The sequence below is a fragment of the Rhizobium sp. Rhizsp82 genome (assembly GCF_047325115.1).
Lineage (GTDB): Bacteria > Pseudomonadota > Alphaproteobacteria > Rhizobiales > Rhizobiaceae > Rhizobium.
In genome coordinates, this window is sequence record NZ_CP168570.1 from 1,285,229 (window position 1) to 1,396,742 (window position 111,514).

The following is a 111,514-nucleotide window of genomic DNA, read 5'->3' on the forward strand; positions in this document are numbered from 1 at the left end:
CGTCTCGCCCTGGATCAGGTATTTTTCGGAAATATCGCGGATATGGATTTCCATGTCGCGGCGAAATTGCTGGGACGCCGCCTTGCCTGCATCCGAACCCCCGGCATCGCGGATCGCGTTCCAGGCCTCCAGCGGAAACTTGGCGTCGATGACCAGCGGCGGCGCGCCATTCGGCATCTTCACCGTGCAGTCCGGGCGCGAGCCGTTCGACAGCGTCTGCTGGAATGCATAGGCGCCCATCGGCAGGCCATCGGCGACGATCGTTTCCATGCGCGACTGGCCGAAGGCACCGCGCGTCTGCTTGTTGGAGAGGATCGCCTGCAGGCCGACGACATCCTTGGCAAGCGTCTGGATGTTGTTCTGCGCCGCATCGATGACGGCGAGCCGCTCCTGAAGCCGCTGCAGGTTCTCGTGCGTCGATTTCGTCTGTTCGGTGATCGTATGGCTGACGCGCTGCGACATGCCGTCCAGCCGCTGGTTGATCGCCTGGTTGAGCTCGGCCTGGCGGGTGCCGAAGACTTCGGCCATCGTCGAGATGCGGCCCTGCATCTCCGCCTGGATCTTCAGCAGTTCGGCCATGCGCGCATCCGCTTCGGCGGAGCGAATGGCCGCTTCCTCATTCTGCTCCCGTCTGAGATTGCCGCTCCTGAAAAGCAGGAAAACCAGCAGAACGATCATCGCGGCGATGGCGCCGCCGACGAGAGCAAGAATGGCCGGATTGATGGCGGCGAGCGAAATGGCGAGCGAGTCGGCGGAATTGTTCATGCCCCACCATAGCAAACTTCAGCGCCCTGACTAGATCAAAACGTGAACATATCAACAGCTGCAGAAGATGCCGCCAAAAGGCCGCAGCCTGCCAAGTTGCTGCAACGATAAATCGTAGCGGGGTTTAACGATTGCTCAACCATATTTTAGAAATGTCGCTGCGGAAACAATTCCTTACATCGCCCCCCGGCAGACAGAGATCATCATGACCAGCCAGCATTCGCAGTCCTCCCTCAAGCAGCGCCTTGATTTCATCGAGCTCGATGATACCGCGCGCAAGACGATGAGCGAGATGCGGCCGGTGATCGGCTCGCTGGTCGGCGGTGCGCTGGACAAGTTCTACGCCAAGATCGCCAAGACCCCTGCCGTCGCCGGCTTCTTCTCCGACAAGTCGCATATGGGCCACGCCAAGAAGGCGCAGGAAAATCACTGGGCGAACCTCGCGGGCGGCAATTTCGACGAGACCTATGTGAAGGGCGTCACCGCCGTCGGCCGCACGCATGCGCGCATCGGTCTGGAGCCGCGCTGGTATATCGGCGGCTACGCGATCGTCATGTCCGAACTCGTGAAGGGCATCATGGAGAAGCAGTGGCCATCGATGTTCGGCCGCCAGCAGGGCAAGGCGCTTGCCGAAAAGCTCTCCGCCGTCATCAAGGCCGCGATGCTCGACATGGATTACTCGATCTCCGTCTATCTCGAGGCGCTCGAAGAGCGGCGCCACAAGCTGGAAGAGGAGCGCGCCAAGGCCGAGGCGGATCAGGCGATGGCGCTCGATCATTTGCGCCGCGGCCTCGAAGCGCTGTCGAACGGCGATCTGGAAGCCTCCCTCCCGGCCGATCTGCCCGGCAATTTCAAGCATATGGCCGAAGACTATAACCGCGCCGTTGCGGCTCTGCGCAGCTCCTTCGGTTCGGTCCGCAGCACGTCTGCCGAAATCCTGAGCGGCACCAACACCATCTCCAAGGCAACCGACGATCTCGCACTGCGCACCGCTCAGCAGGCAGCCGGCGTCGAGGAGAGCTCGGCCGCCCTTCAGCAGCTGTCCGTCAGTGTCGGCCTCACCGCGGCCAATGCCGAGAAGGCTTCGGACGCGGTTCGCGAGACGCAGCAGCGCGCGAAGAGCTCCGGCGAGCTCGTCAGCAGCGCCGTCTCGGCCATGGCAGGCATCGAGAAGTCATCCGACGAGATCGCCAAGATCATCGGCGTCATCGACGAGATCGCCTTCCAGACGAACCTTCTGGCACTGAATGCCGGCGTCGAGGCCGCCCGTGCCGGTGAGGCGGGCAAGGGCTTTGCCGTCGTGGCGCAGGAAGTTCGCCAGCTTGCTCAGCGCACGGCGGAAGCTGCCAAGGAGATCAAGAACCTGATTTCGGAAAGCTCCGCCCAGGTGGACGAAGGTGTCGGCATCGTCAGCAGCACCGGTGAAGCTTTGAACGACATGATCAGCCGCATCGACATGATCAACCATGTCGTCGCCGAGATTGCCGCTGCCGCCCGGGATCAGGCAACCGGTGTCAACGAAGTCAGCGTCGCCATCCGCAACATGGATACGATCACCCAGCAGAATTCCGGCATGGTCGAGCACACCTCTGCCGAAACCCGCCGCCTGCGCGGCGAGGTCAGCAATCTCATGGACCTGCTACAGCGCTTCCGCACCCAGGCCGATATCCGCAGCACCATCAGCCGCCGCGCTGCGTAAGACGAATACGGCGATTTTCCGGAGGCGGCAGCAAAAAACCGCCTTCGGAAGTTTCGGGATAATTCCCACGCCCGAAAAGATAGGTTATGGGAACGCCATGACCATCAAGCCACTCATCATTCTTCCCGATCCCATTCTCCGTCAGGCTTCCAAGCCGATCGAGCGCGTCGACGATGAACTGAAGCGTCTCGCCGACGACATGCTGGAAACCATGTATGACGCGCCGGGCATCGGCCTTGCCGCGATCCAGATCGGCGTACCGCGCCGCATGCTCGTCATTGACGTCTCGCGCGAAGGCGAAGACAAGCAGCCCCAGGTTTTCATCAATCCCGAAATCCTGAAGTCTTCGGACGAGCGCTCTGTCTATGAAGAGGGCTGCCTTTCTATCCCGGATTACTATGCCGAGGTCGAACGTCCCGCCACGATCACCGTCAGATATCTCGACCGCGACGGCAAGGAACTGACCGCCGAAGCCGACGGCCTGCTGGCGACCTGCCTGCAGCACGAAATCGACCACCTGAACGGCGTGCTGTTTATCGACCATATCTCGCGGCTGAAGCGCGAGATGGTGATCAAGAAGTTCACCAAGGCTGCGAAGTCGAAGGCGATCTGACCGGTGCATTGAACCTGTGGTGCCGGTGTACTATGATATCAGTGATATCATGAGCGAGGTGTCGCATGGGCGATCTTCTGATCCGCAATATTCCCGACGCGATGAAGCGTGACATCGCTTCGCGCGCCGAGAAGAATGGCAATAGCCTTTCCGACGAGGCGAAGAGCCTGCTGCAGAAAGCCATGGTCGGCACCTCGGGCGCGGACAAGGCGACACGGTCTGCGCTCGATGGCTTTCGTGAGATATTCTCGCCGCTGACCGAAAAAGAGCAGGAAGAATTCGCGCGTGTCATGGATGAGCTCGAGGCCGAGCGCAAAAAGGATTTCGGCCGGCCTCTTGAGGGGTTCGATTGATCGTTCTCGACACCAATGTGATATCGGAGATTGCCAGACCCGCTTCGAACCTCAAGGTCCTCGCATGGGCGGCTGCACAGTCTGAAGACCACCTCTACCTTTGCGACGTGGTCGTCATGGAGCAATCGTATGGGGCCGAGCGGATTTGGCTTCGAGACAAGTCTCCCCGTTACCGCGAAGTGCTCGATCGGTTACTGGTGGTCTACGGCGGTCGAATACTGGCATTCGACAGACATACGGCAGTTGAAACGGGCAGGCTTCGTGCCCGTCGCGAAGCGATCGGAAGGCCGGTCTCTCTGCAGGACGCCATGATCGCCGCCATCTGCCTCTCGCATGGCGCGACGCTGGCGACCCGCAACATAAAAGATTTCGAGGGGCTTGATCTCAAGCTCGTAAACCCGTTTGAAGACGGTTGATCGCTAACGGCGGAATAGTATGTCACTTCGCATCATCTTCATGGGCACGCCCGAGTTCTCGGTCCCGACGCTGCGCACGCTTGTCGATGCCGGGCATCAGATCGTCGCGGTCTACAGCCAGCCGCCGAGGCCGGGTGGCCGCCGCGGGCTTGATCTGCAGAAATCGCCGGTGCATCAGGCGGCGGAGTTGCTCGGCCTGCCGGTCTTCACGCCGGTCAATTTCAAGGATCCGGAAGAGCGGGAGAAATTCCGCGCCCTCGATGCCGATGTCGCCGTCGTCGTTGCCTATGGCCTTCTGCTTCCCGAAGCGATTCTCACCGGAACGCGCGACGGCTGCTACAACGGTCACGCATCGCTGCTGCCGCGCTGGCGCGGTGCCGCACCGATCCAGCGGGCGATCATGGCCGGTGACGCAAAGACCGGCATGATGGTGATGAAGATGGACAAGGGGCTGGATACCGGCCCCGTCGCACTCACCCGTGAGGTCGAGATCGGCCCGAACATGACGGCCGGTGAGCTGCATGACAAACTGATGCATGTCGGCGCCAAGGTGATCGGCGAGGCGATGGTTGCGCTGGAGAGCGGCAACCTGCCGCTGACGCCGCAGCCGGAAGAAGGCGTGCTCTACGCGAGCAAGATCGACAAGGGTGAAACCCGGATCGACTTCGCCAGGGACGCTGCAGACGTTCACAATCACATCCGCGGTCTGGCGCCGTTCCCGGGTGCGTGGTTTGAACTCGAAATCGGCGGCAAGCCGGAACGCATCAAGGTTCTCGGATCCGAGCTCACCGAAGGCAATGGCCCGGCGGGCGAGTTGCTGAGCGACGATCTGGTCGTGGCCTGCGCGACCGGTGCTATCCGGCTGACCAAGCTTCAGAAGGCCGGCGGCAAGCCTCTGCCTGCCGCAGACTTCCTGCGCGGCACGCCGCTTACCCGCGGCACAAGGATCAGCTGATGCCGCGCTACCGGATGACCGTCGAATATGACGGCGCGCCCTATGTCGGCTGGCAGCGCCAGGACAACGGCCCGTCCGTGCAAGGCGCCATCGAGGCCGCGATCCTGTCGCTGAGCGGCGAGACCGTTTCGATCCGCGGCGCAGGGCGCACCGATTCCGGCGTTCATGGGCTTGGCCAGGTCATTCATGCCGATCTCGCTAGGGAATGGTCACCCTTCAAGCTGCAGAATGCACTGAACGCGCATCTGAAGCTCGCCGGCGAGCGGGTTTCCATCCTTGATGTCGAGGCCGTCAGCGATCTTTTCGACGCCCGCTTCTCGGCGCTGCGCCGCCACTATCTCTATCGCATCATCACCCGCCGCGCGCCGCTGGCGATCGAGGCCGGAAAGGCCTGGTGGGTGCCGAAGGTTCTCGATCACGAGGCCATGCATGCGGCCGCCCAGCGCCTCGTCGGCAACCATGATTTCTCGACCTTCCGCTCGGCGCATTGTCAGGCGAACAGTCCGGTGCGCACGCTGGACAGGCTGGATGTGACGCGCAGTGGCGAGCTCATCGAAATTCGTGCCACGGCGCAGAGCTTCCTGCACAATCAAATCCGATCCTTCGCCGGAACGCTGAAGCTCGCCGGCGAAGGGAAATGGACGCCTGACGATGTGCAGGCAGCGCTCGAAGCCCGCGACCGCAAGGCCTGTGGCCCGGTGGCGCCGCCGGATGGCCTCTATTTCATGCAGGTCGACTACCCCGATGTAATCACGGATAGGCGCGCAACGGCGGAGAGCAGCGATGACGGTGAAGATTTATCATAACCCGGCCTGCGGCACCTCGCGCAACACTCTGGCGATGATCCGTCAGTCCGGCGAGGAACCCGATGTCATCGAGTATCTGAAGACGCCGCCAACCCGTGGCGAGCTGATTGCCCTGATCGCAGAACTGGGGATGTCCGCACGCGATCTGCTGCGCGAGAAGGGCACGCCCTATCACGAGCTCGGCCTCGATAATCCCGCATTCTCGGACGATGAACTGGTCGATGCGATGATGGCCCATCCGATCCTGATCAACCGGCCGATCGTGGTGACAGAGAAGGGCGCGCGCCTCTGCCGTCCGTCCGAACTGGTGCTCGACATCCTTCCCAATGCCGATATCGGAAGCTTCACCAAGGAAGACGGCGAAGTCGTTCCCGGCCGAAATCAGGCCGGATAGATCCCGAGAAACTTCTGCAGATATTCGGCAAGCATCATCGTCGGCACCAGAAGTGCCAGCGTCAGCGCCCCGACCATCAGCCCGTGGCCGTGAAAGATCATCCGCAGGATGCGCGCCAGGATGAAAACCTGCGCGATCATTAGGATCAGCAGCAGGATGGAAACGATGCTGACCGTGCCCGGAATGAAGAACACCAGCGCCAGCAGCAGGCCGTTGATATAGGAGAGCGGCACACCCAGCCAGTTGACGCTGACGACGACGGCGGCGAAGCGGTTGCCCATCTTGAAGATCAGCAGCAGGATTCCGGTGAGAACCAGCGGCACGAACCAGTTGGCGATCTCGACCATCCCCAGCCGGAAATAGAAGGGCAGGCCGACATCGTAATGCGGCGGCATCGTCTGCAGGAAGGCCTGTCGCCACCAGAGCCAGGAGATCCCCATGGGCGGCAGGCACCAGACCATCGCCCAGAAGGAACGGTTGACGCCGCGATCCGAGACATCGAGAAAGCGGAAACCGCGCGGATCCATGCGGATCAGCAGCCAGAGCCCCGCCAGATAATATTGGACTTCCCTAAGCCCCGGCATTCTCGAACCAGCGCTCGATGAAGGTCTGATAGATTTGCGTCAGCGTCTCCAGGTCGGCGACCGACACGCGCTCGTCCACCATGTGCATGGTCTGCCCGACGAGGCCGAATTCGACGACCGGGCAGTAATCCTTGATGAACCGCGCATCCGAGGTGCCGCCCGTCGTCGAGAGCTTCGGGGCCTTGCCCGTAATGTTCTCGACGGCCGAGGAGAGCGAGGCGATCAGCGCATTGTTGCGCGTCAGGAAGGCATGGCTGGGACGATCGGCCCAGATGATCTCGTAGCGAACCGGCTCGCGGCCTGGACGCAGTACGCCCTCTGCCGCAGCGGCATCGAGACGGCGGATGATTTCCGCCCGCAGCGTATCGGCGGTCCAGGTGTCGTTGAAGCGGATGTTGAAGCTCGCCGTCGCCTTCGCCGGAATGACGTTGGTCGCCGGGTTGCCGACATCGACGGTCGTCACTTCGAGGTTGGAGGCCTGGAAGCTCTCGGTACCGCCATCGAAGGGCGGATCCATCAGCGCCGTCGTCAGCTGCAGCAGGCCGCGCACCGGATTGTCGGCAAGATGCGGATAGGCGGCGTGGCCCTGGACGCCGTGAACGGTGATCTTGCCCGAAAGCGAACCGCGGCGGCCGATCTTGATCATGTCGCCGAGCGCATCGGGATTGGTCGGTTCGCCGACGACGCAGGCATCCCAGCGCTCGCCGCGCTCCGCTGCCCATTGCAGCAGCTTGATCGTACCGTTGATCGAGGGTCCCTCTTCGTCACCGGTGATCAGGAAGGAAATCGAGCCCTTCGGAGCGCCATGCTTTTCGACATGCCGTGCAACGGCGGCCACGAAGCAGGCGATGCCACCCTTCATGTCGACGGCGCCGCGGCCAAACATCTCGCCGCCGGCGATTTCCGCCGCAAAGGGTGGGTACGTCCATGCCGTCTCGTCACCGACAGGCACGACATCCGTATGCCCGGCAAACATCAGGTGCGGGCCGTCATCGCCGATCCGCGCATAGAGGTTCTCCACATCGGGCGTGCCCGGCTCGGTGGCCATCACCTTGTCGACCTTGAAACCGAGCGGCGAAAGCATCGCGTCGAGCGCCGAGAGCGCGCCGCCTTCGGCGGGCGTAACGGACGGGCAGCGGATGAGGGTCTGGAGATTGGCGACGGGATCGGTAGCGGTCATGACGGTCGAATTATCCGGCAGGAATGGCAAAGACATGGCAAGGCGGAAACCCGCCTCGCGTTAAGAGAGTGCCGTGTGTTTACCGGATCGCGGTCCGGCTGTCACTGCAGCTTAGTCGCGCAGCAGCTCGTTGATGCCGGTCTTCGAGCGGGTCTGCTCGTCGACGCGCTTGACGATGACGGCGCAGTAGAGATGCGGTGCCGGCAGGCCGTTCGCCATGGTCTTGTTGCCTGATGGCATCGAGCCGGCGACGACGACGGAATAGGGCGGTACTTCGCCATACATCACTTCGCCGGTGGCGCGATCGACGATCTTGGTCGATTTGCCGATATAGACGCCCATGCCGAGGACCGAGCCCTCGCGGATGATGCAGCCTTCGACGACTTCCGAGCGGGCGCCGATGAAGCAATTGTCTTCGATGATCGTCGGGCCGGCTTGCATCGGCTCGAGAACGCCGCCGATGCCGACGCCGCCGGAAAGATGCACATGCTTGCCGATCTGCGCGCAGGATCCGACCGTCGCCCAGGTATCGACCATCGTGCCTTCGCCGACATAGGCGCCGAGGTTGACGAAGGAGGGCATCAGCACGACATTCTTGGCGATGAAGGCCGAGCGGCGCACCACGCAGTTCGGAACTGCACGGAAGCCGGCGTCACGATACTGGTTTTCGCCCCAGCCTTCGAACTTCGAGGGAACCTTGTCCCACCAGGTCGAGTTGCCCGAACCGCCCTTGACGACTTCCATGTCGTTCAGGCGGAAGGAGAGCAGCACGGCTTTCTTGAGCCACTGGTTGACCGTCCAGGCGCCATCGGCACCACGCTCGGCCACACGAGCCTTGCCGCCATCGAGCAGTTCGAGCGCAGCTTCCACCGCATCGCGAACTTCGCCCTTGGTCGACGTGCTGACGCTGTCGCGGTTGTCGAAGGCCGCTTCGATGGTCTTTTCGAGGGATGCGAGATCGGTAGCGCTCATGAGGATTCCTTAAACTTCGAACTTTATCCTGAAGGCTACAGCGCCTCCGGGAATTGTGATCGGCAAGATGCGATCTGCTCTATCGCATGGACGCCCAAAATGGAATGATTTTTCGAACCAGATCGTTCTGGATTCAAGGCGTTAAAGACGTCGCTTGGTAAGGACTGAAAGGCATTTGAGAATGGCAAAGGGTAAGAATGGCAGGCTCCGGCGTAAGGATGGGGTCTGGGATCCGCTGAAGACGAGCGAAACCGACAAGGATCGCGCCCGCGCCGTACCGAAAACGCCTCAGACACTATCGCCGTCCTATCGCTTGGCCTATGTCGACGAAGACTTCCTTTGCCGCGAGGAACTGCGCCCGATCCGCCTTCAGCTCGAACTGCTGAAGCCGGAAATGCTGCTGGCCGAACGCGGCATCAAATCGACGGTCGTCATGTTCGGCGGCGCCCGCATTCCGGCCCCCGGCCAGAGCGCCTGGGCGGCGCGCAACGATATCCAGCGCGCCAATCTCGAGGCCGCCTCGGTCTATTACGACGAGGCCCGCAAGTTTGCCCGCCTCTGCTCGCGCTATTCTGCGGCGCACGATTTCCATGAATATGTGATCGTCACGGGCGGCGGGCCGGGCGTGATGGAAGCCGGCAATCGTGGCGCTGCGGATGAAGGCGCCCCTTCGATCGGCCTCAACATCGTGCTGCCGCACGAGCAGGCGCCAAACGTCTATGTGACACCGGAGCTCAGCTTCAATTTCCACTATTTCGCCATCCGCAAGATGCACTTCATGGTGCGCGCCAAGGCGATCGCGGTGTTTCCCGGCGGCTTCGGCACGCTCGACGAGTTCTTCGAGTGCCTGACGCTGATCCAGACCGGCCGCATGGAAAAGATGCCGCTGATCCTGTTCGGTGAAAAGTTCTGGCGCAGCATCGTCAATTTCGAGGCGCTTGCCGAGTTCGGCACCATCGCCCCTGACGACGTCAATCTCATCAGTTTTGTCGACACGGCAGACGCTGCCTGGAAGATCATCCAGGATTTCTACGAGCACCAGGAATAAGAAAAAACCCGCCGCGAGACGCGGCGGGTTCCAATCTTTCCAGCCTCTCTTAGAGGAACGGCCGGTCGGGCATATCGTCGATCGAGATGAAGCCGTCCTTATTGGTGTCCAGGCGGTCGAAGAAGCGGCTCATCGCATCTTCTGCTTCCTGCTTGGAGATTTGGCCGTTCTCGTCCTTGTCGACGCGGCGCATCATCGCGGCGAACATCATGTCGCCGCCATGGCGCTTGCCCCAGCGGTGGCCATCGGGGCCGCCGTGCGGGCCCTTGCCGTCGTTCTGCGCCATCTGCTGATCGTCGCCGCCGTCCTTCTTGGCGTCCTTGTGCGCATCGCGCCAGGCCTTGATCTGCGCCTGGTGATATTCGCGGATCTCGCCGGGCGTCAGGCTGCCGTCATTGTTCTTGTCGGCGGCCGCGAAGATCTTGTCGACACCATCGATCGCTTCCTGCTTGGAAATCTTGCCGTCCTTGTTCTCGTCGAACTGCTTCAGCATGCGCACGAAGGCGATTTCACGGAAGGCGGCGCCGCGCGGCCCGCCCATCATTTCGTGGTGATGGCGCGGCCGGTCGGGATGTTTGCCGTTGGCAGCAAAGCTCGCGCCGGCGGCTCCGGCGATCAGAGCGGCGGAGAGACCTGCCAGGATAAGCTTGTTGCGATACATGAGAATTCCTTTCGGTTCGTATCCCTTCACGACCAAAAGGTAAGGCTGCGATGCCGGAAAACCCAATTAAACCTAGGTAAGCTGGATGAAACTTTCGTAAGTCAGCCGGTAATCTTCGCCAGGAATGCGGTGAGGTCGTCGGTGACGAAATCGATGTGATCCTCGTCGCCGCTGGTCTTCTCCCACCACTCGACGACGGTGTCTTCGAGGTTGTTCGGCACCAGAAGAACCGTCGCCATTCCGAGAGCCTTGGGTACCACCAGATTGCGCGGCAGGTCCTCGAACATCGCGGCCTTCCTGGTTTCGACGCGCTTCAGGGCCATGAACTTGTCATAGGTCACCTGCGCCGGCTTCGGCACGAAATCGGCAGCGACGATGTCGAAGATATCGTCGAAATGATCGAGAATGCCGAGCGCGCCCGCTGCCATCTCCGCATGCTTTACGCTGCCATTGGTGAAGATGAACTTCCGGCCCGGCAGCGCCTTGATCGCCTCGCCAAGCTCCGGTTGCGGCAGCAGCGAGGAGTAATCGATCGCATGCGCCTTCTCGAGGAAATCGTTGGGATCGACCCCATGATGGATCATCAGCCCCTGAAGCGTCGTGCCGTGATCGAAATAATACTGCTTCTGGAGTTTCCGCGCCTCGTCCCGCTCCAACTGCAACAGCGCCGACACATAGGCCGTCATGTTCTTGTCGATCTGCGCGAAGAGATTGATGTGATGCGGGTAGAGCGTGTTGTCGAGGTCGAAGACCCATTCGCTCACATGCGCAAAATCGGAAGTCGTCGGAGTGCGGTCGATCTTTGTCATGCGCGCCTTATGGCATGCCTCGCGCAGGAAACCAAAATCTTTTGCGCGGTCCAGGCGGCAAAGCACTTCGCGAAAATGCCTTCAAGTCTCCACAACTTTAAGAGGATTTTGACCTGATGCCGCCATGTATCGCTGTTGATTTATGCTTAGAGGCTGGCGCACCGGGGGCAGTGCATGAAAATCGTTCTGATAAACCCACCTCATACCGCGATCGGCAGCCGCATTCCCGACGACCATCTTCCGCCGCTCGGACTTCTCGCGGTTGGTGGTCCCCTAATCGATGACGGTCACGCCGTCCGGCTTGTCGATGCCGAGTTCGGGCCGATGGCGATCCCTGACATCGTCAGTCACGTCGGCGATCCCGATCTTGTGTTGATCGGCCACTCGGGTTCGACGTCAGCGCATCCGACGGCCTGTGCGATCGCGCAGGCCATCAAGGCCGTCAAGCCAGGGATACGCATCGTTTATGGCGGGGTCTTCCCGACCTATCACTGGCGCGAGGTGCTGGCGGAAACGGAGGCCTTCGATGTCTTGGTGCGCGGGGAGGGCGAGGAGACGATGCGGCGCCTGGCTGCTGCGCTGGAAAATGGCGGTCCGCTCGGCTCAGTCCCGGGCATCGCTTTCCGAAGCGAAGCCGGTGAGATCGTGGCGACGCCGCCGATGCAGGCGATTTCCGACCTTGATGACTATCGCATCGGCTGGGAGCTGATCGATCATCGCCGCTACAGCTATTGGGGTGGAAAGCGCGCGGTCGTCCTGCAGTTCTCGCGGGGCTGTCCCCATCTTTGCAACTACTGCGGCCAGCGCGGTTTCTGGACGCGGTGGCGCCACCGGTCGCCCGTACTCTTCGCCCGCGAGATCGCGCGCCTTTATCGCGAAGAGGGCGTCGAGCTGATCAATCTCGCCGACGAGAACCCGACTTCCTCGCGAAAGGCATGGCTCGCTTTTCTGGAAGCGATGATCGCCGAGAACGTCCCGGTCCAGATCGTCGGTTCGACGCGGGCCGACGACATCGTGCGCGATGCCGACATCCTTCATCTCTATCGCAAGGCCGGGGTCGTCCGATGGCTTCTCGGCATGGAGAATACCGACGAGGCAACGCTGGCGCTGATCAAGAAGGGCGGCGGCAAGGCCACGGACCGCGAGGCGATCCGGCTCCTGCGCCAGCACGACATTCTTTCGATGGCGACATGGGTCGTCGGGTTCGAGGAGGAGAAGCTGAGCGATCTCTGGCGCGGCTTCCGCCAGTTGCTCGCCTATGATCCCGACCAGATCCAGGCGCTCTATGTGACGCCGCATCGCTGGACGCCGTTCTTCCGCATCGCGCGCAGCAGGCAGGTGATCGAGGCCGACATCCGCAAATGGGACTACAAGCATCAGGTCCTGCAGATGCGGCATCTGCACCCGGCCGTCCTGCTCGCTGCCGTCAAGCTGATCGAGGTCGCAATCCAGGCCCGCCCGAAGGCGCTGATGCGCATCCTCTTCCATCGCGACAGGCAGCAGCGCCATTCCATGCGGTGGTATACGCAGATGGGGCGCCGCGTCTGGGTGCATGAGATATTCGAGTTTCTCTTTCGGCGGTGGCATCTTAAGGCTGGTCCCAGCCTCGAAGCATTCTGGGGCGCGCCGCAGGATGCCGAGGAGGAATCCATGCTGCGTCCTGCAAGGCGTGCGAAAAGCCTCGACGCCGCCGAATAAAATAGACGCCCGTTTTCGGGCGGACGGCGGGTCTGTGGGGTGGTAGAAAGACGCCATGCTGTTTGATCTGCCAGATGACGATGCGCTTTATGGTGCGCTGATTGCCCGGAGCTTCGACTACGAGGGGCTCGCTTATGCCTGCGTCAAAACGACGGGCGTCTTCTGCCGGCTGACCTGCCCGGCGCGCAAGCCGAAGCGGGAGAATACGCTGTTCTATGATTCCATCGCCACCTGCATGCAGTCGGGCTTCCGTCCCTGTCAGCGCTGCAGACCGCTGGAGCAGGCGGGGCGTGAAGCGATCGTCGATGATCTCCTGAAGGCGCTGGATCGTGATCCCTCGGTGCGCTGGACGGAGGATGATCTCGTCGATCTCGGCTACGATCCCTCGACCGTTCGCCGTGCCTTCAAGCGTGCGCTCGGCATGACCTTTCTCGATATCGCCCGTTACCGCCGCCTCGGTCAGGCCGCCAAGCAGCTGGCCAATGGCGCCCGCGTCATCGATGCGCAGCTGGATGCCGGCTATGAATCCGCCAGCAGCTTTCGCGCTGCCTTCCACCGGATGATCGGCAAGGCGCCCGTGATCGTGCAGAACCGCGAACTGCTCTTTGCCGATATCTTCGATACGCCGCTCGGGCCGATGATCGCGGTCGCCGACCAGACGCATCTGCATCTCCTCGAGTTTCACGATCGCAAGGCCTTGCCGGGCGAACTCGAGAAGCTGCAGCGCAAGACGCGCTCGACCGTCGCAGCCGGAAGGACGCCGGCAATCGACCGGATAGAAGCGGAGATGAAAGCCTATTTCGAGGGTCGGCTGACGGAATTTGAGACGCCGCTGGCGCTGAGTTTCGCGACCGATTTCGAGCGGGAAATATGGGCGAGGCTGATCCGCATTCCGGTCGGCGAGACGCGCGCCTATGGCGATCTCGCGCGCGACATGGACAATCCGCAGGTCGTCCGGGCCGTGGGGCGGGCGAACGGCGCCAACCAGATCGCCGTCGTCATCCCCTGCCACCGGCTGATCGGGGCGGACGGGTCGCTGACCGGATACGGCGGTGGCCTCTGGCGCAAGCAGTGGCTTTTGAAACACGAAGCAAAGATGCGGGTAGCAAGGCCCGAAATGGAGGATGCATCATGAACCAGGCGGACAAGGCAAAGGCATTCGCAGCACTGCACCAGAGGGGCAAGCCGGTCGTTCTCTACAATATATGGGATGCCGGAACGGCAAAGGCGGTTGCCGAGCGCGGCGCCAAGGCGCTGGCGACGGGCAGCTGGTCGGTTGCCGCTGCGCAGGGCTATGCCGATGGCCAGGAGCTGCCGATGGCGGCACTTATCGATACGGCGAGAGCAATCGCCGCATCGACCGATCTGCCATTATCCGTCGATTTCGAGGGCGCCTATTCAGAAGAGCCGGATGGTGCTGCGGCCAATGTCGCCAAGGTGATCGAAGCCGGAGCGATCGGCATCAATTTCGAGGATCAGATCGTCGGCGGGAGTGGCCTGCATCCGGTGGAAAAGCAGGCGGCCAAGATCAAGGCGATCCGGGCGATGGCGGATGCCCGCGGCATCGCGTTCTTCATCAATGCTAGAACCGATCTCTTCCTTGCAGAACGCGATGAGGCCAAGCATGCAGGTCTCGTCGACGAGGCGATCGCGCGCGGCAAGGCCTATGCGGCGGCCGGTGCCAATGGCCTCTTTGTGCCCGGCCTCGCTAATCCTGCGCTCATCGAGAAAATCTGCGCGGCTTCCACCCTGCCGGTCAACATCATTATGCGCGCGGGTGTCCCTGACGCGAAAATCCTGGCAAGCCTTGGCGTCGGCCGTATCAGCTACGGCCCAGGACCTTACCGGATGATGATGGAAAAGCTGAAGGCAGCCGCGGCAGCGGTCTACGCCGCCGCGCCTTGAAGGGTGATCAGGGCACGATCAGCGTGCCCGCACCATGTTCCGTGAAGATTTCGAGCAGGACGGAATGCGCCGTCTTGCCGTTCAGGATGACGACGCCCTGGACGCCCGCCTTGATGGCGTCGATGCAGGTCTCGACCTTCGGGATCATGCCGCCCGAGATCGTGCCGTCGGCGATCAGCGCATGCGCCTGGGCGACCGACAGTTCCTTGATCAGGTTGCCCTGCTTGTCGAGAACGCCGGGAACGTCGGTGAGGAAGAGCAGGCGGGTGGCGTTCAGCGCACCGGCGATCGCGCCTGCGAACGTATCGGCATTGATGTTGTAGGTCGCGCCGTCGCGGCCGGGTGCGACCGGTGCGATAACGGGGATCATCTCGGAGCGGGCGAGCAGGTCGAGCAGCGTGCGGTCGACTTCGACCACTTCGCCGACGAAGCCGAGATCGAGAACGCGCTCGATGTTGGAATCCGGATCCTTGATCTTCTTCTGCGCCTTTTCGGCGAAGACCATGTTGCCGTCCTTGCCGCAGAGGCCGATCGCCCATTCGCCGGTCTGGTTGATCAGCGCGACGATTTCCTTGTTGATCGAGCCGGCGAGAACCATCTCGACGATCTCGACCGTCTTGGCGTCGGTAACGCGCAGGCCGCCTTCGAACTTGGATTCGATGCCCATCTTCGTCAGCATCGCGCCGATCTGAGGACCGCCGCCGTGGACGACGATCGGATTGACGCCCGACTGCTTCAGAAGCGCGATGTCGCTGGCGAAAGCCTTGCCGAGTTCGGGGTTGCCCATGGCATGGCCGCCGTATTTCACGACGATCGTCTTGTTCTCGTAGCGCTGCATGTAAGGCAGCGCCTGCGCGAGAAGATGGGCCTGCATTTCGCTTTCGGACTGGTTCATGGCTTACCCCGCAGAATGGATCGCGGGCCTTTTATCTCAAGTTTTTGACAGATGGAATAATGTGCAGGTCATTAGTTGGCTGCGCTCTTGTCAATTTTGCGCCCTGCCTTTTATCTAGGGGAGCACAGGGAGAGCGGCAGCGGCATGACAGGCGACGAACTCGCAAGACTGATTGGCCGCGTGGCGATGTCCGACCGCCAGGCGTTCGTCGCACTTTATCGAGAAACAAGCCCGAAACTTTTTGCGATCTGCCTGCGTATCTTGAAGGATCGGGCGGAAGCCGAGGAGGCGTTGCAGGAGATCTATGTGAAGATCTGGCAGCGCGCCAAGGCCTTCGCCTCATCGCAGGGCGCTCCCAATTCCTGGCTTGCGGCAATTGCGCGCAATCAGGCAATCGACACGATGCGGGCACGAAAGCCGGTCGCCGACGAATTGGACACCGCCTACGATCTTGCCGACTCCGGATTGGATCCGGAAAAGCAAGCTATGATATCCGATGAAGGAAGGCGGATTGACACCTGCATGGAAGAGTTGGAAGCTGACAGGGCGACATCGGTTAGGCGGGCCTATGTCGAAGGACTGAGCTACCAGGAACTTGCCGATCAGTTCGGCGTTCCGCTCAACACCATGCGGACATGGCTGCGGCGCAGCCTTTTGAAGCTGAGAGAGTGCATGGAACGATGACATCGCCTGATCAAAGCAAGGGAGGCCGCTCTCGCGACGAAGTGCTCGCAGGCGAGTATGTTCTTGGCGTTCTCTCTTACCAGGATCGGCGGGTCGTCGAAGAACGCATGCGCCGCGACCGGCAGTTTGCCGCCATCGTCAGCCGATGGGAAACCAACCTCTCCGCCTTCAATGATGAATATGAAAGTGTCGCCCCGAGCCGCGAGACTTTCAAGCAGGTCGAGGCCCGGCTTTTCGGCGATGCGGCGCATTCGCCCTCTTTCTCGCGCGGCCTCTGGAATTCGGCGGTCTTCTGGCGCTCGCTGACCTTCGCCTCGCTGGTCGTTGCCGCCGGTGCTATCATTTTCGCCTCCGGCATCGTGCCGCCGCCGCAGGGCGCAGCGCCGCTGGTGGCGGAATTGTCGGCCGCAGGCAGTCAGGTCAATCTGCTGGCTTCCTATCAGGCAGATACCGGTCGTCTTCGCATCGTCCCTGTCGCAGCCGGCAAGCCCGAAGAGAAATCGCTGCAGCTCTGGCTCGTCCCGGGAAGCGGTGCGCCGCAGTCTCTCGGCGTCTTCCAGCCGGGTGAGGGCGGCGATCTCCTGATCCCGGCCAATATGCGCAGCCAAATCGGCGAAGGCGCGACGCTCGCCGTCAGCCTCGAACCCTTCGGCGGCTCGACCACGGGCTTGCCAACCGGACCCGTGATCGCCAGCGGCGCGGCACACCACCCGTAAAAACTTCAGTCCCGTCTGAAACTCTTTTCCGAAAGCCTCCGTAGATCTCCTGACCGGGCGGCGCGAGGCATCAGGCCAGCGTTACGCGGCCGGTTTGGAGGAGAAGATCATGCTCAAGTCCGCTATGCGCACCATCGCGCTTGCTGCCGCCGTATCCGGGATCGCCTTTGCGGCCCAGGCGAAGAACCCGATGGTCGGCGGTGCACCCATGTACCCGACGAAAAATATCGTCGAGAATGCCGTTCACTCCAAAGATCACACCACGCTCGTTGCAGCCGTGAAGGCGGCGGGCCTGGTTTCCACGCTCGAAGGCAAAGGGCCGTTCACGGTATTTGCGCCCACCAACGAGGCTTTCGCGGCCCTTCCGGCCGGTACCGTCGATACGCTGCTCAAGCCGGAGAACAAGGCCAAGCTCACCAAGGTGCTGACCTGCCACGTCATTGCCGCCGACGCGATGTCGAAGACGGTTGCCAAGATGATCAAGGACGATGGCGGCGAGCACGACATCAAGACGGTCGGCGGCTGCATCATCAAGGCCAAGGAAAGCATGGGCAAGATCACGCTGACCGATGAAAACGGCGGCGTCGCCCATGTGACCATCGCCGACGTCAAACAGTCAAACGGTGTCATCCACGTCATCGACAAGGTGCTTCTGCCGAAGATGTAAATGATTGCAGGCAGGAGACTGTGGGGAGGCGCCTTTCGGGGCGCCTCTTTCATTTCCAGTTGGTGATTTCCACCGTTTCGGCGATCGCCTGGCGCAGATCGTCCAGTCCGTCGCTCTTCTCAGAAGATGTAGCGATCACGAAAGGATAGGCGGCCGGGCGCTTCTTGATCTTCTCGGCGGTCTCCGCGAGCAGCTTGACGACAGCCGGCGGCTTGATCTTGTCGGTCTTGGTAAGCACGATCTGGTAGGAGACGGCGGCCTTGTCGAGCAGCGTCAGCACGTCCTCGTCGTTCTTCTTGATGCCGTGGCGGCTGTCGATCAGCACATAGACGCGCTTCAGCGTCGCGCGGCCGCGCAGGTAATCGAAGACCAGTTTCGTCCAGGTGTCGACCTGATCTTTCGGCGCCTGCGCATAGCCGTAGCCCGGCATGTCGACCAGCGCCATCGGCGGCAGGTCGCCGCCTTCGCCGGTATAGCCGTCGGGCACGAAGTAATTGAGCTCCTGGGTGCGGCCCGGCGTGTTCGATGTACGCGCCAGACCTTTGTGGCCGACAAGCGCATTGATCAGCGACGACTTGCCGACATTCGAGCGCCCGGCAAAGGCAACCTCGAAAGGTCCTTCCGGCGGCAGGAATTTCATGGACGGCACGCCGCGGATAAAGATCCACGGGCGTCCGAAGAGTGGCTTGTCGTTCTTGTCCGTCATCCGGCCCTTATCCAGTATCAGAGGTCTGTCAGCTACCGCATTCAGCTTTTGCGGCCCAATGTCAACCTTGCGGCTGAGCGGTAACGGCGCCCTGAAACGAAAAAGCCCCGCCGGAGCGGGGCTTTCAACGTCATTTCGATGGTGCCGGTTTTCGCTTGAAGAGGCCCTTCAGATTGTCGAAGAGCTCGATCTTCACGCCATGGCGCTTCATGATGACCGACTGCTGGATGACCGAGAGCGTGTTGTTCCAGGCCCAGTAGATGACCAGACCGGCCGGGAAGCTTGCCAGCATGAACATGAATACCAGCGGCATCCAGTTGAAGATCATTGCCTGGGTCGGATCCGGAGGCGTCGGGTTCATGCGCATCTGCAGGAACATCGTGACACCCATGATCAGCGGCCAGACGCCGAGATGCAGCAGGGTCGGCGCCTCAAACGGCAGCAGGCCGAAGAGGTTGACGATCGAGGTCGGATCCGGAGCCGAAAGGTCCTTGATCCAGCCGAAGAACGGCGCGTGGCGCATTTCGATGGTGATGTAGATCACCTTGTAAAGGGAGAAGAAGATCGGGATCTGCAGCGCGATCGGCCAGCAACCGGCAACCGGATTGATCTTCTCTTCCTTGTAGAGCTGCATCATTGCCTGTTGCAGGCCCATGCGGTCGTCGCCGAACTTCGCCTTCAGCTCTTCCATCTTCGGCTGCATGCGCTTCATGTTCGCCATCGAAGCGTACTGCTTGCTGGCGAGCGGGAAGAACAGCGCCTTGACGACGATGGTGGTCAGCAGGATCGCCACGCCGAAATTGCCGAAGTAACGGAAGAAGAAGTCCATCAGTTTGAACATCGGCTTCGTCAGGAAGTAGAACCAGCCCCAGTCGATCAGGCGGTCGAAGCGCGGGATCTCGTAGGAGGTTTCGTAGCCGTCGATGACCGGAACTTCCTTGGCGCCGGCGAAGACGAGGCTCTTCAGCTCGACAGACTGGCCGGCCGGAATGCTGACAGCGTCTTCCTTGTAGTCTGCCTGGTAGGTCGGCCGCTCGCCGGCATAGTAGGCGAACCGGGCTTCATAGGCCGACTTCTGCGGCGGAACGATCGTCGCAGCCCAATACTTGTCGGTGATGCCGAGCCAGCCGCCGGTGGACTTGGCGGGCGTAACGGCTTCCTTTTCGGCGGCGCTATACTTGGTTTCGACCAGGCCATCGTCACCGATGACGCCGATGAAGCCTTCGTGCAGGACGTAGACGGAAGGCGTCGTCGGCTTGTTGTTGCGCGTAACGCGGCCATAGGAAGAGATCGATGCCGCACCGGCGCCGCTGTTCGTCACCTTGTCGGTGATCGTGAACATGTAGCGCTCGTCGACCGAGATCGTACGGGCAAAGGTCAGGCCCTTGTCATTGGTGTAGGTCAGCGTGACCGGGGTCTTTTCCGTCAGCTTGGCGCCTTCGGGTGCCGTCCATACCGTCGATGCGCCGGGAACCGTGCCCGTCTGGTCGTTGCCGACATAACCGAGCTCGGCGAAGTAGCCGTCCTTCGATTCAGCCGGCGAGAACAGCGTGATGATCGGGCTGCTCTTGTCGACGGTCTCGTGATAGCCCTTGAGCTTCAGGTCGTCGAGGCGTGCGCCCGTCAGGTTGATGGTGCCCGAGAGAGCAGCGGTGTCGATGACGACGCGTGGCGACTTGGCGAGCGCTTCTTCACGCGTGGTCGTCACTGCCGCCTGACCGGTCGGTGCGGCACCGTTCGTCTGCGGCTGAGCGCCACCAGCGGCGGGCGTCTGCGTCTGTTCGGTGGTCTGCTGTGCCTTCTGGGCTTCCTGCGCCTTGCGCTGCGCTTCGATGCGCGGATTCATATAAAGGAACTGCCAGCCAAGAACGATCAGCACGGAAAGAGCGATCGCAATGAAATAATTGCGGTTGTTTTGCATCATACGTTCCTGGAGCGGCCTTCATTCGACCGCTTTTGTTTCGGCTTGTTTTCAACGCGGGCTTTGAGCTCCGCAGTCAACTGTTGGAAAGATGCCTTCAAGACATCCCTTCTTGCGACAACCACATAGTCGTGTCCGGCTTGCATTGCAAACCCTGCATGAAGCCGCACGGCCTCTTTAAGACGCCGCCGCATGCGGTTTCTCTCGACTGCGTTGCCATGTTTCTTGGTGACTGTGAAGCCGACACGGGCTTCGGTGTCGGGTTCCTTCCGGTCAAGGACCTCGAGAAGGAAGAAGCCGCCGCGGCGTTTTTCGCCATTGCGCGCAGCAAGAAACTGCGGGCGGCTTTTCAGCCGCCCGACAGTCGATTTTTCTTGTTCTTTTTTGGTCGTCAATTCGCCCGCCATCTCTTATCGGGCAATTCCGGCCTTAGGCCGAAAGACGCTTGCGGCCGCGGGCGCGGCGAGCAGACAGAACCTTCTGACCGCCCTTGGTGGCCATACGCGCACGGAAGCCGTGGCGGCGCTTGCGGACAAGCTTGGATGGTTGGTAGGTACGCTTCATTTATTTAAACACCGCGGAGTGCGGCCCTTCTTAAGTTTTGCAAAGTGCAAGGAGCGTTGTTTTGCGAACGGACGAGGTCAGAGACCTTGAATGACCGGACGTGCGGCGGCTTATACGGATGGTGACCCCGGAAGTCAATTATACCAGCGCAAATGATCTTGCCGGCGCTGCCCATCAAAGTTGCACAATGCAAAAAGTCGCACATTGGTGTTAACGACTACGACAGGGCCCGGAAAGGTTGAATTTTGCGGCAGATGTGTGGCTGCCGTTACGATTTTCCGGTGTCTAGGCCGCAACGCCTGCAATTTTTGCGAAAATCGTGCTGCGTTCCGGAATAATAGGGATAATTTCTTGTAGTCGGAACAACTAAAATCCGAAACATAACTTTAAGAAATTTCGCCGATATTTTGTTCATCGGCTGGGAAATTGCTTTCCAGGCTCTCTTCACCCCCAGGGAGACTATACTTTGAAAATTCGTGGAAAGATCAATTTGCTGGTCAGCGTGATGGCCGGCGTTGCGCTCGTTATCGGCGCCACGGCATTGTTCGCTATGAACGAATACAACAATAAGCTGACCGCATATGAAAGCGCTTCCAGCCGCGCCTATGCCGGTGAGCGGCTGAACCGTTTCGTGACGGCTGTCGTCATGGAAGCCCGCGGCATCTACGCCGCCAAGGACGTCAAGGACGTCGCACCCTTCGCCAAGGGTATTGCAACCGATCTCGACGAGATCGACAAGGTTATCGCCAGCTGGGCGCCGCTCGTGCCCGATAGCCAGAAGGATACCTTCAGCAAACTCGTCGATCGCTCCAAGGAATTCCGCACCTTCCGCACCGAGACCGCTCGTCTTGGTACTGAAGTTGGCCCCGCAGCCGCGAACGAGCAGGGCAACAACGACGCGAACCGCGCCAACCGCAAGGCCTTCCAGGCCGAGATCGACGCTATCGTCAAAGTCGACCGCGCTGAGCTCGATGCCGTTGACGACGAGATCGAAGCGTTCCGCAACTCCATCTTCTGGCTCGTTCTTGCTATCACCACTTTCGGCATTGCCGCTGGCGTAGGTCTCGGCTTCTATATCGGCACAAGTCACCTCAGCCGCCCGATCAAGAAGGTCACGACCGCGATCAAGGAAGTTGCCGATGGCAATTTCGACGCCGAAGTCCCTTACGCTGGCCGTCAGGACGAAATCGGCGACATGGCCGCTGCCGTCGCTGTCTTCAAGCAGAACGGTCTCGCCGTAAAGCGCATGAACGCTCAGGAAGCCGCGATGCGTGCCAAGAGCGACGACCTGCAGTCCAGCATGTCCGTCGTCGTCGCCTCCGCTGCTGCCGGCGATTTCAGCCGCCGCATCGAGAAGGACTACGAGGACGACAGCCTCAACCACTTTGCCGGCAACATCAACTCGCTGCTTTCGAGCGTTGATAGCGGTGTCAACGAAACCCGCCGCGTTATTGCAAGCCTTGCTGAGGGCGACCTGACGCAGACCATGCGCGGCGAGTTCCAGGGCGCCTTTGCCGAACTGCAGCAGAACGTCAACAGCACCTTCGTCACCCTGCAGACGACGATGCGCGAAGTTCGCGAAACCACCGAAGCGATCAACGGCAACACCAACGAACTGCGCGTTGCGACCGACGACCTGTCGAAGCGTACAGAACAGCAGGCTGCCGCACTCGAAGAGACGTCTGCCGCACTCGATGAGATCACCGCGGTCGTCCAGAACTCGACGGAACGCGCCCAGGAAGCCAGCGTCATGGTCTCCGAAGCCAAGGATAAGTCCGGCGCCTCCGGTGTCGTCGTCCGCAACGCCGTCGACGCCATGGGCCGTATCGAGCAGGCATCCCGCGAAATCAGCCAGATCATCAACGTGATCGATGAAATCGCCTTCCAGACCAACCTGCTTGCTCTGAACGCAGGCGTCGAGGCAGCGCGTGCCGGTGAAGCCGGCAAGGGCTTCGCGGTCGTCGCACAGGAAGTCCGCGAACTGGCGCAGCGCTCCGCAACCGCCGCCAAGGACATCAAGGCGCTGATCACCAAGTCGGGCGATGAAGTCAATGTCGGCGTCAAGCTGGTGCAGGCAACGGGCGAGGCGCTCTCCGAAATCGAAACCCGCGTCATTGCCATCAACGACCATATCCATTCGATCGCAACCGCGGCGAAGGAACAGTCGACCGGCCTCAAGGAAGTCAACACCGCCGTCAACCAGATGGACCAGGTGACCCAGCAGAACGCCGCGATGGTCGAGGAAACCTCGGCTGCGACCCACAAGCTCTCCGCAGAGGCCGATGGCCTGGTGCGTCTCATCTCGCGCTTCAAGGTGTCGAATACGGGCCATGCCGCGGCTCCGGTCGCTGTTGCCCGCCGCGAAGAGCATCGCCCGGTCGCGTCGCCCGCCCGCCGCGCCATGAACACGGTCGCTCGTGCCTTCAACGGCAATGCTGCGGTCGCTGAGCAGAGCTGGGAAGAGTTTTGATCGCTAGAAGCTCTCGAATTCAGGAAACGCCGCCTCCGGGCGGCGTTTTCTTTTGTGACGAACTGCCGCGCCTCGCGAAGATTTGAAAGTGCAAAATAATCCGTCTAATATAAGTCTCTGCCTCGCAGGCGCTTGCGCCGAACGGAAACAGCGATGCCGGTGCAAGACCAAAGCGGAATTTCAGCAAATGTAACGATGGCTGCTGGCGGTGAACGTCCGGCAGGGTGGCTCAGTGGTCTCTCGGGCAAGCTGCTCTGGATGATCGTGCTGTTCATCATGCTCGCCGAAGTGCTGATCTTCTTCCCCTCGATCGCCAGCATGCGTATCCGCTGGCTGGACGACAAGCTGAACACAGCTGCCGCCGCCGCGATCGTCATCGATGGTCTGCAGCCCGTGGAGCTGCCGCGCTCCGTCCAGAAGGAAACGCTGGAAGCGACCGGCACCAAGGCGATCGTTCTGCGCAAGGACGGCACCTCCCGCCTGCTGGCGATGAGCGAGATGCCGACATCGGTCGACGAGCAATATGATCTGACCAAGGTCACGCCCGTCAGTGCCATCTGCGATGCGCTGGATACGCTGATCTTCGGTGGCAACCGGATGATCCGCGTCTACGGCCCTGTCGGCGATACCGCGACCGGGGTTGAAGTGGTCATGAAGGACCGGGCACTGCGCAATGCGATGTTCGTCTATGCCCGCAACGTTCTCCTGCTCTCGATCCTGATCTCGCTGTTCACGGCAACGCTGGTCTTTTTTGTCATCAACCGCATTCTCATCCGGCCGATCCGCAATCTGACCGGCAGCATGCAGGACTTCTCCGCCGATCCCGAAAATCCGCAGAACGTCTTCGTCGGCGAGGGCGGGCGCGACGAGCTGGCCGTTGCCGGGCGCCATCTGACCGCGATGCAGGTCGAGCTGCAGAAGACGTTGAAGCAGCAGAAGAACCTTGCCGCACTCGGCCTTGCCGTCTCGAAGATCAATCATGACATGCGCAACATCCTGGCCTCGGCCCAGCTGATGTCCGACCGCCTCGTCGATGTCGATGACCCCATGGTCAAGAGTTTCGCGCCGAAGCTGCTCAGAACCATCGACCGCGCCGTCGGCTACACGACCGAAGTGCTCTCTTACGGCCAGGCGAGCGAATCGGCGCCGCGCCGCCGCCGCATCCGGCTCTACGAGCTCACCCAGGATGTTCGCGACATGCTGGCGATCGATCCGGCAAGCGGCGTCGAGTTCGTCGAGCAGATGTCCACCGATCTCGAAATCGATGGCGACAGCGAGCAGCTCTTCCGTGTCATCCACAACCTCTGCCGCAATGCGCTGCAGGCGCTGATGATGCCGGGCGAGCTCGGAATGGATGGGATCAAGCGAATCACCGTCTCGGGCCAGCGCGTCGGCAGCGTCGTGAGTATTATCGTTGACGATACCGGTCCCGGCATGCCGCTGAAGGCGCGTCAGAACCTTTTTACGGCCTTCCGCGGCTCTGCCCGCTCCGGCGGCACAGGTCTCGGCCTGACGATCGCCCGCGAGCTGGTGCTCGCCCACGGCGGCACCATCGCGCTTGTGGAAAAACCCGCGGCCGGCACGCAATTCCGCATCGAGATCCCGGATCGCCCGGTTTCCCTGGACGATTACCGCTCCCGCAGCCACGCTGAAAAGTAATGCAAATTCCGCAGATCAGCTCTGCGGAACGAAAGTCGCGATTTTTTCACAAACCCTATTGCATTCCCCCGGAGGACCCTTTAGAGGATCGCCACGCAAGCGGTTCAGCCGCTTCGAGACGCACCCGTAGCTCAGCTGGATAGAGCACCAGACTACGAATCTGGGGGTCAGGAGTTCGAATCTCTTCGGGTGCGCCACTCTCTCTTCTCTTCCTAAAAATCAGCCGTTAGCCTAGCTTCGCGCAACCTTGCGCGGCTATCTGCGTCTTGCGCCGGATTGTCCGGATTGCGCGCAGGAGAGAATGCAATGAAGGCAAGTGGTTTGGTTGTGGTTTCGGTCGCCGGCATGGCGGCTTTGCTTGCTGGTTGCGTCGATCGTGCCAATGGTCCGGTACTTTATCCTGTAGGCTCTCCTGTCAATCCACCGTCGATCGCGCATGCAATGTGCGTTGGCGAAGGAAATGCGGCCTATGACGAATCGATGCGGCTCTATAAGGAGCGCTCGCAGATCTCGAATCAGTATGATCAGGCTGAAGGTGAAGCGGTCTCGCGGAGTGCCGCGCGCCGTGCCTACACCGCCTGCGCCTCGTCGGAAGGCTATCGGGCCGTCTACGATCAATAGACCGTGTAGGCGCCCCAACACCTCTCAAAAACGTGCCGGCTGACGAGGGCAGCATATTGCCCCGCGCATTGTTGCTGCCCATCTATCGACAGCACTGCTCTGCCTTGCCGCCGGAAGCGGAATTGCCGAGCCGTGCGCATTTGGATGTCCGGCCAGCTCCGGCTGCTGCCTCTCGTCCGTTTTGAGTGTTTTCACGCATCGATAAGAGAGGAAAGACCATGTCCGCTTTGAATGCTGCACAATCCGGCACCTTCAAGATCGGCGGCGATCTCGAGGTCAATCGCCTCGGCTTCGGCGCCATGCGCGTCACCGGCGACGGTATCTGGGGCCAGCCGGCCGATCATGCCGAATCCATCCGTACGCTGAAGCGCCTTCCGGAACTCGGCGTCAATTTCATCGACACTGCCGATTCCTATGGCCCCGACATTTCCGAATGGCTGATCAAGGAAGCGCTTCATCCCTACAGCAAGGGATCCATCATCGCCACCAAGGGCGGCCTGACCCGGCATGGCCCGAATATCTGGCTTCCGGTCGGCCGTCCGGAATATCTGATCCAGCAGGTGCACAAGAGCCTGCGCAATCTCGGCGTCGACAGGATCGACCTCTGGCAGCTCCACCGCATAGACCCGAAGGTCCCGGCCGGCGAGCAGTTCGATGCGATCAAGTCTCTGCAGGCCTCCGGTCTGATCCGCCATGCGGGTTTGAGCGAAGTCTCCGTCGCCGATATCGAGGCGGCATCGAAATACTTCAAGGTCGCCACCGTCCAGAACCGCTATAATCTGGTCGATCGCACCAGCGAGGATGTGCTCGACTATTCGGCAAAGCACAATATCGGCTTCATCCCCTGGTATCCGCTGGCCGCCGGCGATCTCGCCAAGCCGGGCTCGCTGCTCGATACGATCGCCAGGAGGCACAACGCGGCGCCGAGCCAGATCGCCCTTGCCTGGGTGCTGAAGCGCAGCCCCGTGATGCTGCCGATCCCCGGCACCTCGAAGGTCAAGCATCTGGAAGAAAACGTTGCCGCTGTCGGCATCACGCTGTCGGATGACGAGTTCGCGGCTCTCGATGCCGAGGGCAAGAAGCTTTTCAAGGCCGCCTGATATTGTGACGAAAGGTGTGGCGGCAACCGTCGCCATGCCCCGCATCCGGCCGAAAATCGGTCAGGAATTTGACCGGTTGATTAAAATTGCTGCAAAATGAGGCGACTTCGCAAATGTGCTACAGTTAGCTATGCGAATGGTGCATTGCTGCGTTGCGGTAATATCCCTATTCCTGATCAAATGAATGGGCTATCTATATCTCCGTAAGCAGCGCACTCCTCCTCCCAGCGCTCTTACGAAGACTGGTAACACTCCTCCTCCCAGTTGCCAGTCAAGATCAAGAGCTCGGTGCACCTCCTCCCGCACCGAGCTCTTTTCTATTTCAGCCCCTTTTATTTCAGTGCTTGAAAATCAGTCGCCGATCCGCGCCACGCCGGTCTCGCCGTTGTCGCGCGTCCACTTCACCTTGCCGGGGCCGGCGCGCTCCAGCTGGAAGCACATTGGTGCGCCCTTGTACCACGTCTGAAATTTCTGGCAGAGCTGGTCCGATTGGATCCACCATTTGCCGGTATCGCTGGGCTTGAAGTAGCGGCCGAGACCGATCGCCTTGCCGCTGCCATCGACGGCGCCCGATGTGTGATAGTTTAGCGGCAGCTCGCCGCCGAGCGGTGTGGCGAGATAGATCGTCTTGCCGATGATATCGCGCCGGATGTCGTCTTCCGCCAGCCGTTCCGCATGCGCGAGCGACGGCATCAGCAATGCCGCCGAGGCGAGGGCGATCAGAATAGCCTTCATTGCATCCGTCCATCTATCCATGAGTATTGGGTGAAGAACGGACAAGACGAAGATAAAGTTTCACCCGGACGCGATCGGCCTGCCTTATTTGACTCCGCTGCATCGGCCGTCTTATTTGGCGGGCGGCCGGACTGCCGGCAGTAACGGGGAGATGGCATGCTCGGCGGATCAGGGGCGATGCAAAAGACGCTTGCTGCGATGACGCTTGCAGCCTTTCTGCTGACCGGCTGCGGTGGCCGTGCCGTCGGCGTCATGACCCCCGTAGGCGCGACGCAGCCAGGCACCTCTCAGGTCAATCTGCTGGTCGCGACCACCCGTGCACCGGATACCGATCCAGGCGTTCTGTTCTCCGGCGAGCGCGGAACCGGTCTGATGGTCAACGCTGTCGATGTCTCGATCCCGCCGGATGCCAATCGCAAGGTCGGCCAGGTCCAGTGGCCGAAGCGGCTGCCCGCCGATCCGCTGCGCGATTTCGTCACTGTCTCTGTCGATCCGCTGCAGGGCGAGAAGGCGGGCGAGGGCTGGCTGAAGGGCCATATGCCGAAGAGCCGCCGGGTGCTGATTTTCGTTCACGGCTTCAACAATCTCTATGAGGATGCGGTCTACCGCTTCGCGCAGATCGTTCACGACTCGCATGCCGACGTCGCGCCCGTCGTCTTCACCTGGCCGTCGCGCGGCTCGATCTTCGACTATAATTACGACAAGGAAAGCACCAACTATTCCCGCGATGCGCTGGAAGAGCTGCTGCGCCGTACCGCCGAGAACCCCGCCGTCAGCGACGTAACGATCATGGCGCACTCGATGGGCACCTGGCTGACCGTCGAGGCGCTGCGGCAGATGGCGATCCGTGATGGACGCGTGGCCCCGAAGATCAACAATGTCATCCTGGCGTCGCCGGATCTCGATGTCGATGTCTTCGGCCGCCAGTTTGTCAGCCTCGGCAAGGACAAGCCGCATTTCACCATCTTCGTCTCACGGGATGACCGGGCGCTTGCCCTGTCGCGCCGCATCTCGGGCAATGTCGATCGCCTCGGCCAGATCGATCCCTCGGTCGAGCCTTACCGCAGCAAACTCGAAGCGGCGGGCATCACAGTGCTCGATCTTACCAAGCTCAAGGGCGGCGACCGCCTGAACCACGGCAAGTTCGCTGAGAGCCCCGAAGTGGTGAAGCTGATCGGTGATCGGCTGATTGCGGGACAGACCATCACGGATTCCAATGTCGGTCTCGGCGAAGCCGTCGGTGCCGTCGCCATCGGTGCTGCACAGACTGTCGGCAGTGCAGCGAGCGTCGCCGTCAGTACCCCGATCGCTATCTTCGATCCACGCACCCGGCGCAATTACGATGCGCAGCTGAAGCGGCTCGGTCAGTCGGTGGAGAACACCGCAGGCTCCGTCGGAGACAGCGTCGGCGCCGGGCTGCCGAGCCAGTAAAAATTCCCATAGGCAAGTGGATTGATCTGATATATCACGTCCTTTAACGGCGATCTCCAGGGCGCCGATGGGAATGGATGGCGCGATGACAGATAATGTGAAGCGAACGGTTGCCGTGGTTGGCGCAGGCGTGATCGGCGCCTCGATTGCCTTCGAGCTGCAGCGGCGCGGCTATCAGGTGACGCTGATCGACAAGGGTGAACCCGGTCGCGGCACCTCCTATGGCAATATGGCCAGCATCGCGCTCGATTTCGCGGCCGGTTCCGGCCCCACGACCTGGAAGAAGATCCCGCGCTGGCTGCTCGATCCGGAAGGCCCGGTCTGGCTGCGCCCCTCCTACGCGCCGAAGATGCTGCCCTGGTTCCTGCGCTTCATCGCCGCCGGCCGGCCGTCGCGCCTGCGCGAGATCGAGGATGCCGGCATGCTGCTGACCGGCCGCGTGCTCGGCGATTTCCGCGCCATGCTCTCGGCGATCGGCGCGCCTGACCTGATGACCGACGAAGGTTGCCTGGCGATCTACGAGACGGAAGCCGAATTTGCCGGCGACCGCGGTCATATCGAGATGATGCAGCGCTACGGCTTCGAGTTCGAAGTGCTGAACGGCGGCGCGATCCAGCATTACGAGCCGACGCTGTCGTCCAAGGTTGCCAAGGCGGTGCTGCTGCCTGACAACAAGTCGATCCGCGACCCCTATCAGCTGGTCGTCAAGCTTGCAGCCGCGGCTGAAGCCGCTGGTGCGCGCTTCCTGTCCGGCAGCGTGCAGGGAATCGAGCGCAAGCCCGATGGAAGTAAAACCGTCATCCTAGAAAGCGGCGGGCGTATCGAGGTCGGTTCGGTCGTCCTCGCGGCCGGTGTCCATACGCGCACGCTTGCCGAAAAACTCGGCGAGCCGATTCCGCTCGAAACCGAGCGCGGCTATCACACGCAGATCATGAAGCCCGGCATTTCCATGCGCTATTCGGTGATCTGGCCGCACCGCGCCTTCATGGTCACGCCGACCGCAGGGGGGATCCGCATCGGCGGGAATGTCGAACTCGCCGGTCTTGATGCCGCGCCCGATTTCCGTCGCCCGCGTGTTCTGGTACGCCATGCACAGCGCGTTCTTCCAGGCCTTACGGTCGAGGACACCAGCGAGTGGATGGGCCATCGTCCGGCCTTGCCGGACACGATCCCTATCATCTCGGCTTCGTCGAAGGTGCCCGGCGTGTTCTACGCGACAGGCCATGGCCATCTCGGACTGACGCTGGCAGCGACGACGGCGCAGCTGATCGGCGATATGGTCTCCGGAGAGAAGCCGGCGATCGACATGAAGCCGTTCCGCATCGATAGATATTGATTTGCATGACGAGCCTGAGCTCGCATTGGAAGGACTAGGCAGATGAGATGGAAGCGCACGATCCAGCTTCTGGACGTTCATTGCGAAGGCGAAATCGGCAAGGTCGCGATCGGCGGCGTGCCGAAGATCCCGGGCGAAACAGTGGCGGCCCAGTTGCACTGGCTGAACACTGATCCCAAGGGCACCGAGCTTCGCCGCTTCCTCTGCCTCGAGCCGCGCGGCGCGCCGATCGGCTCCGTCAATCTTCTGCTGCCGGCCAGGCATCCGGATGCCGATGCGGCCTTCATCATCCTGCAGCCCGACCAGGCGCATGCAAGCTCCGGCTCGAATTCGATCTGCGTCACGACCGCGCTGCTCGAATCAGGTATCGTCGAGATGAAGGAACCGGAAACGGTCGTAACGCTTGAGACGGCCGCCGGTATGGTTAAGGCCGTCGCCACCTGCCGCGACGGCCGTTGCGAAAAGGTGCGCCTGACGATGGTTCCGGCCTTCGTCCACGAGCTCGATGTCGAGGTCGAAACGCCGGAATGGGGCAAGATCAAAGTCGATCTCTGCTACGGCGGCATCTTCTATGCGCTGGTCGATGTCGGCCAGATCGGCTCGAAGATCGAGAAGTCCAATGCCGCCGAGCTGGTTCGCGCCGGCATGGTGCTGAAGGACATCATCAACCGCGACATCCAGGTCGTCCATCCTGAGATCCCAGCGATCTCGGACGTCGCCTATGTGATGTTCCGCGATATCGAGCCGGATGGCGCCGTGCGCACCTGCACCACCATGTGGCCCGGCCGCGCCGACCGCTCACCCTGCGGCACCGGCAGCTCGGCAAACCTCACCACCCTGCATGCCCGCGGCAAGGCAAAGCCCGGCGACATCTTCACGTCGCGCTCGATCATCGGCTCGGAATTCGAAGTCGGCTTGCAGTCGGTCACCGAGGTCGCGGGCCGTCCGGCAATCATCCCGACCATCACCGGCCGCGGCTTCACCTTCGGCCTCTCACAGGTCGCCCTCGACCCCTTCGACCCGCACCCGGGCGGCTTCGCGCTGACAGACGTCTGGGGCCCGCAGGCCGGTGAGATCTAGGATCAATAGTCGAAGGGTTCGACCTTCGGCTTCCCGCTTTCCTCAACGGAATGCGGATAGATCACGCCCTTGCGCAGGATGATATTGGCGTAGAGCCGCGGTTCGCTCGTCTGGATGATGGCGTGGGCGGCGCGGACGCGGCCGTAGAAATCCTGGCCGATGAGTGGCGTAACGGCGCGGTGCGGTTCGTGGCGGGCGCAGCAGTCGATCATTTCTTCATGCACGGGATCGAGCTTGTCGCGCTCTGCCTTGACCGTCGAGCGGAAGATTGCCTCGGGTACGAAATCGTCGATCGGCAGCACGCTGAGCACGGCGTCCAGCACCGGGATAAGGCCATGGCCGTCAAGACGGATCAGCCGGCGGGCGTGCTCGACGCCCGGATAATTGCCGTCGACGATGGCGATTTCGTCGCCGTGGCCCATGGCGCGCAGCGTCGAAAGCAGTTCCGGACTCAAGAGCGGATCAAGCCCCTTCAGCATTTTCAATCTCCTTGAACAGGACGTTCTGATCGGTCAGATAGCGCGCAAAGATCGGAAGGCTCGCCCCGCCGATCGCGCGCGCCTGCGACCCAACGGCGCCCTCGATGATCTCCGGCATGACGACGCCTTGAAGGTCGAGCTTTTCGGCTTCACGCATCGTTGCTCGAACGATCCGTTCGCGCACCCAGCCCGGAAAGCCCCCGTCGATCACGGCGGCGCTGAAGTCGATGATCGAGGCGGCCGCAACGATCGCCTGCGCCAGCGCCTTGGCTGAATCCTGGATCCAGAGCTCCATGGCCTCGCCGAAATCCACCCAGTCGTCGGCGGAATACCAGAGCGGCTCGGGATCGATGCCGCGTTCGCGCAGCATGTTTTCGAGCACGAAGATCGAAGCGATTTCAAGCAGCTGCAGCGTCTCTCCGTTCTTGCCCCGTACGGGGAGGGGGCCGATGGCGCCCGCCGTTCCAGTGCGGCCGGAGAAGATCGCCGAGTTCAGGACGATGCCGCCGCCGATGAACGAGCCGATGAAGAAATAGACGAAATCGGGATAGGAGGGGCCGACGCCGAAAACGAGCTCGGCGCCGCAGGCGCTCGTTGCGTCGTTCTGCAGGAAGACGGGGTAGGAAACCCGCTTCGTTACCTCGGCCTGCAGGTCGAAACCGCGCCAGACATCCATGGCGCCAGGCGGCGAACCGACTTCCTCGGCCCAGTTCCAGAGCTCGAAGGGGGCGGCGATGCCGATCCCGGCAATCCGTCCGCGCTGCTGCGCATCCAGCCGTCCCTCGAGCTCGGCAATGCCTGATACGATGAAATCGAGAAAATCGCCGGGCAGGGGATAGGCGTAGGTCTTGTGCAGCTGCATGCGGATATTGCCGACGAAATCCATCAGCACCAGGTCGGCGCTTCGCCGGCCCATCTTCACGCCGAAGGAATAGACGGCATCCGGATTGAGATGCATCGGGATCGATGGCTGGCCCACACGGCCGCGCACCGGGGCGCCACGCGAAAGCAGGCCTTCCCTCTCAAGCTCCCGCATGATGACGGACACCGTCTGCGCCGATAGACCGCTGCGGCGTGCGATATCGGCCTTCGACAGCGCGCCGTAGAGGCGCACCAGCGAAAGCACGAGCCGCTCGTTGTAGGCGCGCACCCGGATCTGGTTCGCGCCCCCGGCGGGGTTCAATATTGGCGGTTGGGCCGGTGCGTGCACCGGGCCTTCCAGGGATGCCATTGGCCACTCCTCCCGACCATCGGCCTATGCCTGATTTTCAACCAGCATGCCATACCGAATTAATAATTCAATTGGATTTATTTATTGACAAGCGATTTTCTTTTCGCTTTTAATCGCCAACGTGAACGGCATCGAGCGGCCTGGGAGGAGGCTAAACGCGAAATCCGCGGCCGCGTTCGTGCTTGAAAATACGGGTTCGGCCATCGTGGCGATCCGGTTAATCTCTGGGAGGAGTTCTCATGAAGAAATCAGTTCTCGCTTTCGGCGCGCTCGCACTCGGCGTCGCCTTCTCGGCTCCGGCAATGGCCGCCGACGTTTCGGCCTGCCTGATCACCAAGACCGATACCAACCCCTTCTTCGTCAAGATGAAGGAAGGCGCGACGGCCAAGGCCAAGGAACTCGGCGTCAACCTGAAGTCCTATGCCGGCAAGATCGACGGTGACAGCGAAAGCCAGGTCGCCGCTATCGAAACCTGCATCGCTGACGGCGCCAAGGGTATCCTGATTGCTGCTTCGGACACCAAGGGCATCGTTCCGAACATCAAGAAGGCGCGCGACGCCGGCCTGCTGGTCATCGCTCTCGACACCCCGCTTGAGCCGATCGACGCTGCCGACATGACCTTCGCAACCGACAACCTGCTCGCCGGCAAGCTGATCGGCCAGTGGGCCAAGGAAACGCTCGGCGACAAGGCTGCCGATGCCAAGGTTGCCTTCCTCGACCTCACCCCGTCCCAGCCGTCCGTCGACGTTCTGCGCGACCAGGGCTTCATGATGGGCTTCGGCATCGACCCGAAGGATCCGAACAAGATCGGTGACGAAGACGATAAGCGCATCGTCGGCCACGACATCACCAACGGTAACGAAGAAGGCGGCCGTACCGCGATGGAAAACCTTCTCCAGAAGGACCCAACCATCAACGTCGTCCACACCATCAACGAACCGGCTGCTGCCGGCGCCTATGAAGCGCTGAAGGCTGTCGGCCGTGAGAAGGACGTGCTGATCGTTTCCGTCGACGGCGGTTGCCCGGGCGTCAAGAACGTTGCTGATGGCGTCATTGGCGCCACCTCGCAGCAGTACCCGCTGCAGATGGCCGCTCTCGGCATCGAGGCGATCAAGAAGTTCGCCGACTCCGGTGAGAAGCCGAAGCCGACCGAAGGCAAGAACTTCTTCGACACCGGCGTTACCCTTGTCACCGACAAGCCGGTTTCCGGCGTCAAGTCGATCGACACCAAGGAAGGCCTGGGCAAGTGCTGGGGTTGATCCCCGCCTAGCCTGAACCAAAACGCGGAGATGCCTGAAGCCGCATCTCCGCTCCCTGCTCATCTTTGACAGCGCGCCGAATTGGGTGCAGCTTATCCCACGTCCTGCCAGAAGCTGGCGGGATGCCCCTTAGGGAGTGGGGTCACGCGGAGGATTTCCATGAGCGAGCCGACAACAGCCGCACCGCATCACGATTATGAAAAAGTCCTCAAGGACAGTTCGAAGGACGTTGCTTCCTTTGACACGGACGACAACTCGGTCATCCAGAAATTCAGGCATTTCCTGCACTCGTCGCCATCGGCCGTATCGCTGATCGTCCTTGTGCTGTCGCTGATCATCTTCGGCGCCCTTCTGGGCACCAAGTTCTTCTCGGCATTTTCGCTGACGCTGATCCTGCAGCAGGTGGCGATCACCGGTATCGTCGGCGCCGCGCAGACGCTTGTCATCATGACGGCCGGCATCGATCTTTCCGTCGGCGCCATCATGGTGCTCTCGTCGGTGGTCATGGGACAATTCGTGTTCCGCTATGGTCTTCCGGTCGAGCTCGCCGTTCTCTGCGGCTTCGCCGTCGGTGCCCTCTGCGGCTACATAAACGGCCTGCTGATCGCCCGGATGAAGCTGCCGCCGTTCATCGTCACGCTCGGCATGTGGCAGATCGTGCTTGCCACGAACTTCCTCTATTCGGCCAACGAGACGATCCGTGCGCAGGATATCGAAACCCAGGCGCCGTTGTTGCAGCTCTTCGGCAATACGTTCCGCATCGGCGGCGCGGTCTTTACTTATGGCGTCATCGCCATGGTCCTGCTCGTTGCGGTTCTCTGGTACATTCTGAACCACACCGCATGGGGCCGACATCTCTATGCCGTCGGCGACGACCCTGAAGCCGCCGGTCTTTCCGGCGTCAACGTCAAGCGTATGCTGGTATCGACCTATGTCCTGTCGGGCCTCATCTGTGCGCTGGCCGGCTGGGCTCTCATCGGCCGCATCGGTTCGGTGTCTCCAACAGCCGGGCAGTTCGCCAACATCGAATCCATCACCGCTGTGGTGATCGGCGGTATCTCGCTCTTCGGCGGCCGCGGCTCCATTCTCGGCATGATGTTCGGGGCGCTCATCGTCGGCGTCTTCTCGCTCGGTCTTCGCCTTCTCGGCACCGACGTGCAATGGACTTACCTCCTGATCGGCGTGCTCATCATCGCCGCAGTTGGAATCGATCAGTGGATCAGAAAGGCAGCAGGCTGATGGCACTCGAACCTCTCCTCACGGCGCGCGGCCTGGTCAAACGCTACGGTCGCGTCACTGCCCTCGATCATGCCGATTTCGATCTCTATCCCGGCGAAATCCTGGCCGTGATCGGCGACAACGGCGCTGGCAAGTCCTCGCTTATCAAGGCGATCTCGGGTGCTATCCGTCCCGACGAAGGGGAGATCCGGCTGGAAGGCCAGCCGATCCACTTCTCGTCGCCGATCGAGGCGCGCAAGGCCGGCATCGAAACGGTCTACCAGAACCTCGCCCTGTCGCCGGCGCTGTCGATCGCCGACAACATGTTCCTCGGACGCGAGCTTCGCAAACCCGGCTTCATGGGCCAGTTCTTCCGAAAGCTCGATCATTCGGCGATGGAAAAGCAGGCGCGTGCCAAGCTTTCCGAGCTCGGCCTGATGACCATCCAGAACATCAACCAGGCGGTCGAGACGCTCTCCGGCGGTCAGCGCCAGGGTGTCGCCGTTGCCCGCGCCGCAGCCTTCGGCTCGAAGGTCATCATTCTCGATGAGCCGACGGCAGCCCTCGGCGTCAAGGAAAGCCGCCGTGTTCTGGAGCTCATTCTCGACGTCCGCTCGCGCGGCATCCCGATCGTGCTCATCTCGCACAACATGCCGCATGTCTTCGAAGTCGCCGACCGCATCCACATCCACCGCCTCGGACGCCGTCTCACGGTGATCAATCCGAAGGAATACACGATGTCAGATGCCGTCGCCTTCATGACCGGCGCCAAGGCCGCTCCCCAGGAGACGGTCGCCGCATGAACCTGAGGATAGACGAGATTACCGGCGCGGTGCTCGACCGCGCCGGAAGTGCGAAGCGCTTCCTGATCGCCATCGCCGGTCCGCCCGGTGCCGGCAAGTCGACAATGGCCGATAATCTCGCCAATGGCCTCAAGGCCCGCGGAGAGACCGCGGCCGTGCTGCCGATGGACGGCTTCCACATGGACAATGCCGTGCTGATCGAGCGCGGCCTGCTTGCCCGAAAGGGCATCCCGGAAACCTTCGACGTCCGCGGTTTCCTCGATATCGTCCGCGCCGTCCGCCCGGCCGATCAGGAAGTGCTGGTCCCGGTCTTCGACCGCTCACGCGAGCTCGCCATCGCCTCCGCCCGCCCCATCTCGCCCCACGATCGCTTCATCATCATCGAAGGCAACTACCTGCTCTTCACACAGGGTAAATGGGCCGATCTCGACGGCATCTTCGATTTCACCATCATGCTCGCCCCGCCGATCGAGGTTCTCGAAGAGCGCCTCTGGGAGCGCTGGCGCGGCTACAAGCTCAGCGAAGAAGAAGCGAGCGCCAAGGTCTACGGCAACGACCTCCCGAACGGCCGTCTCATTTTGGAGAACCGCCGTCCGTCCGATGTCACCCTCGAGATCGCGCTCTAGGGCTCATCATTGCGGCACTTGCCGACCGGCAAGAATCGCGACATCCATTCAACCTCTGGCTTTAGAGCCGGAGGTTTTTCATTTTCAGCGGCGGCATCTGTTTTCAAGCCTCACGCGATTTTTCAAGTCTGCCTTTGCCAATGCTCCGATCCTATCTTGTCTTTGCACGCCAGAACCCCGGGCTCCTCGGTTACGCGGTCATCCTGATGATCCTGTCGAGCGCCGGACAGACGTTCTTCTTCTCGCTGTTTTCTGAGGCGTTCCGCAGCCACTACGCGCTCAGTGACGGCAGTCTAGGAACAGTGTTTGCCATTGCAACTTTCGCGTCGGCCTTGGCGCTGCCCTATCTCGGCCAGAAGATCGACAGGGTAAGCCTTCGCAGCTTCACGCTCGGCGCCGGCCTGTTGCTCGCTGCCGCCTGCGCGATGATTGCCCTCTCACCCGCGTCGGTTCTCTTCTTTGCCGTCTGCCTCTTCCTGCTTCGGCTGACCGGTCAGGGCTTGATGGTGCACACGGCAATGACGGCGATGGTCCGGTTCTTCCCGGCCGACAGCGGAAAGGCGATGGCCGTCGTCAGCCTCGCCTATTCGGCGGCCTTGGTCTTCATTCCGGCCGCTGCGGTGGCCGTCATAGGCATCGCGGGTTGGCGCGGGACGTGGCTGCTGACGGGCGTAGCGGTCGCTCTCGGTGTCTGCGCAGCGTGCCTGCTGCTACCGCGGGATGATGCGTCCGGCAATGCGGCGAAGACCAGTGTTCAGGCGGCGCAGCCGCAAGCAGCCCGGCCGAAGCTCGCATTGATGCTGTTCCTGTGCCCGACGATGCTGGCGGTCTCGTTCATCCTGACGGCAATGATCTTCCATCAGGCGGTCCTTGCCGCTGAAAAGGGCTGGCCGCTCGAATGGCTGGCGGCCTGCTTTTCCGTCTTCGCCATTGCCCAGGCGGCGACATCGGTGCTCGTCGCACCCGTCATCGACAGGATCCGCGCCGTCCGCATCCTGCCTGTCTTCCTCTTGCCACTGGCGATAGGGCTGAGTTTGATCGCACTCTTCGACGGCTTCTGGGCGGCGCCCGTCTATATGGGCCTTCTCGGCATGTCCGCCGCGATCGATCTGAAGCTCGGCACCATCCTCTGGGCCGATCTCTTCGGTGCCGGGCAGTTCGGCTATGTCCGCTCGCGCTTCGAAGCGATCCGGATCGTCGTTACCGGCGGCGCTCCGCTCGTGGCTGGAAAGCTGCTGGATGCCGGCATCCCGCTCGCGAGCCAGGCCGCCGCCGACGCATGCTATGCAGTCTGCGCCTCCGCTTTGGCCGTTATCGTCGGCCGGTCTGCGGCCGTCGCTCACAAGTGATTGCGGCGCTGTCTAAACGGTTGTTTCCATCGGCCTGTTGATGCTATCGAAGCGCCACCCGCAGCGCTCCGGAGGCTCCCATGCAATCGATCACCATCCGCCGTCCCGATGACTGGCATCTGCATCTGCGCGATGGCGCCATGCTGGAGGGGGTGATCGGCGATACCAGCCGTGATTTCGCGCGGGCCATCATCATGCCGAACCTCGTGCCTCCCGTCGTCACGACGACGGATGCGCGCGCCTATCGCGAGCGGATCATGAAGGCTCTGCCTGCAGGCGACCGGTTCGAGCCGCTGATGACCCTTTATCTCACGGAGCATACCAGCGCCGATGATGTCGAAGAGGGTAAGAAGAGCGGGCTGATCACCGCGGTGAAGCTCTATCCCGCCGGCGCCACCACCAATTCGCATGGCGGCGTGCGCGATATGGACAAGGCGATGCCGGTTCTGGAGCGCATGGCGAAGATCGGCCTGCCGCTTTGCGTCCACGGCGAAGTCACGACGCCTGAAATCGATATCTTCGATCGCGAAGCCGTGTTCATCGAAACCGTGCTCGATCCGTTGCGCAAGCGTCTGCCGGAACTGAAGGTGACGATGGAGCATGTGACGACGGCCGATGGCATCGACTATATCAAGTCGTCCAAGGCCAATCTGGCCGGCTCGATCACCACGCATCACCTGATCATCAATCGCAACGCCATCCTCGTCGGCGGCATCCGCCCGCATTATTATTGCCTGCCGGTCGCCAAGCGCGAGAACCATCGCCTGGCGCTGCGCGCCGCCGCCGTCAGCGGCGATCCGCGCTTCTTCCTGGGAACGGATTCCGCGCCGCATGTCGATCCGCTGAAGGAATGCGCCTGTGGCTGCGCCGGTATCTATACCTCGATCAACACGATGAGCTGCGTGGCGCATGTCTTCGAGCAGGAGAACGCGCTCGACAAGCTCGAAGCCTTCGTCTCGCTGAATGGTCCGGCCTGGTACGGCCTGCAGCCGAATGAAGAGAAGATCACGCTGGTCAAGCGCGAAGACGCGATCACGTTTCCGTCAAAAATCGAGACCGGTGCGGGGCCGGTCACGGTCTTCGATCCGATGTTCCCGCTTCATTGGGACGTAAAGCGCTGAATAAAGCGCGAAAACTGTCAATTTCGGCGGGTATTCCCGCCGCTTTTACTGTGTAATTGTTACCGCTCTAACATTTGCGTTTGCGGTCCATGATTTTTTAACAGAATGCGTAAGACATTCGTCACCAGTGGCACGATAGCCTGTGGACGGATTATTGGGCGCGGCAGGAGCCGCGGAGTTACCAAAGCATGATGCTGGATTATAATTCCCTTCTGCTGGCGCTCGGCGTTTCAGCAACGTGTCTGGCTGTGACCCTGATGGGCAGCTGGTTCGCACGCCGTGCGGAAACCTTCCTGCTCACATGCACCTGCGGCCTCGTGCTCGTCGTCAGCGGCATCTTCGTCTACAGCATCTATGTTTCGTCGCCCGGCGTTGTGATGGGTATCGCGAGCTTTGTGCTTTTTCAGGCGGGCTTTGCCGCCATCTGGGGCGCCGGCTATCAGTTTCGCACCAACCGTCTGCCGCTCGCGGGAATCGTCATCCGCGCACTGTCGGCCATGCTGCTGCCGGTGGGCGCGATGGCTGCCGGGTATGACGGCCTCGGCTTCATCGCCGACAACACCTCGATCACCCTGCTGCTGTTGGCGACCGCGCTTCAATACTGGCGGGCAAGAGCCGAGGCGCCCGCGCCGATCATGGGCATCACGGTGCTCTATACGCTGACGGGCATATCCTTTGCACTCTGCGCCGCCGTGCTGATCTGTGACGGCAAGCTGGTGCTGGGGGCCGCGCCCAACAATTGGGCCGAGGATCTGAGCCTCGCCGTCTGCATCGCCAGCATGACCGGCATCGGCGCCCTATCGCTGGCGCTGCACCAGTGGCGGCTTGCCGCCCGACACCGCCAGGAAGCGATTACCGATTCTCTGACCGGCCTTCTCAATCGCCGCGCACTCTTCGATCGTCACGGTGAGCGCCAGATGGGTTCGTCGACCGCCGTCATCATCTTCGATCTAGATCATTTCAAGTCGATCAACGACCGCCATGGTCATGCCGCCGGCGACCGCGTTCTCAAGATCTTTGCTGGCGAACTCGCCGCCCATTGCCGCTCGGGCGATACCGCTGCCCGTCTTGGCGGCGAAGAATTCGCGCTCGTTCTCAAGGAGATCATGCCCGGCCGCGCCGAGATGATCGCCGAGCGCATCCGCCGTACCTTCGAGGAACGTGAAATCTATATCGATGACGAAGTGCTGAAATGCACCGTCTCGATCGGTGTCGCGCCCGGCCGTGCCGCGCCGATGGATTTCGACACCATGCTCAGCGAGGCCGACAAGGCGCTCTATGCCGCCAAGCGCGCCGGGCGCAACCGCGTCGAGCTCGCAAACCACCTGCAGGCGGTTCCGGCCGCGCCCTCGGTGCGCAGCGCCTCTTGATCATCCAGCACGAGTTGCTAATGTCGGGACTGGCCGGATGCAGCCAGCCGTCCCGCGGCGCACAAGCGCTAAGGTGAATGCATCCAGATGAAATCCTTCACATCCTTGCTAATGGCAAACGATGGCGAACGGGTCAGCAGACGCGGGCACTGATCTTCCTGTTCGCTGCCGATGGAAGGATGAACCATGCGCGATTTTCGCGATGCCAAGATCATGGCAAAAGCACTGCGGCAGGCGCTGGCTGGCCGCGATATTTCCCTCACCCATAGCGAGACATTGGAGATCGTGGCCCGGCAATTCGGCTTCGACCAATGGAATATCCTCGCCGCCAAGCTGGACGAGGCGGAAGGCTCGAGTTCAGCGATTGCGCTGGAGCCGCCGATCCCGATCTTCCGCATCTTCGATGTGGCAAAGGCCATGGAGTTCTATTGCGGCTTCCTGGGCTTCACGCTCGATTGGGAACACCGCTTCGGCGAGAACTTCCCGCTCTATTGCCAGGTTTCGCGCGGCAAGCTGATCATGCATCTCAGCGAGCATTCCGGCGATGCGAGCCCCGGCGCCAAGGCATTCGTGTGGATGACAGGCGTGCGCGCCTTCCAGGCGGAACTGTCGGCCAAGGACTATCGCTACATGAAGCCGGGGATCGAGGACGCCCCCTGGGGATGGGAAGTGACCGTCATCGATCCGTTCAGCAACCGGATCGCCTTCTGCGAAAAGAAGTGACGGTTCCGGCGGGAGGAACGCCTCCCGCCTCATTCAAAGGATCATCAGCGCACGGACAAAGGCGATGGCGGAAGCCAGCGACGCCACCGTGCGCACATGGTTCCACCAGGTCCAGTCGCTCAGATAGCGATCCCAGAGCGCTACGGCTTCGCCGCCGCTGCCGCTGACATTCGCCAATGCGTCGTTCATCGGCACGTTGAAGACGATGGTGGAGATGAAGGAGGCGACGATATAGGCGGCCGCACCGCCGATCATCCAGATGCTGGCACTCCCCCGCCAATCCATGAAGGCCATGACCGCAATCGCGATGCAGAGGATCGCGACCGGGATGAACAGCAGCATGAAGGGCGAGCGCACGATCGTCACGTTGATCGAGTTCATCGCCGCGATGCCCTGTTCGGGCGGGATACGCGCGAAAGCCGCCATGATGAAGGTCGAGAAGGCGAAGAATATGCCGGCGATCAGGCCGCTGCCGATCGCCGCGGCGACGAGCAGGATGGGAAGAATGAATGCCATGGCGAAACCCCTCCATAAAATAAGAGAAAATCTCTCATTTGCAAAATGAGATAAACTCTCTTATTTTCGTTGTCAACCGAGGAGGGATGCGCATGGACGATAAGACGCCGGTGCGGCGCAGGCGGCAAGCCGTGCCCGTGGGGCAACCCCGACGCATCCCGAGCCAGCAGCGCGGCCGTGATCGCTTTGAGAAGATTCTGGCTGTGGCTGCCGAACTGATCGAGAAGAACGGGAGCGATGCCCTGAAGATGAGCGAGATCGTCGAGAAGGCGGAGCTCTCGTTCGGCGCCCTCTATCAGTATTTCCCGGACAAGACCTCGATCATCCGCACCCTTGCCGAGCGGTTCAACGAAGAGGGCAGGCGGTGCGTCGAGGAGGAGCTGTCGAAGGTAACGGATGCCGCCTCGCTGCACCGGGCGCTCGGCACGATCACCGACGAATACTACCAGTTCTTCCGCCGCGAGCCCGTCATGCGCGATATCTGGCATGCGACGCAGGCAGACCGTTTGCTGCGAGCCGTCGATGCCGAAGACATGGAGTTTCATGCGCAGGCACTGTTTTCGGTGCTGAAGCGCCTCTGGCCCGAACGGAGGGAAAGTGACCTGCTGCCGGCCGCGCGGCTGCTGATGCAGCTGCTGGCGGCGGCCGTGCGCTATGCGATCTCGCTGGATGATGAGGAGGGGGAGACGGCGATCGCGCTTTACAAGAAGATGCTGCCCGCCGATCTCGAGCGCTTGGTCTAGCTGGCGACGCTTTCGCCGGAGACCGACCGGGCTGCCGCCCAGTGCACGGCGTTGCGGCCATTGTTCTTTGCCGAATAGAGCTTCCGGTCTGCCGCGGTCAGCATCACCTTCAAGCTCTCGCTTTTGGGGTCGCCGCGATAGACGCCGAAGCTTGCGGTCACGCGTCCGGCCGGAAGCGGCCCGATCGCCTTGGCGGCCAGTTCCTTGCGCAGCCGGTCGGCAATCGCGATCGCCGCCGTGGTGCCCGTCCGAGGTAGAACCAGGCAGAATTCCTCGCCGCCGATGCGGGCGGCAATATCGTAGGGCCGCAGATTGTGCTGGATCGTCGCGCCCGCCGCCATCAGCACCTGGTCGCCGACATCGTGGCCGAATTCGTCGTTGATCGATTTGAAATGGTCGAGGTCGAAGACGACGACGCTGATCGCCGTGCTCTCACGTGCCGCCCGGGCGATCTCCATCGAGCCGATATCCTTCAGCCAGCGGCGATTGCCGAGGCCGGTGAGAACATCTGTCGTTGCCTGACGGCGCAGCTGCGAGAGGGTGGCGTCCAGCTCGACAATGAGAACCGAAATGCCGTTGGTGACGACACCGACCTCGTCCGTGCGCTTGCTGCGCACCGGCTTGACCGCGCCGGTGGCGCGATAGGTTTCCACAGTCTTTGCGATCTCATGCAACGGCTTGATCAGCATCCAGACGGATGCCAGGCAGAACGCCGTGCCGATGAGCGTGGCGCCCAACACCGTTCCAAGCACCGGGATGGCTTCGCTGCGAAAGCCGGTGACGAGGTAGGTGATGAGGGCGAGTAGGGGGATATGCGTCGATGCAAAGCATATTGAGAAAATCTTGAAAGTGAGCGACGCGTTGAACTTCTGAGTGATTTCGGACACCGCCAGATTCATTCCGGACTCCTTGCACGGCTTTCAGAACCGCGCAGAAATTGGCCTGTCAGGTGTTTTTCAAATCCTAATGCATCCATTAGAATTTTAGCGAATACCGGTGGTTTGCCGGTCCGGTAAGGCCAAAAGCCTTGGTTCCCAATATTTATCAGTAGGTCCTTAAATTTGCGCGGATTTGTGGAAAAAATCGAGGGCGCTACGCTGCGAACGCGCTATGGTTTTGCCGCTCCGGATGGCGCTCGCGCCCGCGTCGAACGTGCAAAAAGTTCCGGCACTGGAAAGATTTTTTCGTTGCTGCTATTGCCGCATAGCACCGTAAGCCGAAGGAGAGAGCCATGACCAAGACGACATTTCCCGACCGCGCCATTATGGCGGAACTCCTTGCCAAGATGCTCTGGGAAATCAAGGCGGTCCACTTCAACGCCGAGCAGCCCTATAAGCTCGCCTCCGGCATGGCCAGCCCCGTCTATATCGATTGCCGCAAGCTGCTCTCCTATCCGCGCGTCCGCTCGGCTGTGATGGATTTCGCCGCCAGCGTCATCACTCGCGACGCCGGTTTCGAGCGCTTCGATTGCATTGCCGGTGGCGAGACGGCCGGTATCCCCTTCGCGGCGCTCTTGGCGGATCGCCTCAGCCTGCCGATGATCTATGTGCGCAAGAAGCCGAAGGGCCACGGCCGCAATGCCCAGATCGAGGGTCATATGCCCGAGGGGTCGCGCGTTCTCGTCATCGAGGACCTGACGACCGCCGGCGGCAGCATGTTCACCTTCATCGATGCGATCCGCGCAGCCGGCGGCATCGTCGATCACGGCATGGCGCTCTTCTATTACGGCATCTTCAATGAAGGCGCCTTGCGCTTTGCCGATGGCAAGGTGAAGCTCCACCATATCGCCACCTGGCGCAACGTTCTGGCCGTCGCCAAGGAGCAGAAGCTGTTCGATGAGAAGACGCTGAGCGAAGTCGAAGCCTTCCTGGACGCGCCGCTCGCCTGGTCCGGCCGAAACGGTGGCGTAAGTGAGCTTTCGCTCTAGCCTTTTGACAAAAGCTCACTTATTGGATTGAGGCAACAAGAGCCTTCTGGGAGGAATTGCGATGATTTTGTGCTGTGGCGAAGCGCTGATCGATATGCTGCCGCGTGAGACGACGCTGGGTGAAAAGGGCTTTGCGCCCTATGCCGGCGGCGCGATCTTCAATACCGCGATTGCGCTCGGCCGCCTGCGCGTGCCGACTGCCTTTTTCACCGGCATTGCCGATGACATGATGGGCGAGATCCTGCTCGGCACGCTGAAGGCCAGCAATGTCGATTATAGCCCCTGCGCAATCACGCCGCGGCCCTCGACCATCGCCTTCGTCAAGCTCGTCAACGGCCAGGCGACCTACGCCTTCTACGACGAGGGCACGGCAGGGCGCATGATCACCACCGATGATCTTCCTGTTCTCGGTGACGATTGCGAAGCGCTGCATTTCGGCGCCATCAGCCTGATCCCGAGCCCCTGCGGCGAGACCTATGAGGCGCTGCTCGATCGCGAAGCCGCCAAGCGCGTCATCTCGCTCGATCCGAACATCCGCCCGGGCTTCATCAAGAACAAGGAAGCCCACATGGCGCGCATCAAGCGCATGGCCGCCAAGTCGGATATCCTGAAGTTCTCTGACGAGGACCTCGAATGGTTCGGCCTCGAAGGCAGCCATGACGATCTCGCTGCCTACTGGCTGAAGCAGGGCGCCAAGCTCGTCGTCATCACCAAGGGCGCTGAAGGCGCATCCGGCTACACCAACGAGCGCAAGGTCACCGTGCCGAGCGAGCGCGTCACCGTGGTCGATACCGTCGGTGCAGGCGATACGTTCGACGCCGGCGTTCTGGCGTCGCTGAAGATGGACAACCTGCTGACCAAGGCGCAGGTCGCCTCTCTCGACGAGAAGGCGTTGGGCAATGCCCTGGCGCTCGGCGCCAAGGCTGCGGCTGTCACCGTCTCCCGTGCTGGCGCGAACCCGCCATGGGCACGCGAAATCGGCCTCTGAGATCAGGTCTGGCCGCCGAGAAAGGCCAGCACCTCGCGATTGAAGAGGGCTGGCCGCTGCAGCGGCGCAAAATGGCTGACGCCTGATATGAGAACGAACGCGGCGTCAGGGATTGTTTTCGCGAGATAATCCATGTGTTCGCGGCGGATGAACTCGTCGCTCTCGCCGATCGCAACCGTGACCGGCACCTTGATCGCCGCTAGTTCTGCAGCCTTATAATTCGGCTCGCTCTGCATCATCTTCCCGACATCCGCCACGAAAGCTTCGAAATCCTCAGGTGTTGTCGAAAGCGCCTGATAGTCCTTCCGGTGACGGCTGAAGCAGCGGTCTATGACGGGCGTCGGGCGGAACTCTAGCGTTCCAGTCGCATCCATGTTGCAGGCGAAGAAGAACACGCCCGAGACGCGCTCCGGATGCCGGTCGGCAAGGATCAACGCCGTACACGCGCCGTCGCTCCAGCCGATGACTGATGCCTTCTCAATCTCCAGACGATCCATCACGGCAAGCACGTCGCCGGACATCAGCACATAGCTGAACGGCCGGTCGTCACGCGTGCTGCGGCCATGGCCCCGGCTGTCGACGACGATGACGCGATATCCCGCATCGACGAGCGCCGGCACCTGATAGCCCCAATTCCCGGCATTCCCGAGCCCGCCATGCAGCAGGATCACCGTCGGACCGGCGCCATAGCTGGCGTACCAGATCTCAGCACCGTCACTCGATACCCGGCCTTCAGCGCCGGAGGCGGGGAGCGGCTCGGCGCCGTCTTCATCGAATTTGAAAAGCTCGTCGTCGGCGAATTCCATGGGCAATCTCCTCGCGCATTTCCCATAGGACGAATAGATGGCCCGTCATTCGACAGCATCAAACAAAAAAGCCCACCCGCGCTGGCGGATGGGCTCGATAAGCGATCAAAGGTGCCTTACTTGGCGAGCTTTGCCAGAGCGGCGACGAGACCTTGCGTCGAGGAATCGTGGCCGGCAGCGCTTTCCTTGCCTTCGACGACAGGCAGCAGGCCGGTCGCCAGTTCCTTCCCGAGCTCGACGCCCCACTGGTCGAAAGAGTTGATGCGGAAGAGCACGCCTTCGACGAAGACGCGGTGCTCATAGAGTGCGATCAGGCGGCCGAGCGCGAAAGGCGTCAGCTTGTCATAGACGAAGGTGATCGACGGGCGGTTGCCGGTGAAGACACGGTGCGGCGCGATGAAATCGGCCTTCTTGTCGTCCATGCCCTTGTCGGTCAGCTGCTTCTTGGCCTCCTCGAAAGTGCGGCCCTTCATCAGTGCTTCCGACTGCGCCAGAACGTTTGACATCAGCAGCTGGTGCTGGTGGCGCAGCTCGGGCTCGAAGGCATTGGCGGCGATCATGAACTCGGCGGGGATGATGCTCGTGCCCTGATGGATCAGCTGGTAGAAGGCGTGCTGGCCGTTGGTGCCGGGCTCGCCCCATACCACCGGACCGGAATTGCCTTCGACCGGCGTACCGTCGATCGTCACACCCTTGCCGTTCGATTCCATGTCGAGCTGCTGCAGATAGGCCGGGAAGCGCGACAGGCGCTGGTCATAGGGTAGGACGGCGCGCGTCGGATAGCCAAGAACGTTGCGATGGTAGAAGCCGATCAGGCCGAGCAGCATCGGCAGGTTTTCGGTAATCGGAGCCTGACGGAAGTGATTGTCGACGGCATGGGCGCCATCGAGGAACTTGCCGAAATTCTCGGGGCCGATAGCGATCATGATCGGCAGGCCGATGGCAGACCACAGCGAGTAGCGGCCGCCGACCCAATCCCAGAAGCCGAAGACCCGCTCGCTGCCGATGCCGAAAGCAGCCACCTTGTCGAGCGCCGTGGAAACGGCGGCGAAATGATGCTGAACGGCGGCGTCGCCGAGAGCCTTGGCGATGAAGTTGCGCGCCGTCTGCGCGTTGGTCATCGTCTCGACCGTCGTGAAGGTCTTCGAAGCGATGATGAACAGCGTGGTTTCAGGCTGCACGAGCTTCAACGTGTCGGCAATGTGCGCGCCGTCGATGTTCGACACGAAATGCGCGCGTGGACCATCGTGGAAAGGCGCCAGCGCCAGCGTCGCCATCACCGGACCGAGATCCGAGCCGCCGATACCGATATTGACGACATCGGTGATCTTCTTGCCAGTCGCGCCCTTCAGCGCGCCCGAGCGGATGCCATCGGCAAACTTGCCCATGGCGGCGAGCACCGAGTTGACGTCAGGCATGACATCCTTGCCGTCGACGATAACAGGCGTGTTGGAGCGGTTGCGCAGCGCGGTGTGCAGCACGGCGCGATCTTCGGTGAAGTTGATCGCCTTGCCGGAGAACATCTCGTCACGCTTCTTCGCGACGCCGCCTTCTTCGGCGAGCTTGACGAGCAGCGCCAGGATCTCGTCGTTCACCGCGGTCTTCGAATAGTCCATCAGGAGATCGTCGAGGGAGGCGGTAAAGCGCGAGAAGCGCTTGGGATCGGCGGCGAAGGCAGCGCGGATATCGGTGGCTTTGGTGGCGGCCGCAGTGCTCTTCAGCTTTTCGACGATGGCATTCATGGGAGGCTCCTTTGGAGGCGGAGAGGGTTGCGGAAACTATTCGCTTTGTAGGGCGCAAATCAAGTTCAGCCACAAGCTGCCTGCAAAAAATGACACAAGTTGTGCCGCGCTTGATGAAAAGGGAGAGTGCGGGTATATTTATGGAGTGGCAGACGGAGTTGTAGCTCCGCCCGCCGTTGCCTATGACTTTTGGATTGTGACCCGGACGGACACTGACCAGCTCGTCCGGGTTTTCCGCACCATAAGCGTAACGCTTAGCGGTTTATACCACATGGCATTACCTCCGTTTCGCAAAGCAAGGCTCTTGCCAAAGCCGGCGCGGCCCATCCTCACCGGTGGGCCGGCTGGTCTCGGCCCATGCTGCTTCTGCTATTGAAACGGGCTGATGAAATCACATCTTATGGTTGCTTTCAATTGTGCGTGAGGATCAACCGCGCAGATCCTTGCGCAGGATCTTCCCGACCGGGCTTTTCGGCAGCTCGTCGCGGAATTCGATGATCCGCGGGCGCTTGTAGTTGGTGAGGTTCTCGGCGCAATGCGCCTTCACTTCGGCCTCCGTCAGGTTGGGATCCTTGCGCACGACGAAGAGCTTGACCGTCTCGCCTGAATGGCCATCCGGAACGCCGACCGCGGCGGCTTCGAGAATGCCCGGGTGCATAGCCGCCACTTCCTCGATTTCGTTCGGATAGACGTTGAAGCCGGAGACGAGGATCATATCCTTCTTGCGATCGACGATCTTGGTATAGCCACGCTCGTCCATGAAGCCCATGTCGCCGGTGCGGAAATAGCCGTCCGGGGTCATGACCCGCGCCGTCTCCTCCGGCTTGTTCCAGTAGCCGGCCATCACCTGCGGTCCGCGGATGCAGATCTCGCCGATTTCGCCGAGCGGCAGCGAATTGCCGTCCTCGTCGCGGATATCAAGTTCGGTCGAGGGTATGGGCAGGCCGATCGAGCCGGTGAATTCCGGGGAATCGAAGCGGTTGGCGGTGGCAACAGGCGACGTCTCCGAAAGACCATAGCCTTCGGTGATATGCGAGCCGGTCATCTTCAGCCAGCGTTCGGCCACCGGCCGCTGCACGGCCATGCCGCCGCCGAGCGACATGACGAGCGACGAGAAGTCGAGCTTGGCAAACTCGGCATTGTTCATCAGCGCGTTGAAGAGCGTGTTGAGGCCGGGGAAGATATGGACATTCGCCTTGCTGAATTCCTTTACGAAGCCCGGAATGTCGCGCGGGTTGGCGATCAGGATGTTATGCGCGCCGAGCGACATGCCCATCAGCGAATTCACCGTCAGCGCAAAGATATGGTAGAGCGGCAGGGCGCAGAGGAAGTTCAGCACATCCGGCTGCTTCTTCTTGTCGAAGGCCGATTTCAGCCAGAGCTGCAGTTGCAGCTTGTTGGCGAGCAGGTTGCGATGCGTCAGGATCGCGCCTTTGGCGACACCCGTCGTGCCGCCGGTATATTGCAGGAAGGCGATGTCGTCGCCGCCGAGCGTCGGGCGCTGCAGCGACCGTCCCGCACCTTCCGACAGAACCTGCTTGAAGGTCTTGTGCTGCGGGATCGACCAGGACGGCACGAGCTTCTTGATCTTGCGCACAACCAGGTTGACGATCAGCCCCTTGGCGCCGAGCATCTCACCGAGCGAAGTGACGACCACATGGCGGACGTCGGTCTTGACCAGGACCTGCTCCACCGTGCGGGCAAAATTCTCCAGCACGAAGATCGCCTTCGCGCCGGCATCACGCAGCTGATGTTCGAGTTCACGCGGCGTATAGAGCGGATTGACGTTCACGACGGTCAGCCCGGCGCGCAGGATGCCATAGACGGCGACCGGGTTCTGCAACACGTTCGGCATCATCACGGCGACGCGATCACCCTTCTGCAGGCCGAGGCTCTGCAGCCAGGCGGCGACCTTGCGGGTCTGCACTTCGAGATCACGGTAGGTCAGCGCCTTCCCCATGCTGGAGAAGGCGACGCGATCGGCATAGCGCTCACAGGACTTTTCCAGCAGTTCGGCAACCGATTCGTATTCCAGCGGCGGAATTTCGGCCGGTACGATATCCGGATAGGTCGCGAGCCAAGGCTTCTGCCGCTTTTCGCCACCTGTATGCACGGAAATGCTGTTCATCGTGTCTCTCTCCCTATCCGGCCACGGTGCCGGTTCGCGGCTGCCGGCCGGACGATCCTCCATCATCCTTGCGGGCAGCTTATGCCAATGGCCGAACGGTTCAAGCCGCTATAAGCGTTACACTAACTTTGACGTAAACGTCAACAATTCGCCTCCGTACATTTGAAACGGATGCGGGAACAATGATTCCGGCCTGGCGTTTTCCAATCATGCAAACAGCAAAGGAGCTGAAAATGCTTAATCAGGGTACAGACGCCAGCCGCCGCGATCCCAACGTAAAGGACACGCATTCGCTGATCGCCAGCGACCGCGTGGAAGGCACCCGCGTTTATGGTGCAGATGGCAAGCATATCGGCTCGATCGAGCGCTTGATCATCGGCAAGCGCGATGGCCGTGTCGCCTATGCCGTACTGAGCTTTGGCGGCTTCCTGGGGATCGGTCACGATCACTATCCGCTGCCGTGGGAAAAGCTGAACTACGATACGCAACTCGACGGCTACCGTATCGATCTCACCAAGGAGCAGATCGAAGGCGCGCCGAGCTACGCGGACGATGACGACACCTGGTACAACGATAATGGCCGCCGTGTTTACGACTATTACGGTGTGCCGCCGTACTGGATGTAAGTCGTTCGCTAGGACGAGCCGGAAAAGGCCCCGCCGCGTGCGGGGCCTTTTGGCGTTTTAGGGCAGGAGATCGTTGGCGCAGCGCAGGACGACGCCTTGCGTGATGTCTTCAGCCTTGAACGTCCTCCTGGTCCTGATCGAGAACGTATGGCTTTCGCCCGGCAGGAGAGTGATCAGCATGCTGTCGACGACGGCCGCGGGATCCAGCCGGTCGATCACCAGGCAGAGATCCTTCAGGAAAGTCCCCGCTGTGACCGTCACATCGACGCCATCGGCAGTGGCACTGACCGAAACCTTCATCTCAGGCTTCGGCAGTTTCAGATCGATATCCTCGACGAAATAGTGGAAGGCGCGCTTGTCGAGCATCTGCACCACCACGACCTCGTTCGCCGCGTCGTCAGGCGTCGCAATGTCGTCCGCAAGCTCGAATTCCTTCGCTTCGAACCGGTCGCAGAGCAGCCGCCAGAATTCGAACTCGGCCAGCACCGTGCCATCGAGCCGAACGCGCTTGCCCGAGATTTTCGCTCGCCAGAACAATGTCCGCTCGTTGACGGCAACGGCTGCGAGCTTGTCGCCACGCGGCTGGATGGTCAGCAGGCGCGGATCGAACGCCTGCTGCATCGCATACCAGAGAGGCTTGCGCCGCCCGGCGGAATCGAGCGCTGCCCATGAGGTCACAGGCCAGCAATCGTTGAACTGCCAGACAACAGCGCCCTTGCAGATCGCCCGGTGCGAGCGCATGTGCTCGATCGCGAAGCGGATAGCGCGTGCCTGATTGAGCTGCGTCGCGAAATGCCAGTCATCCATCGTGTCTGGCACCGGCAGGTGTCCGGCAAGGCCGCGGATCAGCTTCTCATTGCCCTGCGTCGCCTTCTGATGATGGAAGACGCCGTGCGATTGCGGCGTCAGCGGTGCATCATGCACGCTCTCCTCCAGCGTCGCCCAGTTCGGTGGCGCCTGCCAGCCGAATTCGGAGCAGAAGCGCGGGATATAGTTGCGGTAGACCTCCCAGCCCACATCGTTCCAGACATCCCAGATATGCTTGCAACCGTGACGATCGTCGTTCGGCTCAATATCCATCGTGCCGGAGTAAGGGCTGCCGGGATAGTAAGGTCTGTCAGGATCGAGTTCGGCGCAGAGTTTCGGCAGGACGTCTAGATAATAGCCGAGACCCCAGCTGACGCCGTCCTTGATGATCGGGCGCCAGCCCCATTCGTCGAAGCCCCAGATATTCTCGTTATTGCCGTTCCAGACGATCAGCGAAGCATGCGGCATCAGTCTGACGACATTGTCGCGAACCTCGGCCTCCACTTCGCTGCGCAGTGGTTCCTCCTCGGGATAGGAGGCGCAGGCAAAGAGGAAATCCTGCCAGACCATCATGCCGGCCCGGTCGCAGGCCTCGTAGAACTCGTCTCGCTCGAAAATGCCGCCGCCCCAGACGCGCAGCAGATTGATATTGGCCGCCTTCGCCTCGTCGATCCGCGCCGCATAGCGCTCGGCGGTGACGCGCGACGGGAAGCAATCGTCGGGGATCCAGTTGGCGCCGCAGGCAAAGAGCGGAACGTCGTTGACGACGAAGGTGAAGGCTGAGCCGTGCTCATCCGGCGCGGTGTCGAGGCGAACGGAGCGGAAGCCGATCTCCTTGGAATAGCTGTCCAGCATATGGCCGTCGCTATCGCGAAGTTCGATCAAGAGCGGATAGAGCGGTTGCCCGCCGAGGTGATGTGGCCACCAGATCTGCGGCGAGGGAACCGTCAGCTTGAAGCTTGCTTCGCCTGAAGCGCCGACCTCGATAGTCTGCGATACGCCGCCGATCTGCGCAACGATCGAGCAGCCAGGACCGTCCTGCTCGGCAGCGATCTTCGCGTTGATCGTCACGACGCCATCGCTACCGGCGAGCGTCGCGGAAACGCGCGTCTCCGTCAGGCGGGCGCGATCCCAGCTTTCAAGCCGCACCGGCTTCCAGATACCCGCCGTCACCAGCGTCGGACCCCAATCCCAACCGAAGTTGCAGGCCATCTTGCGCATCAGGTTGCCAGGGCCGGGATAGTTGTTCGGCCGGTAGCCGTACTGCTTTTCCATCTCCGCGCCATAGGCATAGGCGGAATGGAAGGTAACGGTCAGGTCGTTCGCTCCGGCCCTGAGGCGGCTCGAGACATCGAAGCGATAGGTGCGATGCTGGTTGAAGGTCCGGCCGATCTCTTCGCCGTTCAACCGGATCGTCGCGATCGTATCCAGCCCGTCGAAGACCAGTTCCTGCACTCTGCCGGTTTCAGGCGCCGCATCGAAGCTGAGCCGGTAGACCCATTCGCAGCGGCCGATCCAGTCGTTGGTGATCTCGTTGACATCGAGATAGGGATCCGGAATGAGGCGGGCCGCCAGCAGATCGGTATGGACGCAGCCGGGCACGGTGGCGGGGATGGTTTCGGGCAGTCCGGGCCGGGCTGTATCGTTGCAGGAAAGGGTCCAGCCGGTGTGAAGCTCTGTTTTCTCGATCATGCGGATGCTCTTACTGGAAACGGCCGTGGCGCTGCAGGACTTCGATCTTGTAGCCGTCGGGATCAGTGATGAAGAAGAACAGGGCGAAGAGCTTGCCGTCGCGGTTGAGCTCGACCAGCTTGCCGGGGTTGCGCCCGGCCTTCTCCAGCCGCGCGTGTTCGACAGCCACTTCATCGACGGAGACGGCGAGATGGCCATATCCGTCACCGAGATTGTAGGGCTCGATGCGGCCCTTGTTGACCGTCAATTCCAACTCGAAGCCGGTCTCGGGATTGCTCATGTAGATGAGCGTGAAGGTCTCGAAGTCGATGCGATCGGCAACCTTGAGGCCGAAGACCTTGCCGTAGAACTCGACGGATCGCGCCTCGTCGAGAACGCGGATCATGGAGTGGATCATCTTTGCCAAGGCGGCCTCCTCTTGCCGTATCACGGCAGCCTTGGTAGCCGCCGGATCAGGCGGGGCGCAAGCCAATTCTACGGGTAATCGCGCTTTCGACGACACCCATGGCGTCATAGATCAGCACCGCCATCAGGCCGACGATCAGGCCACCCTGTAGGATGAATGCCGTGTTGTCGGAAATCAGTCCGGCAATGATCACTTCGCCAAGCCCCTTGGCGGCAACTGTCGAGCCGATTGTCGCCGTGCCGATATTGATGACGGTCGCCACCTTCAGACCTTCGAGGATCAGCGGCAGCGCGAGCGGAAGCTCCACCTTGAAGAGCCGCTGCGTCGGGTTCATCCCCATGCCGTCGGCCGCATCGAGCACGGCGGGGTTGACCTGCCGAATGCCGGAAACGGTGTTCTCGAAGATCGGCAGCAGGCCATAGAGAAACAGCGCGATCAGCGTCGGCCCGGCGCCGAAACCGGTCGCGGGAACGGCGAGCGCCAGCACGGCGACCGGCGGAAAGGTCTGACCGGCATTGGCGATGGCGCGCGACAGCGGCAGGAAATCGGCGCCGCTTTTACGGGTGACGAAGACACCGGCGAGGATCGCCAGGATCGCCGTGCAGATAATCGAGCCGATGACGAGTTCGAGATGCGCCAGCGCCAGCGAGGGTAGGCTGTTCTGCGTGTAGACGGGTGGGGCGTTGTTGCTGGTCAGCGGCACGAGCATGAAGGAGAGCCACTCCGTCCTGAAGAGCAGGATCAGGAGCAGCACGAAAGCCGCCACACGGAAGATATTGGCGACGACAAACTTCATGCCTTGCGGCCCAGTTCGAGAAGCTTTGCCATCGAGATCGAGCCGACAGGCGCCTTCGCGCCATCGGTTACCGCCGCTTCATCGGCACCCTGCCAGATCATCTCGGCCAGCGCATCGCGCAGGCTGAGAGATTGCGGCAGCGTGAAGCCGAGGCCGCTCTTTGCCGGCGCCATGCTTTCCTTCAGCGGCGAAAGCGACATCAGCTTCAGCGCCCGGTCAGACGTACCAGTCAGCTGCTGCACGAAGGGATCGGCAGGTTCGGTGAGGATCTTCTCCGGCGTCGAGCATTGCAGCAGCTTGCCGCCACTCATCACCGCGATCTGGTTGCCGAGATGGAAGGCCTCGTCCATGTCGTGGGTGACGAGAATGACGGTCGTGCCGAACTGCTTCTGGATCGCCAGCAGATCGTCCTGCGCCTTGCCGCGAATGACGGGGTCCAGCGCGCCGAAAGGCTCGTCCATGAGCAGCACTTCCGGCTCTGCCGCAAGCGCGCGTGCGACGCCGACACGCTGCTGTTGGCCGCCGGAGAGCTGATGCGGGTATTTCTCGGCGAAGGTCGCCGGGTCGAGATTGAAGAGGCCGAGCAACTCATCGACGCGCTTGGCGATCCGCGCGCCATCCCAGCCAAGAAGCTGCGGCACGGTCGCGATATTCTGCGCGACGGTGCGATGCGGGAAAAGGCCGTGGCCCTGGATCGCATAACCGATCTTGCGGCGAAGCTCGGTCACCGGCGCGTCCATGACATTCTGGCCGGCAACGAAAATCTCGCCTTCAGTGATTGGCACCAGCCGGTTGATCATCCGCATCAGCGTCGACTTGCCGGAACCGGACGTGCCGACGATGACGGTCACCGATCCCTTTTCGACGCTCATCGAGACATTGTCGACAACGGTGGCGGCGCCGTAGCGCTTGGTGACGTTCCTGATCTCGATCATGGTCATGCGGCGGATCCCCGTATGCTGTCGATGACCGCATCAAGGATGACGGCCGATGAGAAGGCGAAGAAGACTGTCGGTACGGCGCCGAGCATCACCAGATCCATCGCCGTCTGGCCGATGCCCTGGAAGATGAAGATGCCGAAGCCGCCGCCGCCGATGAGTGCGGCAATGGTCACGAGGCCGATGGCCTGGACGAGCACGATGCGGATGCCGGTGACGATGACGGGCAGGGCCAGCGGCAGGTCGATCCCGGTCAGGATCTGGCGTCGCGTCAGGCCCATGCCGGCTGCCGCATCGCGCACCGAGGGATCGACGCCTTCGAGGCCGACCACGGTATTGGCGACGATCGGCAGCAGCGAATAGAGCACGAGCGCAATCAGCGCCGGCGCCGTGCCGATGCCGCGAATGCCGAGCTCGGCGGCCAGCGGCACATACGTGGCGATGTAGCCGAGCGGCAGCATCAGGATGCCGAAGAGCGCCAGGCTCGGGATCGTCTGGATGAGGCTGAGACCCTGCAGCACGGCGGCGCGAAGTTTAGGCACCCAGAAGCAGAAGATGCCGAGAGGCAGGCCGATGACGATGGCAATCGCCAGCGAACCGAAAGCCAGGAGAAGATGCGATTTGGCTTCCGTCCAGAACTGCGCCGAACGCGTGGCGAATTCCTTCATGATCGACAGGCTGTCGAGCAGCCCGGATGTCAGGCACACGGCCAGCAGCGCGCTGTAGGCAACGAGAGCGCCGACCCGCATCCAGGGCGTAAGCCGGATCTTGACCAGCGCATCGGAGATGATCAGGCCGACGACGCCGAGCAGGATCCAGAAGCTGCCGCCGGGCGTCATGCGCGCCGCATTGCTGTTGGCGGGCGTGAAGGCCGTTGCGGCAAAGCCGATCGCGGCGATCAGCGCCGCAAGCGCAAGCGTACCGATCGCAAGCCGCAGCACGGCATTCTGCAGGAAGAGCGCTGCAAAGGCGGTGGCGACGAGCAGGAGGGTGAGAATGATGGCGGCGGGCTGGTCGAGAAGCTGCGTGAGAAGCATCGGCTTGCCTGAGGCAATGCGGTTTGCCTTCACATAGATGAAGGGCAGAAGTGCAGTGGCAAGAACGCCAGCAATCACCAGAACCACGCCGAGCCGGTCCAGTTTGCGGACCGCTAAGGTTTCTTCCATCGATCCATCCCTGTCCGGAAAGAAGGATGCTCCGCCCCGGAGGGCGGAGCACTGCGAATTACTTCAGGAAACCTTTTTCCTTCAGGTAGCCTTCGGCAACGGACTTCGCCGGCTCGCCATCGACCTGGATCTTGGCGTTGAGCTTGCGCAGCTCGTCAGCCGTCAGGCTCTTGAAGATCGGCGCGAGAACTTCCTCGATCTTCGGATTGGCCTTCAGCACTTCCTCGCGAATGATCGGGGTCGGCGCATAGACCTGCTGCACGCTCTTGTCGTCTTCGAGAACGACGAGTTCGGCCGCCGCGATGGCGCCGTCGGTGCCGTAGACCATGGCGGTGTTGACGCCGTTGGTCTGGTCGGCTGCCGCCTTGATCGTCGCTGCAGTGTCGCCGCCGGAGAGAACGACTTCCTGGTCGGCCGTCAGCTTGAAGCCGTAGGTCGTCTGGAAGGCGGGCAGCGCGCCGGCGGAATTCACGAACTCGGCGGAAGCCGCGAGCTTCGCAGCGCCGCCACCGGCAACCCACTTGCCGAAATCGGACATGGTCTTGAGATTGTTCGGGCCGGCGACATCGCTGCGCACAGCGAGAGCCCAGGTGTTGTTGGCAGGCGAGGGCGTCAGCCAGACGATCTTGTTGGCGTCATAGTCCAGCTTCTTGGCCATCTCGTAGCCCTGGTCGATATTTTTCCAGGCGGCGTCATCAGCCTTGTTGAAGAAGAAGCCGGCATTGCCCGTATACTCAGGATAGATGTCGATTTCGCCGGCGGTGATCGCCTTGCGAACGACAGGCGTTGCGCCGAGCGCGATGCGGTCCTGCGTCTTGATGCCGTTGGCTTCGAGGGCGAGCGCGATGACGTTGCCGAGCAGCGTGCCTTCGGTATCTATCTTCGACGAAACGACGACGTCGGCAGCATGGGCCGCACCCGCCGCGAAGGCGGAAATAGAAACGGCAAGCGCGAGTTTCTTCAGCATGGAGTGTCCCCTTGGTTAACACCGTTTACGAACGCGGAGACCCTGGCGGAAAGCTCCACGCGTGAAATCCCCCGGCCCAGACGGACAACCCGCCGGAATGCCGGACCTACGAGCATCATGGAAATAGTGTGCGCTCTCGAAAAATCGATGCAACCCCTCTCCAGTATTTGCGATCGCGGCGCGATTATCGCCGTGAAAGCAACGCCATGCGCGCAATTGCATTTCGTTCTGCAACGCCGCAGCGATTTGTTTTTGTCCCCTTGCGTGTTTCCACGATCATCGGGTGCTCAATCGCCTCATCAGCCACCGGCCCCGCTTTTCTTGTCCGGTGACGATAGCCTGCGGATTCCGAAAAGGGATATCTTTTTTCGTGAACACACAATAGTGTCCGCTTTTCAGTCACTTCCGGAGGTCAGCGCTTTGCATCTTGGCGCTCTTTTTATCGCCAGCCACGTCCTCTCGTCGGGGTCGGTCAGGGAGACGGCGCGGCGCTTCTCGCTTGCTGCGTCGACGGTCTCTGCGGCCGTCTCGAACCTCGAAAGCGAGCTGGCGCTGAAGCTGACGGAACGTAGCGCCGGAGAGTTGGTGACGCTGATCGCAAGCAGCCAGGTGCGCCAGGGATTGACGCCGATACTGGAGGCGATCGCGCAGCTCGCCGAGCTATCCGGAGAGGCGCCGGAGGAGTTCGAAGGCTGGGCCGCGCGCATCCCGGTAAAGATCGCTACGATGGAGCGCTTCCTTGAAGTCGCCGATCAGGGCAGCATCAATCGCGCCGCCCGCCGCCTCGGCCTCGGTCAGCCGCAGCTTTCGCTGCAGATAGCTAATCTGGAGAAGTTCACCGGCCAGAAGCTTTTCGAGCGGCAGGCCCAGGGCTCGGCATTGACGGAGGATGGCAGGCGCGCCTACGCGATCTTCTCGGCAATCAGCCAGGCCTGGAACGATCTGAAATCGGCGGCAGACGAACGCTATCAGCGCACGGCGCGCTCGCTGCGCATCGGCTCGATCATCCCGACGGGTGCGGAAAGCTGGGTGGCCCGCTGCCTTGGCGCGCTCGTCGCCGACTGGAATAGCGGCCGCAACAAGAATGCCATCTCGCTGATTTCGATGACCGCCGACGATTTGCGTGAAGCGCTGAAATCCGGCCGCATCGACGTCGCCATCCTCGATTCCGTCTTCGGCCTCGAAAGCTTCCAGAACCGCGAACTGCTGCGCACCGATCTCGTCGCGATCGCCCCGCCCGGCAGCACGGAGACGGATGTCGCAGCGCTGGTCGCCGCCCACCCGATCTGCACGCCGAGCGAGCGCACCGGCTTGGGTGACGCTGCAACGGAACTAAGCCGCGCCGGCATGGTAAGCCGCCGCTTCCGCAATCAGGATATCCGGGCGGCGGACTCCCTGCCCGTGATCGTCGATCTCGTCGCCAATCACGGCTATGTCTCGTTCCTCGGTCGCGTCAGCGCGCTGCCGATCGCTGATCGCGTCCGGATCGTAGATCTCGCCGAGCCGATCCCGATTTCCTATCATGTTGCCTTCAATCACCGGAAAGCCTCGGCCGATGCCTGCACGATGATCATCGAGGCCGTCCGTAAAATCGTCGGCCAGCCCATCGCAAAATCGCCGGTCATGGCGTAGAGCGTTCGGCGCGCCAATACGAGGGAGATGAGAGATGCCGGTTTTGCTTGAAGTATGCGTCGACAGTGCCAAGGGCCTTGCCGCCGCAATCGAAGGCGGCGCCAACCGCATCGAGCTCTGCTCTGCTCTCGAAGTCGGCGGCCTGACCCCGGTCGCAGGCATGATGAAGGCCGCAGCGGCGGCACCGATCCCCGTCTATGCGATGATCCGCCCGCACGCGGGCCCGTTCATCTTCGATGCGGCTGACGAGATGGCGATGATGGCGGATATCGATGCCGTCAGGGCTTTCGGCCTCGCCGGCGTCGTCATCGGCGCCAACCGGCCCGATGGCACGCTCGACATGCCGCTCATCCATCGCCTCAAGGCGCATGCCGCGGGCCTCGGCTCGACGCTGCATCGCGCTTTCGATCTCGTTCCGGATGCCGACGCGGCGCTGGAGCAGGCGGTCGAGCTCGGCTGCGAACGCATCCTCACCTCGGGCTGCGTGCCGAAGGCGATGGACGGTCTGGAAACCCTGAAGCGTCTTTCCGCCAGGGCCGCCGGTCGCATCTCGATCATGCCGGGAAGCGGCGTTCGTCCGTCAAACGCCGCCGAAATCCTGCGTGCCACCGGTGCCCGGGAAATCCACGGTTCCTGCAGCTCGCCGGTCGCGAGCATGGACCCGCGAGCCGTTGCTTTCGGCTTCGAAGCGCCGAGCTGCAATCAGACGGATACCGCAGTCGTCAGGCAGATGCGCCAGGTCATCGACGCGATCTGAACGGGATCAACCGGCGACCTTGATGACGGCTTTGATCAGACCGCTCTTCTCATGTGCCCAGCGGGCCAGATCCCGCGGTGCATCGGCGAGCGTCGTGCGGTGTGTGATCAGCTTCTCGACCGGAACGAGACCCTTGGCGATCGAATCCGCCACATGCTCGAAATCGACGCGCGTCGCATTGCGGCTACCGATCACCATCATTTCCCGCTTGTGAAATTCGGGGTCGGAGAAGCGGATATCGTCCTTGACGACGCTGACGAGCACCAGTGCGCCGCCATGGGCAACGAGACCGAAGGCCTTCTCCATCGATGGCCCGTAGCCGGTCGCATCGAACACCACGTCGAAACCATCGCCATCCGTCGCGGCCTTGACCGCATCCGCAACCGCCTCATTCGCAACGATGCCGGACTGGAAGCCGAAACGCTCGGCCGCCATCTGCAGCCGTTCGGCGCTGGTGTCGAGCAGCGTCACCTCATGACCTGCAATTCGCGAGAAGATTGCGGCACCGAGCCCGATCGGCCCGGCACCGATGACCAGGGAGCGAGAGCCAGCAGGCGCCATCGAGCGGCGCACGGCATGGGCGCCGATCGCCAGGAATTCGACCGTCGCGGCAGCCTCGAGGCTCAACCCCTTGGCGGCGTAGAGATTGCTGGCCGGAACGGTAATCTCTTCGCAAAAGGCCCCGTCGGTATGAACGCCGAGAACCTTGATGTTGGTGCAGCAGTTCGGCTTGCCCTTGCGGCAGGCAACGCAGCTTCCGCAGGAAAGGTAAGGGTTGACGATCACAGGCGTGCCCACCGCCATCGCCACGCCGTCGCCGGCTTCGATGACGGTTGCCGAAATCTCGTGGCCCATGACGCGCGGATATTCGAGGAAGGGATGCTTGCCTTCGAAGATGTGGTAGTCCGTGCCGCAGATGCCGACATGGCTGACCGCCAGCCGCACCCAGCCGGGAGCGGGCGTGCCGGGGGAAGGGCGCTCGACGGTTTCGAGCACACCGGGCTTCTGGCAAAGCACTGCTTTCATCTTGGTTCTCGCATTCTGAAATGAAGAAGCCGGCCTCGCGACCGGCTTCATGTCGTTGTCTTAGACGCTCCGGCGGCGGCGCAGCTGGTCGAAATAGACGATCACGATGATCAGAAGACCGGTGATGATGCGCTGCCAGAAGGAGTTGACGTTCAAGAGGTTGGCGCCGTTGTTGATGGTCGCCAGAATGAAGGCGCCGATCAGCGGGCCGTGAACCGAGCCGACAGCACCAAAGAGCGACGTGCCGCCGATAACCGACGAGGCGATCGCCTGCAATTCCCAGCCATCAGCCTGTGTCGCGTTACCAATGGCGATACGCGAGGCGAGCAGCACGCCGACGAAAGCGGCGAAGGTGGCCGAGAGGATGTAGGCGAGGAAGATCATCCGGTTGACGTTGACGCCGGAGAGGCGAGCGGCTTCCGCATTCGAGCCGACGGCGAAGAGGTAGCGTCCCCAGCGGCTTAGATGCAGGAAGACGAAACTCGGCACCGCTACCAGGATGACCATCCAGAACAGGCTCGGAATACCCAGGAAGTCGGCGCGGGCGAAGTTCGAGAAGTCTTCGTTGACGATGTTGATCGACGAGCCGTTGGTGATCAGCAGGCCGACGCCGCGCAGCGATGTCAGCGTCGCCAGCGTGATGATAAAGGGCGGCAGGCCCATCTTGACGATGCCGAAGCCGTGGAACGTGCCGATCAGCACCCCGAACAGCAGAGTGATCAGGATCGCTGCCCACACCGGCACCCCTGCCTGTAGCAGCCAGGCGATGATGACACCGGCAAAGCCGACGATTGCGCCGACCGACAGGTCGATACCGGCGGTAATGATGACAAAGGTCTGCCCCAGCGCCAGAATTGCTGTCATCGAGCCCTGCCGCAGCAGGTTGCTGATGTTCAGCGGCGTCCAGAAGCTGGCCGTGAAAATTCCGAGCATTAGCCAGAGGAAGAGCAGCAGGCCGATCAGCGTCAGGCCGAAGAGGATGTTGACCTTGCGGCGTGGTGGCGGCGGTGCAATTTCGGTGGGGGTTGCAGTCACTGTTCTCTCTCCCTCTTATTCTTCTTGCTCAGACGCCGATCGCTTCGCCAAGCACTTCTTCGTGCGACGCCGCGTGGAAATCATGGCTGGCGACAAGCTTGCCGGCGCGGAATACGTGCAGCCGGTCGGCGAGCTCGTAAACCTCAGGCAGGTAGGAGGAGATCAGGATGATGCCCGCGCCTTCCTTCAGAAGTTTGGAAAACAGCCGGTAGATTTCCGCCTTGGTACCGACGTCGACACCGACGGTCGGCTCGTCGAAGATGAACAGCCGCGCGCCATGGCTCAGCCACTTGCCGATGACGATCTTCTGCTGGTTGCCGCCGGACATGCTGGAGGCGTTGACGCGGCGGCTCGGCGTCTTGATGCTGAGATCGCGGATCTGCTTTTCGGCGTTGGCCGTTTCGACACTGTGGTTGATCACGGGGCCGCTGCTCAGCCGCTTGAAGACCGGCAGATTGATGTTGAGACCGATCGGCAGGTTGAGGCAGAGACCCTGATCGCGGCGGCTTTCTGGTGCCAGGGCGATGCCGAGGTCCATGGCGGCGCGCTCGTTCTTGATATCGACCTTCTTGCCCATCCAGTGGATTTCACCTGCGGTCGTCTTCTCCCGGCCGTAGAGCCCGAGCGCGAATTCGCTGCGCCCGGCGCCGATCAGGCCATAAAGCCCGACGATCTGCCCTGCCTTGACGCTCAGCGACACGTCCTCGAAACCCGGTCCCGAGAGACCGCGCACTTCGACGATCGTCTCGCCGATCGGCACTTGCTCCTTGTGATAGATCTGCTCGATCGAGCGGTTAATCATCAGGGCGATCAGTTCGTTCTCGTTGGTCTCGCCGATCAGCCGGGTGCCGACATGCGTTCCGTCGCGCAGCACCGAAACCCGGTCGGCGAGCTCGAACACTTCTTCCATGCGATGGCTGATATAGACGATCGTCACGCCTTCGGCTTGCAGACGGCGGATCAGCTTGAAGAGCTGTGCCGATTCCTGGCGCGTCAGATAGGCGGTCGGTTCGTCGAAGATCAGGAACTGCGTGCCGCGCATTGCCGCACGCGCTGTCGCGACCAGCTGCTGCTGGCCGATTGTCAGATCGCTGAGCAGCGCACCAGCAGGCAGGCCAAAGCCAAGGTCGTCGAGCACGGTCTGCGCCATGTTGACCATCTGCCGTTTGCGCATCAGGCCGAACTTGTTGACCTCGTCGCCGAGAAAGAGGTTGGCGGCGACCGTCAGATGCGGGCAGAGCACCACTTCCTGGTGAACGGCGTTGATGCCGCGGGCGATCGCCTCGTTCGGCGACGACAGGCCGACGGGATGGCCGCACCAGAGAATTTCACCGGCGGTTCTGGTGATGACGCCGGTCAGAAGCTTGATGAGGGTGGATTTGCCGGCGCCGTTTTCGCCGACGATCGCATGAATTTCACCGGCCAGAAACGTCACTGTCGCTGGTTTCAGCGCCTGGACGTAGCCGTAATTCTTCTGCAATCCCTTGAGTTCCAGAATGGGCGAACCTGCCGGAATACGGCTTGCCTCTTTCAGCGTGGCACTGTCATCGTGGCGATGACTGACCTCTTCCAGTCCGTCCATGGACCTCTCCTCCCATATGCGAATTCCGGTCCTCCACCGTCGCCCGCTCTCCATGTGCGGACGATAACACAGGTGAAGAAAAGGCCGCGCGGAATTTCTTGCGCGCGGCCTCGACTGAAGATTACTTGATCTTCGGGTTCAGAAGAGCGTCGATCTTCGGTTCAGCCATGTTGGCTTTGGTCACCAGATTGGCGCCGGTATCGACGTTCTGCTCGACCTTCTCGCCCTTGGAGACGGCCAGCGCGGTCTTGATGCCGTCGTAACCCATGCGATAGGGGTCCTGCACCACGAGACCGGCAAGTGCGCCGTCCTTCAGGAAGCCGACCGTCTTGTCGTCGCTGTCGAAGCCGATGACCTTGACCTTGTCGCCGAGCTTGTTTTCAGCAATCGCCTGACCGACGCCCTGTGCCATGATCAGGTTTGACGCGAAGACGCCAACGATGTTCGGGTTGGCAGTGATGAGGTCGGTCATCATGTTGAGGCCGGTGGTTGCCTGGCCGTCAGCATACTTGTCGGCGATGACCTTGAGGCCCGGATACTTGGTCTTGACCTGATCGAGGAAGCCTTCGCGGCGCTGTTCCAGCGAGCCGGCGCCGGCGATGCTGGTGATGATGGCGATTTCGCCTTCTTCCTTGCCGGTGGCACCCTTGATGGCAGCGGCCAGACCGTCGGCAGCGATGCGGCCGCCCTGGACGTTGTCGGTGGTCAGGAACGACTTGAAGGCCTTGGAGTCAGCGCCGGAGTCGATACCGATGATCGGAACGGACTTGGCAGCTTCGTCGATCGGCTTGCCGAGCGCCTTGAATTCGGTCGGCGAGATGACGACAGCCGCCGGCTTGCCGGCAACGGCGTTTTCGAGGATGCTGATCTGGCCGTTGACGTCGGATTCAGACTGTGCGCCGAGTTCCGGTACCTTGACGCCGAGATCGGTGCCGGCCTTGCGGGCGCCGGCCAGAACGATCTGCCAGTAGAAGGACGTGGTGTCCTTGACGATGATCGGGATCGTCACGTCGGCAGCGAAGGACGCGGCCGGCATTGTGGTTGCGATCATCGCTGCGCCTGCGAGCGCCGTGAAGCTACGGCGCGACAGAAGGGACTTCATTTTCATTGCGGGTTCTCCTCCCAAGTTGCGTTCTCCTCCAGGAAACCAGACCGCTGAACGCAGGCGGACGATTTTTATCGATAAAAAACATTTGCTCGATGAAGCTAGCTGAGGCCTTTTGAAATTGCAAGTGGGGCAATTTCGCCTTTTTTGCTCTCTTCAATCCTTCGTAAGCTTATGTTTTTCCATCAATTCAAAGATGCTCTAAAATTACAATCAGCCGCGATAGACCTCTTCGGGAAGAACGACGCCTTTCTTCAGGATCAGATTGCCGTAGAGCCGGAATTCGGTTGTCGCGACGATATAGGCGGCCTTGCGCGAACGCTCGTAGAAGGCGAAGCGCTCCAGCGTAGCGATGCGGAAGTCGCCGGCCTTGCGATCGACGATCGCCTGGAACTCCTTGCAAACTTCAGGCACGGCGGCGGCATCGCCGACCACTTCCATGCGCCAGGCGCTTTCCGGCACGAAAGTGTCAAGCGGGAAATGCGTCAGGATCGCCTCGGCCATATCGGTCGCCGAAACGCCATCGGCGCGGATCATCTCCGGTCCCATGCTGGCCGACGGAAAGTTGGCGTCGGCGATGACGATCTCGTCGCCATGCCCCATCCTGGCGATCGCCAGAAGCAGATCGGGGCTGAGGACGGGATGGATACCCTTGAGCATGCTTCACTCCTATACGCGGACGGCATCGCTGCCCAAGGGCTTGGCGACCAGCGTCTGGCTTTCGAATTCTGGATAGATGCTGTCCGGCAGCCGCGGCTCGAAGAGCTGCATGTTGCGGTCGACGCTCGATGCCTTGGCGGTGCCGATCAGCACCGACGAGACGATCGGGTCGCGCAGCGGAAACTGCAGGGCAGGCGCGGCCAGCGGCACGCCGTGGCGCTTGGCGATCTCTTCCATGGCCGTGACCTTGGCGGCGACGTCAGGCGTCGGCGCCATATAGTCGAAATGCGCGCCGGGGACGGGGCCGGTTGCCAGGATACCTGAGTTGAAGACGCCGCCGACCACGAGCGTCGTGCCCTTCTCGCGGCAAAGCGGGATCAGTTCTGCGACCGCGGAACGGTCGAGCAGCGTGTAACGCCCGGCCATCAGGATCACGTCGATATCGGCATTGCGCATGACATCGAGGCAGACGGGCACCTCGTTGACGCCGAGACCGAATGCCTTGATCGCGCCGCTGGATTTTAGCTGGTCCAGCGCCTTGATGCCGCTGTCGAGCAGTTGCTTCTGGTAGATCGCATTCTTGGCCGCGCCATGCGTATAGCCGCCGATATCGTGGACATAGAGAATGTCGATGCGGTTGAGGCCGAGGCGCGCATAGCTGAACTCGACCGAGCGCATGATGCCGTCATAGGAATAGTCGTAATCCGCATCGAAGGAGAGCGGATCGACATAGCTATAGTCAGGAACGGTGCCCGTCGGGACCGGCCGCAGCAGGCGCCCGACCTTGCTCGACAGCACGTAGTCATTTTCCGGCTTCGCCCGCAGGAAATCGCCGACATAGCGCTCGCCGAGGCCGAGGCCATACCAGGGCGCGACGTCGAAATAGCGGATATCAGCCGACCAGGCGGCTTCCAGCGTTTCCATGGCCTGGTCGCGCGGGCAGGCGCGGTAAAGGCCGCCGAGAGCTGCGGCGCCGAAACTGATTTCGGTCACCTGCAGATCCGTCTTGCCGATCCTCCTCGTCTTCATCATTCCTCCTCTGAAGACTTGTGCAGCTTTATATTAGAGCGTCGCTCCGAGATGCCATGGCACGAATTCGTTATCGCCGTAGCCAAACTCTTCGCTCTTGGTCTTCTTGCCCGATGCGGTGTCGATGATCAGTTCGAAGATCTCGCGGCCCTTGCCGGAGATCGTCGCGTCACCCGATGCGATCGTGCCGCAGTCGATATCCATGTCCTCTTCCATCGCCGCATAGAGTGCCGAATTGCTCGACAGCTTCAGCGACGGGGCGGGGCGACAGCCGAAGCAGCTGCCGCGTCCCGTGGTGAAGGCGATCATGTTGGCGCCGCCGGCCACCTGGCCGGTTGCCGAAACCGGGTCGTATCCAGGCGTATCCATGAAGACGAGGCCGGATGCGGTGACGCGCTCGGCATAGCCATAGACGGCCGTCAGCGGCGAGCGACCGCCCTTGGCGACAGCGCCGAGCGACTTCTCGAGAATGGTCGTCAGGCCGCCGCGCTTGTTGCCGGGCGAGGGGTTGTTGTCGAGCGATGCGCCATGCAGGCCGACATACTTCTCCCACCAGACGATTTTTTCGTCGAGCTTCCGGGCGACATCGTCGCTGACGGCGCGGCTGCGCAGCAGGTGTTCGGCGCCATAGATTTCCGAGGTTTCGGAGAGAATGGAGGTGCCACCTGCCGCCGCCAGCAGGTCGGCTGCAACGCCGAGCGCCGGATTGGCGGTGATGCCGGAAAAGCCATCCGAGCCGCCGCACTGCAGGCCGATGATGATGTCGCCGATCGGCAGCGCCACGCGACGCTCCTTGCCAACATCGGCAGCGATCTCGCGCAGCATGCCCATGGCGCGTTCGACGGCCCGGCGAGAGCCGCCGGCATCCTGAATGTTGAAATGGCGCTTGGTGTCACCGGCACCGCTTTGGCCGTAGAGCGTCAGCTGGTTGACCTCGCAGCCGAGGCCGATCATCAGCACGCCGCCGAAATTGACGTGGCGCGTGTAGCCGGCAAGCGTCCGGTGCAGAACGGCCATGCCGTCGCCGGTCGAGCTCATGCCGCAGCCCTGGTCGTGAACGATCGGCACGAAGCCGTCGATGCCTTCGTAATGCGGCAGGATCGTGCGGTTCGCCTCGTCCGCGATCGCCCGGCAGACGGTGGTGGAACAGTTCACACTGGCGATGATGCCGATATAGTTGCGGGTGGCCGAGCGGCCGTCGGCGCGCTTGTAGCCCATGAAGGTGCGCGCCTTGTCTTCGGCGGTTGCCGCTTCCGGTGCGGAATTGGCGGTCGCCGCCAGGCGGTCGTTCTCGAAATGCAGATTGTGGCTGTGAACGTGATCGCCGGCCTTCACGTCCGCGGTCGTGCGGCCGATCGCCTGTCCGTACTTGACCACGGCGCTGCCGGACGGGATATCGGCGATGGCGACCTTGTGGCCGGGATCGATCTTCTGGCGCGCGGCAACGCCGGCGACGATGGCTCCGGGCTCGATCGCCGCCGTTGCGACGGCAACGTTATCTCCGGCCGAAAGGATGAGCCAAGGCAGTTTATCCAATTTACTTCTCCCTGAGGAAACGCTCGCTGCATCGGCGAAATGCGCATTGATTTTGTTTTTTATCTACAATAAACATTTTCAAGTCAACGGGAATATTGTTCCTGTGGACGAGGGAGGCAAACAGCCGCAAGCGATCCAGAATAATATAAGGATTGCAATAGATAAGCTCCCGGCGCACCGGCCGCACCATCGCGTGCGCCGATAGCGGACGGGCAGGAGCGGGGTCGCATGGCAAGACAGAATACAGTCTTCAAGGAAGCATACAATCGCTATGCCGCCGCATTGCGTCCTGAGGCCGCACTTCCGTCGGAGCCTGAAATCGCGGCCCAGCTCGGCATCAGCCGCAGCACCGCCCGCGCCATCCTCACGAGGCTGAGCGACGAGGGCATCATCCGCTGGAACAAGCGCCAGAAAGTGGTGCTCCGCGCCCCGACCGCCAAGGATCTCTTTCCCTCCGAGGAAACGGATTCACTGCACGACATCATCGAGCGCAGCTTCATGCAGCGCATTCTTTCGGATGATGCGGCGCCGGGCATGCAGATCAACGAGCTCGAGCTTGCCCGCGAGATCGGCACCGGTACGACCAGCGTCCGCGAATTCCTGATCCGCTTCTCCCGCTTCGGCTTGATCGAGAAGCGCCCGAACAGCCACTGGATCCTGAAGGGCTTCACCCGCGAATTCGCTCTGGAGCTCGCCGACGTGCGCGAGATGTTCGAGCTGCATTCCGCCGCCGATTTCGGCAGGCTGCCGAAGGATCACGCGGCCTGGACCGACCTTGCGGCGATCAAGCAGGATCACCTCGACGTGCTCTCCGACATGGATCAGCGCTACAAGGAATTCTCCGCCCTCGACGAGCGCTTCCATCTTCTCATTCACCGCGCCTCGAAAAACCGCTTCATTGCCGATTTCTACGACGCGATCGCCATCATCTTCCACTATCACTACCAGTGGAACAAGGCCGCCGCCCGCCAGCGCAACGAGCGCGCCATTCACGAGCATCTCGACTATATAGCCGCCCTGGAATCAGGCGATCAGGCCCAGATCGATTTCTCGGCGCGTCTGCACCTACGCTCGGCCCGCCAGACCCTGCTGCAATCGCTGCCGCAGAATCCGGCCGACGCCTGACTGTTAATGTGAGGCCGCCTCGCTGGCGGGAACGCTGGTCGTCTTGCGGCCATGGTGGCCGACTGGGATCAGCCAGGTCGAAACCAGCGTCATGACGGCGACGACGACGATGCCCCAGAAGCTCCAGTGCAGCGACGCATCGAAGATGCCGCGGACGACAGGATCGCCTGCAAGCTCCGTCAGCCCCGTCGGCTGGTTCAGGACATTGTGCAGGTTATCGGCGGTATCGCCGCTCGCATAGTGATTGATACCGGCATTCAGGATCGCGCCGAGAACCGTGGCGCCGAGCGTATTGCCGAGGCTGCGGGCAAAGATGATCGACGCTGTGGCGCTGCCGCGCATCGACCATTCGACGCTGTCCTGCACCAGCGCGATACTGGTGAGATTGATGAGCCCCATGCCGAAGCCCATGAAGAACGAACCGGCGCCGGCGACGATGGGCGAACTATCCGGCGTCAGGAACAACAGGAAGAGCGCGCCGAACGGGAAGAGCAGGCTGCCGAAGCGCAGCGTGTTGCGGATGCCGAAAGCCTTGAACAGCTTGCTCGACATCATCACCGACAGCGGCCAGCCGACGACGAGCATGGTCAGCGTGAACCCGGCAACGATCGGCGAACGGCCGAGCACGCCCTGAATATAGACCGGCAGAATGGTGGAGAGGCCGATCAGCGCCATGCCGGCGAGCAGCATGCAGATATTGCTGGTCGCCACGAGACGGCGGCTCCAGAGTGCGATCGAGATGATCGGTTCCGGCGCGCGCTTTTCCTGCCAGAAAAACAGGGCGCCCGAGATCACGAAGACAGCGGCGAGCGACAGCAGGATCCAGGCTTCGGCATCCGTATCGGTGAGGATGACCAGCAGCGCGATGATGGCGATCGAGAAGAGGATGGAGCCGAGATAGTCGATGCTCGCCTGCTTGTGCGCCACGGTTTCCTTGAGGAACAGCGAGAAGGCGATGATCGAAAAGATGCCGATCGGCAGGTTGATCCAGAAAATCCAGGCCCAGGAGATGTTGTCGACGATGATGCCGCCGGCGAGCGGCCCGACGACCGCCGATGTGGCCCAGACGGTCGCCATGATGCCCTGAACGCGGCCGCGCTCCTCCAGCTTGAAGAGGTCGCCGATGATCGTCATCGTCACCGGTTGAATGGCGCCGGCGCCGAGCCCCTGCAGCAGGCGAAACAGGATGAGCGAGGTCATCGACCAGGCGAGGCCGCACAGCAACGAGCCGATCAGGAACACGACGATGCCGGCGATCAGCACCGGCTTGCGGCCGAAGATATCGGAAAGCTTGCCGTAGATGACAGTCGTCGTCGATTGCGCCAGCAGGAAGGCCGAAAAGACCCAGCTGTAATAGGTAAAGCCGCCGAGCTGTCCGACGATCCGCGGCATGGCGGTCGCGACGATCGTGGCTTCGATCGCCACCATGAAGGTGGCAAACATGATGGTCGCGACAACGAGAACGCGGTTCGAGCGCTGGGCCGTATCAGACATGACTTACCTTTCAGGATGCTTCGCGGCAGGCCGTCAGAGGGCGGCTCGGCAGAAGGGGGCAGTGCCGGCGCGAAGTGCTGCTTTGGTTTTTAGGCCCTAGCTGCTGCTGCTGTAAAGGTAATTATCCGTACAGTTACAAAAGCCCGGCCGCCGCAGCGTTGGTCTCGCTGCGGCGGCCGGGAATGGTTTCAAGCTTAGAACGACGAGCCGCGCCAGATCGGGCCGTTGCCCTCTTCGTCCTTCAGGCTGCTCGAGCCGAAGTGATAGCGCATGCCGACGAGGAAGTTGTTGGCGATGTCGCTGTCGCTGCCGAAGCCGTCGACAGAGAGCTTGGCATGCTCGAAGCGGTAACCGGCATAGAAGGAAACCGGTGTGCCATCCGGCCGGTAATTGCCGATCGCCGAGATCTTCCAGACATCGGCCGTCTCAACATCGTCCTGATACCGGTCGAACGCAACTTCGGCATCGGCACGGATATTGTCGGTGAAGAAGTAGCGCATCCCGGCGCGGCCGGCATAGTGATCGTAGTCGAACCCGCCGATATCGGTCGTGCCAAGGCCGGCCTGACCATAGATGGTCATGTCGGTGCCGAGCCATGCGGCTTCCAGGCCGCCGAGATAGTCGCGGGCCGTCGTATCAGGCAGGAAACGCGATTCAAACCGGCCGGTCTGGCCGAAGACGCCGACCGCATAGTTGCTGTCCGGCCGGTAATAGACATGCAGCGTGCCGCCGATATTGTCGTTCCAGCCGAATTCCTGCAGATAGGAATGCGCATAGTCGGCATCCGCCTGCAGGTTGAGCCCGGTGTCGGAGCTCGCATTCATCGATCCGCGCAACCGCCACGAGTGGCTGTCGAGATCCGTATCCCGCGAAGACCCAGCCTCGAAACCGCCCTCGACATAGCCGGTAAAGCGGCTCGCCGTCGCCGGCGTCGTTGCCGGTTCATCCAGCAAAAACTTCGGCACCATCACGTCGTTGGGCGCCAGATCAGCAGCCAAAGCGCCCTGCGCAGCAAGCAACGAAATGCCCGGACCCAACATCCAAGCCGCCAAAACCTTCATCGAAGCAGTCCCCCAGTAATCAAAACTGGCAAGACCGTATCAACCAAGGGTTAACCATGTATTTCAATCATTGCGTAATCAAACAAAAACTGAACAAACCCATAGGCTGTAGTTTTTGCGAAGGGGAAGAGTGCGTCGGGAGAGAGAATGGTGCCGCTTACGTGACTCGAACACGTGACCCCATCATTACGAATGATGTGCTCTACCGACTGAGCTAAAGCGGCAATCCAGGCGGGCGAAGCGTTCGGCCCGCGATTTGCATGGCGCTGATACAGGCATTGTTTGAAGATTTCAAGCGCCGTCTGATCGCTTTGGTAAAAAAGAACGGCGCTGTGGAAATCCGTTCAAAGCGAGAGGCGGGTGCGGGCGGCGTGGTACTCGCTCTCGAGGCGGCCGACCAGCTTGGCGACTGGCTCGACGGCCTTGATGGCGCCGATGCCCTGGCCGCTGCCCCAGATATCCTTCCAGGCCTTGGCGCCGCCGACGGCCTGTTCGAAATCCATCTTCGAGGGATCGGCAACCGGCAGATTGTCGGGATCGAGGCCGACGGCCTTTACCGAAGGCTTCAGGTAATTTCCGTGCACGCCGGTGAAATAGTTGGAATAGACGATATCGTTGGCGGCGCCCTCTACGATGGCGTTCTTGTAAGCGTCGCTTGCGCGAGCTTCTTCGGTGGCGATGAAGGGGGTGCCGATATAGGCCACGTCGGCGCCCATCGCCTGCGCCGCCAGGATCGCACCGCCATTGGCGATCGCGCCGGCGAGCAGCAGAGGCCCGTCGAACCATTCACGGATTTCCTGGACGAGCGCGAAGGGCGAAAGCGTGCCCGCGTGGCCGCCGGCGCCGGCGGCGACCGCGATCAGCCCGTCGGCGCCTTTGCGGATCGCCGAATTGGCGTGCCGGTTGTTGATGACGTCGTGCAGCACGATGCCGCCATAGGAATGCACCGCGGCATTCACCTCCGGCACCGCGCCGAGCGAGGAGATGACGACCGGCACCTTGTATTTCACGCAAAGCCTGAGATCGTGCTCAAGGCGCTTGTTCGACATATGGACGATCTGGTTGACGGCGAAGGGGGCTGCCGGTCTGTCGGGATTGGCGGCATTATGGGCGGCGAGATCCTCGGTGATCATTGCCAGCCACTCGTCAAGCTGGCTTTCGGGGCGGGCGTTGAGCGCCGGAAAGGCGCCGATCACCCCTGCCTTGCACTGCGCCAGCGTCAGCGCCGGATGCGAGATGATGAACAGCGGCGAGGCCACGACCGGCAGGCGCAGGTTCTTCGTCAGGATTTCGGGCAGGGCCATGAGATCACCATCAATTGACGTTTACGGAAGCGTCAATCTGATAACAGAGTTCCATCGCGCCGAAAAGGCCACCCAGCTGGGCAGGCTACCGATTTCGCGATTTTCGGATATTCTGAAAGGCGGCGTTTTCCCCTGCCGATCGGCCGGGCGGCGCGCCGGAGGCTTGCGGTTTGGCGCTGTTGCCGCTACCGGATTTTGTTAGGCATTTGTAAAGATTTGAGCGGAATGCCGGTTTCAAGAGTGAAGGATCGCACGTGAGCGGATTAGAAACGGCCATCAGAACTGCGCTTGGCAATTCCGATCGCGACAATCCCGAGATCCGCGCCAGAATCTATCAGTCTGCCCGCCAGGCGCTGGAAGCGGGGCTGCGCAAGCAGGACATTACCGACCGCGAGGCGATCGCCCATCACCGCCACCGTCTGGAAACCACGATCCACATGATCGAGGCCGAGGAGCGCGAGCGCATGCATCCGCGCCAGGGGCCGCCGGAAGTGCCGGTTCCGCCGGTTGTCGATGTCCCCGAGCCCGTCCATCACCAGGTTGAGCCGGAGGCTCCGGCGCCGGAACTCGCTGGCGAGACCCGCTATGCCGAAGAGCCGCGCCGTGCCTATGACGACGCTAGCCTTGATGGAGTGCATGCCGGCGAGGCCGATCATCTGGGTGCAGCGCCCGCGGACGAAGAGAGCTTCGCCGCCGAGCGCCGGGCGCCGTCTGCCGCCGCCAATATGGATTTCCGCCCGGAAGGAGCGGCCAAGCGCCGCAAGCCGCGCAAGATCTTCTCGCGCCTGCTCGTCTGGTGCGTGCTGATCGCCTTCGTCGGCACCGGCGCCTGGTGGGCGCACAAGTCCGGCCTGCTCTTGACGGCGCAGGAGCGCGACACCAGCGTCGCCAATCCGCCGGCCAGCACCCAGCCCGAAGATTTCGACGGCAGCGACAGCCAGACCGCCGACAATAGCAATAATGCCGGTACGCATACCGATCAGCCGGTCACGATCGACCCGCAGAACAGCTTCTCGGCTGCCTGGATCGAAGTCTTCAAGGCCTCGGATGCCGGCAAGATCGAGAACGGTGCCCAGGCGCGCACCGAAAACATCACCGAAAATGACGAGGCGGCCGTCCGCCTGATCTCGCAGAGCAACGGCGCCGATGGCAATATCGCCATTCCTGTCGCAGCCGATGTACTGCAGCAGCTAGCGGGCAAGTCCTCGACCATCGCCATTACCCTGCAGTCGACGAGCGATGAGCCGACGCAGATCACCGTCGAGTGCAATTTCCAGACGCTCGGCAATTGCGCCCGCCATCGCTTCAGTGTGACGCGCGAAAAGTCGGATGTGCTGGTTCAGGTCAATTTCGACCGGTCGCTGGCGCCGAGCTCGGCTGGAAAACTGCTGATCAACAGCGATGTCGACGGCAAGGCTCGCGGCATCAACCTCTACGCCGTCCGCATCCTGCCTGGCCAATAAGCCGCCGCGTCAGGTGCCGGGTGCCTGGCTGAGCAGGATCGAGAGGTCCTGCGGCGTATCCTCGACGATGCCGTCGAAACCGCAGCTTTCGCGCACGATCAATGCTGGAGCGCCATTGGTCAGTTTCAGGCCGACGATGACGTTGTTGTAGCCATCCCAGATCTGCGGCGCCGGTTTGTAGCGCCGTTCCCAGCGCGCTTCGATGATGGGGGCGGCAAGCGGCTTTCCTGATAGCACCTGCTCGATTTCCAGGCGGAACAGCGCATCCTTCTGCTCGGGACGCGCCTGATAGCCGACGACCTTGGCGCGGACGATCGCATCGGAGCGGTAGAGCACGCTGTAATCGACATCCTGCAGCAGCACGCAGGCCTGCGCCTCAGCCGCCAGCCCCATCATCACGAGTAGTCCGCCGATTACAGCCGCAGGCCGCATCTTCACTCCTATTTCAGAAAGCCCGGACCCCAGCCGATGATCTTCTCATCCAGCTCGCCGATCGCCTTCTCGTCCTTGCCGTTATAATCCATCGTCTTCAGCATGTGACGGATGAGATTGAGACGGGCGCGCCGCTTGTCGTTGGCGCGGATGACGGTCCAGGGCGCTGCGTCCGTATGCGTTGCCTTCAGCATCCGGTCGCGCTTGTCGCTGTAGTCGCCCCATTTCGTCAGTGCCGCGATATCCATGGAAGATAGCTTCCAAACCTTGAGCGGATCGTGCCGCCGGTCATGAAAGCGCTTCAGCTGCATTTCGCGGCCGATATCGAGGTAGAACTTGAAGAGATAGATGCCCTCATGGGCGATGACCTTTTCGAGCAGCGGCGCCTGCTCGAGAAAATCCTCGTATTGCTTCGGTGTGCAGAAGCCCATGACCGGCTCGACGCCGGCGCGGTTATACCAGGAACGGTCGAAGAGCACGAATTCACCGGCCGTTGGAAACTGGGCGATATAGCGCTGGAAATACCACTGCCCGAGCTCGCGGTCGTTCGGCTTGGCGAGTGCCACGACGCGCGCAAGGCGGGGGTTCATCTTGCCGGAGGAGGCCGAGATCGCGCCGCCCTTGCCGGCCGCATCGCGTCCCTCGAAGACGGCCATGACGCGCTTGCCGGTCGCCTGCAGCCAGAACTGCACCTTGACGAGCTCCACCTGAAGCTTCTCGAGATCTTCGAGATACTCTTCTTCCTTCAGCTTCTTCTTGTAGGGAAAGTCGCCGGATTCGAGTGCCTTTTCGTCGATCCAGGCAGGCAGCACCGGATCGTCCACGTCGAAGACGCGCTTCTTGCCTCTGATATCCAGTTCGACTGCGCGGCTCTCGACATCTTCGGCCATCATTTCCTCCCGGCGCTTCGGCTTCTGAGCAGGCGATCATATTTCGCGTTAAAAATCAAATTGCTCGCCGCGGTATGAAAATAGTTGTGTGTTTCCACTGCGGCTTTTTCGCTTGGTGGAAGCAGTCGAAAACTTCTGTCATGAATCACGGCTATCAGGCAAAGTTTGAAGCAATGATTGCGACTGAAAGCCGGGCGAGGGGCAAGTGGAAGAGGAAATGCCGTGGACATCGGGGCTGATGGCCCGCATCAGGCAGGAACGCCCCGTGCTTCTTGCCGCTCTGGTCATCGGGCTGGTGGCGCTGGTTTCGGGGATGAACAAATGGGGCGTGCTGGCGCTCGTCGTCCTGATGCTGCTCGTCGTCGTCATGAATGCCGAGCCGGCAGTACAGGCCAAGCTCGCCGAAATCCCTGAGCCTGAGCCGGAAGCGCCGAAGAGCCGCCTGCCTGAAGTGGCGGCCACACTTGCCGGGCTCGATATCCCTGTCATGGTTCTCTCCGGCGATGCCTCGGTGCTGTTCCAGAACCGCGCGGCCGAAAAGGCCTTCGGCGAGATGATCATCGGCGCGCATCTTTCGGCGCGCCTGCGCTCGCCCGGCATTCTCGACATGGTGCGCGAAACGATCGCCACCAATGCGCCGAACCAGATCGAGCATTCCGAGCGGCTTCCTTCCGAGCGGGTCTATATCGTCCGCAGCGCCCCGATCGATCTCGGTGAGGGGGAGGGTGGCGAGCGTTTCTTCATGCTTTCCTTCCGCGATATTTCGGAAGTCCGCCGCATCGACCGTATGCGCTCGGATTTCGTCGCCAATGCCAGCCATGAGCTGCGCACGCCGCTTGCCTCGTTGCGCGGCTTCATCGAGACTATCCAGGGGCCGGCCAAGAACGATGCCAAGGCGCAGGAACGCTTCCTTGGCATCATGTTCGACCAGACGACCCGCATGAGCCGTCTCGTGGACGATCTGCTGTCGCTGTCGCGGCTTGAGTTGAAGTCGCATATCGCGCCCGACGAAAAGGTCGATCTCGTGCCGCTGCTCGGCCATGTCCGGGATTCCCTGCAGCCGCTGGCGAAGGATGTCGGCGTCGAGATCAATCTCAATCTGCCGGAAGGCCGGGCGGAGGTGCTCGGCGATCGAGACGAGCTGGTGCAGGTCTTCGAGAACCTGATCGAAAACGCCTGCAAATACGGCCAGGAAGGCAAGACGGTCGACGTCTCGATTAAGAACGGCCAGGGCCAGCCTGTCGAAGTCACCGTCGCGGACCGAGGGCCTGGCATCCCCGCCGAGCATGTGCCGCGCCTTACCGAGCGCTTCTACCGCGTCAATATCGAGGACAGCCGCTCGAAAAAGGGGACCGGTCTAGGGCTTGCCATCGTCAAGCATATCCTGACCCGCCATCGTGCACGGCTGATCGTTAAGTCCGAGGTTGGCAAGGGAACGGCCTTTACCGTGCGGTTTTGACATAAAGCCGCAACACACCCATTACATCGAAAAATTTTGTCTATGAATTTCAATATTTTAGACTGTCACAAATGTTTCACCAAAGTGACATAAAAGCTCTGTGCATCAGGGGCTAAAGAGTGGCTGCCGATGAAAAAAGGCAATGCGAGGGCCCTGGGGGGCCTGCCCACACAAAGCCCAATGCCGGGAGATTTTTCTGATGAACACGCTTAAACTCACCGTTGCCGCTCTCGCCGCAACCGTTGCCTTTGCAGGCGCTGCAGCCGCTCGCGACCAGATCCAGGTTGCCGGTTCGTCCACCGTTCTGCCTTACGCCAAGATCGTTGCCGAGTCCTTCGGCGAAACCTTCACCAACTTCAAGACGCCGGTTGTTGAATCTGGCGGCACGGGCGCTGGCCTCAAGGAATTCTGCAAGGGCGTCGGCGAAGACACGATCGACGTTGCCAACGCTTCGCGTCCGATCAACAAGAACGAAATGGAAGCCTGCAAGGCTGCCGGCGTAACGGACATCCAGGAAGTCAAGATCGGTTATGACGGTATCGTCTTCGCAACCGACGCTTCCAACCCCGACGTCGCTTACGTTCCGGAAGATCTCTACAAGGCTCTGGCCGCTCAGGTCGTCGTTGACGGCAAGCTCGTTGCCAACCCCTACAAGAAGTGGTCGGAAGTCAACCCGAAGCTCCCGGCTGTTGATATCGCTGCCTACATCCCGGGCGAAAAGCACGGCACCCGCGAAGTCTTCGAACTGAACGTTCTCGCTGCAGGCTGCAAGGCTTCGGGCGCTCAGGAAGTTATCGCCAAGGAAATCACCGACAAGGCTGCTCAGGCCAAGGCTTGCGTTGCAGTCCGTAAGGACGGCGCTGCAGTCGACATCGACGGCGACTATCCGGAAACGCTGGCACGCATCGCTGCCAACAAGACCGGCGTTGGCGTCTTCGGTCTCTCCTTCTACGAAAACAACGCTGACAAGCTCAAGGTCGCGACCATGAGCGGCATCGTTCCGTCGACCGAGACCATCTCGAACGGCACCTACCCGGTTTCCCGCCCGCTGTTCTTCTACGTCAAGAAGGCACATCTCGGCGCCGTCCCGGGCCTGAAGGAATACGTCAACTTCTTCGTATCCGACCAGATGATCGGCCCTGACAGCCCGCTCGTCGAATACGGCCTGGTTGCTGCTCCGGACGCCGAGCGCGAAGAAATCCGCAAGGCCGTCGAAGCCGAAAAGACCATGTAATGCATAAGCTGGCGCGGCATCAGGGGGTGCCGCGCCGGTTTTCTAATGACAGTACCCTTGCCGCTGCATGGCAAGGTTTTGAGTTTGTCCATGATTGGGAAGCTGTGCGGGGACATCGCCGCATATGCTCTTGGGGCTGAGCGCCTGGGGACGTAAAGAATGAGCACATCCATTATACTCTTGTGTCTCGTGGTGTTCGGCGCGCTGGCCTATGTGGCCGCCCGCAGCCGTGCCACGGCGCTTGCCGGGGGCAAGTCTTCCGCGCTGCATTCGCGGCCGGGTTATTACGGCGCCTATGCCGCCATCTGGGCCGTCCTTCCGGCCCTCGTCGTTCTCTGTGTCTGGCTCGCCGCCAGCCCGGGCATCATCGAATCCACCGTCCGCAATGCCTTCCCTGAAGATGTGAAGGCCAAGAGTGCTGCCGAGCAGGACTTGAGCTACAGCATGGTCGCCACCATCGGCCGCGGCTTCAATCTGCTGACGGCTGACGAGCTCACCGCGCTCGGTGCCGACACCAAGGCCGTCCAGGCCAAGCTCAACGAAAAGGGCGTTCCGCTCGCCGGCGAGCCGCAGCCCTACATGCTGGACGCCGCCAAGCTGCTGAACGCCGAAAGCGCCGGCAGCCGCCTGATCATGAGCGCCATCGTGCTGGTGCTTGCCGTTGCCGGTGCGCTCTATGCGCTGCGCGGCATCACGCCCCGCTTCCGCGCCCGCAACCGCGTCGAGCGCGTCATGCTCTGGGGTCTGCTCCTGGCATCCTCGATCGCCATTCTGACGACGATCGGCATCGTTCTGTCGATGCTGTCGGAAGCCCTGCGCTTCTTCGCCAGCGTCCCACCGCTCGAATTCTTCTTCGGCACGGTCTGGGATCCGCGCTTTGCCGGCGCCGGCAGCTCGTCGGAAGGCCAGTTCGGCCTCATCCCGCTGCTGCTCGGCACGCTCTATATCGGCCTCGTCGCCATGCTGGTCGCCGTTCCGGTCGGCCTGTTTGCGGCGATCTACATGGCCGAATATGCCTCGCCGAAGCTTCGCTCGCTTGCAAAGCCGCTGCTCGAAGTTCTGGCCGGTATTCCGACCATCGTCTACGGCTTCTTCGCCCTCGTCACCGTCGGCCCGTTCCTGCGCGATCTTTCCTCGCAGGTCAGCGGCCTCCTGACGGGCAACTACACGAACTTCATCCAGGCACAGAGCGTTCTGACCGCCGGTATCGTCATGGGCATCATGCTGATCCCATACGTCTCCTCGCTGTCGGACGACATCATCACCGCCGTGCCGCGTGCCCTGCGTGACGGTTCGCTTGGCCTCGGTGCCACGCGTTCCGAAACCATCAAGAAGGTAGTGCTTCCCGCTGCTCTCCCGGGCATCGTCGGCGCGCTGCTGATGACCGCTTCGCGCGCCATCGGCGAAACCATGATCGTCGTGCTGGCAGCCGGTGTCGCCGCCCGCATGCAGATCAATCCCTTCGAGCCGATGACCACGGTGACGGTCAAGATCGTCAACCAGCTGACGGGTGACCTTGAATTCACCTCGCCGCAGACGCTCGTCGCCTTCGCGCTCGGCATCACGCTCTTCTTGATCACGCTTTGCCTCAATATCTACGCGCTCTATATCGTGCGCAAATACCGGGAGCAGTACGAATGACGAATATCGCTTCTCCGGTTTCCGGCACTCTCGTATCCAAGGCGCCTGCGCGCCGCGACATCGGCATCAAGCGCCGCTATGCCGCCGAACGCCGCTTCCAGGCTTACGGCATGGCCGCTATCGCTTTCGGCCTGATCTTCCTGGTCATCCTGCTGTCGACGGTCATCCGTCAGGGCTACACGGCCTTCCAGCAGACCGCGATCTCGCTGCCGATCGAGTTCACTGAGAAGACGATCGATCCGGGCAACAAGCGCGCGACCGATCCGTCCGTCCTGATCGCCGCCAATTACGGCGCCCTGCTGCGTGACGCCATCGTCAAGCAGCTCAACATCAACGCATCGAGCCGTCCCGACGTGCGCGATGCCTCGGCGATGCTCTCCAAGGGCGCTCCGATCCAGCTGCGCGACATGGTCGTCGCCGACCCGTCGATCATCGGCAAGACGATCAACGTTACGGTTCTCGCCGACGCCAATGTCGACAGCGCCAACAAGGGCCAGATCGATCTCTCCGTCGATGAGAAGAACCGCAAGGTCAACGACAAGCAGGTTGGCTGGATGAACGAACTGAAGTCGAGCGGCGCTCTCTTCAAGCAGTTCAACACGGGCATCTTCGTCAACGGCAATTCCAGCCGTCCTGAAGCGGCCGGTCTCGGCGTCGCCCTCATCGGCTCGCTCTACCTGATGCTGATCGTTCTCGTGCTGTCGCTGCCGATCGGTGTCGCCGCCTCGATCTATCTCGAGGAGTTCGCACCGAAGAACCGGCTGACCGACCTGATCGAGGTCAATATCAACAACCTCGCTGCCGTTCCCTCGATCGTCTACGGTCTGCTTGGTCTCTCTGTGTTCATCAACTTCATGGGCATGCCGCGCTCGGCCTCGCTGGTCGGCGGTCTGGTGCTCACGCTGATGACGCTGCCGACGATCATCATCGCGACGCGTGCAGCTCTTCGCGCCGTCCCGCCGTCGATCCGCTCGGCCGCTCTCGGCCTCGGCGCTTCGAAGATGCAGATGGTGTTCCACCATGTGCTGCCGCTCGCCATGCCGGGCATCCTGACCGGCACCATCATCGGCCTGGCGCACGCGCTCGGCGAAACCGCGCCGCTTCTGCTGATCGGCATGGTCGCCTTCGTCGCCAATGCACCGGCCACGCCTCTCGACCCGTCCACCGCGCTCCCCGTCCAGGTCTACATGTGGGCCAACGAAGCCGAACGCGCCTTCGTGGAACGTACGTCGGGTGCCATCATCGTCCTCCTCCTGTTCCTGATCGTCATGAACCTCGGAGCCATCCTCTTGCGCCGTCGCTTTGAGCGCCGCTGGTAAACGGAGTAAAACCCAATGAACATGTTGACAGAAGCAGCAGTTGAAAAGGCTCTGGACCAGAAGATGAACAGCATTCCCTACAAGATGATCGGCCAGGACGTTTCCGTCTATTACGGCGAAAAGCGCGCCCTCTTCGACGTCAAGCTGAACATCCGCGAAAACACCGTTACGGCGCTCATCGGCCCGTCCGGCTGCGGCAAGTCCACCTTCCTGCGCAGCCTGAACCGCATGAACGACACGATCGACAATTGCCGCGTCACCGGCAAGATCACGCTCGATGGCGACGATATCTACGATCCGGATATCGACGTCGTCGAACTGCGCGCCCGCGTCGGCATGGTGTTCCAGAAGCCGAACCCGTTTCCGAAGTCGATCTATGAGAACGTTGCCTACGGCCCGCGCATCCATGGTCTTGCCAAGACCAAGGCCGACATGGACCAGATCGTCGAGACCAGCCTGCAACGCGCCGGCCTCTGGAACGAGGTCAAGGACCGCGTTCATGAATCCGGCACCGGCCTCTCCGGCGGTCAGCAGCAGCGCCTCTGCATCGCCCGCGCCGTTGCAGTCTCGCCAGAAGTCATCCTGATGGACGAGCCGTGCTCGGCACTCGACCCGATCGCCACCGCAAAGGTTGAGGAGCTGATCCACGAGCTGCGCGAAGCCTACACGATCGTCATCGTCACGCACTCCATGCAGCAGGCCGCCCGCGTCTCGCAGCGCACGGCCATGTTCCACCTCGGCAACCTCGTCGAGGAGAACGATACCGACAAGATGTTCACCAATCCGGACGATCCGCGCACCCAGGATTACATCATGGGCCGCTTCGGCTGATCTTTGGCGTCACGACCCCCGATAGACACTCAAGGACTTTCCCCATGGCATCGACACATATTTTTTCTGCGTATGACGAAGACCTGAAGTTCCTCTCGCGCCGCATTTCCGAAATGGGCGGCCTGGCCGAGCAGATGGTTTCCGACGCTGTCCGCGCTCTCGTCAACGGCGACGCGGCACTGGCGCAGAAGGTCATCTCCGACGACGTGATCCTCGATCACGCCGAGCGCGAGATCAACGACAAGGCGATCGTCACCATCGCCCGCCGCCAGCCGATGGCGTCGGACCTGCGCGAGATCATGGGTTCGATCCGCATCGCCGCTGACCTCGAGCGTGTCGGCGATCTCGGCAAGAACACCGCCAAGCGCGTCATCGCCGTGCAAAGCACCGGCGTTCCGCGCAAGCTCGCCCGTGGCCTGGAGCATCTCTCCGAGCTCGCTCTCGTCCAGCTGAAGGAAGTGCTCGACGTCTACACGACGCGCGCTGCCGACAAGGCGAAGTCGATCCGCGAGCGCGACGAGGAAATCGACGCGATGTACACGTCGCTGTTTCGCGAGCTCCTCACCTACATGATGGAAGATCCGCGCAACATCACCAGCTGCACGCATCTGCTCTTCTGCGCCAAGAACATCGAGCGTATCGGCGACCACGCCACCAACATTGCTGAAACCATCTACTACATGGCGACCGGCGCTCAGCCGGAAGGCGAGCGTCCGAAGGACGACACCGCCAACACCGTCGGCGCGGTAACGGAATAATCATCCGGACCGGGCCTCAGGAGACAGAATAGAATGATCCCGAGAGTTGCAGTCGTTGAAGACGAAGAAGCACTGAGCGTGCTTCTTCGCTACAATCTCGAAGCCGAAGGTTTCGAAGTCGATACCATCCTGCGCGGCGACGAGGCGGAAATCCGCCTTCAGGAGCGCACGCCGGACCTTCTTATCCTCGATTGGATGCTGCCTGGCGTATCAGGCATCGAGCTCTGCCGCCGGCTGCGCATGCGCCCGGAAACCGAGCGTCTGCCGATCATCATGCTGACGGCGCGCGGCGAAGAGAGCGAGCGCGTCCGCGGCCTGTCGACCGGCGCGGACGACTATGTCGTCAAGCCGTTCTCGACGCCCGAGCTCGTTGCCCGCGTCAAGGCGATGCTGCGCCGCGCCAAGCCGGAAGTTCTTTCGACCGTGCTGAAGTGCGGCGATATCGAACTCGACCGCGAAACGCACCGGGTTCACCGCAAGACCCGCGAAGTCCGTCTCGGGCCGACCGAGTTTCGTCTTCTGGAGTTCCTGATGTCGTCGCCGGGTCGCGTCTTCTCGCGCTCGCAACTGCTCGATGGCGTCTGGGGTCACGACATCTATGTCGACGAGCGTACCGTTGATGTCCATGTCGGCCGCCTGCGCAAGGCGCTCAACTTCTCGAACATGCAGGATGTCATCCGCACCGTCCGCGGTGCCGGTTATTCCATGGAAGCCTGAGTGATCAAGGAGGCTACGGCCTCCTGACACGCAGATACAAAAAAACGGGCCGAAAGGCCCGTTTTTCGTTTGTCTTTACCCGGCTCAGTTTGCCCGGGCTGCGGCCCTGCGGCGATCATTGACCGGCTGATAAGCCAGGCGCTGGTGATAGGTGCAGTAGGGCGAAGAATCCGGGCTTTCGCAGCCGCAGAAATGGAAATCGTCCTTCAGCGGATCGCCGACCGGCCACTTGCAAGTGCGCTCGGTCAGTTCCGTCAGGCCGAGACGGCGCGAGATCGGCACGACAACGTTGGAAGCCGGACGATATTCCATCTCCTCCATGACGTCGATTTCGATCTCTTCCTTCAGCATCGTTGCGCCCTGCGGGCGGGCAACGGTGCGGGTCGTCATGCGCGATGCATAGTTCGGAGCGCGCGGTGCCGAAGTCGTGCGCTTCGGAGCCCGTGCCGCCGTCGCATTGCCGCCGGCCTTGGCACGGCCCGGCAGTGCCAGACGGTGAACCTTGCCGATAACGGCATTCCGGCTCACGCCTCCAAGTTGCGCCGCGATCTGGCTCGCGCTCAACCCTTCGGACCACAGTTTCTTGAGTTTCTCGACCCGCTCGTCTGTCCAGTTCATGCCCTGTGTCTCCGCCGTTTAAGCGTTGTGAAGGCAGAATCCTTCACCGTTTGCCCCGGATGAATCCGACACAAGAAACGCTTGACTAATTTTGGTGACTAGTTCCGCCGCATGCAGTCTAGTAATTGAGTTTTAACCTAGTGTGAGGCTGACTCCGTGACAAGAGTCGCGGGAATCCGGATGAATCGAATTTCAAGTTTTCCCCAACTTGCTTCCCCACAGAGTCATTTCTGCAACATTAGCTGTTGATGAAACGCGACATCGCTTGAGCGTCACCCAGAAGCCACGAAAGCCGTAGTTTTGTTGACATTGCAGTGCGAAAAGTAAATAGTGCACAGCGCCGCCGAGAGGCGGCATTTTTAATTTTTCGGACCTGGTTTTTTAGCCGGAGTCCGGTTGCCCATAACGCTGACAGGAGACCGCGCCATGGCTGAAGCCGCGCCGCTATATGATACCTATTCTCGTGCCCCTCTGCGGTTCGAGCGAGGTGAGGGCGTCTGGCTGATTACCGAGACCGGCGAGCGATATCTGGATTTTGGCGCTGGCGTTGCGGTGACCGCTGTCGGCCACAGCCATCCTCACGTTGTCGATGCCCTGAAGGCGCAGGCCGAGAAGGTCTGGCACCTCTCCAATATCTATGAGATCCCCGGTCAGGAAAAGCTCGCAACGAGGCTGACGGAAGCGACTTTCGCCGACAAGGTGTTCTTCACCAACTCGGGTGCGGAAGCCCTGGAATGCGCGATCAAGACCGCGCGCCGCTACCAGTATTCGAAGGGTCATCCGGAGCGCTTCCATATCATCACCTTCGAAGGCGCCTTCCACGGCCGTACGCTGGCGACGATCGCCGCCGGCGGCCAGGAGAAGTATCTCGAAGGCTTCGGTCCGAAGACCCCCGGTTTCGACCAGGTGCCTTTCGGCGATGTCGAAGCCGTCCGCGCGGCGATCACCGACGCAACGGCAGGCATTCTGATCGAGCCCGTACAGGGTGAGGGTGGTATCCGCCCGGCGACCGTCGAGTTCATGAAGGCGCTGCGCCAGCTCTGCGATGAGCATGGCCTGCTGCTGATCCTCGACGAAGTGCAGACCGGCGTTGGCCGTACCGGCAAGTTCTTCGCTTATGAATGGTCCGGCGTTAGCCCCGACATCATGGCTGTTGCCAAGGGCATCGGCGGCGGTTTCCCGCTCGGCGCCTGCCTTGCGACGGCTGAGGCGGCCTCCGGCATGAAGGCCGGCACGCACGGCTCGACCTATGGCGGCAATCCGCTTGCCATGGCCGTTGGCAGTGCCGTTCTCGATATCGTGCTCGCCGATGGCTTCCTGCAGCACGTCCGCGACGTGTCGCTGGTCTTCCGCCAGGGCCTGGCGTCGCTGAAGGATCGCTATCCTGACGTGATCGAGGATATCCGCGGCGAAGGCCTGCTGCTCGGCATCAAGGCCGCCGTTCCCTCGAGCGAACTCCTGGCTGCGATCCGCAGCGCGCATCTGCTGGGTGTCCCGGCGGGCGATAACGTCATCCGTCTCCTGCCGCCTCTGGTGGTGACTGCGGAAGAAGCCCGCGAAGGCCTTGCACGCATCGAGCAGGCCGCCGAGAGCATTCGCGCAGCCAAGGCCAAGAAGACGGCTTGAACGGATAGATGCCTTACGAGGCAAACAGGTAAGGACGACATGGCTTCCCCCAAACACTTCCTCGATCTCTCGGCGGTCAGCTCCGCCGATCTGCGCGTCATCATGAATGATGCGATCTCGCGCAAGCAGGCTTTCAAGGCAGGCGCCGGCGACAAGCCGCTCGCCGGCAAGATGCTGGCGATGATCTTCGAAAAGCCGTCCACACGTACCCGCGTCTCCTTCGATGTCGGCATGCGCCAGCTCGGCGGCGAGACACTGTTCCTCTCGGGCACCGAAATGCAGCTCGGCCGCGCCGAAACGATCGGCGACACCGCCAAGGTCCTGTCGCGCTATGTCGATGCGATCATGATCCGCACCACCGAGCATCACCGCATGCTCGAGCTTGCCGAGCATGCCACCGTGCCGGTCATCAACGCGCTGACCGACGATACGCATCCGTGCCAGATCATGGCCGATATCATGACCTTCGAAGAGCATCGCGGCCCGATCAAGGGCAAGACGATCGCCTGGACGGGCGACGGCAACAACGTGCTGCATTCGCTGGTCGAAGGCGCTGCCCGTTTCGGCTATCGCATGAACATGGCCGTACCCCTTGGTTCCGAGCCGAAGGATCACTATCTGAACTGGGCCCGCAATGAGGGCGCCGAAATCCTGCTCAGCCATGATGCCGACCGTGCGGTCGAAGGCGCCGATTGCGTGGTAACCGATACCTGGGTCTCCATGAATCAGGAACATCGGGCTCGCGGTCACAACGTCTTCCAGCCCTATCAGGTCAATCAGGCTTTGATGGCAAAGGCCGGCAAGGATGCATTGTTCATGCATTGCCTGCCTGCCCATCGTGGTGAGGAAGTCACGGACGAAGTGATCGATGGCCCGCAATCCGTGGTCTTCGATGAAGCGGAAAACCGTCTTCATGCGCAGAAGTCGATTCTTGCATGGTGCCTGGGCGCGATCTGAACCATACTGGACGCCACATCCGGCCTGACGGCCTCGTGGCCGCGCGAGCGGAGAGACGCCTTGGTCTGCCGCTCTGAATACTAGGAGTAAGACCATGGCAGAAGCTGCAGCCGCTCTTGGCGAGTTCGATTTCGCCGGTGATGATCATGTTGTCCCGTTTCAGGTTGAAGGTCTGGACGTGCGCGGACGCGCCGTCCAGCTCGGCCCGATGCTGGACGCCATCCTGGAGCGCCACCATTATCCCGCACCCGTTGCCCGCCTTCTCGCCGAAGTGATCGTGCTGACGGTGCTGCTCGGCACGTCGCTGAAGTTCGACGGCAAGTTCACCGTCCAGACGAAGGGCGATGGCCCCGTCGATCTGCTCGTCGCCGATTTCTCGACGCCTGAGAATGTGCGCGCCTACGCGCGCTTCGATCAGGCTCTGCTCGGCGAAGCAATCGCCGCCGGCCAGACCGAGCCCGAACAGCTGCTCGGCAGGGGTGTGCTCGCCTTCACGATCGACCAGGGCAAGTTCAGCCAGCCCTATCAGGGCATCGTCGCGCTCGACGGCGCCTCGCTGGAAGAGATTGCCGGCACCTATTTCCGTCAGTCCGAGCAGATCCCGACGCGGGTTCGTCTCGCTGCGGCCGAACTGCTCGACCGTGACGACAGCGGCAAGCCGCGCCATCGCTGGCGGGCAGGCGGCCTCGTCGCCCAGTTCCTGCCGGAAGCGCCGGAGCGCATGCGCCAGCAGGATCTGCACGGTGGCGATGGCGACGAGACCGGCCAGCCGCTGAAGGAGGACGATTCCTGGACCGAGGCACGCACGATGGTGGAAACCATCGATGCCGACGAGCTGACCGACCCGCAGGTCGGAACCGAGCGTCTGCTCTTCCGCCTCTTCCACGAGCGCGGCGTGCGCGTCTATGACGCCAAGGAGGTCTTCGACCGCTGCAGCTGTTCGCGCGACAAGATCAAGGGCGTGCTGAAGGGCTTCTCGGCAGACGAGATCAAAGCGAGCCAGGAGAATGGCGAAATCGCGGTCACCTGCGAGTTCTGCTCGACGACCTACCGCTTCGAACCGGCCGAACTGCAGCCGGCCGAGTGACGGTCAGTTCAGCACTCTGAGCAGGCCGGGTGAATCCAGGGAGAAGGCGGGTATCTCGACATCGAAGAGCTCGCCTTCATCCGTCTCCATCTGGTAATGGCCGAACATCAGCCCCGATGGCGTATCGAGCGGGCATCCCGATGAGTATTCGTAGGTATCGCCGGGCTCCAGCCGCGGCTGCTCGCCAACCACGCCCGGTCCCGTCACTTCATCAACCACGCCGTTCTGATCCGTTATGTTCCAGTAACGGTTGACGAGTTTTACAGAGAGCTCGGAATTGTTGCTGATGACGATACGGTATCCCCAGACATAGCGATCGTCGTCCGGATCGGATTGCTCCTCCAGATAAAACGGCTCGACAACAACTTCTATATCGCGTGTGAGGGCCCGGTACATGCCTTACACCTTAGTCGGGATATCTTACTCGTATCTTATACGGCATTGGCTCCGTCAAGAAATGCCGCTGCATCATCAGTCAAATACAGACGATTGCACGCCGTTTTGATTGTTAATCCTAACATTCAAAGTTAATGACTCTAATAAGGTAGAGCTGGCTTGTCCCTTAGGTGGGGCAGGCCGCCGGACCGGCAAGTCCGGCGGCTCTTTGCTTAGGCGGGGATCTTCGACAGAGCCTGCGCGAAATCTTCCAGCAGGTCGTCCGTGTCTTCGATACCAGCCGACAGGCGAACGGTGCCTGCCGAAATGCCGAGCTCGGCGCGCGCCTCGTCCGACAGGTTCTTGTGCGTCGTCGTTGCCGGATGGGTGATCAGGCTGCGGGTATCGCCGAGATTGTTGGAGATCGTCACGACGTCGAGCGCGTTCTGCAGCTTGAAGGCGGCTTCCTTGCCGCCCTTCAGCTCGAAGCAGACCAGCGTCGAGCCACCGGTCATCTGCTTGGCGATGATATCGGCCTGCGGATGGTCCTTGCGGCCCGGATAGATCACGCGGGCGACCTGCTTCTGCTCCGCCAGGAAGTCGGCGATTTTCGAGGCGTTCTTCGTCTGCTGGGCGACGCGCAGCGGCAGTGTCTCGATGCCCTTCAGCAACGTCCAGGCGTTGAACGGCGACATGGCCGGGCCGGTATGGCGGAAATAGTCGTGCAGGTTCTCGTCGATCCACTGCTTGTCGGAGAGAACGACACCACCGAGGCAGCGGCCCTGGCCGTCGATATGCTTGGTCGCCGAATAGATGACGATATGGGCGCCGAGCTCCAGCGGCTTCTGGAAGAGCGGCGTCGCAAAGACGTTGTCGACGACGACCTTGGCGCCGATCTGGTTCGCCAGCTTGGCAACACCGGCGATATCGACGATCTCAAGCGTCGGGTTCGTCGGGCTTTCCAGGAAGAACACCTTGGTCTTTGGGGTGATCGCCTTTTCCCAGTTTTCCAGGTGGCGGCCGTCGACCAGCGTGCATTCGATGCCGTATTTCGGTGCCAGCGTCTCGACCACCCAGCGGCAGGAGCCGAACAGTGCGCGGGCCGCAACGATATGATCGCCGGCCTTCAGCTGGCAGAGGATCGCCGCGGTAACAGCAGCCATACCGGAAGCCGTGGCGCGCGCATCTTCAGCACCTTCAAGCGCGCACATGCGCTTTTCGAACATGTCGTTGGTGGGGCTGCCGTAGCGGGCATAGATGAAGCCGTCGGTCTCGCCCTTGAAGCGCGCTTCCGCCGCCTCGGACGTGTCGTAGACGAAGCCTTGCGTCAGGTAGATCGCTTCCGACATCTCGCCATATTGCGAGCGCAGAGTGCCTCCGTGAACGAGTTGGGTTGCAGGGCGCCAGGACTTGCTCATGCCATCACCTCAAAAACAAAAAAACCGGCCGCAAATGCAGACCGGTTTCACACCCGGTCTTTTTAGCCACTTGTTTAACGTGGCTGCAAGCCGACCGGCCAAATCACCACGGGATAAAGCTGCAATACTGCCGTTAGCTTCTTGCGTCAATTCCCTGTATTTGGTTTTGTCGGCCACGAACTATGGATGGAGCATGATGGCTCGCGAAACTGGAATTTTGGCCGATCGTGCCATTGCTGCGTTGTTTGAAGCCGGCCGCCTCGTGTCGGAGCGGGAGCTTGATCGCGATCAGATCCAGCCGGCGAGCCTGGACCTGCGCCTCGGCGCCAAGGCTTTCCGGGTCCGCGCCAGCTTCATGCCCGGCCCCTCGCATCTGGTGGCCGACAAGCTCGATCGCCTCAGCCTGCACGTCATCGATCTTTCGGAAGGCGCGGTTCTCGAAACCGGCTGCGTCTATATCGTGCCGCTGATGGAGCGCCTCGACCTGCCATCGGATATGTCGGCCTCGGCCAATCCGAAGAGTTCGACCGGCCGTCTCGATATCTTCACCCGCGTCATCACCGATTACGCCCAGGAATTCGACAAGATCCCGGCTGGCTATTCCGGGCCGCTCTATCTCGAGATATCGCCGCGCACTTTCCCGATCGTCGTGCGCCGCGGCTCGCGCCTGTCGCAGATCCGCTTCCGCGTCGGCCACTCCATTTTGGGTGAGCCGGAGCTGCAGGCCCTGCACGACGCCGAAACGCTGGTCGCCAGCAGCAAGCCGAACGTCTCGGGCGGTGGCATTGCGCTGTCGATCGATCTCACCGGCGACAAGGAAGGCCTGATCGGCTACCGCGGCAAGCACCACACGGCCGTCGTCGATGTCGACAAGAAGGCCCAGCACGACATTTTCGATTTTTGGGAGCCGCTCTATAGCCGCGGCCGCAACGAGCTGATCCTCGATCCGGACGAATTCTACATCCTCGTCTCCCGCGAAGCTGTCCACGTCCCGCCGCATTATGCGGCCGAGATGACCCCCTTCGACCCGCTGGTCGGCGAATTCCGCGTCCACTACGCCGGCTTCTTCGATCCGGGCTTTGGCCACGCGCCCGCCGGCGGCCGCGGCAGCCGCGCGGTGCTCGAAGTGCGCAGCCACGAAGTCCCCTTCATCCTCGAAGACGGCCAGATCGTCGGCCGCCTGATTTACGAGCACATGCTGGAAAAACCCGTCAGCCTCTACGGCTCCGGCCTTGGCTCCAACTACCAGGCCCAGGGCCTAAAGCTCTCGAAACACTTCCGCATCTGACCGCCTTGACACCGCCTCCCATCTGTTGGAAGGCTGGTGCTGCGCGGGTGTAGCTCAATGGCAGAGCAGCAGCTTCCCAAGCTGAATACGAGGGTTCGATTCCCTTCACCCGCTCCAGCTTTTCCTGTCTAGCAACCTCTGTTGTCGGTGCCTAGCTATCAAGTTCCAAATAGAATTTTTCCGATCTTTTGATACCTAGGATTCTTTAGATTCTTGAAAAATGACGCGGGATCCAAATCGAACTTAACGCAGTCCATAGGATCCCCAATTAGGCTGACGAATGGCCTCACAAGAATTCGAAGAGATCGGGCTATGATCTTATTTCTTTTGACTCGACTCCAGCCGAATTCGCCAGCTTCCGCTGTTGATAGAGCTGCCGCGCCGGCGCGCCAATAGGATCCTTTTACATTGAATGAGCCCTCACGCTTGCCGGTAGCAATAAAGTATCGAGCGTTGGCGCCGCTGAAGCTATCTTCTATAGAATGTCCTATGAAAAATAGCGCATCTTCTGGATGTGGATTTGCCAAAATGCTCTCTAAGACTGGTAGGGTCACATCGGATTTGAAGTCGACGTGATATCTCAAGTCTCCGAGTGTCTTGCAAATATCCGAAACTAACTTCAATGCTCCCGCTTGCATGGCCGCAATCGTCGCTCTGCGGCCATCCGCAGTCTCGTGTGAATATACTGGCCGAAACCCCTCGCTGAACTTCTCGACGCTAGTAATGCTCGGCGTCACGTCACACATCATGTGCTCGAGCATTAGCCGATTTGCAAGTAGGGGTTTGTCTGTCGTAATAGAGCAATCTTCCACATAGTAACCACGCATAGTATGGCCCTCAGCTCGCCACCTGGTGCAAGCCTCTAGCGTAGCAAAGTAATACCCGGTTAGAGGCTTGCCGAGAAGTTGCCCGAGACTACCTTGCATATTGCCATGCCAACCGATATCGACGACAGCAGCTTTGCGATCGGTGTTCAGGCCGCTGGCGTCAAGGTACTCTCGATAAGTCTTTCCCTCGCTCCTTGCCGCAGAAAGGATGTCATCCTTTATCATTGTTAGGAGCTTCGTTAGTTTGACCGAGTGATCGGGAGACGTACTAATTCTGTCCACGGCTGAATTAAAGCCAGACTTCCGAATGATTTCTCGATCGATTGAAGCGGCATCAATGCCGAACCTGCTTTTGAGTAGCGTCGCCAAAGTCGCGGTCTTATCGATTGTTTGCTTTGAAAGCTCCAGAATGTCGCTAAGTTTATCCAGCTGCGCCACTCTTATTGCCCGACGCGAACCCCACAAATAGTTTGTTCTAATTCCACTCGGCGAATGCCTATCGATTTCGTTAAAGGCATCCATCAAGATCTTTCCCTCTCGAGAGAGAAAATGAAGATCCTGAATGCCATCCTCTAGTGCTGTCTTTCTAATCCAGGTGACGAAGCCATAAATCAGCGGGCCAAGTGCCGCGTATCCGAGCCGCCACGGATCGCCCTTTGAAACGCTTCGAGTTTCAAAGTCCAGATCGTCAAAAAGCCGGTAGGCGATTGCGCCGACCATAGAACTTCTCGCTAGCGAGGCTTGTGGAGCCTGTCGCGAGAAAATGGGATTAAAACGTTCGCTTTGCCAGAGGGCCTCGACAGCGCGCGGCGTGTGAAGCGTTTTCAAGTTTTTCTCTGACGCCGCCTGAATGTCTGTTCGCAGGTTGTCGCCAATATGTATTATCTCGTTCGTGCTAATGCCGAGACTGTCAGAAATATATTGGAACAAAGCTCCCGATTTTTTTGTCATTCCGATATCGCTTGATAGGTATATTGAGGCGACATCAAATCCAGATTTCTGCAAAATCCGCTCTATGCACGCAAATGGAAGGTACATGTCGCTAGTTACGCATATCGGTACGCCGCTGCTCAAGGCGACGTCGTACAGATCCCTACCGAGTGGCCTAACTTTCGACAAGGCAATCTCAATCTCAATCTCTCTTTGAGAGAAGGAAAGCGTTTCCGTCGGACTCAGATCCTCCGCAAGAGCAAACTCCCGGTAAATGTCGTCGAGAGAAATCTCATCGCTCACAGCCTTTTCACGTGCCATTATTTCAGCGGCTAGCCGCTTTTGGGCAAAATCAAACGGCACTTTTATGCCTCTGATCCTGAGGTCTTCTTCTACCAGTTTATACAGATCTGCCGGCTGCTCAACGCCACGTGTTACCAATGTATCAAATAGATCAAAAGAAATAAGCTTTGGTTTTTCTTTTCCGATCAAATCTAAAAGTTGAGAAATTTTGTCTTGCCGTGACGCTCGGCTCCATTTCTTAGGCCATACCTTCGCAACGTCGTTTGCGTTAAATGAATTCATAAGAATGTCTTCATACAACGGATCAAAATCCCTAAAGTCTACAAAGCGCTCCGCTATTTTTCCGCTTTTTCTGCTGTGTAACTCCTCGATCAATGCGACTAGAGATTTTCCTGTGGTCACTGTAGAGGCAAGAGGCTGATGGCGCAGAAGCTCAAACTCGAGGATATTTCTGCGTTGGCTTGGGCTATTCACATACTGCTGGTCGTAGGGGCTCAGATGAGTATTACCGATCACTTTTAGCGGAAGATCCCAAATCATAGCTTGCATGCCTATGCCAGATGTAGCTACCACCGCTTCGTCTGCAAATTGTAGGAGGTGTTGGGTTACCGAAGGTGTATCGAGCGTATCAGGATCATATATGGCATTTGGAAATCGATCAGAAACAAACGAGGAAAAATTATGGTCGAAGACCCTATCGCTATAAAGTTTTGAAACGTACTCCGTAATAAAAACAGCGGTTCTATTGTCGATTTTTTCAAGCGCGGAGATGCAATAATGACGTTGATTTGTAAATCCTGTGTCTATCTTAAAAGCATAATGATCGCTTATTTGAAGAGGCAACACGGAAATGCGATCAAATGATCCTGATTTATTCAGTGCGTCACGTGTTTTAAACGGGTAATTCCGAAATATATTCTTTGCTTCATCGATAAAATCTCCGACAAGGCCGTCGGCGGGTGTTTTCCTGGAAATGAGTTCGCTCGATAGCTTGTAAAGTGCACCCTCTCTATAAAGGCCGATTGGATCGAAGACTACCGTGTGAGGATAAGGTGCGCGCGCGAAGGTGCCCGGCATCTGGCTGATTACTAATGCGCTCGGATAAAGGCGCTGAAAGTATGGGGTAGGTGTTTCCCAAAGAAGCACAACATCTATGTGGCGTGGGAGTTTTGTTTCCAGCCAACGGTAAATTGAGTTTACTTTGTTCTCATCACCTAAGTACAAGCCTGGGGACGGATCTGCCCAACCTCCGGCCGCCCTTAGAGCCTCGCCTTCATCCAGGGCGATAACGGAAATTTTTGTCTCTGATCTGGGGATATATCTTACAAAACTGCTTGGGCAGGCGATGGTGACGTTGCAGCCAACGTCTGTCAAAGCTTGAGCCTGTTTTAGCAAATGATGCCGAAACGCATTGAGCGAGAAAAATATATCACCTCCTTGGGTTGCCCAAGGGGTTGCCCATATCAAGATTCGCATTTTCATCATCTTAACGACGGGCCTCAACGAACATCGACATTTCTGGATCGGTGCGGTCGAAATATACAGGGTCGCGCAATATGGGCTCTTGGCTCTGTAAATGTCTTGAGACGGTTACCTGAGTAAAGCCTGCCTTTGTTAAAAGGCTCATCAATTTTTGTGGAGTATACCAACTAACATGGGCGCCAATCTTCATATTTACTTCACGAGATGACATGGCGGCTGCCGCGTCAAGCGCCGAATAGATGTCGCTGTGCTTTTCTATAAAAGCAGATGCTTGACCTTTGGGGACCTGTTGGGGGTTGCCCTCATTAACGGCAAGGCTTACCCAATCGAGTAAAAACCTCGCGCACCGCTCCCGTAGATCTTGGTCAGGAATAGGGAAGTCATATCGTTGTGTTTTTACTGAGAGGTAGTGGAAAAAGAACATCCAATCCTCGTTGGTGTAGGCGGTTGCCATTAAATGAGCGTCGGGACACACGATGCGGACGAGCCCATGTGGCTCAAGGAGACGTCTAATCTCACTCAACATATGATCTACGTCTTCTGGAAATAGGTGCTCAATCACGTGGCTCAGGTATATCACCTTGAAGAAGTTATCAGCCTCTGGCATGCCTTTACGCGAATAGAGATCCCAATCATAATCAACTTCGGGTTGCTCTATGCCTCGTCGCATTTTTGTCCAAGCTTCACCATCGTATTTCTTGTCGCTTGTTCTCCAGTGGACGTGCCTGAATGATCCCGGGCCGATGTTGAGGAAAGGACGCGTATCTAATTCAGTTGGCGTGTAGAGCTTTTTATATGTATCTTCAAAAAAGCGTTTAGATATCTTTTGTCGCTCAATTGTACTCGCCGCTTGTCGCACGACTTTCTCGATTTCGCGTGGGTTGTTCATAATTTGTGTGAACTTTGCAGTTATTGCACGCGCCAGTTTTTCTTTTGCATCTGCCATTCCTAGCCCCTTATGCTCAAATGCACATCATGTCGGATTGTATCGAGTTTGCAATTATATGTTGTGCAGCAGCGCGGTCTTCCTGCAAACCCGTCAGGCTCAAATGAGCTGCGTGATGCCAATCATTGCGTAATCCTTATCCCTCATTTTTTATAATTTTTCGATGGATAGTAAACGACAACATGCCAACAAAAATCAACAAGAAGGCGACCTCTAGGACATAACCTCTATCGAGACCATAGGCGCGATACTCCGGATAGAAGCCAGTTCTGAACCAAATCACGCAGTGAACCAGAGGGTTCAGCAGAAAGTAATCTGCATAAGGGTGAGGCAGTTCGTCAGGCAGCATGAACACACCGGAAAGTATGAACAGAGGCCGGTTCATAATGTCGAAGACCTCTTCGTACCAGGGCCAGCGGACGAACAGGCCGGCATTGATCAGGCCGATGCCGATCGCGATCATCGAGGTCGAGAGTGCCGCTTCGATGATCGTCGGCCAATTGACGCTGGGCAGGCCGCCAAGGCCCTTCGCCAGTGTGAACAGTGTCAGCGCCGTCACCACCGCCGTGGTCGAAAACTGCAACACGACGCGTGAGACGATTGCGTCGAAGGGCGCGACGCGCGGGTAGTTCATCAGCGCCTTGTTGGATTTGACGGCCGACGAGACGTAGGACGACAGGTTCACGTAAAAGAGGAAGCCGAGATAGCCGGTCGAGATGAACAGCGCGACGCTGCCGCCGAGGGGGGGCGTGGCGCTCAGCGAGCGGCGGATGAAACTCAGGAAGACGATATAGGCGAGCGGATCGACGATCGCCCAGATATAGCCGCCAATCTTGTTGCCATAGCGCGTGTTCATCTCGCGGATGATAAGGCTGGCAACGAGCCGGAAATGAAGTTTGATGAGGCTCAACGGCTGCTGCTTCCACGATCAGATCGGCTTAGGAAGTAGCCGAAAGCCGGCCAGAGGGCAAGTTCACCGGAGCGTCTCTGCACGCTTTCCGGTTGCTGATGGCGCTTGAGCGATCGCTGAAAAGTAGCCCTGAAATTGCGATGGGCGGCCGGAGCCGCCCATCGTCTATTAAGGCTCAACCGATCAGAACTCCGTCCAATCCGCTTCCTTGCTCTCGCTGGCGGTGCTGCCGCCGCTGAAGGCGCTCATCAGCTTTTGGCCGAGCGCGCGGGCAGGCGAGGCCGCCGGTCTTGCGGTGGCAGAGTTAGCGACGCGGATTGAGGCCGGGCGGGGTTTGGCGGCGGGTGTCGCCGGCTGGATCGGCGCGGGGCGCGAGGCGATCGGGCGGGTGGTTGCCGATGCCGGGGCTGCCGCGGCGAAGCCGCCGGTGCCGGTCAGGCGGAACTCGGAGAGCAGGTTGTTGAGCGAGGCTGCCTCGGTTGCCAGGTTGTGGCTGGCGGCCGTGCTTTCCTCGACCATGGCGGCATTCTGCTGCGTGCCCTGGTCCATCGTGTTGACCGCCGTATTGATCTCCTGCAGTCCGGTCGACTGTTCGCGGGCGGCTTCGGCGATCGCGTGGACGTGCTGGTTGATCTCCTGCACCTCGTGGACGATAGCATCGAGCGCCTTGCCGGTCTCGCCAACGAGCGCCACGCCCGTCTGCACATGCGTGCCGGAATTGGTGATCAGCGACTTGATCTCCTTGGCCGCATTGGCCGAGCGCTGGGCGAGCTCACGCACTTCCTGGGCGACGACCGCAAAACCCTTGCCGGCTTCACCGGCACGCGCGGCTTCGACGCCGGCGTTCAGGGCAAGAAGGTTGGTCTGGAAGGCAATGTCGTCGATGACGCCGATGATGTTGCCGATCTCGACCGACGACTGCTCGATCTGCTGCATGGCATTGACCGCCTTCTGGACGATCTCACCGGATTTTTCGGCGCCGCCTCGCATGCGGGTGACGAGCTGGCTCGCCTCCTGAGCGCGGCGGGCCGCGTCCCTGACCGTCGTGGTGATCTGCTCGAGTGCGGCAGCGGTCTCCTCGACGGAGGCCGCCTGCTGCTCGGTGCGGCGCGACAGCTCGTCGGCCGAAGAGCGGATCTCGTTGGCACCGGCGCCGATCGCGCGGGCATTGGCGCCAACGGCATTCATCGTCTGGTTCAGGCGGCCGACGGAATTGTTGAAGTCGGCGCGCAGACCTTCGAGGTGCTCAGGGAAGGCCTGATCGATCTGCGAGACGAGGTCGCCGGAGGCGAGGCGCTTCAGGCCGTTTGCCAGTTCGTCGACGGTGCGGGCAAGCTCGTTGGCTTCGCGGATCTTTTCCGCTTCGCGCTGGCGGCGTTCGCTGTCGCTGAGATTGCGTTCGCTCTCTGCGCGCGCCTCGATCTGGCGGCGTTCGACGGCATTGTCGCGGAAGACGGCGACGGCAGCCGCCATCTGGCCGACTTCGTCGCTGCGGTCGAGACCGGGTACATCGGCATCGGTCTGGCCTTCGGCAAGCGAGGTCATCCGTTCGCGCAGCCGCATCATCGGCGCGGTGATGCCGATCTGCGCCATGTACACGCCGAGCGCGATGGCTGCGGCGATCGCAGCGGCGATGATCGCAAGGCAGATATTGATGCGCTGGTTGACGGCGACCGAGAGCGCGTCGCCGCCATCGTTCAGCATCGACATCATCGCATCGTTATTGGCCGTCATCTTCGGCGTCAGCGCATTGAGCTTGGCGACCATCATGGCGGAGGCCAGCTGTGCGGCACCCATGTCACCGGCCTTGCCCGCCTCGACGACCTTTGCCGAAAGCGCTTCCATTTCGTCGATGCTTTTCAAGAGCTCACCGATCGCTTCCTTACGAGCGGGAACGAGGTCCGCCGCCTGCTGCAGGCGATCACGCGCCTGCGGGATCTTGCTCGGGCTGGAGAGCGCCGATTTGAAGGCCGGCGTATCGGGCTTCATATTGGCAAGCGTCGAGGTCTGCAGCACGGAGGACACCAGCGAGGCACTGGCGCGCGAGCCCTGCATGGCGGCGAGTGCTTCATGGTCGATGAAGGCGCTGTAATTGGCGTCCGCCCGGCGGAATTCGGTGATGATGTAACCCACGCCGGCAATCGTTATCACCCCGAGAAGCGCGATGACGGAGAGGATTTTTGTCCGGATTTTCAGGTGTTTGAGCATGGAAAAAGCCCGTTGCATTCGCTGCGGCTTGTTGCTGGCGCGCGGCGAGAGATTGAAATCAATGTTTGAAACTCAGCTGTAATCTGCTGCGTTCTTGCGGCATTCCGAAATACCCTGGAAAGGTCAGACGAGCGCGCATCATGCAGACGGTGTGGGGGCCGGTGTCGTCGCGGCTGATAAGAATCCAGATTGCTTAATTCGGCCCTAACGTCCCGAGGCCAAACCACAGAAAAGAGATGCTTGCCGCTACGAAATCGAAAATCGCGGGATTGAAAATCTATGCCGTTTTGCGGCTTGGCGCGTGTGGCGTCTTTTCCCAGAAGAACGGATTGCTGCGGAGCTGCCAGACGGCCCGCCAGGCGGCCATCGACAGCATCATCCAGTAGAGCGGCAATGCCAGCCAGCGCAGACGAAGCGCACGCCTTTCCCATGGCGTCATGCGCTTGCGGCCGAGCAGGATGAAAAGAATGTAGCTGGCGATCACGTTGCAGCTGTCCATCACAAGCAACACCCTATGCGCCGGATCCATGACTGCGTCCTGCTGGAAGAGATCGATTATCGTGGTACCGATGAAGAACAGCATCCAGGGGTGAGCAAGGGCCGATAGCAGCATCCCGGCGATCAAGAGCTGGAAGACGACAAATCCGGATATCCCCATCTCGCGTGCGAGTTGGGCCGGATCGCGCATCAGTACCAGCCACGTTTGCAGCCAGCCTTTAAACCAACGGGTCCGCTGGTGAAGCCAGGTTTTGGCCGTGGAGGGCGCATCCTCCAGCGTATGGCTGCTGAGGACGCCGCAGCGATAACCTCGGCGGTAGAGACGCATGCCGAGATCGGCATCCTCGGTAACATTGTGCGGATCCCAGCCCCCGGCGTCTTTCAGGATCTTGGTCTTGAAATGGTTCGAGGTGCCGCCAAGCGGCATCGGCAGCCGCAGCATGGCAAGCACCGGCAGAAGCATGCGAAACAGCGCCGAATATTCGAGCGCGAAGGCGGCTGAGATCCAGGAGTCGCGCGCATTGGCGATGACCAGCGGCGCCTGCAGGCAGACGATGTCATCGGGCGACCTGAGAAAGGTGGCATGGGCCTCACGCAGCTGATCCGGATGCGGCCTGTCCTCGGCGTCGTAGACCGCCAGGTATTTCCCGCGGGCGGATGTCAGGGCGTAGTTCAGCGCCTTCGGCTTGGTGCGCGGCCGGGCGGCAGGCACCTCGACGATTTCGAAATGCGGGCCGAGATCCTGCGCCTTTAGGGCCGCGATGGTCTCGCGGTCGTCGGCCTCACAGACGAACTTGATGTCGAGTTTCGACACCGGCCAGTTCAGCCGCTTGAGACAGGCTGCGAGCTGTTCCGCGACCGCCGCCTCCCGGTAGAGGCCAACCATCACGGTGTAGACCGGTAGCGGTCCATTCTCTTCCGCGCGCAGATTGAAGCGCGGCGCGGGCTTTGCCAGAGCCAGAAACCGGATCGCCATGGCCGCGAGATAGAATAGCGAGACGAAGAGGTGGAGAAGAAGCAGAACGTCAGCGCTTGCCAATATGCCGGCGGCAAGCGCGGTCACCGCAACGCCTGCAACAAAACCCTGCTTGCCGAGCAGCACGATGCGCGCGCTCATATCAGGCTCGCGATCAAACAGCGTGTTGACGCTCTGCCTGACCCGCCGTTGAGCACCGCGCTCCCAGACCGCCCGGCGCATTTCCGAAGGCGTCGTCACCTGCATGTGCGGGCGAAGGTCCGGCCGCGCCGCGAGCCGTGCCTGCAATGCCGGGATCTGCCGCGCCTGCGGCACGATCACGTTCATGCTTTGCGGCATGTGATGGAGCTTGAGCATCTTTGGATCGAGCAGCTGGCTGTCCAGATTGTCGATATCGTAGATCAGATCGGGATCCAGCGTTTCCGCGAAGTCCAGACGGAGCATGCGCGCCAGTCCGGCATAGTAATTTTCCGGCAGCAGCCAGCCTGATGCCAGCAGCTGTTCCTCGATCGAGGTGCCGTTGGCGCGTGCAAGCGCCACCGCCTCTGCGATCATCGGCTTGCCGATGCCGAGTTCCAGAAGAACGCGCGCTTCCGTGCGAAACAGGTCATCGTACTCCGCCGCAGCGAAGACAGTCTGGATATTGTTGCCATGGTTTTCCCGTGCGCCGTTGATGGCACCGCCGGGCGCATATTCCCCGATACGCATGACTCTGATACACCGTCACCGAAGCGGCGACGCCCTGCCCCTAAACCGAGGCTGGATAGTAATGACACAATCCTCAATTGCATCCCTAGCTTTTAAGGGATTCTTCACCTTTCTGCTGTCGCTGGTTGTGTTTCTGCCGTCGGTCGCCGGCGCTCAGCAGCCGTCTGCCGCGTTGCCTCTGCTGTTTGACTCACGCGAACGCCTTGCCAAGCCGGACCTTTCGGCGCTGGTGCGGCTGCGCTTCCTGACTTCGGTCGATTTCCCGCCGTTCAACTTTACCGATCAGAACGGTAAGCTTGCCGGCTTCAATGTCGATCTGGCCCGCGAAATCTGCAATGAACTGGAGATTGCCGACAAGTGTGAAATCCAGGCGCTGCCCTTTGCCGATCTGACGGAGGCGCTGGCCGCCTCGCAGGGCGACGCCATCATTGCCGGGCTAGCCGTCTCGCAGGAGTTGCGCAGCCGGTTCACCTTCTCCCGGCCCTATCTGATGCTTCCCGCCCGTTTTGCCCGCAATGACAAGGCGGATATCAAGGGCAATAGCGCCGCGGCGCTCGCTGGAAAGCAGGTCGGCGTGGTCAAGGGAACGGTGCACGAGGCCATGCTCGCCGCCTATTTCCCGGCGATCAAATCCGTCCCCTTCGATAACAAGGAGGCGCTGTTGACGGCTCTGAAGGATGGCAAGGTCGATGCCGCCTTTGCAGACGCGCTGCAGCTGTCCTTCTGGGCATCATCCCAGGCATCGGCGAAATGCTGCTCTCTTTTCGATGGTCCCTATCCGTCGGAAGAGTTCCTGGGCGAGGGGATGACCATCATGCTGCGCCGGAACGATGCGATCCTGACTGCCGCGCTCGACCACGCGCTGGCGGCATTGTCGCGCAACGGCCGCCTACAGGAAATCTATCTGCGCTATTTCCCGAACGGTCTGTATTAGCCCTTGCGGAAGCGAGCGATGGCGCTGCGCTCGATCGCGGCGCAGGTCAGCTTGTCGAGACCGAGCCGGTCGCGAAGCATGCTGAGCAGGCGCAGTTCCTCGGCCTTGACCGAAAGATCGGCGGACGCAACCTCGACGGCCAGCGCATAGGCCGTGTCGTAAAGCTTCGCCGGAAGCGTATCCTTGACCGTCTCCAGCACGACATCGAGCCCTTCCGGGCCAGAGAGCAGCGAGGCGCAATCGCGCGCGATCGGGATCAGCTTGTCGTCGTCGAAATCGCGGAAGACCGGCAGGAAGCCGATCAGCTGGCCGATACGCTCCATCTCGCGATCGTTCATCGTGCTGTCGACGGCCGAGGCCATGACCATCACGTAGATCAGGGCATCATGGGCGGAAAGCGGCTTGTTCATTTCGGTCATTCCCTCTGTTCTTCCGAAGTTTAGGAATTGCCCTGTGGCATTACAAGGGATCGTCAGAGCGGATCGAGAGGATTGTCCGCTGGCGGATCGGGCGGCGGCGCCACTGGCGCGCCCTTGCGCGGGTCGTCTCCGAAGATGCCTTTCTTTTCTGTCTTGGCCTTCTCGCCCGCTTCCGCAAGCGCCGAGCCGGCGGCAGCCTCGGCCCAGCCGTTTTCGACCAGCCATGCGGAGAGATCCTGCGTGCCGATCTTGCAGCTCGCCGTGGCCGTGCCCGACCAGTTGGCGTCGTCGAGATCGCAGGTGACCGAGCGCAACCGCAGGAACAGCCGGAAATTCGTCTTGGCCAGCATGCCGCATGGCCATTCGCCGCCATCCGCATCCTTGCAGATTTTGTCGTCAGGCGTTGCGATGATCCCCGGTAGCGCGAGCTTGCGGTCGCCGAACGCGAGCACGCCGGCGCTCTCGGCAACGGGCCGCGGCAGAACCGCGTCCTTCTTCGGTTCCGGCTTTGGCTTTTCTGGCTCCGGCGCTGCAACGCGCTCCAGCGGCTTGCCTTCCACCTGTGCCGGATAGAACTGGCTTGCATCGTCAACCGGCCGGGCATTCATGCTGGCTTGCGGATCGGTGATTGGTGGCGGCGGAGCAGCGTCAGTGTCGCCTGCATCAAATGCGGCCGCCTCGCTGGCGACAGCCGATGCATCCGGCCCGGAAAACCGCTCGCGTCCTGCCATCAGCATGCCCATGACGGTGGCGATACCCGCAACAGCTGTCAGAAGTGCCGCAGGCTTCATGGAAGATTTTCCTATTGGCTGGCCCAGATGATGCGGGCTATCCAGTCGACATCGGAAAGCTCGATCGTCCGGTTCGGATGCTCGGGATTGAGCGACATCAGCTCGATGGAACGTGGGCTCTGGCGTAAGAGCACCTTCGCCATCACTTCGCCCTCGCGTGTCTTGACGACAACGCGGTCGTTGCGGCGAACCTGCGCGCCGGGCTCGACGATCAGCACGTCGCCGTCGCGGTAGAGCGGCATCATGCTGTCCCCCTGGACCTCGAGCGCATAGACGCCCGCCTTTTGCGAGGGGGCGGCGGGAAACTCGACGACATCCCAGCCCTGGCCAGCCGGAAAGCCGCCATCGTCGAAAAAGCCGCCGGCGCCCGCCTGCGCAAAGCCGAGAAGGGGAATGGAACTGCCCTGTGCCGGGAACGATCCGTCCGGAAGCCCGGAAAAGCTCGTTGCCGGGCGCATGAAGGTCAGGAACTGCTCCATCGTCGCGCCGGTCGCATCGAGCACTTTGGCGATCGACTCCGTCGATGGCCAGCGCAGCCTGCCGTCAGCCGAAAGACGTTTGGATTTGTTGAAGGAGGTGGGGTCGAGGCCGGCGCGCCGCGCAAGACCTGACGGCGTCAGGTCGTGCCGCTCGGCAAGCCTGTCGATCGCTCCCCAAATCTGCTCGTGTGACAGCATCGTGCGTGATCCTGCGCCCTGAGCGCTACTCTCCAGTCGGCGCAAAGATTAACGCCAAGCTCACGCATAGTAAAGAGGATAGAGGAATAAAATCCTGTTTTGGATCAGGCGACCATCGCCATGTTGATCTTGCCGAGCTGGATCACCGCCTGTGTGCGGCTGTCGACATTGAGCTTCAACAGGATGGCCGAGACATGCGCCTTGATCGTCGCTTCGGAGACGCCGAGTTCATAGGCGATCTGCTTGTTGAGCAGCCCTTCGCCAAGCATGGTCAGAACGCGGCTCTGCTGCGGCGTCAGCGTGTGCAGGCGGTGGATCAGGTCCGCAACGTCAGGATCCTGTTCCTGGCCGTCCCGGTAGTTCTCGGGCGTTGCAATATCACCGGCCAGCACCGTCTGGATGCTGCGGCGAATGTCGTCGATCCCCGAGGATTTCGAGATGAAGCCCGAGGCGCCGAGTTCCAGCGCCCGGCGGATGGTCGTCGCGTCGTCGGTGGCGGAGATGATGACGATCGGCAGGCTGGCATATTCCGAGCGCAGCGACATCAGCCCGGAGAAACCGCTGACACCCGGCATGGCGAGGTCGAGCAGCATCAGATCGGCATCGGAATGATCGCTGGCGGCGGCCCGGGCCGCGCTGAAATCACCGGCTTCGATAATGCTCTGTTCGCCTTCCATCCCTGACACGGCCTGGCGAAGCGCATCCCGAAAAAGCGGGTGGTCATCGGCAATGATGATCGTCTGTTCCTGCATCGATCACTCCCTCCCAAGAGCTCGATCCTGTCCTCCCATGCGCGGCGGCGCCCGCCACACATGTCTCCATCCTTATATGACTATATCAAATCAGGTCTTCTGCGGAAGAGGCGCCGTCTTTTCATCCTCCTGGAATTGCTTCACCACGCCCATGAAGCTCTTCATCATCTTTTCCATGATGCTGATCGAGCGGTCGATTTCGGCATCGGATGGCAGCGCCTTGGTGACGATGCTCTTGTTTTCGAGCGCGCTGACCCGGTCCGAGAGACGGTCGAGTTCGTCCTCGTAGGCAGCGCGTTCGTCGGCTGCCATGCGGCAGACCAGCGATCCGTCCTTCTCCTCGCAGAGCGACATGGCGCCCGTCTGCTTGTCGAGGCGCACGAAATGATCGCCGCTGCGTTCGAGCTGGAAACGCGCCGTATCGGGTTCGGCGGCAAGCAGCGTGGCGGGGAAAAGCAGGGTGGCAAGTCCGATTGCGATCGTCTTCATCTGATCATCCTCCGGATTTTCGGTGCGGCTGTCGTTTTTCGCCTGCGGGCCGTGGACATCGCCGTCTCTTTGCGGCAAAGCGCTGGCAACCAGGATCAGCCATTCGTGAGGCCATCATGACCGTGACACCGGCGGTTTACAAGATCGTGACGGAAACCCTTTGGCAGCAGGCGCGGAAAGCAGGCGTCTTCCGCGGCGCCGGGATCGATCTCAACGACGGCTTCATTCACCTCTCGACGGCGGCTCAGGCGCGCCAGACGGCAGCGCTTTATTTCGCCGGTCAGGCGGGCCTGATGCTGATCGCGGCCGATACGGCAAAGCTCGGCGACAAGCTGATCTTCGAACCCTCGCGCGGCGGCGATCTCTTCCCGCATCTCTATGGCGAGCTGCCGCTTTCGGCCGTCATCTGGGAAAAGCCGCTGCTGCTCGACGAGGCAGGCAATCATATCTTTCCGGAGCTTATCTGATGATGGACCTTTTCAAGCAGGCAACGCGCAAAGGCCTCTTCCTCTTCGATCCGGAAACCGCGCATGGCATGTCGATCGCCGGTCTGAAATCCGGCTTGGTTCCAGCCTGCCGCATCCCTGCCGATCCGCGTCTGGCGCAGACCGTCGCCGGCCTCACCTTCGCCAATCCGCTCGGCATGGCCGCTGGCTACGACAAGAATGCCGAAGTGCCGGAAGCGCTGCTGCGGCTCGGCTTCGGCTTCACGGAAATCGGCACAGTGACGCCGAAGCCACAGTCCGGCAATCCGCGCCCGCGCATCTTCCGCCTCGTCGAGGACAACGCCGTCATCAACCGCCTGGGCTTCAACAACGAGGGCCATGAGGCCGCATTCCAGCGCCTCGCAGCGATCCGCGGCGATGGTATCATCGGCGTCAATATCGGTGCCAACAAGGATAGCGAGGACCGCATCGGCGACTACGTCACCGGCATCCGCCGCTTCTATTCCGTCGCCCGCTATTTCACCGCCAACATCTCCTCGCCGAACACGCCCGGCCTGCGCGACCTGCAGGCACGCGAAAGCCTCGCCGCGCTGCTGTCGGCGGTCCTTGCCGCTCGCGATGAAGAGGCCGCCAAGGCCGGGCGCAAGATCCCGGTCTTCCTGAAGATCGCGCCCGATCTGACGGAGGAGGGCATGGATGATATCGCTGCCGAAGTGCTGTCTCATGCGCTTGACGGCCTGATCGTCTCCAACACTACGCTGGCGCGCGATGGTCTGAAGGATCACCGCCAGGCGAAGGAAGCGGGCGGCCTTTCCGGCGCGCCGCTCTTTACCAAGTCGACGGCGGTTCTCGCCCGCATGCGCAAGCGCGTCGGTCCGGCATTGCCGATCATCGGCGTCGGCGGCGTCTCATCGGCCGAGACGGCGCTGGAGAAGATCAAGGCCGGCGCCGATCTCGTACAGCTCTATTCCTGCATGGTCTATGAGGGACCGGGCCTGCCCGGCGATATCGTCCGCGGCCTGTCGAAGCTCCTCGATCGCGAGAAAGTCTCGTCGATCCGCGAACTTCGCGACACCAGGACGGATTACTGGGCCGCCGCGAAGGTCTGATCGGCCCGCGGCTTCACCAGCATCGCCAGGAAGATGCCGCGAAACAGCAGAAAGGCGTTCATCGCCAGCCACAGGCCGTGATTTCCAAAGAGCGGCACGAAGACCGCGAGCGCTGCCAGATATCCGGCAAAAGACATCAGCATCCGGTTGCGCATGTCCGATGACCATGTGGCGCCTATGAAGACGCCGTCCATCAGGAAGGCGAGCGCCCCGGTCAGGCCGGTGATCGCTGCCCAGGGCATGTGGGTATTGGCCGCGGCGCGAACGTCTTCCGAGGTCGTCAGCACCGAGATCAGCCAGGGACCCGCGGCAAAGAAGAAGGCCGACACGGCGGCGGCGAGACCGAAGGACCAGATCGCCGTCAGCTTCAGGCCGCGGTCGAAAGCAGGGCGGTGGGCGGCACCGATCGCCCGCCCGGTGATCTGCTCGGCGGCATTGGCAAGGCCATCGAGATAATAGCCCGACAGCAGGAAGAAATTCATCAGCACCGCATTGGCGGCCAGCGTCACCGCGCCGAAGCTGCTGCCGATCCGGGTCATGATCGCAAAGGAGCCGATCAGCACGAAGGTGCGGATCAGGATGTCGCGGTTGAGCGCAAAGAGCTCTGAGAGACGGTGGCGCGAGAAGATTTCGGCGCGCCGTGGCCGGTCGCCTACCTTGAAGCTGCGCAGCACGATCGCGAGACCGGCCAGCGCACCGACGCTTTCGCCGACCATCGTGCCCCAGGCAACGCCCGCTACGCCCCAGTCGAGCTCCAGGCCGAGATAGATGGCGAGCACGATATTGATGCCGTTGATCAGGATCTGCAGCGCCAGGCCGATGGTGCCCTGGCCGCGCCCCAGAACGAAGCCGAGAATGGCGTAGTTGGCAAGGGCTGCGGGTGCTGCGAGGATGCGGATCGAGAAATAGGTGCTCGTCGCCTGCGCCACGCCGGCTTCCGGCCCCATCAGCTTCAATCCGGCGATCAGCAGCAGCGGCGAAAGACAGAGCAGCGCAAGACCACAGGCGATCGCCGAGATGAAGGCTCTCCAGAAGACGCCCTGCTGCTCGCGGAGATCGTGGCGCCCGAGCGCTTGCGCCGTCAGGCCGGTTGTCGAGGCGCGCAGAAAGTTGAAGCTGCCGAGGATCAGGTCGAACAGCATGGCGCCGATCGCGAGACCCGCCAGCGCATCCGGCTGGCCCATATGGCCGACGACGCCGGTGTCGACGAGGCCGAGCAGCGGCGTCGTCATGAAGCCGAGCGTCATCGGAATGGCGATCGACAGCACCAGCCGGTGGGTTACGTCAAATGCCAATAGATTGCGTTCGCTGGTAGCGCTCATGCCTGCCTCGGGTCAGGAGGCAGAATCGCCTCAGTTCGAGAGCACCATGGCCCAATAGGGCCAGTTGTTGGAAGATGGATTATGCGCGACGGCAACGCCGACGCCGCTGTAGCGGCCGAGCATGTTTTCCAGATGATGCGGCGAGTTGATCCAGGCCTGGACGATACCGTCGACCGACTTCTGGCCGACGCCGATATTCTCGGCTGCGGGCAGCTGCACGCCGCTCGCCTTCACACGGGCGCCAAAGCTGTCTGTCATGCCCATCAGATGCGCCATCTTGCCGGCGCTTGCCATGCGCTTTGCCTGGAAGATCGCAGCCGCGCTCGCAGCCGGATCGATGCTGAGCGGCGGCAGGCCGTTCTTGGCGCGCAGCTGGTTGACGAGGGGCAGGGCCGCCGCCGTCTCGTCCTGGCCGTCTGAGGGCGTCGAGGACATTTTCGGTGTGGTGGTGCAGCTTGCGACGCCCGCGACGAGCGCCAGACCGGAAAGACGCAGCAGCCCGCGCCGGGAGACGATTGTGAAGGTCATGGTCAGCGGCGGTAATTGAAGAGACGGATGATGACGAAGATCGGGATGACGATCGTGGCGCCAAGCAGCAGATAATCGCCGACGCGGCCGAGAGCCGAGAAGCCGCGGTACCAGATTTCCCGGATGAAATCGCGAATGCCGTAGACGATCTCATAGGGCGTCCAGCCGAAGATCGTCATCACGAAGCCGACGATCAGCGAAACCACCAAGAGCTTCACCAATGTGCGGCCGAGCGAGTCGCCGAGAAACTTGTTCACCTGATCGGACATTCACATCTCCTGTTTGCTCTGAGATACGGTCGCGAATCGCTGCCCGCAAGCCTTTTCCAGAGCCGACGGCTCCGCCTCTGAAATAGGACTTGAGTTTTTTTGTGGCCGCAGCCAAATGCGCGGGCATTCAACAGGTCCAACCATGCAGCAGAGCCAGCTCACTTCAGGCGACGTCATCGCCGACCGCCGCGCCGATTACGCTAAGATGCTCGATGAGGGCGGCGAGCCGGATGCGGCTGCCGAGCTGATGGAGCAGGCGTTGGAGCTCACACCCGGCTGGGCCGCCGGCTGGTACCGGCTGGCGACCTACCATGAGAAGGCCGGCCACCGCACTCAGGCTGCCGAAGCCTACCGGAAAACCCTGGCGCTCGACCCCGATGATATCTTCGGTGCAACGCTGAAGCTCGCGCTGCTCGGCGAAACCGAAGCCCCGGACCAGCCGCCGAGCCGCTATGTCGAGCGGCTCTTCGATGACTATGCCGGCCGCTTCGAGACCTCGCTGGTCGAGAAGCTCGACTATTCCGTGCCGCAGAAGCTTGCCGCCCTCGTCACCTCGACAGGCAGACACTACACGCTCGCCGTCGATCTCGGCTGCGGCACCGGCCTGCTCGGGCCTGAAATCGCAGGGCAGGTCGAAAGGCTGGAAGGCTACGACCTGTCGCAGAACATGCTGGCCAAGGCCGAGGAGAAGCACGTCTACGCGCTTCTGGCGCAGGCCGACCTCTCGCTGGAGCCGGAAGATTCCGGCATCTTCTCGGGCGAGCCCGAGAGCCGGGCCGATCTCGTCACGGCTGCCGACGTGCTGATGTATCTCGGCAATCTCGAAAGCGTCTTCCTAATCACCGCCCGGCTTGCAGCCTCAGGCGCGGACTTTGCCTTCTCGGTCGAGGATGCAGGCGAGGGCGATGGCTTCCATCTGGCGCCGTCGCTGCGCTACGCCCACTCCGAAGCCTATGTGCGTGGTCTCTGCGCCCGCTACGGCTTCGATGTCCTGAAAATCGAGAAAACCACCATTCGCAAAGATGGCGGCAAACCGGTTTCCGGCATTCTTTTCCTTACGCGGCGAAATGGCTGAGCGCATCTTTGTTGCGATTTTGAAATAGGTCAGCATTGCTTACATATTTCGCTTGCTCGCACCTGCGAAAAGCCTGATAATTCAGCCCATAGCCGACAAGCGCCGCGATCAGCAGGAACGCCTCGGCCCTCTCATCATCGAAAATCCGTCGCGCGGGAGTGTCTCCGGCGCTCTTGAACTCGTCTGCCGTTTGGAGATTAGCGACATGACCCAGCTCATCAGTGCACTCGGTTTCTGGAACACCACCGCCACCCGCCATACCCCGGTCGAGGATGTGCAAGGCATCTTCTCCGGCGCGCTCATTTCGGCTCTCGGCCTCTATGTGCTCGCCAGCGCCGGCCTGCTCACCGGCAGCACCGCCGGTATCGCCTTCCTGCTGCACTATGCCTTCGGCATCAATTTCGGCCTGGCCTTCTTCGTCCTGAACCTGCCGTTCTTCTATCTCTCCTGGAAGCGGCTCGGCGTTGCCTTCACGATCAAGACCTTCATCGCCATCGGCCTCACCTCGGCACTGACGAGCCTGCAGCCGAAGGTCATGGCGATCGCCACGATCCATCCGGCCTGGGCGGCTCTTCTCGGTGGTCTGCTGCTCGGCTTCGGTCTTCTGGCGCTCTATCGCCACCGCGCCAGCCTCGGCGGCGTCGGCATTCTCGGCATCTACATGCAGGAGCGCTTCGGCATTCGTGCCGGCCTTGTACAGCTCGCGGTCGACATGTGCGTGCTTGCCGCCGCCTTCTTCGTCACCACGCCGCCGGTTGTCTTTTACTCGGTGCTGGGCGCCGTCGTGCTCAATCTCTTTCTGACGATCAACCACCGCGCCGATCGCTACATCGCTCTGTGAGCGCGCGTGAACAAATCGTAACTTGCCTCATCCATGCTGCAGCGCGAAACTCATCTCGCGCCGGAAATGATGAGGTGACGATATGTCAGAACTGGAAAAGCTTGTCAGACGCCGCATGAAGGAAGAATACGCGAAGGGTGCCTCAGCCGAGGAAATCTCCCAGACCCTCCGCCAGCTCTTCAATGGCGTCGATCCTTCCGCCGAACGGCCGGTCCAGACCACACCCAAGACGAATTGATGAATGAACCCCTCTCCCCGTTTGGAGAGAGGGGCTCGCGGATCAGGCAGCCTTTGCCGGCTGGTCGATCGGGTGCTGTGCCCGGAAGCTCACGGCAAGACGGTTCCAGACGTTGATCGTGCCGATCGCAACCGTGATCTTGGTCATCTCTTCTTCGTTGAAATGCGCCTTCAGCGTTTCGAAATCCGCATCCGGAGCGCCCGTCGAAGCGATGTTCGTGACAGCATCGACCCAGCCCAGCAGTGCCCGTTCCCGCGCGTCGTAGACCGGCGATTCACGCCAGACGCACATCAGGTTGATCCACTGTTCGGAGAGACCGTCGTGGCGCGCTTCCTTCACATGCATATCGACGCAATAGGCGCAGCCGTTGATCTGCGACGCCCGCAGCTTGATCAGGTGGATGAAGCGGCGCTCGAGGCCAGATGTTTGCACATACTGCTCGAGGGCAACGACGGCCTTGTAGGCATCCTGCGAGGCTTTGGCGAAATTGAAACGGGGTTGCATCGT

108 protein-coding genes, 3 tRNA genes and 1 riboswitch (1 of these 112 only partly in view) are annotated in these 111,514 nt (G+C 61.1%); of the genes, 56 read left to right on the plus strand and 55 right to left on the minus strand.

Annotated elements, in window-relative coordinates:
* Window positions 1-765, minus strand: the 5' portion of a protein-coding gene (locus tag ACEN84_RS11020) for a DNA recombination protein RmuC (protein WP_413710876.1). The gene continues 462 nt to the left of window position 1, outside the view; the window shows 765 of its 1,227 coding nt (coding positions 1-765); its start codon is at window positions 763-765; the stop codon falls past the left edge of the window.
* A 205-nt stretch (window positions 766-970) separates the two neighbouring features.
* Here ACEN84_RS11020 and ACEN84_RS11025 point away from each other — a divergent pair, with 205 nt between their 5' ends.
* The 7 genes from ACEN84_RS11025 (at window position 971) to arsC (ending at window position 6,001) form a co-directional block, all read left to right on the plus strand.
* A complete protein-coding gene (locus ACEN84_RS11025) occupies window positions 971-2,464 on the plus strand; it encodes a methyl-accepting chemotaxis protein (protein WP_413710877.1) in 1,494 nt (497 codons plus the stop codon).
* A gap of 97 nt (window positions 2,465-2,561) precedes the next feature.
* Window positions 2,562-3,077, plus strand: a complete 516-nt coding sequence (gene def, locus ACEN84_RS11030) for a peptide deformylase (protein ID WP_112713665.1) — start codon at window positions 2,562-2,564, stop codon at window positions 3,075-3,077.
* A gap of 65 nt (window positions 3,078-3,142) precedes the next feature.
* Window positions 3,143-3,430: a FitA-like ribbon-helix-helix domain-containing protein gene (locus tag ACEN84_RS11035; RefSeq protein ID WP_413710878.1), complete on the plus strand. Its 288-nt coding sequence runs from the start codon at window positions 3,143-3,145 to the stop codon at window positions 3,428-3,430.
* Window positions 3,427-3,846, plus strand: coding sequence for a type II toxin-antitoxin system VapC family toxin (locus ACEN84_RS11040; RefSeq protein WP_413710879.1), 420 nt, complete (start codon window positions 3,427-3,429; stop codon window positions 3,844-3,846). Before ACEN84_RS11035 ends, ACEN84_RS11040 begins: the two co-directional genes overlap by 4 nt.
* 19 nt (window positions 3,847-3,865) lie before the next feature.
* Window positions 3,866-4,801 carry a methionyl-tRNA formyltransferase gene (fmt, locus tag ACEN84_RS11045; protein WP_413710880.1) on the plus strand — a complete coding sequence of 312 codons (936 nt, stop codon included), beginning with the start codon at window positions 3,866-3,868 and terminating at the stop codon, window positions 4,799-4,801.
* Window positions 4,801-5,607 carry a tRNA pseudouridine(38-40) synthase TruA gene (gene truA / locus ACEN84_RS11050; protein ID WP_413710881.1) on the plus strand — a complete coding sequence of 269 codons (807 nt, stop codon included), beginning with the start codon at window positions 4,801-4,803 and terminating at the stop codon, window positions 5,605-5,607. The genes fmt and truA overlap by 1 nt, the downstream gene beginning before the upstream one ends.
* Window positions 5,585-6,001: an arsenate reductase (glutaredoxin) gene (gene arsC, locus ACEN84_RS11055; protein ID WP_413710882.1), complete on the plus strand. Its 417-nt coding sequence runs from the start codon at window positions 5,585-5,587 to the stop codon at window positions 5,999-6,001. The genes truA and arsC overlap by 23 nt, the downstream gene beginning before the upstream one ends.
* Here the strand turns inward: arsC and ACEN84_RS11060 are convergent.
* The 3 genes from ACEN84_RS11060 to dapD form a co-directional block, all read right to left on the minus strand.
* A complete protein-coding gene (locus ACEN84_RS11060; protein ID WP_025555447.1) occupies window positions 5,989-6,585 on the minus strand; it encodes a hypothetical protein in 597 nt (198 codons plus the stop codon). The two genes, arsC and ACEN84_RS11060, sit on opposite strands and share 13 nt — an antisense overlap.
* Window positions 6,572-7,765, minus strand: coding sequence for a succinyl-diaminopimelate desuccinylase (dapE, locus tag ACEN84_RS11065; protein ID WP_413710883.1), 1,194 nt, complete (start codon window positions 7,763-7,765; stop codon window positions 6,572-6,574). Before dapE ends, ACEN84_RS11060 begins: the two co-directional genes overlap by 14 nt.
* 111 nt (window positions 7,766-7,876) lie before the next feature.
* Window positions 7,877-8,737, minus strand: coding sequence for a 2,3,4,5-tetrahydropyridine-2,6-dicarboxylate N-succinyltransferase (dapD, locus tag ACEN84_RS11070; RefSeq protein WP_025555449.1), 861 nt, complete (start codon window positions 8,735-8,737; stop codon window positions 7,877-7,879).
* 181 nt (window positions 8,738-8,918) lie between these two features.
* On the opposite strand from dapD, the gene ACEN84_RS11075 reads away from it, so the two are divergent.
* Window positions 8,919-9,785 (plus strand): LOG family protein, encoded by an 867-nt coding sequence (locus tag ACEN84_RS11075; protein ID WP_199626066.1) that lies wholly within the window; start codon window positions 8,919-8,921, stop codon window positions 9,783-9,785.
* Between the two features lie 49 nt (window positions 9,786-9,834).
* On the opposite strand, the gene ACEN84_RS11080 is transcribed toward ACEN84_RS11075, so the two are convergent.
* Both ACEN84_RS11080 and ACEN84_RS11085 read right to left on the minus strand, forming a co-directional pair.
* On the minus strand, window positions 9,835-10,446 hold the full coding sequence (locus ACEN84_RS11080; RefSeq protein WP_130279176.1) for a calcium-binding protein: 612 nt from the start codon (window positions 10,444-10,446) through the stop codon (window positions 9,835-9,837).
* Window positions 10,447-10,547: 101 nt separating this feature from the next.
* On the minus strand, window positions 10,548-11,255 hold the full coding sequence (locus tag ACEN84_RS11085; protein WP_413710884.1) for a pyrimidine 5'-nucleotidase: 708 nt from the start codon (window positions 11,253-11,255) through the stop codon (window positions 10,548-10,550).
* A 174-nt stretch (window positions 11,256-11,429) separates the two neighbouring features.
* Here ACEN84_RS11085 and bchE point away from each other — a divergent pair, with 174 nt between their 5' ends.
* From bchE to ACEN84_RS11100, 3 genes are read left to right on the plus strand one after another with little or no spacing between them, the layout of a single operon-like run.
* Complete coding sequence (gene bchE / locus ACEN84_RS11090; RefSeq protein ID WP_413710885.1) at window positions 11,430-12,953, plus strand: magnesium-protoporphyrin IX monomethyl ester anaerobic oxidative cyclase; 1,524 nt, start codon at window positions 11,430-11,432, stop codon at window positions 12,951-12,953.
* Between the two features lie 55 nt (window positions 12,954-13,008).
* On the plus strand, window positions 13,009-14,088 hold the full coding sequence (locus ACEN84_RS11095) for a bifunctional transcriptional activator/DNA repair enzyme AdaA (RefSeq protein ID WP_413710886.1): 1,080 nt from the start codon (window positions 13,009-13,011) through the stop codon (window positions 14,086-14,088).
* Window positions 14,085-14,858 (plus strand): isocitrate lyase/PEP mutase family protein, encoded by a 774-nt coding sequence (locus ACEN84_RS11100; protein ID WP_413710887.1) that lies wholly within the window; start codon window positions 14,085-14,087, stop codon window positions 14,856-14,858. Before ACEN84_RS11095 ends, ACEN84_RS11100 begins: the two co-directional genes overlap by 4 nt.
* A gap of 7 nt (window positions 14,859-14,865) precedes the next feature.
* Here the strand turns inward: ACEN84_RS11100 and argB are convergent, their stop codons facing one another.
* On the minus strand, window positions 14,866-15,753 hold the full coding sequence (gene argB / locus ACEN84_RS11105) for an acetylglutamate kinase (protein WP_025555365.1): 888 nt from the start codon (window positions 15,751-15,753) through the stop codon (window positions 14,866-14,868).
* A gap of 144 nt (window positions 15,754-15,897) precedes the next feature.
* On the opposite strand from argB, the gene ACEN84_RS11110 reads away from it, so the two are divergent.
* From ACEN84_RS11110 to ACEN84_RS11120, 3 genes are all read left to right on the plus strand, one after another.
* Window positions 15,898-16,437 carry a sigma-70 family RNA polymerase sigma factor gene (locus tag ACEN84_RS11110; protein ID WP_130279461.1) on the plus strand — a complete coding sequence of 180 codons (540 nt, stop codon included), beginning with the start codon at window positions 15,898-15,900 and terminating at the stop codon, window positions 16,435-16,437.
* Window positions 16,434-17,153: an anti-sigma factor domain-containing protein gene (locus ACEN84_RS11115; protein WP_025555363.1), complete on the plus strand. Its 720-nt coding sequence runs from the start codon at window positions 16,434-16,436 to the stop codon at window positions 17,151-17,153. The genes ACEN84_RS11110 and ACEN84_RS11115 overlap by 4 nt, the downstream gene beginning before the upstream one ends.
* Before the next feature lie 109 nt (window positions 17,154-17,262).
* Complete coding sequence (locus tag ACEN84_RS11120; protein ID WP_413710888.1) at window positions 17,263-17,820, plus strand: fasciclin domain-containing protein; 558 nt, start codon at window positions 17,263-17,265, stop codon at window positions 17,818-17,820.
* 49 nt (window positions 17,821-17,869) lie between these two features.
* Here ACEN84_RS11120 and yihA read toward each other — a convergent pair whose 3' ends face one another.
* The 4 genes from yihA to rpmH form a co-directional block, all read right to left on the minus strand.
* Window positions 17,870-18,526: a ribosome biogenesis GTP-binding protein YihA/YsxC gene (gene yihA / locus ACEN84_RS11125; protein ID WP_413710889.1), complete on the minus strand. Its 657-nt coding sequence runs from the start codon at window positions 18,524-18,526 to the stop codon at window positions 17,870-17,872.
* A gap of 130 nt (window positions 18,527-18,656) precedes the next feature.
* A complete protein-coding gene (gene yidC / locus ACEN84_RS11130; RefSeq protein ID WP_025555463.1) occupies window positions 18,657-20,447 on the minus strand; it encodes a membrane protein insertase YidC in 1,791 nt (596 codons plus the stop codon).
* Entirely contained in the window at window positions 20,447-20,854 is a 408-nt protein-coding gene (gene rnpA / locus ACEN84_RS11135; RefSeq protein ID WP_130279171.1) for a ribonuclease P protein component, read from the minus strand. Before rnpA ends, yidC begins: the two co-directional genes overlap by 1 nt.
* 22 nt (window positions 20,855-20,876) lie before the next feature.
* Entirely contained in the window at window positions 20,877-21,011 is a 135-nt protein-coding gene (rpmH, locus tag ACEN84_RS11140) for a 50S ribosomal protein L34 (RefSeq protein ID WP_025555461.1), read from the minus strand.
* Between the two features lie 466 nt (window positions 21,012-21,477).
* Between rpmH and ACEN84_RS11145 the strand changes: the two genes are divergently transcribed.
* From ACEN84_RS11145 to ACEN84_RS11165, 5 genes are all read left to right on the plus strand, one after another.
* Window positions 21,478-23,481, plus strand: coding sequence for a methyl-accepting chemotaxis protein (locus ACEN84_RS11145; protein ID WP_413710890.1), 2,004 nt, complete (start codon window positions 21,478-21,480; stop codon window positions 23,479-23,481).
* Window positions 23,482-23,634: 153 nt separating this feature from the next.
* Complete coding sequence (locus ACEN84_RS11150) at window positions 23,635-25,140, plus strand: ATP-binding protein (protein WP_413710891.1); 1,506 nt, start codon at window positions 23,635-23,637, stop codon at window positions 25,138-25,140.
* A 120-nt stretch (window positions 25,141-25,260) separates the two neighbouring features.
* Window positions 25,261-25,337 (plus strand) — tRNA-Arg (locus tag ACEN84_RS11155).
* 109 nt (window positions 25,338-25,446) lie between these two features.
* The gene (locus ACEN84_RS11160; RefSeq protein ID WP_413710892.1) at window positions 25,447-25,761 is read left to right on the plus strand and encodes a hypothetical protein; all 315 of its coding nucleotides are present in this window, start codon (window positions 25,447-25,449) and stop codon (window positions 25,759-25,761) included.
* 218 nt (window positions 25,762-25,979) lie between these two features.
* Window positions 25,980-26,861: an aldo/keto reductase gene (locus ACEN84_RS11165; RefSeq protein ID WP_413710893.1), complete on the plus strand. Its 882-nt coding sequence runs from the start codon at window positions 25,980-25,982 to the stop codon at window positions 26,859-26,861.
* A gap of 351 nt (window positions 26,862-27,212) precedes the next feature.
* On the opposite strand, the gene ACEN84_RS11170 is transcribed toward ACEN84_RS11165, so the two are convergent.
* A complete protein-coding gene (locus tag ACEN84_RS11170; protein ID WP_025555417.1) occupies window positions 27,213-27,596 on the minus strand; it encodes a hypothetical protein in 384 nt (127 codons plus the stop codon).
* Between the two features lie 177 nt (window positions 27,597-27,773).
* On the opposite strand from ACEN84_RS11170, the gene ACEN84_RS11175 reads away from it, so the two are divergent.
* The 3 genes from ACEN84_RS11175 (at window position 27,774) to ACEN84_RS11185 (ending at window position 31,443) form a co-directional block, all read left to right on the plus strand.
* Window positions 27,774-29,027, plus strand: coding sequence for an alpha/beta hydrolase (locus tag ACEN84_RS11175; RefSeq protein WP_413710894.1), 1,254 nt, complete (start codon window positions 27,774-27,776; stop codon window positions 29,025-29,027).
* Between the two features lie 85 nt (window positions 29,028-29,112).
* Window positions 29,113-30,363: an NAD(P)/FAD-dependent oxidoreductase gene (locus ACEN84_RS11180; protein ID WP_413710895.1), complete on the plus strand. Its 1,251-nt coding sequence runs from the start codon at window positions 29,113-29,115 to the stop codon at window positions 30,361-30,363.
* Between the two features lie 42 nt (window positions 30,364-30,405).
* Window positions 30,406-31,443, plus strand: a complete 1,038-nt coding sequence (locus tag ACEN84_RS11185; protein ID WP_413710896.1) for a proline racemase family protein — start codon at window positions 30,406-30,408, stop codon at window positions 31,441-31,443.
* 2 nt (window positions 31,444-31,445) lie between these two features.
* Here the strand turns inward: ACEN84_RS11185 and ACEN84_RS11190 are convergent, their stop codons facing one another.
* Both ACEN84_RS11190 and ACEN84_RS11195 read right to left on the minus strand, forming a co-directional pair.
* Window positions 31,446-31,922: an RbsD/FucU family protein gene (locus tag ACEN84_RS11190; RefSeq protein WP_413710897.1), complete on the minus strand. Its 477-nt coding sequence runs from the start codon at window positions 31,920-31,922 to the stop codon at window positions 31,446-31,448.
* A complete protein-coding gene (locus ACEN84_RS11195) occupies window positions 31,906-33,153 on the minus strand; it encodes an ROK family transcriptional regulator (RefSeq protein ID WP_413710898.1) in 1,248 nt (415 codons plus the stop codon). The genes ACEN84_RS11190 and ACEN84_RS11195 overlap by 17 nt, the downstream gene beginning before the upstream one ends.
* Before the next feature lie 239 nt (window positions 33,154-33,392).
* On the opposite strand from ACEN84_RS11195, the gene ACEN84_RS11200 reads away from it, so the two are divergent.
* The 8 genes from ACEN84_RS11200 to ACEN84_RS11235 all read left to right on the plus strand — a co-directional run bounded on the left by ACEN84_RS11200 (window position 33,393) and on the right by ACEN84_RS11235 (window position 41,622).
* Complete coding sequence (locus ACEN84_RS11200; RefSeq protein ID WP_112713623.1) at window positions 33,393-34,412, plus strand: sugar ABC transporter substrate-binding protein; 1,020 nt, start codon at window positions 33,393-33,395, stop codon at window positions 34,410-34,412.
* Window positions 34,413-34,571: 159 nt separating this feature from the next.
* Window positions 34,572-35,651, plus strand: a complete 1,080-nt coding sequence (locus ACEN84_RS11205; protein WP_199626082.1) for an ABC transporter permease — start codon at window positions 34,572-34,574, stop codon at window positions 35,649-35,651.
* Window positions 35,651-36,433 carry an ATP-binding cassette domain-containing protein gene (locus ACEN84_RS11210; protein ID WP_112713619.1) on the plus strand — a complete coding sequence of 261 codons (783 nt, stop codon included), beginning with the start codon at window positions 35,651-35,653 and terminating at the stop codon, window positions 36,431-36,433. Before ACEN84_RS11205 ends, ACEN84_RS11210 begins: the two co-directional genes overlap by 1 nt.
* Window positions 36,430-37,059: a nucleoside triphosphate hydrolase gene (locus ACEN84_RS11215; protein ID WP_130279163.1), complete on the plus strand. Its 630-nt coding sequence runs from the start codon at window positions 36,430-36,432 to the stop codon at window positions 37,057-37,059. The genes ACEN84_RS11210 and ACEN84_RS11215 overlap by 4 nt, the downstream gene beginning before the upstream one ends.
* 140 nt (window positions 37,060-37,199) lie before the next feature.
* Window positions 37,200-38,408, plus strand: coding sequence for an MFS transporter (locus ACEN84_RS11220; RefSeq protein ID WP_413710899.1), 1,209 nt, complete (start codon window positions 37,200-37,202; stop codon window positions 38,406-38,408).
* An 80-nt stretch (window positions 38,409-38,488) separates the two neighbouring features.
* Window positions 38,489-39,529 (plus strand): dihydroorotase, encoded by a 1,041-nt coding sequence (gene pyrC, locus ACEN84_RS11225; protein WP_112713613.1) that lies wholly within the window; start codon window positions 38,489-38,491, stop codon window positions 39,527-39,529.
* Window positions 39,530-39,717: 188 nt separating this feature from the next.
* On the plus strand, window positions 39,718-40,899 hold the full coding sequence (locus ACEN84_RS11230) for a GGDEF domain-containing protein (RefSeq protein WP_413710900.1): 1,182 nt from the start codon (window positions 39,718-39,720) through the stop codon (window positions 40,897-40,899).
* 186 nt (window positions 40,900-41,085) lie between these two features.
* Entirely contained in the window at window positions 41,086-41,622 is a 537-nt protein-coding gene (locus ACEN84_RS11235; RefSeq protein WP_413710901.1) for a glyoxalase superfamily protein, read from the plus strand.
* A 33-nt stretch (window positions 41,623-41,655) separates the two neighbouring features.
* Here the strand turns inward: ACEN84_RS11235 and ACEN84_RS11240 are convergent, their stop codons facing one another.
* Window positions 41,656-42,138, minus strand: coding sequence for a DUF1772 domain-containing protein (locus tag ACEN84_RS11240; RefSeq protein ID WP_413710902.1), 483 nt, complete (start codon window positions 42,136-42,138; stop codon window positions 41,656-41,658).
* Window positions 42,139-42,230: 92 nt separating this feature from the next.
* On the opposite strand from ACEN84_RS11240, the gene ACEN84_RS11245 reads away from it, so the two are divergent.
* A complete protein-coding gene (locus ACEN84_RS11245) occupies window positions 42,231-42,881 on the plus strand; it encodes a TetR/AcrR family transcriptional regulator (protein ID WP_413710903.1) in 651 nt (216 codons plus the stop codon).
* Here the strand turns inward: ACEN84_RS11245 and ACEN84_RS11250 are convergent.
* Window positions 42,878-43,780, minus strand: a complete 903-nt coding sequence (locus ACEN84_RS11250; protein ID WP_112713603.1) for a GGDEF domain-containing protein — start codon at window positions 43,778-43,780, stop codon at window positions 42,878-42,880. The two genes, ACEN84_RS11245 and ACEN84_RS11250, sit on opposite strands and share 4 nt — an antisense overlap.
* Before the next feature lie 332 nt (window positions 43,781-44,112).
* Between ACEN84_RS11250 and ACEN84_RS11255 the strand changes: the two genes are divergently transcribed.
* Both ACEN84_RS11255 and ACEN84_RS11260 read left to right on the plus strand, forming a co-directional pair.
* A complete protein-coding gene (locus tag ACEN84_RS11255; protein WP_112713601.1) occupies window positions 44,113-44,808 on the plus strand; it encodes an orotate phosphoribosyltransferase in 696 nt (231 codons plus the stop codon).
* 61 nt (window positions 44,809-44,869) lie between these two features.
* Window positions 44,870-45,796: a carbohydrate kinase family protein gene (locus tag ACEN84_RS11260; protein ID WP_413710904.1), complete on the plus strand. Its 927-nt coding sequence runs from the start codon at window positions 44,870-44,872 to the stop codon at window positions 45,794-45,796.
* 2 nt (window positions 45,797-45,798) lie between these two features.
* Here the strand turns inward: ACEN84_RS11260 and ACEN84_RS11265 are convergent, their stop codons facing one another.
* The 3 genes from ACEN84_RS11265 to ACEN84_RS11275 form a co-directional block, all read right to left on the minus strand.
* The gene (locus tag ACEN84_RS11265; protein ID WP_413710905.1) at window positions 45,799-46,602 is read right to left on the minus strand and encodes an alpha/beta fold hydrolase; all 804 of its coding nucleotides are present in this window, start codon (window positions 46,600-46,602) and stop codon (window positions 45,799-45,801) included.
* A 116-nt stretch (window positions 46,603-46,718) separates the two neighbouring features.
* Window positions 46,719-48,344, minus strand: coding sequence for a glucose-6-phosphate isomerase (pgi, locus tag ACEN84_RS11270; RefSeq protein WP_413710906.1), 1,626 nt, complete (start codon window positions 48,342-48,344; stop codon window positions 46,719-46,721).
* A gap of 427 nt (window positions 48,345-48,771) precedes the next feature.
* Window positions 48,772-50,472, minus strand: coding sequence for a long-chain fatty acid--CoA ligase (locus ACEN84_RS11275; RefSeq protein ID WP_413710907.1), 1,701 nt, complete (start codon window positions 50,470-50,472; stop codon window positions 48,772-48,774).
* 233 nt (window positions 50,473-50,705) lie between these two features.
* Here ACEN84_RS11275 and ACEN84_RS11280 point away from each other — a divergent pair, with 233 nt between their 5' ends.
* Entirely contained in the window at window positions 50,706-51,098 is a 393-nt protein-coding gene (locus tag ACEN84_RS11280) for a PRC-barrel domain-containing protein (protein WP_112714372.1), read from the plus strand.
* 57 nt (window positions 51,099-51,155) lie between these two features.
* Here ACEN84_RS11280 and ACEN84_RS11285 read toward each other — a convergent pair whose 3' ends face one another.
* Genes ACEN84_RS11285 through ACEN84_RS11310 form a run of 6 tightly spaced genes read right to left on the minus strand, consistent with a single transcriptional unit; the run spans window position 51,156 to window position 57,870 of the window.
* Window positions 51,156-53,597, minus strand: coding sequence for a glycoside hydrolase family 2 protein (locus tag ACEN84_RS11285; protein ID WP_413710908.1), 2,442 nt, complete (start codon window positions 53,595-53,597; stop codon window positions 51,156-51,158).
* Window positions 53,598-53,607: 10 nt separating this feature from the next.
* Window positions 53,608-54,003 carry a VOC family protein gene (locus ACEN84_RS11290; RefSeq protein WP_199626096.1) on the minus strand — a complete coding sequence of 132 codons (396 nt, stop codon included), beginning with the start codon at window positions 54,001-54,003 and terminating at the stop codon, window positions 53,608-53,610.
* Between the two features lie 46 nt (window positions 54,004-54,049).
* A complete protein-coding gene (locus ACEN84_RS11295) occupies window positions 54,050-54,799 on the minus strand; it encodes an ABC transporter permease (protein ID WP_112713587.1) in 750 nt (249 codons plus the stop codon).
* The gene (locus tag ACEN84_RS11300) at window positions 54,796-55,740 is read right to left on the minus strand and encodes an ABC transporter ATP-binding protein (protein WP_130279151.1); all 945 of its coding nucleotides are present in this window, start codon (window positions 55,738-55,740) and stop codon (window positions 54,796-54,798) included. Before ACEN84_RS11300 ends, ACEN84_RS11295 begins: the two co-directional genes overlap by 4 nt.
* Window positions 55,737-56,903 (minus strand): ABC transporter permease, encoded by a 1,167-nt coding sequence (locus ACEN84_RS11305; RefSeq protein ID WP_413710909.1) that lies wholly within the window; start codon window positions 56,901-56,903, stop codon window positions 55,737-55,739. Before ACEN84_RS11305 ends, ACEN84_RS11300 begins: the two co-directional genes overlap by 4 nt.
* 58 nt (window positions 56,904-56,961) lie before the next feature.
* Window positions 56,962-57,870: an ABC transporter substrate-binding protein gene (locus ACEN84_RS11310; RefSeq protein ID WP_203429657.1), complete on the minus strand. Its 909-nt coding sequence runs from the start codon at window positions 57,868-57,870 to the stop codon at window positions 56,962-56,964.
* A gap of 420 nt (window positions 57,871-58,290) precedes the next feature.
* On the opposite strand from ACEN84_RS11310, the gene ACEN84_RS11315 reads away from it, so the two are divergent.
* Entirely contained in the window at window positions 58,291-59,502 is a 1,212-nt protein-coding gene (locus ACEN84_RS11315) for a LysR family transcriptional regulator (RefSeq protein ID WP_413710910.1), read from the plus strand.
* Window positions 59,503-59,536: 34 nt separating this feature from the next.
* The gene (locus ACEN84_RS11320) at window positions 59,537-60,259 is read left to right on the plus strand and encodes a copper homeostasis protein CutC (RefSeq protein ID WP_413710911.1); all 723 of its coding nucleotides are present in this window, start codon (window positions 59,537-59,539) and stop codon (window positions 60,257-60,259) included.
* A gap of 6 nt (window positions 60,260-60,265) precedes the next feature.
* On the opposite strand, the gene ACEN84_RS11325 is transcribed toward ACEN84_RS11320, so the two are convergent.
* The 7 genes from ACEN84_RS11325 to ACEN84_RS11355 form a co-directional block, all read right to left on the minus strand.
* Complete coding sequence (locus ACEN84_RS11325) at window positions 60,266-61,285, minus strand: zinc-binding alcohol dehydrogenase family protein (RefSeq protein ID WP_413710912.1); 1,020 nt, start codon at window positions 61,283-61,285, stop codon at window positions 60,266-60,268.
* A 60-nt stretch (window positions 61,286-61,345) separates the two neighbouring features.
* Entirely contained in the window at window positions 61,346-62,320 is a 975-nt protein-coding gene (locus tag ACEN84_RS11330; protein ID WP_112713573.1) for an ABC transporter permease, read from the minus strand.
* A 28-nt stretch (window positions 62,321-62,348) separates the two neighbouring features.
* On the minus strand, window positions 62,349-63,902 hold the full coding sequence (locus ACEN84_RS11335; protein WP_112713571.1) for a sugar ABC transporter ATP-binding protein: 1,554 nt from the start codon (window positions 63,900-63,902) through the stop codon (window positions 62,349-62,351).
* 121 nt (window positions 63,903-64,023) lie between these two features.
* Complete coding sequence (locus ACEN84_RS11340; RefSeq protein WP_112713569.1) at window positions 64,024-65,010, minus strand: ABC transporter substrate-binding protein; 987 nt, start codon at window positions 65,008-65,010, stop codon at window positions 64,024-64,026.
* Between the two features lie 210 nt (window positions 65,011-65,220).
* Window positions 65,221-65,667, minus strand: a complete 447-nt coding sequence (locus ACEN84_RS11345; RefSeq protein WP_130279144.1) for an RbsD/FucU family protein — start codon at window positions 65,665-65,667, stop codon at window positions 65,221-65,223.
* Window positions 65,668-65,676: 9 nt separating this feature from the next.
* Window positions 65,677-66,696 (minus strand): aldo/keto reductase, encoded by a 1,020-nt coding sequence (locus ACEN84_RS11350; RefSeq protein WP_413710913.1) that lies wholly within the window; start codon window positions 66,694-66,696, stop codon window positions 65,677-65,679.
* Between the two features lie 33 nt (window positions 66,697-66,729).
* The gene (locus tag ACEN84_RS11355) at window positions 66,730-68,232 is read right to left on the minus strand and encodes a UxaA family hydrolase (protein ID WP_413710914.1); all 1,503 of its coding nucleotides are present in this window, start codon (window positions 68,230-68,232) and stop codon (window positions 66,730-66,732) included.
* Between the two features lie 228 nt (window positions 68,233-68,460).
* Between ACEN84_RS11355 and ACEN84_RS11360 the strand changes: the two genes are divergently transcribed.
* Entirely contained in the window at window positions 68,461-69,357 is an 897-nt protein-coding gene (locus ACEN84_RS11360; protein ID WP_130279141.1) for a GntR family transcriptional regulator, read from the plus strand.
* Between the two features lie 3 nt (window positions 69,358-69,360).
* Here the strand turns inward: ACEN84_RS11360 and ACEN84_RS11365 are convergent, their stop codons facing one another.
* From ACEN84_RS11365 to ACEN84_RS11380, 4 genes are all read right to left on the minus strand, one after another.
* The gene (locus ACEN84_RS11365; RefSeq protein WP_413710915.1) at window positions 69,361-70,851 is read right to left on the minus strand and encodes an MDR family MFS transporter; all 1,491 of its coding nucleotides are present in this window, start codon (window positions 70,849-70,851) and stop codon (window positions 69,361-69,363) included.
* A gap of 194 nt (window positions 70,852-71,045) precedes the next feature.
* The gene (locus tag ACEN84_RS11370) at window positions 71,046-71,849 is read right to left on the minus strand and encodes a hypothetical protein (RefSeq protein WP_130279139.1); all 804 of its coding nucleotides are present in this window, start codon (window positions 71,847-71,849) and stop codon (window positions 71,046-71,048) included.
* Between the two features lie 211 nt (window positions 71,850-72,060).
* Window positions 72,061-72,136 (minus strand) — tRNA-Thr (locus tag ACEN84_RS11375).
* A gap of 120 nt (window positions 72,137-72,256) precedes the next feature.
* Window positions 72,257-73,216 (minus strand): NAD(P)H-dependent flavin oxidoreductase, encoded by a 960-nt coding sequence (locus tag ACEN84_RS11380; protein WP_413710916.1) that lies wholly within the window; start codon window positions 73,214-73,216, stop codon window positions 72,257-72,259.
* Between the two features lie 254 nt (window positions 73,217-73,470).
* On the opposite strand from ACEN84_RS11380, the gene ACEN84_RS11385 reads away from it, so the two are divergent.
* The gene (locus tag ACEN84_RS11385) at window positions 73,471-74,679 is read left to right on the plus strand and encodes a regulator (protein WP_413710917.1); all 1,209 of its coding nucleotides are present in this window, start codon (window positions 73,471-73,473) and stop codon (window positions 74,677-74,679) included.
* A gap of 9 nt (window positions 74,680-74,688) precedes the next feature.
* Here ACEN84_RS11385 and ACEN84_RS11390 read toward each other — a convergent pair whose 3' ends face one another.
* Both ACEN84_RS11390 and ppk2 read right to left on the minus strand, forming a co-directional pair.
* Complete coding sequence (locus ACEN84_RS11390; RefSeq protein WP_413710918.1) at window positions 74,689-75,111, minus strand: hypothetical protein; 423 nt, start codon at window positions 75,109-75,111, stop codon at window positions 74,689-74,691.
* 8 nt (window positions 75,112-75,119) lie between these two features.
* On the minus strand, window positions 75,120-76,001 hold the full coding sequence (ppk2, locus tag ACEN84_RS11395) for a polyphosphate kinase 2 (protein WP_413710919.1): 882 nt from the start codon (window positions 75,999-76,001) through the stop codon (window positions 75,120-75,122).
* A gap of 238 nt (window positions 76,002-76,239) precedes the next feature.
* On the opposite strand from ppk2, the gene phoR reads away from it, so the two are divergent.
* The 7 genes from phoR to phoB all read left to right on the plus strand — a co-directional run bounded on the left by phoR (window position 76,240) and on the right by phoB (window position 83,960).
* Window positions 76,240-77,460: a phosphate regulon sensor histidine kinase PhoR gene (gene phoR / locus ACEN84_RS11400; RefSeq protein ID WP_112713546.1), complete on the plus strand. Its 1,221-nt coding sequence runs from the start codon at window positions 76,240-76,242 to the stop codon at window positions 77,458-77,460.
* 199 nt (window positions 77,461-77,659) lie between these two features.
* A complete protein-coding gene (locus ACEN84_RS11405; RefSeq protein ID WP_112713544.1) occupies window positions 77,660-78,694 on the plus strand; it encodes a substrate-binding domain-containing protein in 1,035 nt (344 codons plus the stop codon).
* A gap of 159 nt (window positions 78,695-78,853) precedes the next feature.
* Window positions 78,854-80,335 carry a phosphate ABC transporter permease subunit PstC gene (gene pstC / locus ACEN84_RS11410; RefSeq protein WP_112713542.1) on the plus strand — a complete coding sequence of 494 codons (1,482 nt, stop codon included), beginning with the start codon at window positions 78,854-78,856 and terminating at the stop codon, window positions 80,333-80,335.
* The gene (gene pstA / locus ACEN84_RS11415) at window positions 80,332-81,654 is read left to right on the plus strand and encodes a phosphate ABC transporter permease PstA (protein WP_413710920.1); all 1,323 of its coding nucleotides are present in this window, start codon (window positions 80,332-80,334) and stop codon (window positions 81,652-81,654) included. The genes pstC and pstA overlap by 4 nt, the downstream gene beginning before the upstream one ends.
* A gap of 15 nt (window positions 81,655-81,669) precedes the next feature.
* A complete protein-coding gene (pstB, locus tag ACEN84_RS11420) occupies window positions 81,670-82,485 on the plus strand; it encodes a phosphate ABC transporter ATP-binding protein PstB (RefSeq protein WP_112713538.1) in 816 nt (271 codons plus the stop codon).
* A 44-nt stretch (window positions 82,486-82,529) separates the two neighbouring features.
* Window positions 82,530-83,243, plus strand: coding sequence for a phosphate signaling complex protein PhoU (phoU, locus tag ACEN84_RS11425; protein ID WP_112713536.1), 714 nt, complete (start codon window positions 82,530-82,532; stop codon window positions 83,241-83,243).
* Window positions 83,244-83,276: 33 nt separating this feature from the next.
* Window positions 83,277-83,960: a phosphate regulon transcriptional regulator PhoB gene (gene phoB, locus ACEN84_RS11430; RefSeq protein ID WP_112713534.1), complete on the plus strand. Its 684-nt coding sequence runs from the start codon at window positions 83,277-83,279 to the stop codon at window positions 83,958-83,960.
* A gap of 84 nt (window positions 83,961-84,044) precedes the next feature.
* On the opposite strand, the gene ACEN84_RS11435 is transcribed toward phoB, so the two are convergent.
* Window positions 84,045-84,578: a GcrA family cell cycle regulator gene (locus ACEN84_RS11435; protein ID WP_112713532.1), complete on the minus strand. Its 534-nt coding sequence runs from the start codon at window positions 84,576-84,578 to the stop codon at window positions 84,045-84,047.
* Window positions 84,579-85,004: 426 nt separating this feature from the next.
* Here ACEN84_RS11435 and ACEN84_RS11440 point away from each other — a divergent pair, with 426 nt between their 5' ends.
* From ACEN84_RS11440 to ACEN84_RS11450, 3 genes are all read left to right on the plus strand, one after another.
* Window positions 85,005-86,204 (plus strand): aspartate aminotransferase family protein, encoded by a 1,200-nt coding sequence (locus ACEN84_RS11440; protein WP_413710921.1) that lies wholly within the window; start codon window positions 85,005-85,007, stop codon window positions 86,202-86,204.
* 39 nt (window positions 86,205-86,243) lie between these two features.
* Entirely contained in the window at window positions 86,244-87,161 is a 918-nt protein-coding gene (gene argF / locus ACEN84_RS11445) for an ornithine carbamoyltransferase (RefSeq protein WP_112713528.1), read from the plus strand.
* Between the two features lie 94 nt (window positions 87,162-87,255).
* Window positions 87,256-88,248 (plus strand): Hsp33 family molecular chaperone, encoded by a 993-nt coding sequence (locus ACEN84_RS11450; RefSeq protein ID WP_413710922.1) that lies wholly within the window; start codon window positions 87,256-87,258, stop codon window positions 88,246-88,248.
* A 3-nt stretch (window positions 88,249-88,251) separates the two neighbouring features.
* Here ACEN84_RS11450 and apaG read toward each other — a convergent pair whose 3' ends face one another.
* Window positions 88,252-88,644, minus strand: a complete 393-nt coding sequence (apaG, locus tag ACEN84_RS11455) for a Co2+/Mg2+ efflux protein ApaG (protein WP_199626117.1) — start codon at window positions 88,642-88,644, stop codon at window positions 88,252-88,254.
* 212 nt (window positions 88,645-88,856) lie between these two features.
* Window positions 88,857-90,041: an O-succinylhomoserine sulfhydrylase gene (locus ACEN84_RS11460; protein ID WP_413710923.1), complete on the minus strand. Its 1,185-nt coding sequence runs from the start codon at window positions 90,039-90,041 to the stop codon at window positions 88,857-88,859.
* A 41-nt stretch (window positions 90,042-90,082) separates the two neighbouring features.
* Window positions 90,083-90,161, minus strand: a riboswitch (SAM riboswitch).
* Window positions 90,162-90,234: 73 nt separating this feature from the next.
* Between ACEN84_RS11460 and ACEN84_RS11465 the strand changes: the two genes are divergently transcribed.
* Window positions 90,235-91,329, plus strand: a complete 1,095-nt coding sequence (locus ACEN84_RS11465) for a 2'-deoxycytidine 5'-triphosphate deaminase (RefSeq protein WP_162708642.1) — start codon at window positions 90,235-90,237, stop codon at window positions 91,327-91,329.
* Between the two features lie 43 nt (window positions 91,330-91,372).
* Window positions 91,373-91,446 (plus strand) — tRNA-Gly (locus ACEN84_RS11470).
* A gap of 41 nt (window positions 91,447-91,487) precedes the next feature.
* Here ACEN84_RS11470 and ACEN84_RS11475 read toward each other — a convergent pair.
* The 5 genes from ACEN84_RS11475 to ACEN84_RS11495 form a co-directional block, all read right to left on the minus strand.
* A complete protein-coding gene (locus ACEN84_RS11475; RefSeq protein WP_413710924.1) occupies window positions 91,488-94,865 on the minus strand; it encodes an HAD family hydrolase in 3,378 nt (1,125 codons plus the stop codon).
* 10 nt (window positions 94,866-94,875) lie between these two features.
* Window positions 94,876-95,817, minus strand: a complete 942-nt coding sequence (locus tag ACEN84_RS11480) for a class I SAM-dependent methyltransferase (RefSeq protein ID WP_413710925.1) — start codon at window positions 95,815-95,817, stop codon at window positions 94,876-94,878.
* 136 nt (window positions 95,818-95,953) lie between these two features.
* Window positions 95,954-96,727 carry an ABC transporter permease gene (locus ACEN84_RS11485; protein ID WP_413710926.1) on the minus strand — a complete coding sequence of 258 codons (774 nt, stop codon included), beginning with the start codon at window positions 96,725-96,727 and terminating at the stop codon, window positions 95,954-95,956.
* A gap of 183 nt (window positions 96,728-96,910) precedes the next feature.
* Entirely contained in the window at window positions 96,911-98,935 is a 2,025-nt protein-coding gene (locus ACEN84_RS11490) for a methyl-accepting chemotaxis protein (protein WP_413710927.1), read from the minus strand.
* A gap of 277 nt (window positions 98,936-99,212) precedes the next feature.
* On the minus strand, window positions 99,213-101,117 hold the full coding sequence (locus ACEN84_RS11495) for a glycosyltransferase family 2 protein (RefSeq protein WP_413710928.1): 1,905 nt from the start codon (window positions 101,115-101,117) through the stop codon (window positions 99,213-99,215).
* A gap of 61 nt (window positions 101,118-101,178) precedes the next feature.
* Between ACEN84_RS11495 and ACEN84_RS11500 the strand changes: the two genes are divergently transcribed.
* Window positions 101,179-102,051, plus strand: coding sequence for a transporter substrate-binding domain-containing protein (locus ACEN84_RS11500; protein ID WP_413711294.1), 873 nt, complete (start codon window positions 101,179-101,181; stop codon window positions 102,049-102,051).
* On the opposite strand, the gene ACEN84_RS11505 is transcribed toward ACEN84_RS11500, so the two are convergent.
* From ACEN84_RS11505 to ACEN84_RS11525, 5 genes are all read right to left on the minus strand, one after another.
* Complete coding sequence (locus tag ACEN84_RS11505; protein ID WP_112387497.1) at window positions 102,048-102,461, minus strand: tellurite resistance TerB family protein; 414 nt, start codon at window positions 102,459-102,461, stop codon at window positions 102,048-102,050. The genes ACEN84_RS11500 and ACEN84_RS11505 overlap by 4 nt on opposite strands.
* 62 nt (window positions 102,462-102,523) lie before the next feature.
* Window positions 102,524-103,261 (minus strand): thermonuclease family protein, encoded by a 738-nt coding sequence (locus tag ACEN84_RS11510; RefSeq protein ID WP_413710929.1) that lies wholly within the window; start codon window positions 103,259-103,261, stop codon window positions 102,524-102,526.
* An 11-nt stretch (window positions 103,262-103,272) separates the two neighbouring features.
* A complete protein-coding gene (locus ACEN84_RS11515; RefSeq protein ID WP_112713502.1) occupies window positions 103,273-103,938 on the minus strand; it encodes a helix-turn-helix transcriptional regulator in 666 nt (221 codons plus the stop codon).
* 104 nt (window positions 103,939-104,042) lie between these two features.
* Window positions 104,043-104,690, minus strand: coding sequence for a response regulator (locus ACEN84_RS11520; protein ID WP_203429637.1), 648 nt, complete (start codon window positions 104,688-104,690; stop codon window positions 104,043-104,045).
* Window positions 104,691-104,780: 90 nt separating this feature from the next.
* Entirely contained in the window at window positions 104,781-105,179 is a 399-nt protein-coding gene (locus tag ACEN84_RS11525) for a hypothetical protein (RefSeq protein WP_413710930.1), read from the minus strand.
* 116 nt (window positions 105,180-105,295) lie between these two features.
* On the opposite strand from ACEN84_RS11525, the gene ACEN84_RS11530 reads away from it, so the two are divergent.
* Both ACEN84_RS11530 and ACEN84_RS11535 read left to right on the plus strand, forming a co-directional pair.
* Window positions 105,296-105,646: a DUF952 domain-containing protein gene (locus ACEN84_RS11530; RefSeq protein WP_413710931.1), complete on the plus strand. Its 351-nt coding sequence runs from the start codon at window positions 105,296-105,298 to the stop codon at window positions 105,644-105,646.
* Complete coding sequence (locus ACEN84_RS11535) at window positions 105,646-106,734, plus strand: quinone-dependent dihydroorotate dehydrogenase (RefSeq protein WP_413710932.1); 1,089 nt, start codon at window positions 105,646-105,648, stop codon at window positions 106,732-106,734. Before ACEN84_RS11530 ends, ACEN84_RS11535 begins: the two co-directional genes overlap by 1 nt.
* Here ACEN84_RS11535 and ACEN84_RS11540 read toward each other — a convergent pair.
* From ACEN84_RS11540 to ACEN84_RS11550, 3 genes are read right to left on the minus strand one after another with little or no spacing between them, the layout of a single operon-like run.
* Window positions 106,710-108,056 carry an MATE family efflux transporter gene (locus ACEN84_RS11540; protein WP_413710933.1) on the minus strand — a complete coding sequence of 449 codons (1,347 nt, stop codon included), beginning with the start codon at window positions 108,054-108,056 and terminating at the stop codon, window positions 106,710-106,712. The genes ACEN84_RS11535 and ACEN84_RS11540 overlap by 25 nt on opposite strands.
* A gap of 30 nt (window positions 108,057-108,086) precedes the next feature.
* Window positions 108,087-108,584 (minus strand): CAP domain-containing protein, encoded by a 498-nt coding sequence (locus ACEN84_RS11545; RefSeq protein WP_130279118.1) that lies wholly within the window; start codon window positions 108,582-108,584, stop codon window positions 108,087-108,089.
* A gap of 2 nt (window positions 108,585-108,586) precedes the next feature.
* A complete protein-coding gene (locus ACEN84_RS11550) occupies window positions 108,587-108,853 on the minus strand; it encodes a DUF6460 domain-containing protein (RefSeq protein WP_025555281.1) in 267 nt (88 codons plus the stop codon).
* A gap of 142 nt (window positions 108,854-108,995) precedes the next feature.
* Between ACEN84_RS11550 and ACEN84_RS11555 the strand changes: the two genes are divergently transcribed.
* From ACEN84_RS11555 to ACEN84_RS11565, 3 genes are all read left to right on the plus strand, one after another.
* Window positions 108,996-109,928 carry a tetratricopeptide repeat protein gene (locus ACEN84_RS11555; protein WP_413710934.1) on the plus strand — a complete coding sequence of 311 codons (933 nt, stop codon included), beginning with the start codon at window positions 108,996-108,998 and terminating at the stop codon, window positions 109,926-109,928.
* Window positions 109,929-110,133: 205 nt separating this feature from the next.
* The gene (locus tag ACEN84_RS11560) at window positions 110,134-110,769 is read left to right on the plus strand and encodes a YitT family protein (RefSeq protein WP_413710935.1); all 636 of its coding nucleotides are present in this window, start codon (window positions 110,134-110,136) and stop codon (window positions 110,767-110,769) included.
* An 82-nt stretch (window positions 110,770-110,851) separates the two neighbouring features.
* Window positions 110,852-111,007, plus strand: coding sequence for a hypothetical protein (locus ACEN84_RS11565; protein WP_413710936.1), 156 nt, complete (start codon window positions 110,852-110,854; stop codon window positions 111,005-111,007).
* A 42-nt stretch (window positions 111,008-111,049) separates the two neighbouring features.
* Here ACEN84_RS11565 and ACEN84_RS11570 read toward each other — a convergent pair whose 3' ends face one another.
* Window positions 111,050-111,511 carry a carboxymuconolactone decarboxylase family protein gene (locus ACEN84_RS11570; RefSeq protein ID WP_413710937.1) on the minus strand — a complete coding sequence of 154 codons (462 nt, stop codon included), beginning with the start codon at window positions 111,509-111,511 and terminating at the stop codon, window positions 111,050-111,052.
* Window positions 111,512-111,514 lie beyond the last annotated feature (3 nt).

Bases quoted from the DNA above. Each gene is read 5' to 3' on its own strand.
- ACEN84_RS11025 (WP_413710877.1), top strand. From the start codon at position 971: ATGACCAGCCAGCATTCGCAGTCCTCCCTCAAGCAGCGCCTTGATTTC.
- def (WP_112713665.1), top strand. From the start codon at position 2,562: ATGACCATCAAGCCACTCATCATTCTTCCCGATCCCATTCTCCGTCAG.
- ACEN84_RS11035 (WP_413710878.1), top strand. From the start codon at position 3,143: ATGGGCGATCTTCTGATCCGCAATATTCCCGACGCGATGAAGCGTGAC.
- fmt (WP_413710880.1), top strand. From the start codon at position 3,866: ATGTCACTTCGCATCATCTTCATGGGCACGCCCGAGTTCTCGGTCCCG.
- truA (WP_413710881.1), top strand. From the start codon at position 4,801: ATGCCGCGCTACCGGATGACCGTCGAATATGACGGCGCGCCCTATGTC.
- arsC (WP_413710882.1), top strand. From the start codon at position 5,585: ATGACGGTGAAGATTTATCATAACCCGGCCTGCGGCACCTCGCGCAAC.
- ACEN84_RS11060 (WP_025555447.1), bottom strand. From the start codon at position 6,585: ATGCCGGGGCTTAGGGAAGTCCAATATTATCTGGCGGGGCTCTGGCTG.
- dapE (WP_413710883.1), bottom strand. From the start codon at position 7,765: ATGACCGCTACCGATCCCGTCGCCAATCTCCAGACCCTCATCCGCTGC.
- dapD (WP_025555449.1), bottom strand. From the start codon at position 8,737: ATGAGCGCTACCGATCTCGCATCCCTCGAAAAGACCATCGAAGCGGCC.
- ACEN84_RS11075 (WP_199626066.1), top strand. From the start codon at position 8,919: ATGGCAAAGGGTAAGAATGGCAGGCTCCGGCGTAAGGATGGGGTCTGG.
- ACEN84_RS11080 (WP_130279176.1), bottom strand. From the start codon at position 10,446: ATGTATCGCAACAAGCTTATCCTGGCAGGTCTCTCCGCCGCTCTGATC.
- ACEN84_RS11085 (WP_413710884.1), bottom strand. From the start codon at position 11,255: ATGACAAAGATCGACCGCACTCCGACGACTTCCGATTTTGCGCATGTG.
- bchE (WP_413710885.1), top strand. From the start codon at position 11,430: ATGAAAATCGTTCTGATAAACCCACCTCATACCGCGATCGGCAGCCGC.
- ACEN84_RS11095 (WP_413710886.1), top strand. From the start codon at position 13,009: ATGCTGTTTGATCTGCCAGATGACGATGCGCTTTATGGTGCGCTGATT.
- ACEN84_RS11100 (WP_413710887.1), top strand. From the start codon at position 14,085: ATGAACCAGGCGGACAAGGCAAAGGCATTCGCAGCACTGCACCAGAGG.
- argB (WP_025555365.1), bottom strand. From the start codon at position 15,753: ATGAACCAGTCCGAAAGCGAAATGCAGGCCCATCTTCTCGCGCAGGCG.
- ACEN84_RS11110 (WP_130279461.1), top strand. From the start codon at position 15,898: ATGACAGGCGACGAACTCGCAAGACTGATTGGCCGCGTGGCGATGTCC.
- ACEN84_RS11115 (WP_025555363.1), top strand. From the start codon at position 16,434: ATGACATCGCCTGATCAAAGCAAGGGAGGCCGCTCTCGCGACGAAGTG.
- ACEN84_RS11120 (WP_413710888.1), top strand. From the start codon at position 17,263: ATGCTCAAGTCCGCTATGCGCACCATCGCGCTTGCTGCCGCCGTATCC.
- yihA (WP_413710889.1), bottom strand. From the start codon at position 18,526: ATGACGGACAAGAACGACAAGCCACTCTTCGGACGCCCGTGGATCTTT.
- yidC (WP_025555463.1), bottom strand. From the start codon at position 20,447: ATGCAAAACAACCGCAATTATTTCATTGCGATCGCTCTTTCCGTGCTG.
- rnpA (WP_130279171.1), bottom strand. From the start codon at position 20,854: ATGGCGGGCGAATTGACGACCAAAAAAGAACAAGAAAAATCGACTGTC.
- rpmH (WP_025555461.1), bottom strand. From the start codon at position 21,011: ATGAAGCGTACCTACCAACCATCCAAGCTTGTCCGCAAGCGCCGCCAC.
- ACEN84_RS11150 (WP_413710891.1), top strand. From the start codon at position 23,635: ATGCCGGTGCAAGACCAAAGCGGAATTTCAGCAAATGTAACGATGGCT.
- ACEN84_RS11160 (WP_413710892.1), top strand. From the start codon at position 25,447: ATGAAGGCAAGTGGTTTGGTTGTGGTTTCGGTCGCCGGCATGGCGGCT.
- ACEN84_RS11165 (WP_413710893.1), top strand. From the start codon at position 25,980: ATGTCCGCTTTGAATGCTGCACAATCCGGCACCTTCAAGATCGGCGGC.
- ACEN84_RS11170 (WP_025555417.1), bottom strand. From the start codon at position 27,596: ATGAAGGCTATTCTGATCGCCCTCGCCTCGGCGGCATTGCTGATGCCG.
- ACEN84_RS11175 (WP_413710894.1), top strand. From the start codon at position 27,774: ATGCAAAAGACGCTTGCTGCGATGACGCTTGCAGCCTTTCTGCTGACC.
- ACEN84_RS11180 (WP_413710895.1), top strand. From the start codon at position 29,113: ATGACAGATAATGTGAAGCGAACGGTTGCCGTGGTTGGCGCAGGCGTG.
- ACEN84_RS11185 (WP_413710896.1), top strand. From the start codon at position 30,406: ATGAGATGGAAGCGCACGATCCAGCTTCTGGACGTTCATTGCGAAGGC.
- ACEN84_RS11190 (WP_413710897.1), bottom strand. From the start codon at position 31,922: ATGCTGAAGGGGCTTGATCCGCTCTTGAGTCCGGAACTGCTTTCGACG.
- ACEN84_RS11195 (WP_413710898.1), bottom strand. From the start codon at position 33,153: ATGGCATCCCTGGAAGGCCCGGTGCACGCACCGGCCCAACCGCCAATA.
- ACEN84_RS11200 (WP_112713623.1), top strand. From the start codon at position 33,393: ATGAAGAAATCAGTTCTCGCTTTCGGCGCGCTCGCACTCGGCGTCGCC.
- ACEN84_RS11205 (WP_199626082.1), top strand. From the start codon at position 34,572: ATGAGCGAGCCGACAACAGCCGCACCGCATCACGATTATGAAAAAGTC.
- ACEN84_RS11210 (WP_112713619.1), top strand. From the start codon at position 35,651: ATGGCACTCGAACCTCTCCTCACGGCGCGCGGCCTGGTCAAACGCTAC.
- ACEN84_RS11215 (WP_130279163.1), top strand. From the start codon at position 36,430: ATGAACCTGAGGATAGACGAGATTACCGGCGCGGTGCTCGACCGCGCC.
- ACEN84_RS11220 (WP_413710899.1), top strand. From the start codon at position 37,200: ATGCTCCGATCCTATCTTGTCTTTGCACGCCAGAACCCCGGGCTCCTC.
- pyrC (WP_112713613.1), top strand. From the start codon at position 38,489: ATGCAATCGATCACCATCCGCCGTCCCGATGACTGGCATCTGCATCTG.
- ACEN84_RS11230 (WP_413710900.1), top strand. From the start codon at position 39,718: ATGATGCTGGATTATAATTCCCTTCTGCTGGCGCTCGGCGTTTCAGCA.
- ACEN84_RS11235 (WP_413710901.1), top strand. From the start codon at position 41,086: ATGCGCGATTTTCGCGATGCCAAGATCATGGCAAAAGCACTGCGGCAG.
- ACEN84_RS11240 (WP_413710902.1), bottom strand. From the start codon at position 42,138: ATGGCATTCATTCTTCCCATCCTGCTCGTCGCCGCGGCGATCGGCAGC.
- ACEN84_RS11245 (WP_413710903.1), top strand. From the start codon at position 42,231: ATGGACGATAAGACGCCGGTGCGGCGCAGGCGGCAAGCCGTGCCCGTG.
- ACEN84_RS11250 (WP_112713603.1), bottom strand. From the start codon at position 43,780: ATGAATCTGGCGGTGTCCGAAATCACTCAGAAGTTCAACGCGTCGCTC.
- ACEN84_RS11255 (WP_112713601.1), top strand. From the start codon at position 44,113: ATGACCAAGACGACATTTCCCGACCGCGCCATTATGGCGGAACTCCTT.
- ACEN84_RS11260 (WP_413710904.1), top strand. From the start codon at position 44,870: ATGATTTTGTGCTGTGGCGAAGCGCTGATCGATATGCTGCCGCGTGAG.
- ACEN84_RS11265 (WP_413710905.1), bottom strand. From the start codon at position 46,602: ATGGAATTCGCCGACGACGAGCTTTTCAAATTCGATGAAGACGGCGCC.
- pgi (WP_413710906.1), bottom strand. From the start codon at position 48,344: ATGAATGCCATCGTCGAAAAGCTGAAGAGCACTGCGGCCGCCACCAAA.
- ACEN84_RS11275 (WP_413710907.1), bottom strand. From the start codon at position 50,472: ATGAACAGCATTTCCGTGCATACAGGTGGCGAAAAGCGGCAGAAGCCT.
- ACEN84_RS11280 (WP_112714372.1), top strand. From the start codon at position 50,706: ATGCTTAATCAGGGTACAGACGCCAGCCGCCGCGATCCCAACGTAAAG.
- ACEN84_RS11285 (WP_413710908.1), bottom strand. From the start codon at position 53,597: ATGATCGAGAAAACAGAGCTTCACACCGGCTGGACCCTTTCCTGCAAC.
- ACEN84_RS11295 (WP_112713587.1), bottom strand. From the start codon at position 54,799: ATGAAGTTTGTCGTCGCCAATATCTTCCGTGTGGCGGCTTTCGTGCTG.
- ACEN84_RS11300 (WP_130279151.1), bottom strand. From the start codon at position 55,740: ATGACCATGATCGAGATCAGGAACGTCACCAAGCGCTACGGCGCCGCC.
- ACEN84_RS11305 (WP_413710909.1), bottom strand. From the start codon at position 56,903: ATGGAAGAAACCTTAGCGGTCCGCAAACTGGACCGGCTCGGCGTGGTT.
- ACEN84_RS11310 (WP_203429657.1), bottom strand. From the start codon at position 57,870: ATGCTGAAGAAACTCGCGCTTGCCGTTTCTATTTCCGCCTTCGCGGCG.
- ACEN84_RS11320 (WP_413710911.1), top strand. From the start codon at position 59,537: ATGCCGGTTTTGCTTGAAGTATGCGTCGACAGTGCCAAGGGCCTTGCC.
- ACEN84_RS11325 (WP_413710912.1), bottom strand. From the start codon at position 61,285: ATGAAAGCAGTGCTTTGCCAGAAGCCCGGTGTGCTCGAAACCGTCGAG.
- ACEN84_RS11335 (WP_112713571.1), bottom strand. From the start codon at position 63,902: ATGGACGGACTGGAAGAGGTCAGTCATCGCCACGATGACAGTGCCACG.
- ACEN84_RS11340 (WP_112713569.1), bottom strand. From the start codon at position 65,010: ATGAAAATGAAGTCCCTTCTGTCGCGCCGTAGCTTCACGGCGCTCGCA.
- ACEN84_RS11345 (WP_130279144.1), bottom strand. From the start codon at position 65,667: ATGCTCAAGGGTATCCATCCCGTCCTCAGCCCCGATCTGCTTCTGGCG.
- ACEN84_RS11350 (WP_413710913.1), bottom strand. From the start codon at position 66,696: ATGAAGACGAGGAGGATCGGCAAGACGGATCTGCAGGTGACCGAAATC.
- ACEN84_RS11360 (WP_130279141.1), top strand. From the start codon at position 68,461: ATGGCAAGACAGAATACAGTCTTCAAGGAAGCATACAATCGCTATGCC.
- ACEN84_RS11365 (WP_413710915.1), bottom strand. From the start codon at position 70,851: ATGTCTGATACGGCCCAGCGCTCGAACCGCGTTCTCGTTGTCGCGACC.
- ACEN84_RS11380 (WP_413710916.1), bottom strand. From the start codon at position 73,216: ATGGCCCTGCCCGAAATCCTGACGAAGAACCTGCGCCTGCCGGTCGTG.
- ACEN84_RS11390 (WP_413710918.1), bottom strand. From the start codon at position 75,111: ATGCGGCCTGCGGCTGTAATCGGCGGACTACTCGTGATGATGGGGCTG.
- ppk2 (WP_413710919.1), bottom strand. From the start codon at position 76,001: ATGGCCGAAGATGTCGAGAGCCGCGCAGTCGAACTGGATATCAGAGGC.
- phoR (WP_112713546.1), top strand. From the start codon at position 76,240: ATGGCCCGCATCAGGCAGGAACGCCCCGTGCTTCTTGCCGCTCTGGTC.
- ACEN84_RS11405 (WP_112713544.1), top strand. From the start codon at position 77,660: ATGAACACGCTTAAACTCACCGTTGCCGCTCTCGCCGCAACCGTTGCC.
- pstC (WP_112713542.1), top strand. From the start codon at position 78,854: ATGAGCACATCCATTATACTCTTGTGTCTCGTGGTGTTCGGCGCGCTG.
- pstA (WP_413710920.1), top strand. From the start codon at position 80,332: ATGACGAATATCGCTTCTCCGGTTTCCGGCACTCTCGTATCCAAGGCG.
- pstB (WP_112713538.1), top strand. From the start codon at position 81,670: ATGAACATGTTGACAGAAGCAGCAGTTGAAAAGGCTCTGGACCAGAAG.
- phoU (WP_112713536.1), top strand. From the start codon at position 82,530: ATGGCATCGACACATATTTTTTCTGCGTATGACGAAGACCTGAAGTTC.
- phoB (WP_112713534.1), top strand. From the start codon at position 83,277: ATGATCCCGAGAGTTGCAGTCGTTGAAGACGAAGAAGCACTGAGCGTG.
- ACEN84_RS11435 (WP_112713532.1), bottom strand. From the start codon at position 84,578: ATGAACTGGACAGACGAGCGGGTCGAGAAACTCAAGAAACTGTGGTCC.
- ACEN84_RS11440 (WP_413710921.1), top strand. From the start codon at position 85,005: ATGGCTGAAGCCGCGCCGCTATATGATACCTATTCTCGTGCCCCTCTG.
- argF (WP_112713528.1), top strand. From the start codon at position 86,244: ATGGCTTCCCCCAAACACTTCCTCGATCTCTCGGCGGTCAGCTCCGCC.
- ACEN84_RS11450 (WP_413710922.1), top strand. From the start codon at position 87,256: ATGGCAGAAGCTGCAGCCGCTCTTGGCGAGTTCGATTTCGCCGGTGAT.
- apaG (WP_199626117.1), bottom strand. From the start codon at position 88,644: ATGTACCGGGCCCTCACACGCGATATAGAAGTTGTTGTCGAGCCGTTT.
- ACEN84_RS11460 (WP_413710923.1), bottom strand. From the start codon at position 90,041: ATGAGCAAGTCCTGGCGCCCTGCAACCCAACTCGTTCACGGAGGCACT.
- ACEN84_RS11465 (WP_162708642.1), top strand. From the start codon at position 90,235: ATGATGGCTCGCGAAACTGGAATTTTGGCCGATCGTGCCATTGCTGCG.
- ACEN84_RS11475 (WP_413710924.1), bottom strand. From the start codon at position 94,865: ATGCGAATCTTGATATGGGCAACCCCTTGGGCAACCCAAGGAGGTGAT.
- ACEN84_RS11480 (WP_413710925.1), bottom strand. From the start codon at position 95,817: ATGGCAGATGCAAAAGAAAAACTGGCGCGTGCAATAACTGCAAAGTTC.
- ACEN84_RS11490 (WP_413710927.1), bottom strand. From the start codon at position 98,935: ATGCTCAAACACCTGAAAATCCGGACAAAAATCCTCTCCGTCATCGCG.
- ACEN84_RS11495 (WP_413710928.1), bottom strand. From the start codon at position 101,117: ATGCGTATCGGGGAATATGCGCCCGGCGGTGCCATCAACGGCGCACGG.
- ACEN84_RS11500 (WP_413711294.1), top strand. From the start codon at position 101,179: ATGACACAATCCTCAATTGCATCCCTAGCTTTTAAGGGATTCTTCACC.
- ACEN84_RS11505 (WP_112387497.1), bottom strand. From the start codon at position 102,461: ATGAACAAGCCGCTTTCCGCCCATGATGCCCTGATCTACGTGATGGTC.
- ACEN84_RS11510 (WP_413710929.1), bottom strand. From the start codon at position 103,261: ATGAAGCCTGCGGCACTTCTGACAGCTGTTGCGGGTATCGCCACCGTC.
- ACEN84_RS11515 (WP_112713502.1), bottom strand. From the start codon at position 103,938: ATGCTGTCACACGAGCAGATTTGGGGAGCGATCGACAGGCTTGCCGAG.
- ACEN84_RS11520 (WP_203429637.1), bottom strand. From the start codon at position 104,690: ATGCAGGAACAGACGATCATCATTGCCGATGACCACCCGCTTTTTCGG.
- ACEN84_RS11525 (WP_413710930.1), bottom strand. From the start codon at position 105,179: ATGAAGACGATCGCAATCGGACTTGCCACCCTGCTTTTCCCCGCCACG.
- ACEN84_RS11530 (WP_413710931.1), top strand. From the start codon at position 105,296: ATGACCGTGACACCGGCGGTTTACAAGATCGTGACGGAAACCCTTTGG.
- ACEN84_RS11535 (WP_413710932.1), top strand. From the start codon at position 105,646: ATGATGGACCTTTTCAAGCAGGCAACGCGCAAAGGCCTCTTCCTCTTC.
- ACEN84_RS11540 (WP_413710933.1), bottom strand. From the start codon at position 108,056: ATGAGCGCTACCAGCGAACGCAATCTATTGGCATTTGACGTAACCCAC.
- ACEN84_RS11545 (WP_130279118.1), bottom strand. From the start codon at position 108,584: ATGACCTTCACAATCGTCTCCCGGCGCGGGCTGCTGCGTCTTTCCGGT.
- ACEN84_RS11550 (WP_025555281.1), bottom strand. From the start codon at position 108,853: ATGTCCGATCAGGTGAACAAGTTTCTCGGCGACTCGCTCGGCCGCACA.
- ACEN84_RS11555 (WP_413710934.1), top strand. From the start codon at position 108,996: ATGCAGCAGAGCCAGCTCACTTCAGGCGACGTCATCGCCGACCGCCGC.
- ACEN84_RS11560 (WP_413710935.1), top strand. From the start codon at position 110,134: ATGACCCAGCTCATCAGTGCACTCGGTTTCTGGAACACCACCGCCACC.
- ACEN84_RS11565 (WP_413710936.1), top strand. From the start codon at position 110,852: ATGTCAGAACTGGAAAAGCTTGTCAGACGCCGCATGAAGGAAGAATAC.
- ACEN84_RS11570 (WP_413710937.1), bottom strand. From the start codon at position 111,511: ATGCAACCCCGTTTCAATTTCGCCAAAGCCTCGCAGGATGCCTACAAG.